We start from the raw sequence: 108,263 nt of genomic DNA on the forward strand, positions 1-108,263 counted from the left end.
ATGTTCCTGGTGAACTTCGCCTGGCTGATCCCCGTCGGCCGTTCCAACGACGACGACGGTCCCGGCCTCCTCGGCTACCTCATGATCCTGATCCTGGGCCCGATCGCCGCCTCGGTCATCCAGCTCGCCATCTCCCGCTCCCGCGAGTACGAGGCCGACGCCTCCGGCGCCCAGCTCACCGGCGACCCGCTCGCCCTGGCGGGCGCCCTGCGGAAGCTGGAGGCGGGCACCAAGCAGCTCCCGCTGCCGCCCGAGCCCCGGATCGAGACCGCGAGCCACATGATGATCGCGAACCCGTTCCGGCCCGGCCAGGGCCTCTCCAAGATGTTCTCCACCCACCCGCCGATGGCCGAACGCATCGCCCGGCTCGAACAGATGGCAGGTCGACGCCCGTGAAGACGATCCTGAACGTCATTTGGCTGATCCTGTGCGGATTCTGGATGTTCCTCGGCTACATGCTCGCGGGACTCCTGCTCTGCATCACGATCATCGGCATCCCCTTCGGACTCGCCGCCTTCCGCATCGGGATCTACGCCCTCTGGCCCTTCGGCAAGACGGTCGTCGACCGCCGCGACGCGGGCGCGCCCTCCTGCGTGGGCAACGTCCTGTGGCTGATCCTCGCCGGCTGGTGGCTGGCGCTCGGCCACATCACCACCGGCATCGCCCTCTGCATCACGATCATCGGCATCCCGCTCGGCATCGCGAACTTCAAGCTGATCCCGGTCTCGCTGCTGCCCCTCGGCAAGGAGATCGTCCCCACGGACCGCGCCACGGGCGTCCACGTCCCCCAGGGCTACTGAGAACTACGGGATCCCGGTCTCCCGCAGGGTGATGTTGAGCCGCCCCCGCAACCCGAGACCGGGCTCGGCGGTCCCGGGAAACACCCGCGGCACCCCGTGGTGCGCCCACCGCGAGGGCCCGCCGAAGACGAACAGGTCCCCGGAGACCAGCTCGACGTCCTGATGGGGCCGCCCCCGCCCCTCCGCGTTCCCGAACCGGAACACGCACCGGTCCCCGAGGCTCAGCGACACCACCGGCGCACCGGAACGCTCCTCCCGGTCCTGGTGCATCCCCATCCGCGCCCCGGGCGCGTAGAAGTTCACCAGCGCGGTGTCGGGCGCGAAGCCGCCGTGGTCCCCGTAAGCCTCGGCGACGGCCTCCCGCCCGAGCGAGACGAGCCACCCCGGCAGCGGAGCGCCCACGGCGTCGAGATACCGATACGGCACCCACTGCCGCCCCAGACACAGCGACCGCACCGACATGACGCCCCCGCCCGGCAGCACGGTCCGCCGGTACGGGAAGGGCCCGCGCCCCCACTCCCGGCAGGCGTCCACCAACTCCCGCTGCCGCGGAAAAGAGAGCCACGCGGGCACGTGCACGGCCCCGGGCGCCACGACGACCCGCTCCCGCGGAAAGAGCCCCTCACTCACACCAGGACCCCCTCCAGGCCCAGCAGCCGCTCCTTGCGCTCCACCCCCGCCGCGTACCCGCGCAGGGCCCCGTCGGCCCCGATCACCCGGTGGCAGGGCCGCACCACGAGCAGCGGATTGCGCCCGATCGCGGTCCCCACGGCCCGCACCCCGGCCCCGGCCGCACCGACCCGCCGGGCGATCTCCCCGTACGAGACGGTGGAGCCGTACGGCACCTCGTCGAGCGCCCGCCAGACCCGTCGCTGGAACTCCGTCCCGGCGCGGTCGTCACAGGACAGCTCGAACCGCTCCCGCTCCCCGGCGAAGTACTCCCGCAACTGCCCGGCGACCTCCTCGAAGGCCCCGGGCGCACACGCCCACCCGTCCTCGACCACGACGGCCCCCTTCTGCCCCGGCAGGGACAGCGAGCGCAACACGACACGACCCCCCGGCACGAGCCGCCCGACGAGCAGCATCTCGCCCAGGGGGCCGTCGACGTACGCGTACACGGTCATGACTGCTTCCTCTCCCGCACGGGCCTTCCACGCCCCAGTGTGCGGGCCCGCCGACGAGGAGACCGGCGGGATTCGGACACGACCTTCGGCGAGGGACTAGCGGTAGTTCACGAACTGGATCGCGAAGTCGAAGTCCTTGCCCTTGAGGAGCGCCTGCACGGCCTGGAGGTCGTCCCGGCTCTTCGAGCTGACCCGCAGCTCGTCGCCCTGCACCTGGGCCTTGACGCCCTTGGGGCCCTCGTCGCGGATGGTCTTCGCGACCTTCTTGGCGTTCTCCTGGGAGATGCCCTCGGTGACCGAGGCGAAGAGCTTGTACTCCTTGCCGGAGAGCTGCGGCTCACCCTCGACGTCCAGCGACTTGAGCGAGATCCCCCGCTTGATCAGCTTGGACTGGAAGATGTCGAGGATCGCGTTGACCCGCTCCTCGCCGTTCGCCTGCATGAGGACCTTCTCGCCCGACCAGGCGATCGAGGCGTTGGTCCCCTTGAAGTCGTAGCGCTGCGAGATCTCCTTGACGGCCTGGTTGAGGGCGTTGTCGACCTCCTGCCGATCGACCTTGGAGACGATGTCGAAACTGGAGTCGGCCATGACTCGTGGCTCCTTGCTCGGGTGCTGTGGATACAGCGCAAAGCCTAGGGGGCGAGTCACGGCCCGAACCGCTGATCAAACCGGTGGCGGACCACCCCCGGGGATCGGGTATTGTTTACGTCGTTGCCACGGAACACCGCAGAAGAGCGGCTCCGGAGCAGCGATCTCATGGCGATGTGCCCGAGTGGCCAATGGGAGCGGACTGTAAATCCGTCGGCTTAGCCTACCCAGGTTCGAATCCTGGCGTCGCCACGCGATGGTGAAGGTCCCCGGTATCCGTACCGGGGACCTTCTCTCGTTGTACGGGCCGCCCGGGCGGCCCCGGGTCAGTTTCCGGCCACCGACTTCACCGCCACCGAGACCGGTGTCGAGCCCGAGGTCAGTTCCAGGGTGAGGCCGGCCGTCGCCGGGGTCTCCAGGAGTTCCGCCAGGACCGCCGCCACGTCGTCGCGGGGAACCGGGCCCCGGCCCGTGCGGGCCTCCAGGCGGACCAGGCCCGTGCCCGCGTCGTCCGTGAGGGAGCCCGGGCGCAGGATCGTCCAGTCCAGGGCCGTACGGGAGCGGATCGCGTCGTCGGCCGCGCCCTTGGCCCGCAGATACGTGTCGAAGATCTCCTCGCCCGGGTGCGACGCGTCCGCGCCCATCGAGGAGACGACGACGTACCGCCGCACCCCCGCCCGTTCCGCCGCGTCCGCGAGGAGCACCGCCGCCCCCCGGTCCACCGTGTCCTTGCGGTCCGCGCCGCTGCCCGGGCCCGCGCCCGCGGCGAAGACCACCGCGTCGGCGCCCCGCAGGGCGTCGGCCACCATGTGGGACGACGCCGTCTCCAGGTCCAGGACCACGGGCTCGGCACCCGCCTCCCGCAGGTCCGCCGCCTGTTCCGGCCGGCGGATGATCCCCACCGGCTCGTGTCCGCCCGCCGAGAGCAGCCTCTCCAGGCGCAGGGCGATCTGTCCGTGTCCTCCAGCGATGACGATGCGCATACTCACGACCGTACGACGGGACCGGCCCGAGGGCCCCCCGATCCGGGCGGCCGCCTCGTCCGCGCCTGCCGCGGCAGGTCGAGCGCCGCCGCCGGGTCGCAGTACTCCCGCACCGCGCTCGTCCGCGCCACCACCCGCCCCCGGTGCACCACGATCCGGCTGTACGCCAGGGACAGCACGCCCGCGAGCCGCTCCCCCCGCACGGCGAGCAGCTCCGCCGGGAAGCCCGCCTCCACCCGCACCTCCGGGAGGCCCATCACCGCGCGCGCCTCCGCGCTCGCCGCCCCGTACGCCTCCTCCGGCGCGAGCCCGCCCTGCGAGACGAGCAGGTACGCCGCCTCCAGCGGGTCCCCGCGTCCCACCGGGTTCGCCGCGTCCCGCAGCGCCCCGCTCCCGGCCGCCACCCGCACCCCCGCCGACCGCAGCAGCCGCACCGGCGCCACGCCCCGCGACCCCGCGTCCCGGCAACCGCCCTGCGGCAGGCACACCACCCCCACACCGGTCGCCGCCAGCCGCTCCGCCGCCCGCCCCGCCACGGCGGAGGGCAGCCGGCCGAGCCCCGCGCACGGGCCGATCGTCACCCCGGTGCCCAGGCCCTCCGCCATCGCCGCCAGGCGCGCCAGCCACGCCGGATCGTCACCCTCCGTGTGCAGGTCCACCGGTACGCCGTGCTCCGCCGCCACCTCCAGGACCGCCTCCGCGTGCCCGGCCGGATCGGGGTCCAGGTCCGGGCGCCCGCCGACCGCGACCGCGCCCCTCCGCACCGCGTCCCGCAGCAGCGCGCGGCCCTCCGCGCCCGCCGCCCCGGTCAGCAGCCGGGGCACGGCGACGGGCAGCAGCTCGCCCAGGCCGTGCAGCGAACGCCGGGCCCGGAGCACCTCCTCCAGCGGCCCGAGGCCCCGGCCGTCGTCGATCCGCACGTGCGCGCGCAGCGCGGTCGCGCCGTGCCCGAGCTGGAGCAGCGCGGCCTCCGTGGCCCGGCGCCGCACCTCCTCCCCGTCGTACGGGACGGGTTCGGGACCGGGGCGGTCGGCGGAGAACGCGGTGTCGGCGTGCGCGTGGGGCTCGGCGGGAGCGGGCAGCAGCAGATACCCCGTGAGGTCCACCCGGGCCCCCGCGCCCGCGGGCGCGAGACTGCCCGCCGTACCGACCGCCTCGATCCGGTCGCCCACGAGCCGTACGTCCACGGTCCGCCCGTCGGCGAGCCGCGCGTGCGAGAGCAGGAGCGAGGTCGGGCCGGCGCCGGCCGCGGCCCCGTCCCCGGGCGGCGGGGGCTGCTTGCTGTCGGCTGGCATCCGGCTCCTCAACGCTCCTCGGGATCGGAAGGGGATCCGGATCACACGGCGTGCGGCCGAGCCTAGGGGCGCCCGTGGTGACCTGCGGGGAGGGGCGCGACGGGCGTACCGATGAGAGCACGTGTGGCGTACGTGACGCCTGGTGGGAAAGGCCGGGTCGGCCCCGGGAAACGGATTTGGGAGATGGGCCGGAGACCGTGTAATGTCTTCCTCGCTCGCCCCAATAGCTCAGTCGGTAGAGCGTCTCCATGGTAAGGAGAAGGTCTACGGTTCGATTCCGTATTGGGGCTCTGGTGAGAAGGACCCGCCTTCGGGCGGGATCCGGATCATCAAAGCGGTGTAGCTCAGTCGGTAGAGCAAGCGGCTCATAATCGCTGTGTCACCGGTTCAAGTCCGGTCACCGCTACACACGGTAGCCGATTGCGGGGTCGGTCCTTCGATCGGCTACCCTTTTATGCGTTCATCCGTCCAACCGTCCGTCCAAGGAGCACTCACGTGGCTGCCACCGACGTCCGCCCGAAGATCACGCTGGCCTGCGTGGAGTGCAAGGAGCGGAACTACATCACCAAGAAGAACCGGCGTAACAACCCGGACCGTCTTGAGATGAAGAAGCACTGCCCCCGCTGCAACTCGCACACCGCGCACCGCGAGACGCGCTAATCAGGCTCGTACACGAGGCCGCCCCCGTTCCGGGGGCGGCCTCGTGTCGTTTGTCGGCAACAGATCCAGGAGGTATCGAGTCCATGGCGCTCGACCAGTCCTTCGTGGGCCGGACCTATCCGCCCACCCCGCCCTACGAGGTCGGCCGCGAGAAGATCCGCGAGTTCGCGGAGGCGATCGGGGACGCCAACCCCGCGTACACCGACGCCGAGGCGGCCAAGGCGCTCGGCCACCCCGACGTGCTCGCCCCGCCCACCTTCGTGTTCGCCATCACGTTCAAGGCGGCCGGACAGGTCGTCGAGGACCCGCAGCTCGGCCTCGACTACAGCCGGGTCGTCCACGGCGACCAGAAGTTCGTCTACACCCGTCCCGTACGGGCCGGGGACCGGCTCTCGGTCACCTCCACCATCGAGGCGATCAAGTCCCTCGCCGGCAACGACATCCTGGACATCCGCGGCGAGGTCCACGACGAGACCGGCGAGCACGTCGTCACCGCCTGGACCAAGCTCGTCTCCCGAGCGCCCGAGGAGGCCTGACCATGACCGCGAAGATCGCCTACGACGAGGTCGAGGTCGGCACCGAGCTGCCCGCGCAGTCCTTCCCCGTGACCCGCGCCACCCTCGTCCGGTACGCCGGTGCCTCCGGGGACTTCAACCCCATCCACTGGAACGAGAGGTTCGCGGTCGGCGTCGGCCTGCCCGACGTCATCGCCCACGGCATGTTCACCATGGCCGAGGCGATCCGCGTCGTCACCGACTGGGCCGGCGACCCCGCCGCCGTCGTCGAGTACGGCGTCCGCTTCACCAAGCCCGTCGTCGTCCCCGATAACGACACCGGCGCCCTGATCGAGGTCGCCGCCAAGGTCGCCGCCAAGCTGGACGACGGCCTGGTACGCGTGGACCTCACCGCCACCAGCGCGGGGCAGAAGGTGCTCGGGATGAGCCGGGCCGTGGTGCGGCTCGCCTGACGGACGTCGGACTACGGCTTGCTTTTTCGCTCGCGAAAAAGCAAGCCGTAACCTTGGCCCCGTGCAGCTCCTCAACGACGCCCCCCTCGCCCCCCTCACCACCTTCCGCCTCGGCGGCCCCGCCTCCCGGCTCGTGACCGCCGCCACCGACGACGAGGTGATCGCGGCCGTCCGCGAGGCCGACGACGCCGGGACGCCGCTGCTGATCGTCGGCGGCGGGTCCAACCTGGTCATCGGGGACAAGGGCTTCGACGGCACCGCGCTGCGGATCGCCACCACCGGCTTCTCCCTCGACGGGACCCGCCTGGAGCTGGCCGCCGGAGAGGTCTGGACGGACGCCGTCGCGCGGACCGTCGAGGCCGGGCTCGCCGGGATCGAGTGCCTGGCCGGCATCCCCGGCTCGGCCGGGGCCACCCCGATCCAGAACGTCGGCGCGTACGGGCAGGACGTCTCCGCCACCGTCACCGAGGTCGTCGCGTACGACCGGACCACCCGCGAGACGATCACGCTGACCAACGCCGAGTGCGCCTTCTCGTACCGGCACAGCCGCTTCAAGGAGCGCCCCGAGCGGTACGTCGTGCTGCGCGTCCGCTTCGATCTGGAGGACGCCGACGGGCTCTCCGCGCCGATCAAGTACGCCGAGACCGCCCGCGCCCTCGGCGTCGAGGCCGGCGACCGCGTCCCGCTCGCCGCCGCCCGCGAGACCGTCCTGAAGCTGCGCGCCGGGAAGGGCATGGTCCTGGACCCGGAGGACCACGACACCTGGTCCGCGGGCTCCTTCTTCACCAACCCGATCCTCACGGCCGGGCAGTACGAGGCCTTCCTCGCGCGCGTGGCCGAGCGCCTCGGCCCCGACGTCGCCCCGCCCGCCTTCCCCGCCGGCGACGACGCCGTGAAGACCTCGGCGGCCTGGCTGATCGACCGGGCCGGCTTCACCAAGGGGTACGGCTCCGGGCCCGCCCGGATCTCCACCAAGCACACGCTCGCCCTCACCAACCGGGGCGGGGCGACCACCGAGGACCTGCTCGCCCTCGCCCGCGAGGTCGTCGCCGGGGTCAGGGACGCCTTCGGGATCACCCTCGTCAACGAGCCCGTCACCGTCGGCGTGGAGATCTAGTACGGCCGGTACGGCTAGTACGCGACGCCCACGCCCTGCTTGACCGTCGCCGGGTCGTCGATCATCGCCAGCATCGCGTGGGCCACGTCCGCGCGTGCCAGGAAGCGGCCCCGGGGCGGGGTACCGGCGACGGCCGTGCGGTAGCGGCCGGTGCCCGGCCCGTCCGTCAGCCGGGGCGGTCGCACGGCCGTCCAGTCGGCGTCGCTCGCGGCGAGGTCGGCCTCCATGGCCCGCAGATCGGCGTGGACGTCCTCGAGGACCGCGCCCACGAGCGCGAGGGCCGCCCGGTCCACGAGCGCCCGACCGGCCGGGACCGGGCCCAGCGGAGCCGCGCCGACCACCAGGAGACGGCGCACCTTCTCGGCCTCCATCGCCGTGAGCACCGAGCGGGTCAGCCGGGTCGCCACGCCCGCGTCCGCCCTGCTCCTGGCGCCGAGGCCCGAGAGCACCGCGTCCCGGCCCGCGATCGCCACGCGCAGCTCCCCGGGGTCGGACAGGTCCTCGGCCCGCCGGACCACGAGCCGCGTACCGGACGCCGCGAGCCGCGCCGGGTTCCGCACCACCGCCGTCACCTCGTGGCCCGCGGCCAGCGCCTGGCGGACGATCTCCCGGCCGACGCCGCCGGTCGCGCCGAAGACGGTGAGCCTCATGCCGTGCCTCCCCCGACGGGGCCCGCCGACGGACCGGTCAGGCCGCGATCCAGTCGTCGATGCCCGCGAGCAGCTTCTCGCGTACCCCCTCCGGCGCCGCGGAACCCCGCACCGACTGCCGGGCCAGCTCCGCCAGTTCCGGGTCCGTGAAGCCGTGGTGCCGGCGGGCGATCTCGTACTGCGCCGCGAGCCGCGAGCCGAAGAGCAGCGGGTCGTCCGCGCCGAGCGCCATCGGCACCCCCGCGTCGAAGAGGGTCCGCAGCGGTACGTCCTCGTGCCTCTCGTACACCCCGAGGGCCACGTTCGACGCCGGGCAGACCTCGCAGGTCACCCCGCGCTCCGCCAGCTTCCGCAGCAGCCGGGGGTCCTCCGCCGCCCGCACCCCGTGGCCGATCCGGGCGGCCCGCAGGTCGTCCAGGCAGTCCCGCACCGACGCCGGGCCCGTCAGTTCGCCGCCGTGCGGGGCCGCCAGGAGGCCGCCGTCCCGGGCGATGGCGAAGGCCCGGTCGAAGTCCCGGGCCATGCCCCGGCGCTCGTCGTTGGAGAGCCCGAAGCCCACCACGCCCCGGTCCGCGAACCGCACCGCGAGCCGGGCCAGGGTGCGCGCCTCCAGGGGGTGCTTCATCCGGTTCGCCGCCACCAGGACCCGCATCCCGAGCCCGGTGTCCCGGGACGCCGACTCGACCGCGTCCAGGATGATCTCCAGGGCCGGGATGAGCCCGCCGAGGTGCGGGGCGTACGAGGTGGGGTCGACCTGGATCTCCAGCCACCCCGAACCGTCCCTGACGTCCTCCTCGGCGGCCTCGCGCACGAGCCGCTGGATGTCCTCCGGCGCGCGCAGGCAGGAGCGGGCCATGTCGTAGAGCCGCTGGAAGCGGAACCAGCCGCGCTCGTCGGTCGCCCGCAGCTTGGGGGGCGTACCGCTGCTCAGCGCTTCGGGGAGGTGCACGCCGTACTTGTCGGCCAGCTCGATCAGCGTCGTGGGCCGCATCGAACCGGTGAAGTGCAGGTGCAGATGTGCCTTGGGCAACAGGGTGAGGTCGCGGTGAACGTGCTCCATCGGCCGATCCTGCCGTACTCGCGTGGCTGTGGACACCCGCTTTCCCCGATCGGGGTCCGCCCGAACGCAGAAACGGGCCCCGGCTCCGCTTCCGCGGAGCCGGGGCCCGTGAGGACCGTGATCAGTCCGTCGCCTCCGCGAGGAGCTTCTGGATGCGGGACACGCCCTCCGCCAGGTCCTCGTCGCCGAGCGCGTACGACAGGCGCAGGTAGCCCGGGGTGCCGAAGGCCTCGCCCGGGACGACCGCGACCTCGGCCTCGTCCAGGATCAGGGCGGCCAGCTCGACCGAGGTCTGCGGGCGCTTGCCGCGGATCTCCTTGCCGAGCAGCTGCTTGACCGAGGGGTACACGTAGAACGCGCCCTCCGGGGTCGGGCAGACGACGCCGTCGATCTCGTTCAGCATCCGCACGATCGTCCGGCGGCGCCGGTCGAAGGCGGTGCGCATCTCCGCGACCGCGTCCAGGTTCCCGGAGACGGCGGCGAGCGCGGCGATCTGCGCGACGTTGCTCACGTTGGACGTGGCGTGCGACTGGAGGTTCGTGGCGGCCTTCACGACGTCCTTCGGGCCCACGATCCACCCGACGCGCCAGCCCGTCATCGCGTACGTCTTCGCCACGCCGTTGACCACGACGCACTTGTCGCGCAGCTCGGGCACGATCGCCGGCAGCGAGGTGAACTTCGCGTCGCCGTAGACGAGGTGCTCGTAGATCTCGTCCGTCAGGACCCACAGGCCGTGCTCGACGGCCCAGCGGCCGATCGCCTCGGCGTCGGCCTCGCTGTAGACGGCGCCGGTCGGGTTGGAGGGGGAGACGAAGAGGACGACCTTGGTCTTCTCCGTGCGGGCCGCCTCCAGCTGCTCCACCGAGACCCGGTAGCCGGTCGTCTCGTCGGCCACGACCTCCACCGGGACGCCGCCCGCGAGGCGGATCGACTCGGGGTACGTCGTCCAGTACGGCGCCGGGACGATGACCTCGTCGCCCGGGTCGAGGATCGCGGCGAAGGCCTCGTAGATGGCCTGCTTGCCGCCGTTGGTCACCAGGACCTGGGAGGCGTCGACCTCGTAGCCGGAGTCGCGCAGCGTCTTGGCGGCGATGGCGGCCTTCAGCTCGGGCAGGCCGCCGGCCGGCGTGTAGCGGTGGTACTTGGGGTTCTTGCAGGCCTCCACGGCCGCCTCGACGATGTAGTCGGGGGTCGGGAAGTCGGGCTCGCCCGCGCCGAAACCGATCACCGGACGGCCGGCGGCCTTGAGTGCCTTGGCCTTGGCGTCGACGGCGAGGGTGGCGGACTCGGAGATCGCACCGATCCGGGCGGAGACCCGACGCTCGGTGGGAGGGGTAGCAGCGCTCATGCGGCCATCGTCCCAGACCGTCTCGACGGCGGGCACACAGGTTTCACGGAGCGGACAGGAACGGTCATTCCCGGTCGTACACGCGTCCGTCGGCAGGTCGGCGCGGTTTCTGTTCGACGTAGGGGCCCATGACCACGTATGCTCACTCCTCGTTGGTCCGCACCGGCCGCATCTCACGATGCGGTAGGTTGGGTAACTGACAAAGGGTCGTAGCTCAATTGGTAGAGCACCGGTCTCCAAAACCGGCGGTTGGGGGTTCAAGTCCCTCCGGCCCTGCTACACACACCGCCAGGTGTTGTGCGCATGTACGTACTTCATTGCACCGCCGTGCGGCTCCACCCGGGCGCGGCACGGCCGACCCGGAATCAGGTGAGACATCGTGACGGACGCCGTAGGCTCCATCGACACGCCTGATGCCGACGACGAGACGGCAGACTCGAAGAAGAAGTCCCGCAAGGGCGGGAAGCGCGGGAAGAAGGGCCCTCTGGGCCGCCTCGCGCTCTTCTACCGCCAGATCATCGCGGAGCTCCGCAAGGTCGTCTGGCCCACGCGCAGCCAGCTGTCGACGTACACCACCGTGGTGATCGTCTTCGTCGTCATCATGATCGGCCTCGTCACCGTGATTGACTATGGCTTCCAGGAAGCAGTCAAGTACGTCTTCGGCTGACTTTTTGTTCCACCCCATCTGTATCGCAGGAAGAAGCAGCCACCGTGTCTGACGCGAACCTGAACGACGCCTCCGAGTCCGAGTCCGTCGAGGACGAGCTGGACATCGTCGAGGCCGCCGACGAGGACGAGGACCAGGCCGACGCTGCTGAGGCCGCCGCTCTCGCGGCCGAGTCCGACGAGGACGCCGAGTCCGTCGAGGACGACGAGGACGCCACCGCCGAGGTCGTCGAGGCGGACGAGGCCTTCGAGGCCGCGACCGAGGGCGACGAGGTCGAGGGCGCCGAGGAAGAGATCGCGGAGGAGACCGAGCCGGTCGACCCCGTCGCCGCGCTCCGCGAGGAGCTGCGCACCCTCCCCGGCGAGTGGTACGTCATCCACACCTACGCGGGCTACGAGAAGCGCGTGAAGGCCAACCTGGAGCAGCGCGCCGTCTCGCTCAACGTCGAGGACTTCATCTACCAGGCCGAGGTCCCCGAGGAAGAGATCGTCCAGATCAAGGGCGGCGAGCGGAAGAACGTCAAGCAGAACAAGCTCCCCGGCTACGTGCTCGTCCGCATGGACCTCACGAACGAGTCCTGGGGCGTCGTCCGCAACACCCCCGGCGTCACCGGCTTCGTGGGCAACGCCTACGACCCGTACCCGCTGACCCTGGACGAGATCGTCAAGATGCTCGCCCCGGAGGCCGAGGAGAAGGCCGCCCGCGAGGCCGCCGAGGCCGAGGGCAAGCCGGCTCCGGCCCGCAAGCTGGAGGTCCAGGTCCTGGACTTCGAGGTCGGCGACTCGGTCACCGTCACCGACGGCCCCTTCGCCACCCTCCAGGCCACGATCAACGAGATCAACGCCGACTCGAAGAAGGTCAAGGGCCTCGTCGAGATCTTCGGCCGCGAGACCCCGGTCGAGCTCAGCTTCGACCAGATCCAGAAGAACTGATCCCACGGTTTTCCGACCAGGTCAGAGTGGCTCTCGTGGCCGCTCTGACCTGCTCGGTTTTTAGCCGCACGTGTATACCCGTTATCGTTGTGCGGTATGCCTCCATCCGTATGTCCGGGTGGCGGGCTGAACACTCTCACTAGGACCCGGAGAGAGCAATGCCTCCCAAGAAGAAGAAGGTCACGGGGCTTATCAAGCTCCAGATCAACGCCGGTGCGGCCAACCCGGCCCCGCCGGTCGGCCCCGCGCTGGGTCAGCACGGCGTCAACATCATGGAATTCTGCAAGGCCTACAACGCCGCGACCGAGTCGCAGCGCGGCATGGTCGTGCCGGTGGAGATCACGGTCTACGAGGACCGTTCCTTCACCTTCATCACCAAGACCCCGCCGGCCGCGAAGCTGATCCTCAAGGCCGCCGGTGTGGACAAGGGCTCCGGCGAGCCGCACAAGACCAAGGTCGCCAAGCTCACGGCCGCCCAGGTCCGCGAGATCGCCTCGGTCAAGCTCCCCGACCTGAACGCCAACGACCTCGACGCCGCGTCGAAGATCATCGCCGGCACCGCCCGTTCCATGGGCATCACGGTCGAGGGCTGATCACCCCCCCTTGTGATCCAGTGGTAGGACCAAGCGCTGGTCCGCACCACGACTCCACACCTGAACCAACAGGAGAAGAAGTGAAGCGCAGCAAGGCTCTCCGCGGCGCGGACGCCAAGGTCGACCGCGAGCGGAACTACGCCCCCCTCGAGGCCGTCCGTCTCGCCAAGGACACCGCCACCACGAAGTTCGACGGCACCGTCGAGGTCGCCTTCCGCCTGGGTGTCGACCCGCGCAAGGCCGACCAGATGGTCCGCGGCACCGTGAACCTCCCGCACGGCACCGGCAAGACCGCCCGGGTCCTGGTCTTCGCGACCGGTGACCGTGCCGAGGCCGCGATCGCCGCCGGCGCCGACATCGTCGGCTCCGACGAGCTCATCGACGAGATCTCCAAGGGCAACCGCCTGAACGAGTTCGACGCCGTGGTGGCCACCCCGGACCTCATGGGCAAGGTCGGCCGCCTCGGCCGCGTCCTCGGCCCGCGTGGTCTCATGCCCAACCCGAAGGTCGGCACCGTCACCCCCGACGTCGCCAAGGCCGTCAACGAGATCAAGGGCGGCAAGATCGAGTTCCGCGTCGACAAGCACTCGAACCTGCACTTCATCATCGGCAAGGTCTCCTTCGACGAGACGAAGCTGGTCGAGAACTACGCCGCGGCCCTGGAGGAGATCCTCCGTCTGAAGCCGTCCGCCGCCAAGGGCCGCTACATCAAGAAGGCGACCCTGACGACGACGATGGGCCCCGGCATCCCGCTGGACTCCAACCGCACCCGCAACCTCCTCGTCGAGGAGGACCCGGCCGCGGTCTGAGCCCCATCGGCTCGCTGAAGTGGTCAGCCGGCCCCGCACCTCTCCGGAGGCGCGGGGCCGGCTTCTTGTCTACGGTCGGACCACAAGGAGCCGATCAAGAGGCGGGGACGGCCATGAACGGGACCACGTGGAAGAGCACCCTCGCCGCCCTGGCGGCCGCGACCGTCGTGACGGGCGTCGCGGGATGCGCGGACGGCGGCGCCGCGGAGCCGGCCGGCTCCGCGGCCGCGTCGCCCGGGTCCCGGGACCGGGAGGAGGCCGCGAAGGCCGTCCGGGCCGCGTACGAGAAGACGGCGGCGGCCGGGAGCGCGAAGGTCGAGACGCGGGTCGTGGTGAGCGGCGGCCGGGCCGCCGGCAGCAGCACCTTCACCGGTGTCCGCAGGTGGGGCCCCTCGGCCGCGGACCTGAAGGTCACCGCATCGACGTACCTGGCGGCCGTTCCCGGCGCTCCCGCCGAGACCCGGGTGGTCACGGCCGGCGGAGCCGCGTACACGGACGTGGGAGCCGGGCGGACCGCTCTGACGGGCGGCAGGCGCTGGCTGAAGGTCGACCTGGAGGGCCCCGGCGCGGGGGGCGGAATCGTCCCCCAGCTCACCGCCGGGCTCAGCGGCGTGAACCAGGACCCGGCCGAGGAACTCGGCCTCCTCGCGAAGTCGTCCACGCTCAGGCCCCTCGGCGCCGCGAAGGACTCCGGCGCGCGGGCCTACGGGGGAGACCTCCCCGGGGGCCGGCACCTGGAGGTCTGGATCGGCGCGGACGGCTATCCGCGGCGGACGGTCCTCACGACCGACGCCGACGGCTCGCGGACGGAGCTCACCACGACCTCCACCGACTACGGCACCGAGGTCGACGTCCGGACCCCGCCCGCCGACGACACGATCGGCTTCGCCGAGCTGCTCAAGAGGCTGGCCGGAGGGCGCGGCGGAGGGAGCGGTCGGGGCTGATTTGCCCCCGGCCGACCCGGTCGCGTACTCTTCCGAGGAAGCCAAAGACCGCTGGTCGTCTCTGCGCCCGTTCGGGTGCGGTGGCCGAAGGATTCGCTGCGAGATGCGAGCGACCCGCGCAGGTGACTGTGGAAGAGTTCCCGATTCCTTGTGAACCGGTCGAGCTGAGCCCCGTGCGCCTGCGCCCGGGGCGTTTTGTTTTGTTCAGCCCCTTCCGAGCGGTCCCATCACCCGGAAGGAGGCCGACGCTTATGGCAAGGCCCGACAAGGCTGCCTCGGTGGCCGAGCTGGAGGACCAGTTCCGCAGCTCGAACGCCGCTGTGCTGACCGAGTACCGGGGTCTCACCGTCGCGCAGCTCAAGACGCTGCGTCGTTCGCTCGGTGAGAACGCCCAGTACGCCGTGGTGAAGAACACGCTGACCAAGATCGCGGCCAACCAGGCCGGGATCACCGCGCTGGACGAGCACTTCGCTGGTCCGACCGCGGTCGCCTTCGTCACCGGTGACCCGGTGGAGTCGGCGAAGGCCCTGCGTGACTTCGCCAAGGAGAACCCGAACCTCATCATCAAGGGCGGTGTCCTTGACGGTAAGGCGCTCTCCGCGGATGAGATCAAGAAGCTCGCGGACCTCGAGTCCCGCGAGGTTCTGCTCAGCAAGCTGGCCGGCGCGTTCAAGGGCAAGCAGTCCCAGGCTGCCTCGCTCTTCCAGGCGCTGCCGTCGAAGTTCGTCCGCACCGCGGAGGCGCTTCGCGTCAAGCTCGCCGAGCAGGGCGGTGCCGAGTAACTCGGCTCGCGCATTGACCCGCGCCGCCTAGCGCGCGGGTCGCAGCGGGCCGACAGTACGCCCGCCTCTACATACATCCGGCACCTGCCGAATTAGTGGAAGGATCGCCCATCATGGCGAAGCTCTCTCAGGACGACCTCCTCGCCCAGTTCGAGGAGATGACCCTCATCGAGCTCTCCGAGTTCGTGAAGGCCTTCGAGGAGAAGTTCGACGTCACCGCCGCCGCGGCCGTCGCCGTCGCCGGTCCGGCCGGCCCGGGCGCCCCGGCCGAGGCCGCCGAGGAGCAGGACGAGTTCGACGTCATCCTCGAGGGTGCCGGCGACAAGAAGATCCAGGTCATCAAGGTCGTGCGCGAGCTCACCTCCCTGGGCCTCAAGGAGGCCAAGGACCTCGTCGACGGCGCCCCGAAGCCGGTCCTCGAGAAGGTCGCGAAGGACGTCGCCGAGAAGGCCGCCGAGTCCCTCAAGGCCGCCGGCGCCTCCGCCACGGTCAAGTAAGACCGTTTCGAGTCGCTGAAGACTCACGCCCCCGTGTAACGCGGGGGCACCGAAGGGCGATCATCCAGATGGGTGGTCGCCTTTCGGCGTTCCCGGGGGCGGGCGTGGCGACCGTCCCGGGGGTCCGGAAGCGGAGTATGGTGATCTTCGCCGTGCGCCTCCCGGAGCGGGAGCCCTTGACGAACCGCACGCAGCGCGCAATTCTCAGGACGCGTCGTCACAACGATCCGTATCCGAGGCATGGATCGACGACGGAACGGGCAGTATCGAGGTGCGCCGCACGGCGCGAAGTAGCGCGGAGTTGAGAGCAACGAGGGTCGCGAAGAACTCGCCCTGGACATCAGTGAGCCAAGTGGCTACACTGACCCTTTGCGCTGCCTGTTAGCTGCCCTCTGCCCGTCACCAGGGGCATACCTTCGCATCCGCTTCATCGGTCGACCCCTTCCGACCTGGCCTTTCGGTCATTTCAGGAAACGTCTGCCACGAAGCTCTGCTGGGGACCGGTACGCGCGTAGTGAGTCCGAGCCCTCGGAAGGACCCCCTCTTGGCCGCCTCGCGCAACGCCTCGACCAATACGAACAACGGCGCAAGCACCGCCCCGCTGCGCATCTCCTTTGCAAAGATCAAGGAGCCCCTCGAGGTTCCGAACCTCCTCGCGCTGCAGACCGAGAGCTTTGACTGGCTGCTCGGCAACGCCGCCTGGAAGGCTCGCGTCGAGGCTGCTCTCGAGTCGGGACAGGACGTCCCCAGGAAGTCCGGTCTGGAGGAGATCTTCGAGGAGATCTCCCCGATCGAGGACTTCTCCGGGTCGATGTCGCTGACCTTCCGCGACCACCGCTTCGAGCCGCCGAAGAACTCGATCGACGAGTGCAAGGACCGTGACTTCACGTACGGCGCCCCGCTCTTCGTCACCGCCGAGTTCACCAACAACGAGACCGGCGAGATCAAGTCCCAGACGGTCTTCATGGGCGACTTCCCGCTCATGACCAACAAGGGCACCTTCGTCATCAACGGCACCGAGCGTGTCGTGGTGTCGCAGCTGGTCCGTTCGCCGGGCGTCTACTTCGACTCGTCGATCGACAAGACCTCCGACAAGGACATCTTCTCCGCCAAGATCATCCCGTCCCGGGGTGCCTGGCTGGAGATGGAGATCGACAAGCGCGACCTGGTCGGTGTCCGCATCGACCGCAAGCGCAAGCAGTCCGTCACCGTCCTCCTGAAGGCCCTCGGCTGGACCACCGAGCAGATCCTCCAGGAGTTCGGCGAGTACGAGTCCATGCGCGCCACCCTGGAGAAGGACCACACCCAGGGCCAGGACGACGCGCTGCTCGACATCTACCGCAAGCTGCGTCCGGGCGAGCCGCCGACCCGTGAGGCCGCTCAGACGCTGCTCGAGAACCTCTACTTCAACCCGAAGCGCTACGACCTCGCGAAGGTCGGCCGCTACAAGGTGAACAAGAAGCTCGGCGCGGACGAGCCGCTGGACGCCGGCGTCCTCACCACGGACGACGTCATCGCCACGATCAAGTACCTCGTGAAGCTCCACGCGGGCGAGACCGAGACGATCGGCGAGAACGGCAACGAGATCGTCGTCGAGACCGACGACATCGACCACTTCGGCAACCGTCGTCTGCGCAACGTCGGCGAGCTCATCCAGAACCAGGTCCGCACGGGTCTGGCCCGCATGGAGCGCGTCGTCCGCGAGCGCATGACCACGCAGGACGTCGAGGCGATCACGCCGCAGACCCTGATCAACATCCGGCCGGTCGTCGCCTCCATCAAGGAGTTCTTCGGCACCAGCCAGCTGTCGCAGTTCATGGACCAGAACAACCCGCTGTCGGGTCTGACGCACAAGCGTCGCCTCTCGGCGCTGGGTCCCGGTGGTCTGTCCCGCGAGCGGGCCGGCTTCGAGGTCCGAGACGTGCACCCGTCCCACTACGGACGCATGTGCCCGATCGAGACCCCCGAAGGCCCGAACATCGGTCTGATCGGTTCGCTCGCCTCGTACGGCCGCGTCAACGCGTTCGGCTTCATCGAGACGCCGTACCGCAAGGTCGTCGACGGCCAGGTCACCGACGAGGTCGACTACGTCACCGCCGACGAGGAGGACCGCTTCGTCATCGCGCAGGCCAACGCCGGCCTCGACGACGACCTGCGCTTCACCGAGAACCGCGTCCTGGTCCGCAAGCGCGGCGGCGAGGTCGACTACGTCCTCCCCGCCGACGTGGACTACATGGACGTCTCGCCGCGCCAGATGGTGTCGGTCGCGACCGCCATGATCCCGTTCCTCGAGCACGACGACGCCAACCGCGCCCTCATGGGCGCGAACATGATGCGTCAGGCGGTGCCGCTCATCAAGTCCGAGGCCCCGCTCGTCGGCACCGGCATGGAGTACCGCTGCGCCACCGACGCCGGCGACGTGCTCAAGGCCGAGAAGGACGGTGTCGTCCAGGAGCTGTCGGCCGACTACATCACGGTCGCCAACGACGACGGCACGTACATCACGTACCGCCTGCACAAGTTCTCCCGCTCGAACCAGGGCACCTCGGTGAACCAGAAGGTCGTCGTGGACGAGGGCGACCGCGTCATCGAGGGCCAGGTCCTCGCCGACGGTCCCGCCACCGAAGACGGCGAGATGGCGCTCGGCAAGAACCTGCTCGTGGCGTTCATGCCGTGGGAGGGCCACAACTACGAGGACGCGATCATCCTGTCGCAGCGCCTCGTGCAGGACGACGTCCTCTCCTCGATCCACATCGAGGAGCACGAGGTCGACGCCCGTGACACCAAGCTGGGCCCCGAGGAGATCACCCGGGACATCCCGAACGTCTCCGAGGAGGTCCTCGCCGACCTCGACGAGCGCGGCATCATCCGCATCGGTGCCGAGGTCGTCGCCGGCGACATCCTGGTCGGCAAGGTCACGCCCAAGGGCGAGACCGAGCTGACCCCGGAGGAGCGCCTGCTCCGCGCGATCTTCGGCGAGAAGGCCCGCGAGGTCCGCGACACCTCCCTGAAGGTGCCCCACGGCGAGATCGGCAAGATCATCGGCGTGCGCGTCTTCGACCGCGAGGAGGGCGACGAGCTTCCTCCGGGCGTGAACCAGCTGGTCCGCGTCTACGTCGCCCAGAAGCGCAAGATCACCGACGGTGACAAGCTCGCCGGCCGTCACGGCAACAAGGGCGTCATCTCGAAGATCCTGCCGATCGAGGACATGCCGTTCCTGGAGGACGGCACCCCGGTCGACATCATCCTCAACCCGCTCGGCGTCCCGTCCCGAATGAACCCGGGACAGGTCCTGGAGATCCACCTCGGCTGGCTCGCCAGCCGCGGCTGGGACGTCTCCGGCCTCGCGGACGAGTGGGCGCAGCGCCTCCAGGCGATCGGCGCCGACCAGGTCGCCCCCGGCACCAACGTCGCCACCCCGGTCTTCGACGGTGCGCGCGAGGACGAGCTGGCGGGCCTGCTGAACCACACCATCCCGAACCGTGACGGCGAGCGCATGGTGCTCCCGACCGGCAAGGCGAGGCTGTTCGACGGCCGCTCCGGCGAGCCGTTCCCGGACCCGATCTCCGTCGGGTACATGTACATCCTCAAGCTCCACCACCTGGTCGACGACAAGCTCCACGCGCGTTCGACCGGCCCGTACTCGATGATCACCCAGCAGCCGCTGGGTGGTAAGGCCCAGTTCGGTGGCCAGCGCTTCGGTGAGATGGAGGTGTGGGCGCTGGAGGCTTACGGCGCCGCGTACGCCCTCCAGGAGCTGCTGACGATCAAGTCCGACGACGTGACCGGCCGCGTGAAGGTCTACGAGGCCATCGTCAAGGGCGAGAACATCCCTGAGCCCGGCATCCCCGAGTCCTTCAAGGTGCTCATCAAGGAGATGCAGTCCCTGTGCCTCAACGTGGAGGTGCTGTCCTCGGACGGCATGTCCATCGAGATGCGCGACACCGACGAGGACGTCTTCCGCGCAGCGGAGGAGCTCGGCATCGACCTGTCCCGGCGCGAGCCGAGCAGCGTCGAAGAGGTCTGACGGGAGTCCGGCCGGGGGGACCCGTACAGGTCCCCCCCGCCGGCCCCAGGACCCCCGTATCAGACCCACAGCCTTACAACCCTGAGAGGGATTGACGCATAGTGCTCGACGTCAACTTCTTCGACGAGCTCCGGATCGGTCTGGCCACCGCTGACGACATCCGTCAGTGGAGCCACGGCGAGGTCAAGAAGCCGGAGACCATCAACTACCGCACGCTCAAGCCCGAGAAGGACGGACTCTTCTGCGAGAAGATCTTCGGTCCGACCCGGGACTGGGAGTGCTACTGCGGCAAGTACAAGCGCGTCCGCTTCAAGGGCATCATCTGTGAGCGGTGTGGCGTCGAGGTCACCCGCGCCAAGGTGCGCCGCGAGCGGATGGGCCACATCGAGCTCGCCGCTCCCGTCACCCACATCTGGTACTTCAAGGGCGTCCCGTCGCGCCTCGGATACCTGCTCGACCTCGCCCCGAAGGACCTGGAGAAGGTCATCTACTTCGCGGCGTACATGATCACGTACGTCGACGACGAGCGCCGTACGCGTGACCTGCCCTCGCTGGAGGCGCACGTCTCCGTCGAGCGCCAGCAGATCGAGAACCGTCGCGACTCCGACCTGGAGGCCCGCGCCAAGAAGCTCGAGAACGACCTCGCCGAGCTGGAGGCCGAGGGCGCCAAGGCCGACGTGCGCCGCAAGGTGCGCGAGGGTGCCGAGCGCGAGATGAAGCAGCTGCGCGACCGCGCGCAGCGCGAGATCGACCGTCTGGACGAGGTCTGGTCGCGCTTCAAGAACCTCAAGGTCCAGGACCTGGAGGGCGACGAGCTCCTCTACCGCGAGCTGCGTGACCGCTTCGGCACGTACTTCGACGGCTCGATGGGCGCCGCGGCGCTGCAGAAGCGCCTGGAGTCCTTCGACCTGGAGGAGGAGGCCGAGCGCCTCCGCGAGATCATCCGCACGGGCAAGGGCCAGAAGAAGACCCGCGCGCTCAAGCGCCTCAAGGTCGTCTCCGCGTTCCTGCAGACCGCGAACAGCCCCAAGGGCATGGTTCTCGACTGCGTGCCGGTCATCCCGCCGGACCTGCGTCCGATGGTGCAGCTGGACGGTGGCCGCTTCGCGACCTCCGACCTGAACGACCTGTACCGCCGCGTGATCAACCGCAACAACCGCCTGAAGCGGCTTCTCGACCTCGGCGCGCCCGAGATCATCGTGAACAACGAGAAGCGCATGCTCCAGGAGGCCGTGGACGCCCTCTTCGACAACGGTCGTCGCGGTCGCCCGGTCACCGGTCCCGGCAACCGCCCGCTGAAGTCCCTGAGCGACATGCTCAAGGGCAAGCAGGGTCGTTTCCGTCAGAACCTGCTCGGCAAGCGAGTCGACTACTCGGCCCGTTCCGTCATCGTCGTCGGCCCGCAGCTCAAGCTGCACCAGTGCGGTCTGCCGAAGGCCATGGCGCTGGAGCTCTTCAAGCCGTTCGTGATGAAGCGCCTGGTGGACCTGAACCACGCGCAGAACATCAAGTCGGCCAAGCGGATGGTCGAGCGCGGCCGCACGGTCGTGTACGACGTCCTCGAAGAGGTCATCGCCGAGCACCCGGTCCTGCTGAACCGTGCGCCCACGCTGCACCGCCTCGGCATCCAGGCCTTCGAGCCGCAGCTGGTCGAGGGCAAGGCCATCCAGATCCACCCGCTCGTCTGCACCGCGTTCAACGCGGACTTCGACGGTGACCAGATGGCCGTCCACCTGCCGCTCTCCGCGGAGGCGCAGGCCGAGGCCCGTATCCTGATGCTGTCCTCGAACAACATCCTCAAGCCGGCCGACGGCCGCCCGGTCACGATGCCGACCCAGGACATGGTCCTCGGTCTGTTCTTCCTGACCACCGACGGCGAGCTGCGTGACACCAAGGGCGAGGGCCGCGCGTTCGGCTCCACGGCCGAGGCGATCATGGCGTTCGACGCCGGCGAGCTCGCGCTGCAGTCGCCGATCGACATCCGCTTCCCGGTGGGCACCATCCCGCCGCGCGGCTGGACCCCGCCGGCGCGCGAGGAGGGCGAGCCCGAGTGGCAGCAGGGGGACTCGTTCCGCCTGCGCACCACCCTGGGCCGCGCGCTCTTCAACGAGCTGCTGCCCGAGGACTACCCGTTCGTCGACTACTCGGTGGGCAAGAAGCAGCTCTCCGAGATCGTCAACGACCTGGCCGAGCGCTACCCCAAGGTCATCGTGGCGGCGACGCTCGACAACCTCAAGGCGTCCGGCTTCTTCTGGGCGACCCGCTCCGGCGTCACCGTGGCCATCTCCGACGTCGTCGTCCCCGAGGCGAAGAAGGAGATCGTCGCCGGGTACGAGGCGCAGGACGAGAAGGTCCAGAAGCAGTACGAGCGCGGTCTGATCACCAAGGAAGAGCGCACGCAGGAGCTCATCGCGATCTGGACCAAGGCGACCAACGAGGTCGCCGAGGCGATGAACGCGAACTTCCCCAAGACCAACCCCATCTTCATGATGGTCGACTCGGGCGCCCGAGGAAACATGATGCAGATGCGGCAGATCGCGGGTATGCGCGGTCTGGTGTCGAACGCGAAGAACGAGACCATCCCGCGTCCCATCAAGGCGTCCTTCCGCGAGGGTCTGTCCGTCCTCGAGTACTTCATCTCGACGCACGGTGCCCGTAAGGGTCTCGCCGACACCGCCCTGCGCACCGCCGACTCGGGTTACCTGACCCGTCGTCTGGTGGACGTCTCGCAGGACGTCATCATCCGCGAGGAGGACTGCGGCACCGAGCGCGGTCTGAAGCTGCGGATCGCGGCGAAGGACGAGACGGGTGTCCTGCGCAAGACCGAGGACGTCGAGACCTCCGTGTACGCGCGGATGCTCGCCGAGGACGTCGTCGTGGACGGCAAGGTCATCGCGCCGGCCAACGTCGACCTGGGCGACGTGCTCATCGACGCCCTGGTCAACGCGGGCGTCGAGGAGGTCAAGACCCGTTCGGTCCTGACCTGTGAGTCCGCCGTCGGCACCTGTGCGTTCTGCTACGGCCGTTCGCTCGCCACCGGCAAGCTGGTCGACATCGGTGAGGCGGTCGGCATCATCGCCGCCCAGTCCATCGGTGAGCCCGGCACCCAGCTGACGATGCGTACCTTCCACACCGGTGGTGTGGCCGGTGACGACATCACCCAGGGTCTGCCCCGTGTCGTCGAGCTCTTCGAGGCCCGGCAGCCGAAGGGTGTCGCCCCGATCTCGGAGGCGGCCGGCCGCGTCCGCATCGAGGAGACCGAGAAGACCAAGAAGATCGTCGTCACCCCGGACGACGGCAGCGACGAGACGGCGTTCCCGATCTCGAAGCGCGCCCGTCTGCTCGTGGGCGAGGGCGACCACGTCGAGGTGGGCCAGAAGCTCACCGTGGGTGCCACCAACCCGCACGACGTGCTCCGGATCCTCGGTCAGCGCGCGGTCCAGGTCCACCTGGTCGGCGAAGTCCAGAAGGTCTACAACTCGCAGGGCGTGTCGATCCACGACAAGCACATCGAGATCATCATCCGGCAGATGCTGCGCCGCGTGACGATCATCGAGTCCGGCGACGCGGAGCTGCTTCCGGGCGAGCTGGTCGAGCGGTCGAAGTTCGAGACCGAGAACCGTCGCGTGGTCACCGAGGGCGGTCACCCCGCCTCCGGCCGTCCGCAGCTGATGGGTATCACCAAGGCCTCGCTGGCGACGGAGTCCTGGCTGTCGGCCGCCTCCTTCCAGGAGACGACCCGAGTGCTGACGGACGCGGCGATCAACGCCAAGTCCGACAGCCTCATCGGCCTCAAGGAGAACGTCATCATCGGTAAGCTCATCCCGGCCGGTACGGGTCTGTCCCGCTACCGCAACATCCGGGTCGAGCCGACCGAGGAGGCCAAGGCCGCGATGTACTCGGCCGTCGGCTACGACGACATCGACTACTCGCCGTTCGGCTCGGGCTCCGGCCAGGCCGTTCCGCTGGAGGACTACGACTACGGTCCGTACAACCAGTAGGCGAGTCGCTCGACGCCGAGGGCGGTCACCCCGTTTCGTACGGGGTGGCCGCCCTCCGGCGTGTTCAGCGGCCGAGCGCCTGCCAGCTGGTGAGCAGCAGGCCGGCGCTCGCCACCAGGACGGTGATGCTGGTCACCGGCCAGCGGGAGCGCTCCAGGGCGTCGAGCCGGACCTCGTGGTCGGCGAGCTGCTTGTCCGTCTGGTCGTGGCGCTGGACCAGCAGCGCCAGTGAACCGTCGACGCGGGCGAAACCGGCCTCCAGCGTGCCGCGCAGCCGCTCCAGCTCCACGGCGACCGCCACCGGGTCGCCCTGGTGGGACGTGTCAGAGTCGGTCATCGGCGACCCCCGGAGAAGTGGCGCCGGCCGGTTCTCCGCTCCGGAGCCAGGGCGGCAGCAGCCGCTGCACCGCGGGCAGGGCCATCACGCGGGTCAGCGCGCCCGCGACGGCGAGCGCCCCGGCGACCCGGGGGAGGGTGGCCGGGATGCCGGAGGCGTCGACGACGGCCGGCAGGACGACGGCGAGGGCCACGGCGGTCTGGAGGATCGTGCGGGCCGTGCGTGTGGCGGCATCGGACATCTGTGGACTCCTCAACGGACGTACGGAACCTTCAGGGCGTTCCAGGAGGCGCGGCCGGGCACGCCGTCGGCGTCGGAGCCGCGGAACCCGAGCTTGCGCTGCCACTTCGCGTAGCTGCGCCGGTCGGCCTCCGTCCAGCGGGGGCCGGGGCCCGTGCCGTACGCGGAGCAGCCCTCGGCGACGAGCCGGCGGCCCATCGCGGTGATCACCGGCGAGCTGGTGGAGGCGGTGAAGAAGTCGCCGCCGGGAAACGGCTGGAGGCGCGGGGCGTCCGGAGAGGTGCTCCCGGGCGTCTGGGACGGGTTCGCGGCCGGCGCCCCCGTGGGGGCGGCGGCGAGCCGGGCGGCGATGCGGCCGCGCAGGTCCGGCATGGTGAAGCCGCGCGGATCGCTCTTGTGGTCCGACCACTCCAGGTGACCGATGACGGACTTGGCGCCCCAGGCGTGCGCGCGGCAGATCGCGGCGGAAGCGCGCTCGATGGCGTCGAGCTGGGCGTCGGGCCAGGGGTCCGTGCCGTTCCCGAGGTTGACGCACTCGAAGCCGTAGAAGCGGGTGTTGCCGTCGACGGCGCCCGCGCTGCCCTGGTGCTCGTCGGTGGCGGGCGGCCGCTCCCCGTAGTTCTCGGCGATGACCGCCTTCAGCACGTCGGGGTCGCCGCCGCCCGCGTGGTTGGCGCGGCCGTTGCCGACCAGGTGGACGACGCCCTCCTTGTCGATGACGCCGTGGCACAGGGGGCCGGGCAGGTCGGTGTAGCCGTCGTAGCAGAGCTCGACGGAGGCCGCGCTGCCGCTGGAGACGGTGTGGTGGATCATCACGCCGTTGACCGGGCCCCAGGCACCGACGTGGTTGCGGTTGTGGGTGCGCCATTCGCGGTGCTCGACGACGGTGACGCCTTCGGCGCGCAGCGCGGTGAGCAGCTGGTCGGCGGTGAGGGGAGTGGCCATGTGGGGCTCCTTTCGGAAAGGGGAACGCCCCGTGCCGGTCGGCCGGCACGGGGCGGGTGGTGCGGGGTGAAGAGTGGGGGGAAGCCCGGTCAGGACAGGGCGGCCCAGATCGCGTTGGAGTCGGCGATCACGGTGGACGGGGTGAACGATCCGGGCAGGGAGGTCTGACCGGTGGTGGGCAGCCGGCCGTGGCGGACGAAGAACCCCGGCATGCGGGCGCTGCCGCCCGGGGCGTTGCCCATGGAGGCGCCGCGCATGAAGGCCGGGCCGTTGGTGGTCGGGCTCGGACCGTTGATCAGCAGCGCCACCCAGTAGTTGCCGGCGACGGCGTTGTACTGGGCGGTCAGCGGCAGGACGAACGTCTTGCCCTCGGTCGCGGTGATCGTCGTGTTCAGCGTGGCCGTCTGGCCGACCTTCGCGCCGGCGCTGGTGTAGAGGCCGGCGAGGGAGGCGGCGCCGAGCGTGCCGCCCACGTACCCGGGCACGTAGAAGACGATGTTCTTCACGGTGGTGGTCGCGTGCAGCGGGACGCCGATCAGGTACACCCAGCCGTTGATGCAGTACTGCACGGAGTCGGCCGACGAGGCCGCCGGGTCGAACGCCCAGCCGGAGAAGCCCATCGACGCGGGCGACCAGGTGCCGGCGGCCGAGACCGTGTCGACGTAGCCGCGCCGGACCAGGTGGTTGGCGGTCGTGGGGTTGGCGGCGGTCGACGGGGGAGTGGCGTAGGTCTTGGCGCCGTTCACGGTCTGGTCGCCGGTCAGGAGCAGCGCGTCCCCGGCGGCGACCGCGGAGACGTCGGACGCCTTCAGCTGGACCGCGCCCGCCTGGCCGTTGACCGACTTCACCGGGGCGGCGTCGATCCCCAGGTAGCGGATGTCCCCCGCCGCCTGGGTCAGCGCGCCGAGGTCGGCGGCGGCGAGGCTGACCGCGCCCGTCTTCCCGTTCACCGAGGAGACGGCGCCCCCGGTGGCCGGCAGCTGGGCGAGGGGCACCTTGCCGTCGGGGCCGAGCGCCGCCACGCCGCCGGCCGCGCCCACGGTGGCGGCGGCGACGGCCGACAGGTCGGCGGCGGTGAGGGTGACGTCGGGGACGGTGCGGCCGTTGACCGAGCGGATCGGGCCCGCCGGGCCGGCCGGGCCCATCTGTCCGGCGGGTCCGGGCGGACCGGGCACGGCCACGTAGTGCGGGGTGTTCGGGTCGGCGGGGGCCGTGTCGGCGAGGTCGACCGCGGTCCGGGCGGCCGGGAGGGCGATCTGGTACGTCCGGATCCTGCCGAGACCGGCGAGCTTCTCGGTCACCTGGTAGGTCCAGTCGACCGGGTTCCAGCCGGGGGCGTCGGTGGCGGGCAGGAGGACGCTGATCCGTCCCTCGCCGTCGAGCCGGGCGACGGTCGGGCCGCCGACGAAGACGTCGGCGTCGGTGTGGGTGAGCAGGGACGGCGGGCGGAACTCGACGGAGCCGCTCATGGGGCTGCCGTCCGGGGTCAGGTAGCGGGCGGTGACGCGGACGGTCGGGATGGACGCGGGGAGCACGGGGCGTTCTCCTTCAGTTGGTCGGGTACGGGGCCGGGGGCCGGACGGGGCGGTGCGGCACCGGCCCCGGGCGGGGCGGCGCGGCACCGGTCGGCGGCCGTCGTCCGCGGACGGGCGGCGGCCGCCGGCACGGGTGCCGTACGTCAGGACTGCACGCCGTACAGCGCGAGCGGACGGCAGCGGACCGTGTCGCCCGCCGCGGCGACCTTCGCCTGGATCTCGAAGGTGACCGTCGCGTCGAACGCGACCGGCAGCGGCTCGGTGAACCGGAGGTCCGCACCGGGCCCGCCGGCGGCGCCCACCTGGTGGCCGTCCACGAGGAGGCGGACCTCCGCGCCGGCCGTGCCCTGGACGGCGATCCAGGCGTACAGCCGCGGGTGCTGCACGATGCCCGGACCGCTGTAGAGCGTGGTCCAGTCGACGTTGCCGGTGGACTCCCAGCGGGCCGCGTCGACCGGCAGGGGCAGCGCGTACGGGATGTACGGGCGGGCGAGTCCGCGCTGCGTGGAGTCGTCGGCGACGACGACGTTGCCCCAGCGGTCGAAGACCTGCACCGACTGGGCGTCGAACCGTTCCGGGGCCGAGGTCCGCACCGTCAGGGCGAGGGAACCGTCGTCGCGGCGGACCATCAGGCCCTGCTGCGGCTTGTTCGGACCGCGGTCCGGCTCGACCCTGCCCATGTGGATCAGGTCCTCGCCCCCCGCGGAGCGGACCCGCAGCCGGCCGCCGTCGCCGATGACGACCTCGCCGTCGTTGATCCGGTTCAGCGCCGGAGTGGTGTTGGCGCTGCCCATCAGCTCGCGGATCTGCCGTTCCAGGGTGCGGATGCGGTCCAGCAGGTCGGTGGGAATGATCGCCAAGGGTCACACCCCTTCCAGATAGAGCGTGGCGGTCTCGGGCTTGGTGCGCTGGGGCGGGTTCACGGCCAGGCCCACGACCCGGTAGTGGGCGTCGAGCCCGTCCGGGTGCCACAGGTCGCGGATGCGCAGCCGGATCCGGGACCCCAGCAGGGCGGGGGTGATCCGTCCGTCCAGCAGGACCGTCAGCTCGGGGATCTGCTCGGGCCGGCGCTGCCGGGCGAGCTCGGCCCGGGCCAGCGACCGCAGCACCTCGGGGTCCTTCACCCCGCTGTGGTCGGAGGTGCGTTCCAGCCGCGGCCAGCCGGCCGTCAGGTCGTCGGGCTCGGCCTCCCTCGCCGTCGAGGGTTCGGAGTCCTGCGCCTGGTCGGTGTTGTCCGAATCGCCGCGGGCGACCCAGACGTTCGCCTGCACGGTCGAGTCCGTGGGCAGGCTGTACGACAGGACGGGCCCCGGGTGGTCCAGGACGATGTCCGAGCGGCCGCCCTGGATGAGCGGATGCCCCAGCTGGAGCCGCTTGGCACGGCGCCCCTGGCTGTCGCGGTAGCAGTGGATCCGCCATTCGAAGCCGTCGGCGAGCTGGGCCAGCTTGTCGAGCAGCTCGCGGACGCGGGCCAGGGCCGAGTAGGCGTACGCGAAGTCCCGGCGGACGCCGGACATCTCCGCGCCGAGACTGATCCCGATGTCACCGCCGTCCTGCGCCTGGGCGTGCTCGACCAGGGCCCGCGCGATGTCGAACTGGTCGGTCGCGGTCCCCACCACGTTGCCGGAGAGGATGCGGTGGTCCAGGTACGAGTCGAAGGTGCCCGCCTGGAACTGCGCGGTCATCCGGCCCTGCTCGTCGGAGGCGGGGGTGCAGGTCCACAGCACCCCGCCCCACCAGATGTCCCCGTCCCGTTCCAGCCAGACCGCGGTGCGGCCGGGCCGCAGGGCCTCCTTGGCCCGCGCGGCCAGGCCGGGTTCGGGCAGGGGGACGGTCGCGGTCAGCGACCCCGACTTGCCGATGAAGTCGTCGAACTTGGCCTCGGTGAGCGGCAGGACGTCCAGGACCTGGTCCGTGCGCAGATCGCAGAAGATCGCCCGGTAGACGGGCGTGATCACGGCCCTGCTCATCGGGCGGCTCACAGCATCGGGTCGACGCGGACGAACCGGTTGTCGATCCAGGCGTCGTTGCTGGTCGCGGACGACACGTAGGCGCCGACCGCGGTGTACACGGTGTGCGGCTTGAGGCCGGTCACCCGGAAGGTGTGCGAGACCGAGACGCCCGACTTGCCCGTCACCGTCGCGGCGCGCTCGTCGGTGGCGGCGACGACGACGGCACCGGCGAGGCGGATGTTCGCCGACATCTGGGACCAGCCGGCGTCGACCGGGTTGCTGCCGCGGTAGCCGACGGTCACCAGCACCGCGCCCGAGACGGGCGTGGTGAACGTGGCGGAGATGGTCGGGACGTCGGTGTCGGTGATGCTCTCGACCCAGGCCGTGGACTTGCAGTAGCCGCCGTCGTTGTTGAAGGCCCAGCCGTTCGTCGGCACGATCGGGCGCCAGACCGTGCCGTCCCAGCGCTGGAGCCTGCCGCCCTCGTCGCGGTACTGGCCCGCGTACTCGCCGGTCGCCAGCGCGCCCTGCGGGGCGACGCCGCCGAGGTGCTTGGGGTACGAGACCCAGCGGTTGCCGTCCCAGCGCTGGAGCTGGCTGGCGTTGTCCCGGTACTGGCCGGAGTAGCCGCCCTTCACCTCCCGGTTCCACGACTCCGCCAGGATGCCGCCGGCGGCGACGGTGGTGTGCCGCAGGTCGTAGACGGCCTTGGACCAGTCCAGGCCGCCGGTGCCGACGGACGCGCCGGCCGGGACGACGACCTTGGCCAGCGCCAGCGCGCCCTCCGGCACCGCCTGCGGTTCCGGCTGGCCGGGCGTGCCCTTGAGGATCTCCAGGACGGCCTCGGTGCGGTTGCGGACCGTGTCGAACTGGGCGTCGTACACCCGCAGCAGGACCAGGTCGACCCGGTCGTTGTTGGCGTCGCCGTCGTCGAAGGTGATCTGCGTGTAGTCGGTGACCACGACCGGGTAGGCGCCCGCGGCGTCGGACCCCTGGACGACGGCCCGGCCGGGGGCGACGTTCGCGGTCATGCCGGTGGTGTCGCCGTACACGTACAGCGCGTCCATGATGTATTGGCCGTTCTCCGACCCCGGCACGATGCCGGTGGCGCTGGTCAGCGCGCCGGTGGGGGCCATGGTGCCGGTGGGGGCGAGCCGGGTGTCGGTGCGGGACTGGCCGGACTCGGTCTCGGTGCGGTTGATCAGCCATGCGCTGCGCACGGGCATGAGGTCCTCCTGGGAGATGCGTTGCGGGAAGTCGGGGCGGGGGAGCGGGGGCCGGGACCGGTCACCAGTGGGAGTCGCGCCAGCGCACCGTCGCCGAGGCCCGCGGGTCCGGGGTCGCGTCGTCGGAGCGGAAGGCGAGCGCGGTACGGCCCGGCTCCAGGCGGAACAACTGCTCCGGGGCGGACGCGGACGTCGCCGTGTAGAGCCGGGACGTGGTGCCGTTGAGCAGGACGGTCCCCGCCTCGGTGTCGACGGTCAGGACGTCGCCGACGCCGAGGGCGATGTCGTACTGGAGCCGGCGGCCGTCACTGAGCCGGGTGAGGGTCGGGCGCCGTACGGGCCCCCGGAACTCGATCACCGGGTGCGCGGCGGCGCCGCCCTCGTTGACGGCGGTGAAGCCGCCGGACTCGGCGGTACCGCCCCAGTCCAGCGGCCAGACGAGTCCGCCGCCGGTCTCGTCCTGCCAGACCAGGCCGGATTCGCTGACCGGCAGGGTGGCCCGGCCCTCGCGCAGGGTGGGGCTCAGGCGCCGTGGGTCGGTCGCCGTCCACTGCAGGCTGGCCTTGCCCATGCCCTGGCGGACGTAGGCGCGGTCCTGGGGGACGACGCGGCGGCTGACCCGGGCCCGTACGGCGAGGGTCTCGCCGTGCAGCCGTACGGCCAGCCAGCGTTCGCCGCCCTCGGGTCCGGTAGCGGCGCGGAAGGCGAGGCCGGTGTCGAGCGCCTGCGCGGCGGTGGCCGGCATCAGCCAGACGGTGGCGGTGACGAGCCGGGGCTGCGACCAGACGGCGCCGGGCCAGGCGCCGTGCTGGTCGGGGCGGGGCACGTCGCCGGTGTCGAGGGTGGGCAGGTCGTCCCAGCCGGTGATGCCGGTGCGGTCGATCTGGTACGGCGTGCCCGGCCCCATCAGCAGGCCGGCCCACTGGATCTGCCCGTCGCGGGTGATCAGTGAGCCGGGTGCGGTCTCGTCCGTGTATGCGGTTGTGGTCTCGGCCATGACGGGCCGTCACCTCACTTTCGTCGGGACGCTTCCGGGCCGGGCCCGGGCCACGGCCCGGTGCGGGAGCGGTGGTCCGCGGTGGCGTGGCCCGGTGCGGGAGCGGTGGTGTGCGGTGGTGTTCCGGGCCGGGCCGGGTTCAGGCCGCGGTCCGGTGCAGGAACATCAGGTCCTCGGCGATCGCGAGGGGGCTGCGCCCCTCCGGCTCGTGGTAGTCGCGCAGGTGGGCGCGGACCGCCGGGCCGGGTGTGCCGCCGGTCCGGTGACCGGTCTCGGCCGGCCGGAGCCGGTCGAGGGAGGACAGGGGCCGCACGGCGGACGCGCCGTCCCGCGAGGGGTCGACGACACCGCCCTCGGCGAGCTGCGGGATCTTGTCGAGCTTGACGCCGAACTTCTTGCCGAGGAACTCGCCGCTGAGGCTGTTGAGTCCGTCGATGACCCAGTTGGCGAAGGCGATCAGGCCCTTGACGGGGCCGGTGATGACGCCGGCGAGCATCTGCAGGCCGGTGGAGACGAAGTCGCCCATGCCGCCGAGGGTGCCGGCGGTGGCGTCCTTCACCCGGGTGAACATGCCGGGGATCTTGCCGGTGATCCAGTCCAGGACGGGCTGGATGACGGTCCTGAACGCGTTCCAGGGCCGCCGCACGAGGTCGCTGAGCGCCTCGGTGGCCCGGGTGATCGACCCCTTGGCCTTGCCGAAGTCCCCGGAGACGGCGGCGCCCACGACCTCGACGACGGTCGTCATGACGACGCCCGCGGCCTTGAAGGAGGAGCCGATGACCGTGCCGTAGAAGGCGACGACGGGACCGAGGAACTTCAGGATCTCCTGGAAGACCTTCAGGACGTGGTCGAAGACCTGCTTCATGATCTTCTGGCCGGTTTCGGTGTTCATGGCGTACTCGACGATCGCGGCCACGACCGGCACGACGATCCCGGCCAGGAAGCCGAGCGGGTTGGCCCGCATGGCGACGTTGGCGGCGGTCATGGCGGCCGCCGCGGCGGCGAGGCCGATGCCGAGGACGGTCATGACCTGGGACATGGGGCCGATGAACTGGCCGAGGAGGCCGGCGATGCTGTCGAACCCGGCGGCGCCCGCCACGAGGGTGACGAGTCCTCCCGCCACGCCCCTGGCCTTCGAGCCGCCGCTCCTGATGCCGTTCGCGGCGGTCTCGGCCGTGCGTCCCGCTCTGGCGAGGGACTTGCCCGCGCCGTCGGCCCGGCCGCGGAGCTGCTGCACCTGGGTGGTGGCGGAGGAGGCGCCGGAGCGGACGCCGTCGAGGGCGCCGGCGACCCGGGCCGGGGCGCCGCGCAGGGCGCGTGCCGCCTGGATGACCGGCGCGAGCCCGCCGCGGAAGGAGGTGAGCGCGCCGGTGAGGTTCCGCAGTTCGGCCTGGAGGGTGTTCCCCGGCAGGGCGAGCGCGGTGCTCATCCGCGGGCCTTCGACAGGAACAGCAGGGCGGAGGCGGTCTCGCGCAGGTCGTTGGAGGACGCCTCGTAGTAGTTCTCGATCTGGAAGCCGTGCGTGGCGCCCGCGCCGGAGTTGATCGACCGCGCCCTGGCCGCGCGTGCGGTGTGGCGCAGCAGCCGGTCGAGCTTGGACAGCGGCAGGACGGCCTCGGCCTCGCCGGCCTCGGCGACGATGGCGTGGACGCCGCCGCGCCGCGGCTGGACGACACCGCCCTGGGCGAGCTGCGGGATCTTCGGGATGCTGACGCCGAAGGTCTTGCCGCCGACGAAGGGGACCCAGCCGGGGATCGAGACCTTGATGCCGTTGAGCTTGCCGATCGCGCCGTTGATCAGGCCGATGACGGCGTTGATCGGGCCCTTCACGGCGCCCTTGATCTTGTCGAACGCCCGGCCGGCGATGTCCTTCAGGCCGCCCCAGATGCTGGAGAGCTTGTCCTTGACGGCGCTGAACGCCCTCGGGACGACGTCCTTGATCCAGTTGACGATCGGCATGATGATCTTCTTGATGCCGTTCCAGACACCGGAGATCACCGACTTCACGCCGTTCATCACCGTGGTGATGACCTTCTTGATGGCGTTGAAGGTGGACGAGACGACCTTGGAGACGGCGTTCACGACGACCGTGACGGCGCTCTTGATGCCGTCCCAGACCGTCTTGATCAGCTTGCCGGCCGCCTTCATGATCGGCCCGATGGCCTTCATGACCACGCTGATGACCTTCTTGATCGCGTCGAAGGCGACCTGGAGGACCTTCTGCATGGTCTTCGAGCGGGTGGCCATCTCGACCACCTTCTCGATGAGCGGCATGAACAGCTCCATGAGCCGGGCGATGAAGTTGCCCTTCATGGACTTGTTGAGGCCGTTCATTCCCTTGGACGCGTTGTCGGCGCCCTTCTTGAAGTTGCCGATCTGACCGCCGCTGGTCGTACCGGTCCTGCCGGCCTTCGCGAGGGACTTGTCGGCCTTGTCGGCGGCGGACTTGAGGTTGTTGAGTTCACGGGCGGAACCCTGGGCGGCGGACCGCAGCCCGGTGAGCCCGCTCTGCCCGGTACGGGCCCCCTGACCGATGCTCTGGGCCGCCCGGGCCGAGGCGTCCGCCTGGGTCTTGAACTGTTTCAGTGAGCCCGAGGCCCGTGTTGCCGCTGAGGCGAGCGACATGGCGACTCCTTGGGGTAGGCGCGGTTAGGCGAAGGCGGCGGAGAGTTCGTTGACGGCGGCACGCAGCACGCGGACGTCGGAGGCGATGCCTCGGTTTGTCGGACCCCCTCCGTGCGTGGTGTCGAGGCCGCGCGTGTTGGTGCCGCCGCTGAAACGGCGAGCCTCCGCCCTTCCCTGGTGACTCGCGGCCTGCGACATGGACTTGAGAGCCTCCTTGATCTTGCCGACGTCCGACTTGAGAGCTTCCAATTCAACCTTGGCGACCGCTTTGGCCACTCGCTCCGCTTTCTGGTCGCTGTTCTCTATCTTCTGTTGAAGCCTGTCTATCCGGTCTTTTGTGAATTTCCATTCACGGGTGGCGCCGAGAATGGTGAGGCCCTTTTCGTCGAACTTGAGCAGACCGATGCTCGCGCCCACGGTGACCGTCAGGGCCGCGACGGTGGCGCTGAGCCCGGAGAGCGTGCCGGACGCCCCGGAAACCGTGCCGCTGAGCCCGGACAGCGTGAGGCTCATGTCGCTGACCGTTTTACTCATGTCGTTGACGGTTATGCTCGTCTTGTTGACGGTCTTGCTCACATCGTTGTGCGTGATGCTGATCTTGTTGACCGTCTTGCTGATGTCGTTCTGGGTGCTGCTGATGGTGTTGACACTTCGGGAGTAGAAGCTGAGTGACTCCCGGAAATCCTTGTAGGTCTTTTTCGCCTCCTCCTGCTGTTTGTCGAAGGCATCTTCAATCTTCTTGAGGGCCTGATCGACTTCCGGCAGGCTTCTGTCCGGCATCCGGAACCTCCTGTGAGATCACTCGGGTATGCTCCGCGCGTGACTTCTGACGGTGCGCGGGTTTTTCTTGTACTCCCGACTTCGAGGCCGAGTTACTCCGAGACCGGGAAGTGCTCGATCGGGTGGTACGCCCGTCGTGCTCTACGGGTCGCGGACGACCTGTCCCCCGCCTCCGGCGCGGACGTCTTCCTGTACGGGGACCCGGCGTCCGACCGGTACGAGGAGGGGGGCGCCGCCGTACGGACCCGGGTGGACCCGGTCTCGTTCGACGAGTGGGCCGCGGACTGGGCCGTGGCTCCGAACGCCGGGCTCGGCCCGCTCGAGGACCGGCGTCCGGCCAGTCGTCTGGAGCAGGCGCTGGAGGTCGGCGTCTCCTCGTTCAGCCGCCCCCGTACGGCACTGCGCCAAGTGGTCCCCACGCTTCGGGAAGGTTCCGCGCCGGCCCTCGTGATCTTCAGGCTGGACAGTGCCATCGACCAGGAGGAGATCCTGCGAACGATCCGGGACACCGGCGTGGAGCGACTGGCGTTCTGGCACCTCTTCGGTTGGTCGCACGCGATCGACGTCCCCTTCTGGACCAAGGACGGTCTCGACCGCGGCCGTGTCCTTCCGAACGTGTCGGTGAACACGGGCGGGGGCTGGAGCCACAGGTCTCTGCTCCGGCGCTTTTCGCGGTGGTCGGCCTCCCCCGTGTGAGGACGGCCTGTCCGCTCAAGAGAAGAAGCGCCCCAGCTCCGCCGGGTCCGGGATGCCCGCCGCCTCCGGCGCGGACCGCTCCGCCTCCTCCTCGCGCTCGTGGTCACCCGGCCTGGGCACCGGAACCGGCTGCTCCGGCGGGTCGGAGTCCTCGTCCGAGTGGACGGAGGCGAACATCCAGTTCGCCGCCGCCATGTGGTCGACCAGGGCGGCCAGGAGGTAGTCGGTGACCGACCACTCCGCCGCCTCGCCGTCCCGCTCCCGGCAGACGGCGCTGTCCCGGGGCATGTGCTTCACGAGGATCGCGAGCCGGCGGGAGGAGAGCCGGCCGCGGTGCCAGTCCAGCAGGTCCACCCCGTAGTGCCGGAGCAGGTCGGCTTCGAGGGCCTCGGCGTGTTCGGTGACGAACTCGTCGAGGCTCAGTCTTCCCCCAGGCCGAGCCCGGTCTCCTTGCCGTAGGCCTCCAGGACGGCGGCGATGTCCTGCATGGTGACCTCGTGCTTCTCGAAGCGCGCGAACTGCTCCTCGCCCATCAGCAGCAGGAGCAGCCCGTCGACGTCGTTGTCGTCGAGGTCCTTCAGCCCGCCGGCCGCGCCGCGGGTGAGTTCGGTCGGAAGCTCGAAGGTGTCGTCGTCCAGCTCGAACGACCAGGTCCGGCCGAGGGCCTCCAGGCGCTGGGCGCGAGCGGCGTTGACGTTGAACGATGCCATGGGTGTCTCCGTATCTCCGGGACGCGGGTGGGAAGGGTGGTGCGGGGGGAGAGCGGTGCGCCGGGGCGGGGGCGGTGGGCCCCCGCCCCGGCACGGGCGGTGATCAGGCGCCGGCGCCGGCGGCCGTCGCGTACGCCGGGTCCTTCATGACGAAGGTGGCCAGCGGCTCGCCGTCGCCGGAGGACAGCGCGGTGAAGGTGACACCGAGCGACGCGGCCGCCTTGCGGGCGAGCTTGATGTCGTCGGTGGCGGTGACCTGGCCGCGCGGGATGACGAAGCGGTACGTCACCTCCTTGCCGTCGGTGAACTCCAGGCCGAGCGCGCGCTCGTCGAAGGTCGGGCCGTCCGGGACGTCGAAGGTGAAGACGCCCGGGTTGTTGGTCCCGCCGGAGGTGATGTCGGTCTTGCTGCCGCCCATGAAGAAGGGCAGCGTGTCCTCGTTGAACTGCAGCATCGAGAACTTCAGCGTCAGGTCGCGGTCCGAGTAGACGAACCGGGCCGGGCTGATCGACTGCCACGTCTCGACCGGGTCGAGCTTGTCCTTCTTGGAGAAGGTCACCCCGTCGGTCGACGTGTACCCGAGGTCCACCCAGCCGGTGCCCCAGTCGGTGGAGGGGTTGGCGGAGAAGGCGGTCGGGAGGGGGGCGCCGAGGGGGGCGACCAGGACGCGTCCGGTGCCTGCGACGCGGATCTCGGAAGCGGAGTTGCCTGCCATGTGGTGCTCCTTCAGGAGGAATGGTGGTGCGCTGGTGGGTTGCCGCGGGTACGGCGAGGGCCCCGTCGGGATCGACGGGGCCCGGTCTGTGGGGTACGGGGCGGAGGGCCGGCCCGTACGGTGTGCCGCGTGACGGCGCGGGTCCGCACGCGTCCGTTCGCCGGGCGCCGGATCGGGTCCGGGCGCCGGCTCGGGTCCGTGTCCGGTCAGGTCCGGACGGAGAGCTGGATCACGCAGAGGTAGCGGTTCGCGGCCGTGTAGACGTAGTCCGGCAGCCAGCGCGGACCGTCCGCCTCCGCGACGTCGGTGATGACCGACGTGCCGAAGGCGGTGCCGGCGCTCTGGAGCAGCACCGCGCGGGCCGCGTTGGCGAGCACGTGCGCGGCCGTCTTGTCGGGGCCGTAGACCTCCAGCTCGATCATCGGCCGGTCGACGTGCAGGTCGTCGATCCAGGCGCCGCCGCGGCGGGAGACGATCACGGCCCGCTGGGTGCCGTCGAAACCGGCCGGCGGCGTCTCGTCGACGACCGCGCCCGCCAGCTCCGGCCGGTCGGAGAGGAGGTCCACGACGATGGCCTCCACGTCGGGGAAGGTGCTCGGGGCTGAGCTCATGACGGGGCATCACTCCTGTTCGTACGGGGCTGACGGGTCCGGGCGGCGCCCGCGGTGCGCTCGACGTGCCGGAGCAGGCCGGATCGGGCCGGGGAGCCCGCGGTCCGAGCACGCGGGGCCTTGCGGGAGCCGCCCGGACACGGAGGCGGGGAGCCGGTCCCGGGAGGGATGCGGGCACAGCTCCGCCGCTGCACCTATTGTGAACGAGATCGCGCGAGCGCGCAACTAGTTCGTGCGAGACCGATCGCGACATGCGCATAGGGAGTGGTGACACATGGCCACGGCGCGTTACTCTCGATGATTCGAACACACATTCGATAGGTGCGGTGAGTCGATGGCAGCGCGTTGTGCGGACTGGGAACGGCGGGTGCGTGTGGTCGGGGGTGCCGACGACGCTCGTGAACGGTTGACCGAAGTGGTCGCGGCCGCGGTCGAGGTCGCGGCGGAGGCGGGGGAGGACGGTACGTACACCGGGGACATGGCCCGGACCCTCTCCGCCGTGGTCGCCAAGGTCGGCGCGCGGATCGCGGTCGAGGCGGAGATCAGCGGCTTCTCCAGCGGCTGGCGGGAGGCGGTCGCCCAGGTCGGGCAGCCCCGTTCCGAACGGGCCTGCGCGCACGTGACGCCCATGCGACCGGAGGAGGACGGAGGGCCATGACGTCGGAGCCACACCCCGTGCGGAAGAGGCGGCCGCCCCTCGGGGCGACCGCCTCTTCCTCGTTCTCCGGTGTCCGGCAGCCTCGTTCCGGCGCCCGGTCGTCCCGTGTTCCGCGTCCCGCCGTCCTCAGACCGCCGAACCCGCCGCCGGCCTGCGGCGGGTGGCGCGCTCCGCGGCGAACACGTCCTCCAGCCGGAACAGTTGGGCCCGGCCCCGCCGGCCGGCCGGCACCAGGTGGCCGAGCTGGACCCACTTGCGGATCGTGGCGGGCACCACGCCGGCCTCCGAGGCCGCGAGGGCGCCGTTGATCAGGGTGTCGGCGGCGATGGTCATCGGCGTGCTCCTTCGGTCGAACGGGCGGACGCGGTGCGGTCGTCGGCGGACTCGTCCATCGACACGCCGATCTCGGCGCGGTCCGTCCCGGCGGCGTCCGCCAGGGCCTCCCAGTCGCCCTCGTGCCACACGTGCCGGTAGGCCGGGTCCGTGCGGCAGTCGCACTCCCCGCCGGCGCAGCGGCAGGCCGGGTTCACGCACAGCACCGCCCGGCGGGCCGGGAAGGCGCGCAGGGAGACCGAATCGCACCAGGGGCAGCGGCCGTTCACCCGCACCATCGTCTCGGAGTCGCCCAGGACGCGGGCGCTGCGCCGGGCCATGCGCCGGGCCTCGTCCCGTACGTGCGCGGCGAGCTCCGGGTGGGCGGCGACCCGGGGGAGGAGCCCCGCGATCCGTACCAGCCGCTGGGGCACGCGCGCGTGGCGCGGACGGCCGAGCCCCAGCTTGTCGTGGACGGCCTCGTCCAGCTCGACGACGCCGTCGGTGATGTCGCGGACGGCGTCGGAGACGTGGAGCCGCAGCGGGGCGGCCGAGTAGCCGGGGACGGGAGTGCCGTGCCGCTGCTGGGCGAGCAGCGAGTCCCGGCGCTCCTCGCGGATGCGCTCGGCGTCACCGGGGGAGGGCGCGCGCCGCTCGCCCGCGGCGGACGCGGACGGACGGCCCGGCGCGAGCTCGGTCAGCAGCTCGGGGAACTGCTTGAGGAGGGCTTCGATCCAGAGGGCCGCGTCCCGGACGGCCTTCTCGGGGGAGACGACCGGCCCGGACGTGGCGGGGACGGACGCGGACGAGGATGCGGATGCGTGTGAGGACGAGGACGAGGGCGTGGCCGGCGTGGACAAGATGGCCTCCAGGCATGGCGGGTGGGGCGGGCGGGGCAGACGTGCGAGGTGTGGGAGGTGTGGCGAGGACGCGGCGGGGTCGGCGGTGGGGCGCCGGGGCGTACGAAGCGGAACTCCGTACGGCCCGGACCGGCTCCGTACGAGGAGCCCCTACGTCAGATGCGGAACGGCACTGGCCTCCGGCGCGGTCACGGATACGCCCGGAACCGTTCGGCGCGCACACGCCGGGCATATGCGTCAAGAAGTACGCGCGCGGGCGCAACGAGAAGGGTGACGGTGTGCTCTCAGGCCGCGACGTACGGTCGCCGGGGGCCGGACCGGTCCTTCTCGCGCGCGACCGGTCGGCCGTTGCGCCAGAGCCGCCCGGCGCTCACCCCGTCGAAGAAGCTCTCCGCCGGCGCCACGGCCTCCTCGCACCGCTGTACGACCGGACACCGCTCGCAGGCCATCAATGCAGGCAGGGCCTCTTTCTTCCGCTTGCTGAACACCACGTGCGGGGGTAGCCCGGAGCACGCGGCGGCGGCGCGCCAGCCGAAGAACTCCATGATCTCCGGCAGGGGCGGGACTGGTGCGGACGGCATGACGACACTCCTGTCTGAGGCGGCGGCCGGACCGTTCGCACGCCCGGACCACAAGTTGCGAACACGCACGATGACATAGTGCGTGCTCGCTCGCAACTTATTGGGCGGGAGGAGTTTCCGAAATCCACACCGTGCGTGCGCAGGGGCACGTAATTCCGTGCGCGCAACCGCGTTAAGCTGGGCATCGCTTCGGAGGGAGGCGACCAGTTGTGACCGCCAGTGACCTGGAACAGTTCGCCGCCTGGATCGAGGAATTGATCCGCCGCCGCGGCTTCGACATCGACAGCCCCCGGGGCGGGGGCAAGTCCCGCCTCGCGGACGAGGCGGGCGTGCACCGCGCCGCCATCACCCGGCTGCTGCAACGGCAGAGCATGCCGGACCTGGAGACGACCCGCCGCCTCGCGCACGTCCTGGACGTGCCGGTGCGGGACATGCTCATCAAGTCCGGTCGGCTCACCGAGGACGACCTGCCCCTGCCGCAGACCTCGGGGGCGCCCCAGCCCGGTGCCGGGGGGCGCCGGCTGACCCTGGAGGAGGCCGCCGCCGGGCTCGGGGTGCCGGCGGAGCAGCGGGAGATGTTCATCAGGGTCGCGGGCCAGTTCCTGGACACGCTGCCGGTCCGCCGCGAGTCGCTCGCCAAGGACTGACCGCACGCCGTCCGGACGGCCTTCCGTACGGGGGCGTCCGGGCCGAGCACCGCTCTCGCGTCCCGGACGTCCGACCGGGCGCGCCCCTCCCCGTGTCCGGCGCCCTCCCCGCGTCCCGGCGACCGGGCCGGGCCCCTTTCTCGCCTCCCAGTAAACTGTCACGGTCTGCCCCCCACACAGGCCCGCGCCGGTCGTACGCCCCCCTGGAGCCGCACACGGCGGTCCGCGAGGGACGCGCGGGTTGCCGCAGTCTGCCTCCGTCGCACGGGCGGGATCGGCAGCGATGGGACGCGAGAGAGAAAACGCATGACGGAGGGCAAGGAGAGGTCCCTGCCCTCCGACGGCGGGGACGACGTGGCCGACGGCGTCGCCGGCGACGCCACCGGTGGCGACCCGGGCCCCGCGTCCCACGAGGAGCGCCCGCGGGACGAGGACGGTCCCGAGGTGCTCTCGGGGGACGTTCCGGGCCTCCTCTCCCTGCTCGGCGGACTGCTGGAGGACCACACCCCCGACGAGATCGCCGTCCTGCTCCGCGAGGAGATCGAACGCCGTGAGTTCGACGCCTACGCGAGCGGCTGGCGCGACGCCGCCGCCCGCTTCGAGCCTGCTCCGAAGGACGCGCGGCCGACGCGCGCCCGCCCGCTGCGTCTCGTGGAGCACGCGTCCGGGCAGGCGGCCGTCATCCCCTTCCCGCAGAAACGCCCGACGGCGGCGGACCAGGCGGCGAACGCCCCCGAAGAGGTGCTGGCGGTACCCGACGAGCCACCGGAGTCGCCGGAGCTGCCCGAGCCGCCAGAGCCGTCCGAGTCCCCGGAGCCCCCCGAACCCTCCAAGCCCTCCAAACCGAACAAACCCTCCAAACCTTCCAAGTCCCCCGAATCCCCGGAGCAGTCCGAACCCCCCGCCCGCCCCCCGCGCACCCCGCCCCCCTCCGGCTTCGTCCCCAAGAGCCGGAGGTCCAAGGTGCCCACGATCCCGAGCATCCCGAAGCTCGCCGGACCCCGCAGGCCCCCTCGCGGTCCGGCCGCCGGGCGGTCCTCCACGGCGTCCTCCTCCGCGTCCGACGACGGCGCCGTCTGAGGCGCCCGCGCCCGGACCGGGGAGCGGCGGCGTCGCGCGAGGTCGGCCGGGCCTTCCCCGCGCGGCATTTGTTTTGACCGGAGTCCGTGCGATAGGTACGCTCAGACCTTGTGCCTGGGGTGTGCCAGGGCTCGTGCGCGTGTCTACAGCCGCTGTACGAGTCCGGGACCGGCCACCGCGATCCGCGTCGTTCCCTTCGCTTCTGGCAGGGGTCCGCAGGATCCGACACACCCGACCGCGTGGGTCGGTGAATGTTCCAGGTTAGTTGTACCGACGGCACACAGAAACCGGAGAAGTAGTGCCTACGATCCAGCAGCTGGTCCGCAAGGGCCGGCAGGACAAGGTCGAGAAGAACAAGACGCCCGCACTCGAGGGTTCGCCCCAGCGTCGCGGCGTCTGCACGCGTGTGTTCACGACCACCCCGAAGAAGCCGAACTCGGCGCTCCGTAAGGTCGCGCGTGTGCGTCTGACCTCCGGCATCGAGGTCACGGCCTACATCCCGGGTGAGGGTCACAACCTGCAGGAGCACTCCATCGTGCTCGTGCGCGGTGGCCGTGTGAAGGACCTGCCGGGTGTTCGCTACAAGATCATCCGCGGTTCCCTCGACACGCAGGGCGTCAAGAACCGTAAGCAGGCTCGCAGCCGCTACGGCGCCAAGAAGGAGAAGTAAGAATGCCTCGTAAGGGCCCCGCCCCGAAGCGCCCGGTCATCATCGACCCGGTCTACAGCTCTCCTCTTGTCACCTCGCTGATCAACAAGATCCTGCTGGACGGCAAGCGTTCCACCGCCGAGCGCATCGTGTACGGCGCCATGGAGGGTCTTCGCGAGAAGACCGGCCAGGACCCGGTCATCACGCTGAAGCGCGCGCTGGAGAACGTCAAGCCGGCCCTCGAGGTCAAGTCCCGCCGTGTCGGTGGCGCCACCTACCAGGTGCCGATCGAGGTCAAGCCGGGCCGCGCGTCCACGCTCGCCCTCCGCTGGCTCGTCGGTTACTCCCGCGCCCGTCGCGAGAAGACCATGACCGAGCGCCTCATGAACGAGCTCCTCGACGCCTCGAACGGCCTCGGTGCTGCCGTCAAGAAGCGTGAGGACACGCACAAGATGGCCGAGTCCAACAAGGCCTTCGCGCACTACCGCTGGTAGTCGCAACCCACATCGAGACCGAGAGAAGACTGAGCCGATATGGCTACCACTTCGCTTGACCTTGCCAAGGTGCGCAACATCGGCATCATGGCTCACATCGACGCGGGCAAGACGACCACCACCGAGCGGATCCTGTTCTACACCGGTGTCTCGTACAAGATCGGTGAAGTCCACGACGGCGCTGCCACGATGGACTGGATGGAGCAGGAGCAGGAGCGCGGCATCACGATCACGTCCGCCGCGACGACCTGCCACTGGCCGCTCGAGAATGTCGATCACACGATCAACATCATCGACACGCCGGGCCACGTCGACTTCACCGTCGAGGTGGAGCGTTCGCTGCGCGTGCTCGACGGTGCTGTCACCGTGTTCGACGGTGTGGCCGGTGTCGAGCCCCAGTCCGAGACCGTCTGGCGTCAGGCGGACCGCTACGGCGTTCCGCGCATCTGCTTCGTCAACAAGCTCGACCGCACCGGCGCCGACTTCCTGCGCTGCGTCGACATGATCGTGGGCCGCCTCGGCGCCACCCCGATCGTCATGCAGCTCCCGATCGGTGCCGAGGCCGACTTCCAGGGCGTCGTCGACCTGGTCCGCATGAAGGCTCTCGTCTGGTCCGCCGAGGCCAGCAAGGGCGAGATGTACGACGTCGTCGACATCCCGGCCGAGCTGACCGAGCTGGCCGACGAGTACCGCGCCAAGCTGGTCGAGACCGTTGCGGAGAACGACGAGGAGCTCATGGAGCTCTTCCTCGAGGGCGTCGAGCCCACCGAGGAGCAGCTGTACGCGGCTGTCCGTCGTATCACCATCGCCTCCGGCAAGGGCGGCGAGACCACGGTCACCCCCGTGTTCTGTGGCACCGCGTTCAAGAACAAGGGCGTCCAGCCCCTGCTCGACGCGGTCGTCCGCTACCTCCCCTCGCCCCTGGACGTCGAGGCCATCGAGGGCCAGGACGTCAAGGACGCCGAGGTCGTCGTCCGGCGCAAGCCGTCCGACGAGGAGCCGCTGTCGGCCCTCGCGTTCAAGATCGCGAGCGACCCGCACCTCGGCAAGCTCACCTTCGTCCGGATCTACTCCGGTCGCCTGGAGGCCGGCACCGCGGTGCTGAACTCCGTCAAGGGCAAGAAGGAGCGCATCGGCAAGATCTACCGCATGCACGCGAACAAGCGTGAGGAGATCGACTCGGTGGGCGCCGGCGACATCGTCGCCGTCATGGGCCTCAAGCAGACCACCACCGGTGAGACGCTGTGCGACGAGAAGAACCCGGTCATCCTGGAGTCCATGGACTTCCCGGCGCCGGTCATCCAGGTCGCCATCGAGCCCAAGTCCAAGGGTGACCAGGAGAAGCTGGGTGTCGCCATCCAGCGTCTCGCGGAGGAGGACCCCTCCTTCCAGGTCCACTCGGACGAGGAGACCGGCCAGACCATCATCGGTGGTATGGGCGAGCTCCACCTCGACATCCTCGTCGACCGCATGCGTCGCGAGTTCAAGGTCGAGGCGAACGTCGGCAAGCCGCAGGTCGCGTACCGCGAGACGATCCGCAAGACCGTCGAGCGCGTGGACTACACCCACAAGAAGCAGACCGGTGGTACCGGTCAGTTCGCCAAGGTGCAGATCGCGATCGAGCCCATCGAGGGTGGCGACGCCTCCTACGAGTTCGTGAACAAGGTCACCGGTGGCCGCATCCCGAAGGAGTACATCCCTTCGGTCGACGCGGGTGCGCAGGAGGCCATGCAGTTCGGCATCCTGGCCGGCTACGAGATGACCGGCGTCCGCGTCATCCTTCTCGACGGTGGCTACCACGAGGTCGACTCCTCCGAGCTCGCGTTCAAGATCGCCGGTTCGCAGGCCTTCAAGGAGGCCGCGCGGAAGGCTTCGCCGGTCATCCTCGAGCCCATGATGTCCGTCGAGGTCACCACGCCCGAGGACTACATGGGTGAGGTCATCGGCGACATCAACTCCCGCCGTGGCCAGATCCAGGCCATGGAGGAGCGCAGCGGCGCTCGCGTCGTGAAGGGCCTCGTGCCCCTTTCGGAGATGTTCGGCTACGTCGGAGACCTCCGCAGCAAGACCTCGGGTCGCGCAAGCTACTCGATGCAGTTCGACTCCTACGCCGAGGTTCCGCGGAACGTCGCCGAGGAGATCATCGCGAAGGCCAAGGGCGAGTAACTCTTCCGAGTCCACGCTTTAGGCTTGACACCAGTCACCGGGGCCCGGCCCCCGAAACCCGAGGAATCGGGCCCCGGTTTACTGGCATCCCAGCAAAGATCACCTGGCGCCGATGAAGCAAGGCGTTCAGAACCACTCCAGGAGGACCCCAGTGGCGAAGGCGAAGTTCGAGCGGACTAAGCCGCACGTCAACATCGGCACCATCGGTCACATCGACCACGGTAAGACGACCCTCACGGCCGCCATTACCAAGGTGCTGCACGACGCGTACCCGGACCTGAACGAGGCCTCGGCCTTCGACCAGATCGACAAGGCTCCCGAGGAGCGCCAGCGCGGTATCACGATCTCGATCGCGCACGTCGAGTACCAGACGGAGTCGCGTCACTACGCGCACGTCGACTGCCCCGGTCACGCCGACTACATCAAGAACATGATCACGGGTGCGGCGCAGATGGACGGCGCCATCCTCGTGGTCGCCGCCACCGACGGCCCGATGCCGCAGACCAAGGAGCACGTGCTCCTGGCCCGCCAGGTCGGCGTTCCGTACATCGTCGTCGCCCTGAACAAGGCCGACATGGTGGACGACGAGGAGATCCTGGAGCTCGTCGAGCTCGAGGTGCGTGAGCTCCTCTCCGAGTACGAGTTCCCGGGCGACGACCTGCCGGTCGTCCGCGTCTCGGCGCTCAAGGCGCTCGAGGGCGACAAGGAGTGGGGCGAGAAGCTCCTCGGCCTCATGCACGCGGTGGACGAGTCCATCCCGCAGCCCGAGCGTGACGTCGACAAGCCGTTCCTGATGCCGATCGAGGACGTCTTCACGATCACCGGTCGTGGCACCGTCGTCACCGGTCGTATCGAGCGCGGCATCCTCAAGGTCAACGAGACCGTCGACATCATCGGCATCAAGACCGAGAAGACCACCACCACGGTCACCGGTATCGAGATGTTCCGCAAGCTGCTCGACGAGGGCCAGGCCGGTGAGAACGTCGGTCTGCTCCTCCGTGGCATCAAGCGTGAGGACGTCGAGCGCGGCCAGGTCATCATCAAGCCGGGTTCGGTCACGCCGCACACGAACTTCGAGGCCCAGGCCTACATCCTGTCGAAGGACGAGGGTGGCCGTCACACCCCGTTCTTCAACAACTACCGCCCGCAGTTCTACTTCCGTACCACGGACGTGACCGGCGTCGTGACCCTCCCCGAGGGCACCGAGATGGTCATGCCGGGCGACAACACCGCCATGAGCGTTGAGCTGATCCAGCCCATCGCCATGGAGGAGGGCCTGAAGTTCGCCATCCGTGAGGGTGGCCGGACCGTCGGCGCCGGCCAGGTCGTCAAGATCACCGCCTGATCTTGAACTGACCTGGTGACTCGCAGGAGTCGCCGAGCAGTAGGGGGAGGCCCCGCACCGGAGGGTGCGGGGCCTCCTCGCGTTCCCGGACCCGTCGGCTCCTCTACGGCTTCCAGCTCCACGGGCGCCCGTCCGGGCCGAACCCCACCACGGTCGCGCCCCGCGCCCCCAGGTGCAGCGCGGCCGGGGACGCCGCCGCCGGACCCGTCGTACGGGTGCGCGGCCGGCCGCCGGCCCGCACCACCGCCCGGCCGCGCGGGTCCGTGCCGAGCAGGACCGTGCCGAGCGCCGCCGACCGCGCGGCGACCACCTCCCCGTACCCGTCGAGACCGGCGTCGCCGGCCGGGCCGAGCAGCCGCGCGTCCGCCGGGGGCCGGTGGAACAGCACGCCGTCCGCGCTCGCCACCGTGGAGCCGGAGAGCGGCAGCCGCTCCGTCCGCTCCCGCCCGTCCACCCAGTGCCGTACGGCCTCCCGGCCCGCCGCGTACACGTGGACGCGGCCCGACGCGTCCACCGAGACGGCGAGGCCGTCCTGGACCTCGGCCTCCCCGGGGAGCGTCCGCCACGGGCCCCAGGAGCCGTCCGCCGCCCGGACCCGGGTCGAGACGCGCCTGTCCGCGTTCCGTACGAAGAGGTGGACCCGGCCGTCGGGGGCCGCGACCGCCACCGGGGAGCCCAGCCGGCGTCCCCGGTCGTCCCCGCGCTCCGGGTTCCCCAGGCCCCGCCAGGCGAGGAACGGGCCGCCTGGGGAACGCTGTTCGAGGAGCACCACCTCGCGCCGGTTGGCGCCGCCGTGCCCGTCGAGCGCGGCGAACCGCACCCCGAGGAGCAGCACCCGCCCGTCGGGCAGGACCGCGGAGCCGAGCGCCGGGGCGAGCGGGCCGCCGCCGAGGTCCTCCGGCTCGCCCCAGACGCCGCTGCCGGGCGCCGACTCGCGCCGGCGGACCGCGCGCAGGCCCAGGACCCCGTACGCCGCGAGCAGGCCGTCCGGCTCCTCGGCGAGGGCCGGGCGGGCGCCGGGCCAGCGGTGGTGGGTGGAGCGGACCCAGCCCTTGCGGTTGGTCAGCGGGCGGTCGCCGCCGACGCCGTAGTCGCCGCAGCCCGAGGGGTTCCCGCACTGCCAGGAGGGGTCGCCGCCGTACGGGACGAGCCGGGCGGCCTTCTCCGCCAGGACCTCCGGCGGGAGGTTCTTGGGCCAGTGCCGGTTGTAGTAGCCGCGGAAGGCCGTCGTGGTGAACGCCGGTATCGGCTCGCCGTCCCGCACCGCGTCCGCGACCCGGCGGCACAGCGCCGCCCAGGTGAAGCAGGCGACCGCCGTGTGGTCCCCGTGGTCCGAGTGGCCGGGCTGCTCGGAGTCCCGCCGCCGGGTGGCCTCGTCGCTGTGCTGCACGTCCGGGTCGGGGTCCAGGGTGTGCACCACCGTGGGCCGGTGGTGGGCGAGCAGCCCGGCGAGGACGTCGACGAGGCCGTCGTAGTCGTAGGTCTCGGTCCGGGTCACGGGGGAGCCGGCCGACAGATGGGTGTGCAGCTCCAGGGCGCGGTCCTCCCAGAGCGCGGGCAGGGCCGTGTACCGGCGGGGGGTGTGCATCGGCAGGTCGAGGAAGACCAGCTCGACCCGGCGCCCGCCGTGCGCGAGGACGTCGACCTCGGCCCGCCGGCCGCCGGCGAGCGTCCGCGTCCCCCGCCGCCACGGCGTGAACATCGGCAGGCCGAGCGCCGCCGCGTACGACTGGCGCAGGCCCTGGCGGCGGGCCGCGGAGTAGGCGGCCCGGTCCGGGGGAGCGTCGGGCATGCCCGCGATCCGGTTCCGGCCGGTGTGCTCGCCGGCCGTCACGTACACCGAGACGAGCGGGACGCCCGCGTCGAACAGCCGCTGCGCGTCCGGGTTCATGAAGTACAGGTCGTCGTCCGGGTGCGCGGCGAACTGCATGAGGAGCGCCCGGCGGGCCCGTGCCGAGGCGATCGGCTTCCCCGGCGCCGGATCGGCGGTCGGCGCGCTCCGGCGCGGCTCCGGTACGGAGCACCCGGCGGCGGCCGCGGTGACGGCGAGGGCGGTGGCGAGCACCGCCCGGCGGCGGGGACGGGTGTGCTGCACTGCGGGGCCCTTCGCTCTGCGGTCTCCCGGACGACGGAGACGGTCGCCTGGAAGACGTACGCGCGTACGAAGAGGTTGTGCGCACGCGAAGACGTGTGCGAAAGCGTCGGCGAAGGCGTCTGCGAAGGCTTTTGCGAAGAGGCGCACGGAGGCGTGTGCGGAGGCGTGTACGAGGGGTCCGTACGGGCGCGGCGGCGCCGGCGGGCGTCTCGGATGGCGGACCCCGGCATCCGCTTACTGGTGCTTGCATTCACATGGATGTAACAGTGGGCACGGCGGCGGCGGGGACGACGGAGTCCCGGAGCGGCCGTCCTCACCTTCCCGCGCGCGGCAACGGCGCCGAGCGCTCCCACCCGGTTCTCCGCCGGCGTCCAGCCGTGCCAGAAGGGGGTTCCACGTGTCGAACCGACCCGACCCGCAGTCCGCCCGCTCCACCCTCGACGCCCTCCGCGCCGAGATCGAACACCGCAATCCGGCGCAGCCCGAGTTCCACCAGGCCGTCCACGAGGTGCTCGACAGCCTCGCCCCGGTGCTCGCCGCCCGGCCCGAGTTCGCCGAGCCGGGGCTCCTGGAGCGGCTGGTCGAGCCCGAGCGGCAGATTGTCTTCCGGGTGCCGTGGCAGGACGACCAGGGGCGGACGCACGTCAACCGCGGCTTCCGCGTCGAGTTCAACAGCACCCTGGGCCCGTACAAGGGCGGCCTGCGCTTCCACCCCTCCGTGAACCTGGGGATCGTCAAGTTCCTCGGCTTCGAGCAGATCTTCAAGAACGCCCTGACCGGGCTCGGCATCGGCGGCGGCAAGGGCGGCAGCGACTTCGACCCGCACGGGCGCAGCGACGCCGAAGTCATGCGGTTCTGCCAGTCGTTCATGACCGAGCTGTACCGGCACCTCGGCGAGCACACCGACGTGCCGGCCGGTGACATCGGCGTCGGCGGCCGGGAGATCGGCTACCTCTTCGGCCAGTACCGGCGGATCACCAACCGCTGGGAGGCCGGCGTCCTCACCGGCAAGGGCACCGGCTGGGGCGGCTCCGCGATCCGCCCGGAGGCCACCGGCTACGGCAGCGTGCTCTTCACGGCGGCGATGCTCCGCGAGCGCGGCGAGGACCTGGAGGGGCAGACGGCCGTCGTCTCCGGCTCCGGCAACGTGGCGCTGTATACGATCGAGAAGCTCCTCGCCCTCGGCGCCAACCCGCTCACCTGCTCCGACTCCAGCGGTTACGTCTACGACGACAAGGGCATCGACCTCGACCTGCTCAAGCGGATCAAGGAGGTCGAGCGCGGCCGGGTCGCCGACTACGCCGAGCGCCGGGGCGCCTCCGCGCGCTTCGTGCCCGGCGGCCGGGTCTGGGAGGTCCCCGCCGACGTCGCCCTGCCGTCCGCGACGCAGAACGAGCTGGACGAGAACGACGCGGCGACCCTGGTGCGCAACGGCGTGAAGGCCGTCTCCGAGGGCGCCAACATGCCCACGACGGCCGAGGCGGTCCACCTCTTCCAGCGGGCCGGCGTCGCCTTCGGTCCGGGCAAGGCCGCCAACGCGGGCGGCGTCGCCGTCAGCGCCCTGGAGATGGCCCAGAACCACTCCCGCACGTCCTGGAGCGCGGAGAGGGTGGAGGCGGAACTCGCCGGGATCATGACCTCGATCCACAGCGCCTGCCACGAGACGGCCGAGCGGTACGGGGCGCCGGGCGACTACGTCACCGGGGCCAACATCGCGGGCTTCGAACGGGTCGCCGAGGCGATGCTGGCGCAGGGCGTCATCTGATCCGTACGACCGCGGGAAGGGGCGCACGGCTTCGGCGCGTGCGCCCCGGCGCATGGATCCACGTGACGTGGGGTACAGTCTTCGATCCCGATTGGCGGCCGGGCGGCCGTGTGTGGCAGACTGTCGGGGTTGCTCGGTTGAGTGCCGATGCTGCGCGCCTCCCGTCGGGAGGACCGGAAGCGAGTCCCACAGTACTCGTCGCCCCTCGTCAGGGGCGGACGTACGGGAATCTTCTGGGAAGCGTCAGCGGGGTACCGGCCAGGCGCTCGGTGGGTGTTCTGCCCCCGGCTCGCGGTTCTCGGGACCGCGCCCCCTTGGTTGGGAAGTCCTCAGGGACTTCTGCGTAGAGGGAGCGCGACACACCCGACCGCGTGGGTCGGAGGCGGAGTCGTGAGAACCCCCGAGTACCAGAGCGTTACGAGACAAAGGACTACTAGTAGCCATGGCGGGACAGAAGATCCGCATCCGGCTCAAGGCCTACGACCACGAGGTCATCGACTCCTCGGCGAAGAAGATCGTCGAGACGGTGACCCGCACTGGTGCGTCGGTCGCGGGCCCGGTGCCGCTGCCCACTGAGAAGAACGTGTACTGCGTCATCAAGTCGCCGCACAAGTACAAGGACTCGCGCGAGCACTTCGAGATGCGCACGCACAAGCGCCTCATCGACATCCTCGACCCCACGCCGAAGACGGTCGACTCGCTCATGCGTCTCGACCTGCCGGCGGGCGTCGACATCGAGATCAAGCTCTGAGGTGACGCGCGAGATGGCTAAGAACATCAAGGGCATCCTGGGCGAGAAGCTCGGCATGACGCAGGTCTGGGACGAGAACAACCGGGTCGTCCCGGTGACCGTCGTCAAGGCCGGCCCGAATGTCGTGACCCAGGTCCGCACGAACGACAGCGACGGCTACGAGTCGGTCCAGATCGCCTTCGGCGAGATCGACCCGCGCAAGGTGAACAAGCCCCTCAAGGGTCACTTCGCCAAGGCCGACGTCACCCCGCGCCGCCACCTGGTGGAGCTCCGCACCGCTGACGCCTCCGAGTACGCGCTCGGCCAGGAGATCACCGCCGAGGTCTTCGAGGCCGGCGTGAAGGTCGACGTCACCGGCAAGAGCAAGGGCAAGGGCTTCGCCGGTGCGATGAAGCGCCACAACTTCCGTGGTGGCAAGGCCTCGCACGGTGCCCACCGCGTGCACCGCAAGCCCGGTTCCATCGGTGGCTGCGCCACTCCGGGCCGTGTCTTCAAGGGCATGCGCATGGCCGGTCGCATGGGCAACGAGCGTGTGACCACCCAGAACCTGACCGTCCACGCCGTTGACGCCGAGAAGGGTCTGCTGCTCATCAAGGGCGCCGTCCCCGGCCCCAACGGTGGCCTCGTCCTGGTCCGCACCGCGGCCAAGGGGGTTTGAGGAACCGATGAGCACCATTGACATCCTTTCGCCGGCAGGCGACAAGGCCGGGACCGTCGAGCTCCCCGAGGAGATCTTCGGCGCGAAGGTCAGCGTTCCGCTGATCCACCAGGTCGTCGTCGCGCAGCTGGCCGCGGCCCGTCAGGGCACGCACAAGACCAAGACCCGTGGCGAAGTCCGTGGTGGTGGCAGGAAGCCCTACCGCCAGAAGGGCACCGGCCGCGCCCGTCAGGGTTCGACCCGCGCCCCGCAGTTCGCCGGTGGTGGCGTCGTCCACGGCCCGCAGCCGCGTGACTACTCCCAGCGGACCCCGAAGAAGATGAAGGCCGCCGCCCTCCGCGGTGCCCTCTCGGACCGGGCGAACCACTCCCGCATCCACGTCGTCACCGGCGTGGTCGAGGGTGAGATCTCCACCAAGGCCGCCAAGACGCTGTTCGGCAAGATCTCGGAGCGCAAGAACCTGCTCCTGGTCGTCGAGCGCTCCGACGAGGCCGCGTGGCTGTCCGCTCGTAACCTGCCCCAGGTGCACATCCTGGAGCCGGGCCAGCTCAACACGTACGACGTGATCGTCTCCGACGACGTGGTCTTCACCAAGGCCGCCCTCGAGTCCTTCGTGTCTGGCCCCCAGACCGCTGAGACCGAAGGGAGCGACGCCTGATGAGCGAGGCCGTCGTCACCAGCAAGACCTTCTCGGACCCGCGTGACATCCTCGTCAAGCCGGTCGTCTCGGAGAAGAGCTACGCCCTGCTCGACGAGAACAAGTACACGTTCATCGTCGCGCCCGGCTCCAACAAGACCCAGATCAAGCAGGCCGTCGAGGCGGTCTTCTCGGTCAAGGTCACCGGGGTCAACACGATCAACCGCCAGGGCAAGCGCAAGCGGACCAAGGCCGGTTTCGGCAAGCGCAAGGACACCAAGCGCGCCATCGTGACCCTTGCTGAGGGCAACCGAATCGACATCTTCGGCGGCCCGACCGCCTGACGGCGGTCGAGTCGTCCGATATCGGACGAGGACTGAGAAATGGGTATCCGCAAGTACAAGCCGACTACGCCGGGCCGTCGTGGCTCCTCCGTAGCCGACTTCGTCGAGATCACGCGGTCCACGCCGGAGAAGTCGCTGGTCCGCCCCCTGCACAGCAAGGGCGGCCGTAACAACACCGGTCGTGTGACCGTCCGTCACCAGGGCGGTGGCCACAAGCGCGCCTACCGCGTGATCGACTTCCGTCGTCACGACAAGGACGGCGTGCCGGCCAAGGTCGCTCACATCGAGTACGACCCCAACCGCACCGCGCGCATCGCGCTGCTCCACTACGTGGACGGCGAGAAGCGCTACATCATCGCCCCCAAGGGTCTGACGCAGGGTGACCGCGTCGAGAACGGCCCCGGCGCGGACATCAAGCCCGGCAACAACCTGGCGCTCCGCAACATCCCGGTCGGTACCACGATCCACGCGATCGAGCTCCGTCCCGGTGGCGGCGCCAAGTTCGCGCGCTCGGCCGGTGCCTCCGTGCAGCTGCTGGCGAAGGAGGGCACGATGGCCCACCTCCGCATGCCCTCCGGCGAGATCCGTCTGGTCGACGCCCGCTGCCGCGCCACCATCGGCGAGGTCGGCAACGCCGAGCAGTCGAACATCAACTGGGGCAAGGCCGGCCGTAAGCGCTGGCTGGGTGTTCGCCCGACCGTCCGCGGTGTGGCGATGAACCCGGTCGACCACCCGCACGGTGGTGGTGAGGGCAAGACCTCCGGTGGTCGCCACCCGGTCTCCCCGTGGGGTCAGAAGGAGGGTCGTACTCGTTCGCCGAAGAAGGCTTCGAACAAGTACATCGTCCGCCGCCGCAAGACGAACAAGAAGCGCTAGGAGCGGGTTTAGATGCCGCGCAGTCTCAAGAAGGGACCCTTCGTCGACGGCCACCTCGTCAAGAAGGTGGACGCCCAGAACGAAGCCGGTACCAAGAACGTCATCAAGACCTGGTCCCGTCGCTCGATGATCATCCCGGCCATGCTCGGCCACACGATCGCGGTGCACAACGGCAAGACCCACATTCCGGTGTTTGTCACCGAGTCGATGGTCGGCCACAAGCTCGGCGAGTTCTCGCCGACGCGCACCTTCCGGGGTCACGTGAAGGACGACCGGAAGTCGAAGCGCCGCTAGTAGCGGGGTGGAATGACCATGACAGACACTGGAAGGACAACCATGGAAGCCAGGGCCCAGGCGCGGTACATCCGCGTCACGCCCATGAAGGCCCGCCGCGTGGTGGACCTTATCCGTGGCATGGACGCCACGGAGGCTCAGGCGGTCCTGCGTTTCGCCCCGCAGGCCGCGAGCGTGCCGGTTGGCAAGGTGCTGGACAGCGCCATCGCCAACGCCGCGCACAACTACGACCACACTGACGCCTCTTCGCTGGTCATCAGCGAGGCGTACGTGGATGAGGGCCCGACCCTGAAGCGGTTCCGTCCGCGTGCTCAGGGCCGTGCCTACCGGATCCGTAAGCGGACCAGCCACATCACCGTGGTCGTCAGCAGCAAGGAAGGAACCCGGTAATGGGCCAGAAGGTTAACCCGCATGGGTTCCGGCTCGGCATCACCACGGACTTCAAGTCCCGCTGGTACGCCGACAAGCTGTACAAGGACTACGTCAAGGAAGACGTCGCCATCCGCAGGATGATGACGTCCGGCATGGAGCGCGCCGGCATCTCGAAGGTGGAGATCGAGCGCACCCGTGACCGTGTGCGTGTGGACATCCACACCGCGCGTCCCGGCATCGTCATCGGCCGCCGCGGCGCCGAGGCCGACCGCATCCGCGGCGACCTCGAGAAGCTCACGGGCAAGCAGGTCCAGCTGAACATCCTCGAGGTCAAGAACCCCGAGATGGACGCCCAGCTGGTCGCCCAGGCCGTCGCCGAGCAGCTCTCCTCCCGCGTCTCCTTCCGTCGTGCCATGCGCAAGAGCATGCAGGGCACGATGAAGGCCGGCGCCAAGGGCATCAAGATCCAGTGCGGCGGTCGCCTCGGCGGCGCCGAGATGTCCCGCTCGGAGTTCTACCGCGAGGGCCGCGTGCCCCTGCACACGCTCCGCGCGAACGTCGACTACGGCTTCTTCGAGGCCAAGACGACCTTCGGCCGCATCGGCGTGAAGGTCTGGATCTACAAGGGCGACGTCAAGAACATCGCCGAGGTCCGCGCCGAGAACGCCGCGGCCCGTGCGGGCAACCGCCCGGCCCGTGGTGCGGGTGGCGCTGGCGACCGTCCCGCCGGCCGTGGTGGCCGCGGTGGCGAGCGTGGCGGCCGCGGCCGCAAGCCGCAGCAGCAGTCCGCGCCGGCTGCGGAGGCCCCCAAGGCCGACGCTCCCGCCGCCGCTGCCGCTCCGGCTGAGAGCACCGGAACGGAGGCCTGACCGACATGCTGATCCCCCGTAGGGTCAAGCACCGCAAGCAGCACCACCCCAAGCGCTCTGGCATGAGCAAGGGTGGTACGCAGGTCGCGTTCGGCGAGTACGGCATCCAGGCCCTCACGCCGGCGTACGTGACCAACCGCCAGATCGAGGCGGCCCGTATCGCGATGACCCGCCACATCAAGCGTGGCGGCAAGGTCTGGATCAACATCTACCCGGACCGCCCGCTGACGAAGAAGCCCGCCGAGACCCGCATGGGTTCCGGTAAGGGTTCTCCGGAGTGGTGGATCGCGAACGTCAAGCCGGGTCGGGTGATGTTCGAACTGTCCTACCCGAACGAGAAGATCGCGCGCGAGGCCCTGACCCGTGCGGCCCACAAGCTGCCGATGAAGTGCAAGATCGTGAAGCGCGAAGCAGGTGAGCTGTGATGTCGGCCGGTACCAAGGCGTCCGAGCTGCGCGAGCTGGGCAACGAGGAGCTTCTCAACAAGCTCCGCGAGGCCAAGGAAGAGCTGTTCAACCTCCGCTTCCAGGCGGCGACCGGTCAGCTCGAGAACCACGGTCGGCTCAAGTCCGTCCGTAAGGACATCGCCCGGATCTACACCCTGATGCGTGAGCGTGAGCTGGGCATCGAGACGGTGGAGAACGCCTGATGAGCGAGAGCAACGTGACTGAGCAGAAGACCGAGCGCAACGCTCGCAAGGTCCGCGAGGGCCTGGTCGTCAGCGACAAGATGGACAAGACCGTCGTCGTCGCCGTCGAGGACCGCGTCAAGCACGCGCTGTACGGCAAGGTCATCCGCCGTACGAACAAGCTCAAGGCTCACGACGAGCAGAACGCTGCCGGCATCGGCGACCGCGTCCTCCTGATGGAGACCCGGAAGCTGTCGTCGACGAAGCACTGGCGCGTCATCGAGATCCTCGAGAAGGCCAAGTAATCACCTAGGGGGTTTCCCTTAGGTTCAGTTCCGCCAGGCTCGGCCGGGGCTTCCTCGTGAAGCCCCGGCCGGGAACCGGCAGACAATCAGGAGATAGACGTGATCCAGCAGGAGTCGCGACTGCGTGTCGCCGACAACACTGGTGCCAAGGAGATCCTTTGCATCCGTGTTCTCGGTGGCTCGGGTCGCCGCTACGCGGGCATCGGTGACGTCATCGTCGCCACCGTCAAGGACGCGATCCCCGGTGGCAACGTGAAGAAGGGTGACGTCGTCAAGGCGGTCATCGTTCGCACCGTCAAGGAGCGCCGCCGCCAGGACGGCTCGTACATCCGCTTCGACGAGAACGCCGCTGTCATTCTCAAGAACGACGGCGACCCTCGTGGCACCCGTATCTTCGGCCCGGTCGGCCGTGAGCTGCGCGAGAAGAAGTTCATGAAGATCATCTCGCTCGCGCCGGAGGTGCTGTAAGCATGAAGATCAAGAAGGGCGACCTGGTCCAGGTCATCACCGGTAAGGACAAGGGCAAGCAGGGCAAGGTCGTCACGGCCTTCCCCCGCGAGAACCGTGTCCTCGTCGAGGGTGTCAACCGGGTCAAGAAGCACACCAAGGCCGGCCCCTCGCAGGCCGGCGGCATCGTGACGACCGAGGCCCCGATCCACGTGAGCAACGTTCAGCTCGTCGTGGAGAAGGACGGCAAGAAGGTCGTCACGCGTGTCGGTTACCGCTTCGACGACGAGGGCAACAAGATCCGCGTTGCCAAGCGGACGGGTGAGGACATCTGATGGCTACCACCACTCCGCGTCTCAAGACGAAGTACCGCGAGGAGATCGCGGGCAAGCTGCGTGAGGAGTTCTCCTACGAGAACGTCATGCAGATCCCCGGCCTCGTGAAGATCGTGGTCAACATGGGTGTCGGCGACGCCGCCCGTGACTCGAAGCTGATCGACGGCGCGATCCGCGACCTCACGACGATCACCGGTCAGAAGCCGGCCGTCACGAAGGCCCGCAAGTCCATCGCGCAGTTCAAGCTCCGCGAGGGCCAGCCGATCGGCGCCCACGTCACGCTCCGTGGCGACCGCATGTGGGAGTTCCTGGACCGCACCCTGTCGCTCGCGCTCCCGCGCATCCGCGACTTCCGCGGCCTGTCCCCCAAGCAGTTCGACGGCCGTGGCAACTACACCTTCGGTCTCACGGAGCAGGTCATGTTCCACGAGATCGACCAGGACAAGATCGACCGTGTCCGGGGTATGGACATCACCGTGGTGACCACGGCGACCAACGACGACGAGGGCCGTGCCCTTCTGCGTCACCTCGGCTTCCCGTTCAAGGAGGCGTAAGCGAGATGGCGAAGAAGGCTCTCATCGCGAAGGCTGCCCGCAAGCCCAAGTTCGGCGTGCGCGGCTACACGCGCTGCCAGCGCTGTGGTCGTCCCCACTCCGTGTACCGCAAGTTCGGCCTGTGCCGCGTGTGCCTCCGTGAGATGGCTCACCGTGGCGAGCTGCCGGGCGTGACCAAGAGCTCCTGGTAATCCCCTAGTTGGGATGACCGGAGTCTCTCGGTAAGCATTGGGTCGGCGGAGCCCACCCCCCGTATGCCTTAGGCTTGTGGGGTTGGGCGTCCGCCGCCCGTACGACTTACTACGCCGTAGGTCCCCGCGCCGCACCCGTCCCGCCCCTGTGTGGGGAGAGGGATGGCGCACTGGAAACCCCGGCGAGAGAGGCCGAAGGCCAATTCATGACCATGACTGATCCGATCGCGGACATGCTGACTCGTCTGCGTAACGCGAACTCGGCATACCACGACACCGTGACGATGCCGCACAGCAAGATCAAGTCTCACATCGCGGAGATCCTCCAGCAGGAGGGCTTCATCACGGGCTGGAAGGTCGAGGACGCCGAGGTCGGCAAGAACCTCGTCCTCGAGCTCAAGTTCGGTCCGAACCGTGAGCGCTCCATCGCGGGCATCAAGCGGATCTCGAAGCCCGGTCTCCGGGTCTACGCGAAGTCCACCAATCTGCCGAAGGTCCTCGGCGGCCTGGGCGTGGCGATCATCTCCACGTCCCACGGTCTCCTGACCGGCCAGCAGGCAGGCAAGAAGGGCGTAGGTGGGGAAGTCCTCGCCTACGTCTGGTAGTCGGGAACGGAGGAATAGCTAATGTCGCGTATTGGCAAGCTGCCTATCCAGGTTCCCGCCGGCGTGGACGTCACCATCGAGGGCCGCACGGTCACGGTCAAGGGTTCCAAGGGCACCCTGAACCACACCGTCGCCGCGCCGATCGAGATCGTTAAGGGCGAGGACGGCGTTCTCAACGTCACCCGCCCGAACGACGAGCGTCAGAACAAGGCCCTCCACGGCCTGTCCCGCACGCTGGTGGCCAACATGATCACCGGTGTGACCCAGGGTTACGTCAAGGCGCTCGAGATCAGCGGTGTCGGTTACCGCGTCGCCGCGAAGGGCTCCAACCTGGAGTTCCAGCTCGGTTACAGCCACCCGATCCTGGTCGAGGCGCCCGAGGGCATCTCGTTCAAGGTCGAGTCGCCGACCAAGTTCTCGGTCGAGGGCATCGACAAGCAGAAGGTCGGCGAGGTCGCCGCCAACATCCGCAAGCTGCGTAAGCCCGACCCGTACAAGGCCAAGGGCGTCAAGTACGCGGGCGAGGTCATCCGCCGCAAGGTCGGAAAGGCTGGTAAGTAAAGCCATGGCATACGGTGTGAAGATCGCCAAGGGCGACGCCTACAAGGGCGCCGCCAAGAAGCGCCGCCACATCCGCATCCGCAAGAACGTGTCGGGTACGGCGGAGCGTCCGCGCCTCGTCGTGACGCGTTCCAACCGCGGCATCACCGCTCAGGTCATCGACGACCTCAAGGGTCACACCCTTGCGTCGGCGTCGACCCTGGACGCGTCGATCCGCGGCGGCGAGGGCGACAAGTCCGCGAAGGCCAAGCAGGTCGGTTCCCTGGTCGCCGAGCGCGCCAAGGCCGCCGGCGTCGAGGCCGTCGTGTTCGACCGTGGTGGCAACAGGTACGCCGGGCGCATTGCCGCTCTGGCTGACGCCGCCCGCGAAGCCGGGCTGAAGTTCTGAGCCCCGGTTCCGGGACCAACGGACGTAACAGAGAGAGGTAATCCAAATGGCTGGACCCCAGCGCCGCGGAAGCGGTGCCGGTGGCGGCGAGCGGCGGGACCGGAAGGGCCGCGACGGTGGCGCTGCCGCCGAGAAGACCGCGTACGTTGAGCGCGTCGTCGCGATCAACCGCGTCGCCAAGGTTGTCAAGGGTGGTCGTCGCTTCAGCTTCACCGCGCTGGTCGTGGTGGGCGACGGTGACGGCACCGTAGGTGTCGGTTACGGCAAGGCCAAGGAAGTTCCCGCGGCCATCGCCAAGGGCGTCGAGGAAGCCAAGAAGAACTTCTTCAAGGTTCCCCGCATCCAGGGCACCATCCCTCACCCGATCCAGGGCGAGAAGGCCGCGGGCGTCGTCCTGCTCAAGCCGGCTTCCCCCGGTACCGGTGTGATCGCCGGTGGCCCGGTGCGCGCCGTCCTCGAGTGCGCCGGCGTTCACGACATCCTGTCGAAGTCGCTCGGCTCCGACAACGCGATCAACATCGTGCACGCGACCGTGGCGGCCCTCAAGGGCCTGCAGCGTCCCGAGGAGATCGCGGCCCGCCGCGGTCTGCCCCTCGAGGACGTCGCCCCCGCGGCTCTGCTCCGTGCACGTGCCGGGGCGGGTGCGTAATGGCTCGCCTCAAGGTCACGCAGACGAAGTCGTACATCGGCAGCAAGCAGAACCACCGCGACACCCTGCGCTCGCTCGGCCTCAAGAAGGTCAACGACGTGGTTGTCAAGGAGGACCGCCCCGAGTTCCGCGGCATGGTGCACACCGTCCGCCACCTCGTGACGGTCGAGGAGGTTGACTGACATGGCGGAGAACAACCCGCTGAAGGCCCACAACCTCCGTCCCGCCCCCGGCGCCAAGACCGCGAAGACCCGTGTCGGTCGTGGTGAGGCGTCGAAGGGTAAGACGGCCGGTCGTGGTACCAAGGGCACGAAGGCCCGTTACCAGGTTCCGCAGCGCTTCGAGGGTGGGCAGATGCCCCTCCACATGCGTCTGCCGAAGCTCAAGGGCTTCAAGAACCCCTTCCGCACCGAGTACCAGGTCGTGAACCTGGACAAGCTCACCGCGCTCTACCCGCAGGGTGGCGAGGTCACGGTGGCCGATCTGGTCGCCAAGGGTGCCGTTCGCAAGAACCAGCTCGTCAAGGTCCTGGGCCAGGGCGAGGTCTCCGTGGCGCTGCAGGTGACGGTCGACGCCGTCTCCGGCTCCGCCAAGGAGAAGATCGCCGCCGCCGGCGGCACCGTCACCGAGCTCGTCTGAGACGACCGCTCGATGGCCTGAACATCCGACCGGGGATGCCTCTCAAAAGGGGCATCCCCGGTTGGTCGTTCCTAGGGGGGCATGGTCGCCGGTAAGGTGGCGTGCACTGTCCAGGCGCCATGCGGTATGCCCGCGCGGAGCCGACGACTGAATTCAACTATTCGTGAACCTCAAGACCGTCACCCTTGACGCATAGCGCGGGGGTCGCAGGAGGCACCGTGCTCACCGCGTTCGCCCGGGCGTTCAAGACGCCCGACCTGCGCAAGAAGCTGCTCTTCACGCTCGCCATCATCGTGCTGTACCGGCTCGGGGCGCACATCCCCGTCCCCGGCGTCAAGTACGAGGCCGTCCAGCAGTGTGTCAAGCAGGCCAGCGAGGGCAACAACAGCCTGTTCGGCCTGGTCAACATGTTCAGTGGCGGGGCGCTGCTGCAGATCACCATCTTCGCGCTCGGCATCATGCCGTACATCACGGCGAGCATCATTCTGCAGCTGCTGACCGTCGTGATCCCGCGCCTGGAGGCCCTGAAGAAGGAGGGGCAGTCCGGCACCGCCAAGATCACGCAGTACACCCGGTACCTGACGATCGCCCTCGCCATCCTCCAGGGCACCGGCCTCGTCGCCACCGCCAAGAGCGGCGCGCTCTTCAGCGGCTGCATCGTCGCCGACCAGGTCGTGCCCGACCAGTCGATCTTCACCATCGCCACCATGGTCCTCACGATGACCGCCGGCACGGCCGTCGTCATGTGGCTCGGCGAGCTGATCACCGACCGCGGCATCGGCAACGGCATGTCGATCCTGATGTTCATCTCGATCGCCGCCGGCTTCCCGGGCGCCCTGTGGGCCATCAAGGAGAGCGGCAAGCTCGCCCAGGGCTGGATCGAGTTCGGCGTCGTCATCATCGTCGGCTTCGTGATGGTGGCCCTCGTGGTCTTCGTCGAGCAGGCCCAGCGGCGCATCCCGGTCCAGTACGCGAAGCGCATGATCGGCCGGCGCTCCTACGGCGGTACGTCCACGTACATCCCGCTCAAGGTGAACCAGGCGGGTGTGATTCCCGTCATCTTCGCGTCGTCGCTGCTCTACATCCCGGCGCTCGTGGCGCAGTTCTCGAACTCCACCGCCGGCTGGAAGACCTGGATCGAAGCCCACTTCGTCAAGGGTGACCACCCGTACTACATCGCCACGTACTTCCTCCTGATCGTGTTCTTCGCCTTCTTCTACGTGGCGATCTCGTTCAACCCCGAGGAAGTCGCCGACAACATGAAGAAGTATGGTGGCTTCATCCCGGGTATCCGGGCCGGTCGACCTACTGCCGAGTACCTGAGCTACGTGCTCAACAGGATCACTTGGCCGGGCTCGCTGTACTTGGGTCTGATCGCTCTCGTGCCGACGATGGCGTTGGCAGGCTTCGGCGGCGCCAATGCCAACTTCCCCTTCGGCGGGACGAGCATCCTCATCATCGTGGGTGTGGGGCTGGAGACCGTGAAGCAGATCGAGAGCCAGCTCCAGCAGCGCAATTACGAAGGGTTCCTCCGCTGATGCGAATCGTCCTCGTCGGACCGCCCGGTGCGGGCAAGGGCACGCAGGCCGCGTTCCTTGCCAAGAACCTGGACATCCCGCACATCTCCACGGGTGATCTGTTCCGCGCGAACATCTCCCGGGGCACGGAGCTGGGCCTCAAGGCCAAGGCGTTCATGGACGCCGGGGACCTGGTGCCCGACGAGGTGACCATCGGGATGGCCAAGGACCGCATGGAGCAGCCGGACGCCGTCAACGGCTTCCTGCTCGACGGGTTCCCCCGGAACGTCGCTCAGGCGGAGGCGCTGGACGCCGTCCTGAAGGCCGAGGGCATGGAGCTCGACGCGGTCCTGGACCTCGAGGTCCCCGAGGACGAGGTCGTGAAGCGGATCGCGGGCCGCCGCATCTGCCGCAAGGACAGCGCGCACGTCTTCCACGTGACGTACAACGCGCCGAAGACCGAGGGCGTCTGCGACGTCTGCGGCGGCGAGCTCTACCAGCGCGACGACGACTCCGAGGAGACCGTCCGCCGGCGCCTGGAGGTCTACCACACGCAGACCGAGCCGATCATCGACTACTACCGGGCGCAGAACCTGGTCGTGACGATCTCGGCGCTCGGCAAGGTGGACGAGGTCACCGCCAAGGCGATGGACGCGCTCAAGAAGTAACCCCGGTTCGTTCGACACGGCCGCGGTGCCCCTCGGGGGCGCCGCGGCCGTATCGTTGTTCCGTCCCCCTTTTACCCCACGGAAAGGCCCCGGCCACGATGGTGCAGATCAAGACCCCCGAGCAGATCGCGAAGATGCGCGAGGCGGGGCTGGTCGTCGCCGCCATCCACGCGGCGACCCGCGAGGCGGCCGTGCCGGGCGCCACGACCCGGGACCTGGACGAGGTCGCGCGGAAGGTCATCGCCGACCACGGGGCGAAGTCGAACTTCCTCGGGTACGGGGGGTTCCCCGCGACGATCTGCACCTCGGTGAACGAGGTCGTCGTCCACGGCATCCCCGACGACAAGACCGTCCTCAAGGACGGCGACATCATCTCGGTCGACTGCGGCGCGATCGTGGACGGCTGGCACGGCGACGCGGCCTACACGGCCTTCGTGGGCACCGGCCACGCCCCGGAGCTGGTCGAGCTCTCCCGGGTGACCGAGGAGTCGATGTGGGCCGGCATCGCGGCCATGAAGACCGGCAACCGCCTGGTCGACGTCTCGAAGGCGATCGAGACCTACATCAAGCGGCAGCCGCGGCCGGCGGTCGGCGACCACAGCCTGGGCCGGTACGGGATCATCGAGGACTACGGCGGCCACGGCATCGGCACCGAGATGCACATGGACCCGCACCTGCTGAACTACGTCTCCCGCAAGCGCGGCAAGGGCCCCAAGCTGGTCCCCGGCTTCTGCCTGGCGATCGAGCCCATGGTCTCCCTCGGCACCCCCCGCACGGAGGTCCTGAAGGACGACTGGACGGTCATCACCACCGACGGCACCTGGTCCTCCCACTGGGAGCACAGCGTGGCCGTGACGGAGGAGGGCCCGCTGGTCCTGACCGCGGTCGACGGCGGCAAGGCGAAGCTGGCGGAGCTGGGAATCACGGCGGCGCCGGATCCGTTGGCCTGAGCCTGGAAGGTACGCATTTTCTACGGCCCGGCGGCTTGCATAAGGATCATTTCGGGTGGGCAGACTTCCCGATTCGTCTTTTGCTTGCGCCTGACGTAGACTGATGCGTCGGCTCTCGTGTATCCGTGTGTCCGCACACGGCGGCGAAAGTCGATCAAGGTAGCCGATTCGAAAGGCGAAGCGTGGCCAAGAAGCAAGGTGCCATCGAGATCGAGGGCACCGTGATCGAGTCTCTCCCGAACGCCATGTTCAAGGTGGAGCTCCAGAACGGTCACAAGGTCCTCGCGCACATCTCCGGCAAGATGCGGATGCACTACATCCGGATCCTCCCGGACGACCGGGTCGTCGTGGAGCTCTCTCCGTACGACCTGACGCGTGGCCGGATCGTCTACCGCTACAAGTAGATCTTGCCCGCACCCCGCCTCCGCGCGCGGGTGGTGGCACTGACCCGGAGAACCTCACATCCCATGAAGGTCAAGCCGAGCGTCAAGAAGATCTGCGACAAGTGCAAGGTGATCCGCCGTCACGGCCGGGTCATGGTCATCTGCGACAACCTGCGCCACAAGCAGCGCCAGGGCTGACGCACGCCGACCGACCTGCATCTCGCAGTTCTTCGCGCGACGCATAGCAACACGTACATACGCAGAGCCCGTCCGACCGTGTCCCACGGTTGACGGCACCTCCGGCGGGGGCCGGGGACCCGACCTGTACCTCATACGGCAGCCGGGAACGGTTCTGCAGCAGACCCCCGAGAACACAGGAGCCATTGAATGGCACGCGTTTCCGGTGTTGACATCCCGCGCGAAAAGCGTGTGGTGGTCGCACTCACCTACGTCTTCGGTATCGGGCGCACCCGGTCCGAGGAGATTCTCGCCGCGACCGGCGTGAACCCGTCCACCCGTGTCCGCGACCTCGCCGAGGAAGACCTCGTCAAGATCCGCGAGTACGTGGACGCCAACCTCCGTACCGAGGGTGACCTCCGCCGTGAGATCGCCGCCGACATCCGCCGCAAGGTCGAGATCGGCTGCTACCAGGGCCTCCGCCACCGTCGTGGCCTGCCCGTCCGCGGTCAGCGCACCAGCACGAACGCCCGTACCCGCAAGGGCCCGCGTCGCGCCATCGCCGGCAAGAAGAAGCCGGGCAAGAAGTAGTCCTCAGCGGACGCTTGACCAAGCGGTCTTCGCTGTAGGACCGACCACCTCCCGTAGGAGTTATAGATGCCCCCCAAGGGTCGTCAGGGCGCTGCCAAGAAGGTGCGCCGCAAGGAAAAGAAGAACGTCGCTCACGGCCACGCGCACATCAAGAGCACGTTCAACAACACGATCGTCTCGATCACGGACCCCTCGGGCAACGTGATCTCCTGGGCCTCCGCCGGCCACGTCGGCTTCAAGGGCTCGCGCAAGTCCACCCCCTTCGCCGCGCAGATGGCCGCCGAGTCGGCCGCCCGCCGCGCGCAGGAGCACGGCATGCGCAAGGTCGACGTCTTCGTCAAGGGTCCCGGCTCCGGCCGTGAGACCGCGATCCGCTCCCTCCAGGCCACCGGCCTCGAGGTCGGCTCGATCCAGGACGTCACCCCCACGCCGCACAACGGCTGCCGTCCCCCCAAGCGCCGCCGCGTCTGACGCACGGCTGCTTGACTTCAGGACTTCGGGCGGTACGGCTCTTCGGGGCCGTGCCGCCCGTACCCTTGCAGTACAAGTCGGACGTCAAATAGTGGGCGTCCACGACTGAAGGACACACAACATGCTTATCGCTCAGCGTCCGTCGCTGACCGAAGAGGTCGTCGACGAGTTCCGCTCCCGGTTCGTGATCGAGCCGCTGGAGCCGGGCTTCGGCTACACCCTCGGCAACTCCCTCCGCCGTACCCTCCTCTCCTCGATCCCGGGTGCCGCCGTCACCAGCATCCGCGTCGACGGGGTCCTGCACGAGTTCACCACCGTGCCGGGCGTCAAGGAGGACGTCACCGACCTCATCCTGAACATCAAGCAGCTGGTCGTCTCCTCGGAGCACGACGAGCCGGTCGTGATGTACCTGCGCAAGCAGGGCCCGGGTCTGGTCACCGCCGCCGACATCGCGCCCCCGGCCGGTGTCGAGGTGCACAACCCCGACCTCGTCCTGGCGACCCTGAACGCCAAGGGCAAGCTGGAGATGGAGCTGACCGTCGAGCGCGGTCGCGGCTACGTCTCCGCCGTGCAGAACAAGCAGGTGGGCCAGGAGATCGGCCGCATCCCGGTCGACTCCATCTACTCGCCGGTGCTCAAGGTCACGTACAAGGTCGAGGCGACCCGTGTCGAGCAGCGCACCGACTTCGACAAGCTGATCGTCGACGTCGAGACCAAGCAGGCCATGCGCCCGCGCGACGCCATGGCGTCCGCCGGCAAGACCCTGGTCGAGCTGTTCGGTCTGGCGCGCGAGCTCAACATCGACGCCGAGGGCATCGACATGGGCCCGTCCCCGACGGACGCCGCCCTGGCCGCCGACCTGGCGCTGCCGATCGAGGAGCTGGAGCTCACCGTCCGCTCCTACAACTGCCTCAAGCGCGAGGGCATCCACTCCGTGGGTGAGCTCGTGGCGCGTTCCGAGGCCGACCTGCTCGACATCCGCAACTTCGGTGCGAAGTCGATCGACGAGGTCAAGGCGAAGCTGGCCGGCATGGGCCTGGCCCTCAAGGACAGCCCGCCCGGATTCGACCCGACCGCCGCGGCGGACGCCTTCGGCGCCGACGACGACGCGGACGCGGGCTTCGTCGAGACCGAGCAGTACTGACGGTCGAGATGTGGCTGCCGGCCGGCTTCGGCCGGTCGCGCCCACGCGGCGGCAGCCGCAAGATCGACACCTCCCCGCGCCCCTGTGGGCGCGGGGTCTCCGACGGGTGACCGCCCGCTCGGACACTGACATCGGTACCTCATACGGCCGGTGCAGATCACAAGGAGAAACACCATGCCGCGTCCCGCGAAGGGTGCCCGCCTCGGCGGTTCCGCCGCGCACGAGAAGCTGCTCCTCGCCAACCTGGCGAAGTCGCTGTTCGAGCACGGCCGCATCACCACGACCGAGGCCAAGGCCCGTCGCCTGCGTCCGGTCGCCGAGCGCCTGATCACCAAGGCGAAGAAGGGCGACATCCACAACCGTCGCCTGGTGCTGCAGTCGATCACCGACAAGGGGATCGTCCACACCCTCTTCACCGAGATCGCCCCGCGTTACTCGGAGCGCCCGGGTGGCTACACCCGCATCACCAAGATCGGCAACCGTCGTGGCGACAACGCCCCGATGGCCGTGATCGAGCTGGTCGAGGGCGAGATCGCCAAGAAGGCGACCGTCGCCGAGGCCGAGGCCGCCACCAAGCGCGCCGTCAAGGAGGCCGACGAGGCCCCCAAGGCCGAGGAGACCAAGGACGAGGCCGCCGAGGCCCCGGCCGAGGAGTCGAAGGACGCGTAAGCGTTTTTCCGGCGTTCTCCGTGCGCGGGCCCGTACCCCCTGGGGTGCGGGCCCGTTCCCGTGTTCTGAGAGGATCTTCCGCGTGAGCGACGACGTGCAGGACGGTTTCGTACGGGTCCGGATGGACCTTTCGTACGACGGCAGGGACTTCTCCGGCTGGGCCAAGCAGGCCCGCGGGCAGCGGACCGTCCAGGGGGACGTCGAGGACGCCCTGCGGACCGTGACCCGGTCCGGGGAGACGTACGAGCTGACCGTCGCCGGACGGACCGACGCCGGCGTGCACGCGCGCGGCCAGGTCGCCCACGTCGACCTGCCCGTGGAGCTGTGGGAGGAGCACCGCGACAAGCTGCTGCGGCGGCTCGCCGGACGCCTCCCGCACGACGTGCGGGTCTGGTCCCTGACCGAGGCCCCCGGCGGCTTCAACGCCCGTTTCTCCGCGATCTGGCGCCGCTACGCCTACCGTGTCACCGACGACCCCGGCGGGGTCGACCCGCTGCTGCGCGGGCACGTGCTCCGGTACGACTGGGCCCTCGACACGGACGCCATGAACGAGGCCGCCGCCGCGCTCGTCGGCGAGCACGACTTCGCCGCGTACTGCAAGAAGCGCGAGGGCGCCACCACCATCCGCACCCTCCAGGAGCTGCGCTGGGAGCGGCGGCCCGACGGCGTCCTGGAGGCGACCGTGAAGGCGGACGCCTTCTGCCACAACATGGTCCGCTCGCTCGTCGGCGCGCTGCTCTTCGTCGGCGACGGGCACCGGCCGGCGGACTGGCCGGGCAAGGTGCTCGCGGCCGGCGTCCGGGACTCGGCCGTGCACGTCGTACGGCCGCACGGCCTCACCCTCGAAGAGGTCGGCTACCCGGCCGACGAGCTGCTCGCCGCCCGCAACCGGGAGGCGCGCAACAAGCGGTCACTGCCCGGGAGCGCCGGCTGCTGCTGAGGCCTGGGTCTTGCCGCGGGCGTAGATCTGGTTGAAGGCGAAGGTGCCCAGGTCGTCGCTGGTGAGGAAGACGCCCTTGTCGCCCGTGGTGACCTTCCTGCCGTCGGCGAAGCCGGCCTGGGTGAAGTAGGCGTACCGGCCGATCGAGTTCGACCGGCGCAGGCAGACCGTGGCGTGGCAGAAGTCGCCCACGCCCGCGCCGACCAGGGGCGCGATGCCGCCGGTGGCCCGGTCCTTCGCCCTGAGGGCCGCGGCCTCGGAGGAGAAGACGGCGACGCCGACGGTGATCGCCACGCCGTTCCGCGCGTAGGTGGCCCGGAGCACCTTCCGGCAGCCGTTCTTCTTCAGGACGGTGCCGAGGCCGCCCTGGGTGACGGCCGCGCAGTTCGTCGTGGCGGAGGTCGCGCCCTTCTCGTACGCGCGGCCGTCCATGCTCAGCCTCTTGCCCGGGAAGAGGCCCTCGGCGGTGAGCGGGGCCCTGTCCTTCCCCGGGTCCGAGATGTAGTCCTTCGGGTTCGGCGGGGGCGGCGGCGCCACCGAGGAGAAGGTCGGCTCGGGGGTGGGGGCCTCGGTGGGGGAGACCGGGGCGGTGGGGGTCCCGCCGGCGTTCTCCGCGGTGTCGTCCTTCTTGCCGGTGACCACCACGGCGGTGGCGACGAGCGCGCCGACGACCAGGGTGGCCAGGACCCCGCCGCCGATCATCAGCCGGCGCCTGCGGCGGTCACGGGAGGCCGAGGCCTCGGCCAGGGCGCTCCAGTCGGGGGTGGGGCCGCCGCTGCCGCCGCCCCGGGGGCCGGGGCCGGAGTGCGGGCCGGGATACCCGTAGCCGCCCGTCCCCTGCCCCTGCTGCTCGTACCCGTGCCCCTGCTGCCCGTACCCGGGCTGCCCGCCGTACCCCTGCTGCCCCTGCTGCTGCGGCTCCTGCGGCCACTGCGGTCCCCCAAAGCTCATGCCGCGCATCCTAAACCGGTTGGGCGGGGCCGGTGCGGGCGGCGACAATGCACTCCATGGGACACGTCGAGGCCGCACATCTTGAGTACTACCTTCCCGACGGGAGGGTCCTGCTCGGGGACGCCTCCTTCCGGGTGGGGGAGGGGGCCGTCGTCGCCCTCGTCGGGGCCAACGGCGCCGGGAAGACGACCCTGCTCCGGATGATCGCCGGGGAACTCAAGCCGCACGCCGGCTCCGTCACCGTCAGCGGCGGCCTCGGCGTGATGCCGCAGTTCGTCGGCTCCGTACGGGACGGGTCGACCGTCCGCGACCTGCTCGTCTCGGTCGCGCAGCCCCGGATCCGGGAGGCCGCGAAGGCGGTCGACGCGGCCGAGCACCTGATCGTGACGGTGGACGACGAGGCCGCGCAGATGGCGTACGCGCAGGCGCTCTCCGACTGGGCCGAGGTGCAGGGGTACGAGGCCGAGACCCTCTGGGACATCTGCACCACGGCCGCGCTCGGCGTCCCGTACGAGAAGGCGCAGTTCCGGGAGGCCCGGACGCTCTCCGGCGGCGAGCAGAAGAGGCTGGTGCTCGAAGCGCTGCTGCGCGGCCCCGACGAGGTCCTGCTCCTGGACGAGCCGGACAACTACCTCGACGTGCCCGGCAAGCGGTGGCTGGAGGAACGGCTGCGGGAGACCCGCAAGACCGTGCTCTTCATCTCCCACGACCGGGAGCTGCTCTCCCGGGCCGCGCAGAAGATCGTCGCCGTCGAGCCCGGCCCGGCCGGTTCGGACGTGTGGGTGCACGGCGGCGGCTTCGACACCTTCCACGAGGCGCGGCGCGAGCGGTTCGCCCGCTTCGAGGAGCTGAAGCGGCGCTGGGAGGAGAAGCACGCCCAGCTGAAGAAGCTCGTGGTGAACCTGCGGCAGGCGGCCTCGGTCAGCCACGAGATGGCCTCGCGGTACGCGGCGGCGCAGACCCGGCTGCGGAAGTTCGAGGAGGCCGGGCCGCCGCCGGAGCCGCCGCGCGAGCAGGACATCCGGATGCGGCTGCGCGGAGGACGGACCGGGGTCAGGGCCGTGACCTGCGAGAACCTCGAACTGACCGGTCTGATGAAGCCGTTCTCGCTGGAGGTCTTCTACGGGGAGCGGGTCGCGGTCCTCGGCTCGAACGGCTCCGGCAAGTCGCACTTCCTGCGGCTGCTCGCCGGGGACGGGTCGGTCGCGCACACGGGGACGTGGAAGCTGGGCGCCCGGGTCGTGCCCGGACACTTCGCGCAGACCCACGCCCACCCGGAGCTGGCCGGGCGCCCGCTCGTGGACATCCTGTGGACCGAGCACGCCAAGGACCGGGGCGGGGCGATGTCCGTGCTGCGCCGGTACGAGCTGGAGCGCCAGGGCGACCAGTCCTTCGACAAGCTCTCGGGCGGCCAGCAGGCCCGGTTCCAGATCCTGCTCCTGGAGCTGGCGGGGACGACGGCGCTGCTGCTCGACGAGCCGACGGACAACCTGGACCTGGAGTCGGCCGAGGCGCTCCAGGACGGTCTGGAGTCGTACGAGGGGACCGTGCTGGCCGTCACGCACGACCGCTGGTTCGCGAAGAGCTTCGACCGGTACCTGGTCTTCGGCTCGGACGGGGTCGTGCGGGAGACGAGCGAGCCGGTGTGGGACGAGCGGCGGGTCGAGCGGGCGCGGTAGGGCGGAGGCGGTGGGGGCCCGGGCACGGTAGGGCCGGAGGCGCTGGAGGGCCGGGCGCGGTGGGGCGGGGGCGTTTTGACCCGTCCGGGGTGGCGCGGGTACTGTTGCCGTTTGTTATGCGTATCGGCTTCGTCGTTCTCACGCGAAGGGCCCTTACGCAGGTTCCCTGGAGCAGTTACCAGTGGCTCGCATACGGGCAGTGACCCGGCAGTGCAGGCCCCAGCTGCATGATCGCTTCAGGTGTGTCTGGACTCCATCCACTGAAGAAGCGAAGGCTACGAAGTGCGTACGTACAGCCCCAAGCCCGGCGATGTCACTCGCCAGTGGCACATCATCGACGCGCAGGACATCGTCCTGGGCCGTCTGGCGACCACGGCCGCGAACCTCCTGCGAGGCAAGCACAAGCCGGTGTACGCCCCCCACATGGACATGGGCGACTTCGTCATCATCATCAACGCCGACAAGGTCCACCTGTCCGGCAACAAGAAGACCCAGAAGCTGGCGTACCGCCACTCCGGCTTCCCGGGCGGTCTGCGCTCCGTCCGCTACGACGAGCTGCTGGCCAAGAACCCCGAGAAGGCCGTCGAGAAGGCCATCAAGGGCATGATCCCCAAGAACTCCCTGGGCCGTCAGATGCTCTCGAAGCTGAAGGTCTACGCGGGCGAGAACCACCCGCACGCTGCCCAGCAGCCGGTCCCGTTCGAGATCACCCAGGTCGCGCAGTAGTTCCGGCCACACCCCCTAAGAACGAAAGAAATCTGAGGAGCATCGTGGCCGAGACCACCCCCGAGACCCCCGTCGACGAGTTCGAGGGCGTCGAGGAGTACACCACCGAGACCGAGAACGTCGAGGGTGACTACACCTCCGAGTCCCTCGCGTCCCGCTTCGGCGACCCGCAGCCGGCCGCCGGCCTGGGCCGTCGCAAGAACGCCATCGCCCGCGTCCGGATCGTTCCGGGCACCGGCAAGTGGAAGATCAACGGTCGCACCCTTGAGGACTACTTCCCCAACAAGGTGCACCAGCAGGAAGTCAACGAGCCCTTCAAGGTGCTCGAGCTCGACAACCGCTACGACGTCATCGCCCGCATCGCGGGTGGCGGCGTCTCCGGCCAGGCCGGTGCCCTGCGCCTCGGCGTGGCCCGTGCGCTGAACGAGGCGGACGTCGAGAACAACCGCCCGGCGCTGAAGAAGGCCGGCTTCCTCTCCCGCGACGACCGTGCGGTCGAGCGCAAGAAGGCCGGTCTCAAGAAGGCCCGCAAGGCTCCGCAGTACAGCAAGCGTTAATCGCCTGCTCGGTCTGCATTCCGTACGCCCCGGCGGCACTGCCCGTGCCGTCGGGGCGTACGTTTTTTCATACGCTCTTTCGTAACCCTGGGCACGTATCTCGGAGGACAGCTGTGGGACGACTCTTCGGCACGGACGGCGTACGCGGCGTCGCCAACGCGGACCTGACGGCGGAGCTGGCGCTCGGCCTGTCCGTGGCGGCGGCGCACGTGCTCGCCGAGGCGGGCACCTTCGAGGGGCACCGGCCGACCGCGGTGGTCGGGCGCGACCCGCGCGCGTCCGGAGAGTTCCTGGAGGCCGCCGTCGTGGCCGGCCTCGCCAGCGCCGGCGTCGACGTGCTGCGCGTCGGCGTCCTGCCGACCCCGGCCGTGGCCCACCTCACCGGCGTCCTCGGCGCCGATCTCGGCGTGATGCTCTCCGCGAGCCACAACGCCATGCCCGACAACGGCGTCAAGTTCTTCGCGCGCGGCGGCCACAAGCTGGCCGACGAGCTGGAGGACAGGATCGAGGCCGTGTACGAGGAGCACCGCACCGGCGCCCCCTGGGACCGCCCGACCGGTGCCGGCGTCGGCCGCGTCCGCGACTACGACGAGGGCTTCGACACGTACGTCGCCCACCTCGTCGCGGTCCTCCCCAACCGCCTCGACGGTCTGAAGGTCGTCCTCGACGAGGCCCACGGCGCCGCCTCCCACGTCTCGCCCGAGGCCTTCGCCCGGGCCGGCGCCCAGGTCGTCACCATCGGCGCGCGGCCCGACGGCCTCAACATCAACGACGGCTGCGGCTCCACCCACCTCGACCTGCTCCGGGCCGCCGTCGTCGAGCACGGCGCCGACCTGGGCATCGCGCACGACGGCGACGCCGACCGCTGCCTCGCCGTGGACGCGGCGGGCGACGAGGTCGACGGCGACCAGATCCTCGCCGTGCTCGCCCTCGCCATGCGCGAGGCCGGCACCCTGCGCGGCGACACGGTCGTCGCGACCGTCATGTCCAACCTGGGCTTCAAGCTCGCCATGGAGCGCGAGGGCCTGAACCTCGTCCAGACGGCGGTCGGCGACCGCTACGTCCTGGAGTCCATGAAGGAGCACGGCTACGCGCTCGGCGGCGAGCAGTCGGGCCACGTCATCGTGCTCGACCACGCCACCACCGGCGACGGCACCCTCACCGGCCTCATGCTGGCCGCCCGGGTCGCCGCCACCGGCAAGTCGCTCGCGGACCTCGCCGGCGTGATGGAGCGGCTGCCGCAGGTCCTGATCAACGTGAAGGACGTCGACAAGTCGCGCGTCACCACCTCCGCCGAGCTGGCCACCGCCGTCAACGAGGCCGAGCGCGAGCTCGGCACCACCGGCCGGGTGCTGCTCCGCTCCTCGGGCACCGAGCCGCTGGTCCGCGTCATGGTCGAGGCCGCCGACATCGAGCAGGCCCGGTCGGTCGCGCAGCGCCTCGCGGACGTCGTGAAGTCCGCGCTCGGCTAACCTTCCTGAGGCACCGTCGTGCGGGAGGGGCCCCGTCGCACCGGACACCGGCGCGGCGGGGCCCTCTCCGTGTCAGCGGCTCTTTCCCGGGGGGCGGCGCCAGCGGCCGCGCTGGGTGGCCCACAGGGCCCGCTGCGCGTACAGCGTCGCCGTCCCGGCGAGCACGATGCCGAAGAGGTTGAGCGCCAGCTGCTCGACCGAGCCCCACGTCTGGGCCAGGTCGCCGTAGGCGAGCGCCACCGCCGCGTTCGCGCCCGCCGGGACCGTCGTCACCGAGATCGCCACGCCCACCAGGGCCCCCGACTTGGCGGAGGTCAGGGAGAGGGTGCCGGCCGCGCCCGCGAGCAGCGCCACGACGAAGGAGAACGGGTCCGGCTGCCAGATGAACCGGGTGTTGGGGCGCTCCGCGTCCAGCTGGGCCCGGCTGAACAGGTCCAGCGCGTCCATCGCCAGGCTGAAGAGCGTGGTGGCCGCGATCGCCACCGCGAAGCCGACGAACAGCGCGAGCAGCGAGCGCGCGGCCAGCCTCGGTGCGCGCCGCACCACCGCCGTGCAGATCCCGGCGAGCGGGCCGAACTCCGGACCGACCGCCATCGCGCCCACGATCAGGATCGCGTTGTCCAGGACGACGCCGCAGGCCGCGATGGCGGTGGCCAGGACCATGAACGCGCAGTACGTGACCGAGAGCGTCGACTCCTCGTGCGTCGCCTCCGTGAGCTGCTCCCAGAGCACCGCGTCGGCGGGTTCGCCCGGCGCCTCCCTCTCGGCGGCGTCCGCCCGCTCGGAGAGGGAGAGGCCGATGTCGTCGACGGCGATCGAACCGTCCCGGTCGATCCCGAGGCCGCGCAGCTCGCCGAGGAGTTCGTCGCCCGCCTCGCGGGCCACGTCGCACGTCACCACGTCCCCGGCCGGGTCGCGGGCCGCGCCGGGCAGGACCACGAGGTGGGCGGTCCCGACGGTCGACTCGATCAGGTCGACCGCCGCGCGGGTGCGGTCGGGCGGGACGATCATCCGGAGATGCAGCATCCTCAGAGCTTACGGAGGCTCAGCTTCTGCACCTTGTGGTCGGGGCCCTTGCGGACGACGAGGGTCGCCCGGCCGCGCGTGGGCGCCACGTTCTCCAGCAGGTTCACCTTGTTGATGGTCCGCCACATGGTGCGGGCGTAGTCGAGGGCCTCCTCCTCGGAGACCTGGGTGTAGCGCCGGAAGTACGAGGAGGGGTCCTGGAAGGCGGTGTCGCGCAGCTTGCGGAAGCGGTTCAGGTACCAGCGCTCGATGTCCTCCGCGCGCGCGTCCACGTACACCGAGAAGTCGAAGTAGTCGGCGAGGCCGACGCGGGTCCGGCCGTCCTTGCCGGGCAGGGCCGGCTGGAGGACGTTCAGGCCCTCCACGACCAGGATGTCCGGGCGGCGCACCACGAGCCGCTCGTCGGGCACCCGGTCGTAGATCAGGTGCGAGTAGACCGGGGCCGTGACCTCGTCCTTGCCCGCCTTGACGTCCGCGACGAACCGGGTCAGGGCCCGGCGGTCGTACGACTCGGGGAAGCCCTTGCGGGACATCAGGCCGCGCGCCTTCAGCTCCTCCATCGGGTAGAGGAAGGCGTCCGTGGTGACCAGCTCCACGCGCGGGTGCTCCGGCCAGCGGGCCAGGAGCGCCTGGAGGAGGCGGGAGACGGTGGACTTGCCGACGGCGACCGAGCCGGCGACCCCTATGACGAAGGGGGTGCCGCGCTGCTCGGCGCTCTCGCCGAGGAAGGTGTTCAGGGCGCCGCGCAGACCGCTGGTGGCCTGCACGTACAGGTTGAGCAGCCGGGACAGCGGCAGGTAGACGTCCCGCACCTCGTCGAGGTCGATGACGTCCCCGAGGCCGCGGAGCCGCTCGACCTCCCCGGCGGTGAGGGGCAGCGGCGTCTTGTCGCGCAGGGCGCTCCACTCGGCCCGGGTGAGGTCGACGTAGGGGGTCGGCTCGGAGGGGCGGCGGCCCGTGGAGCCGTCCCCGCCCGTGCTTCGTGGCGGCGAAGTGATCACACCGCCATTGTCGGGGGTCGGGGGCGGCCGTGGGTGGTGGGGTCGGTCACGCGGGAAAGGGGTTGGTGGCGCTCGCGGCCCTGGGCGATCATGTGCCTGCCGCGTGCACCTGAGTCTCACGCGGGGGGAGCCGCCGTCCGGCGGCACGAAGAGAAGCAGAGAGTCACCACGCATGCGTACGTCCATCCGCACCGTCGCCGTCGCCACCACCGCCGTCTCGCTCGCCCTGCTCGGCACCGCCTGCAGCAGCGACAAGGCGGGCGACTCCGGCAAGGGCTCCACCACGTCCGCGGCCCCCGCCGCGAAGGCGCTGTCCGCCGCCGAGCTGGAGAAGCTGATCGTCGAGCAGGCCGACCTGCCGGGCCACCAGGTCCAGAAGGCCAAGGCGACCGACGTCGTGAAGTCCGAGGAGGTCTCCACCGACAAGCCCTCCTGCAAGCCGCTCGCCGACGCCATGGCGTTCATCGCGACCGGCGGCCCGGCCGCGTCCGCGCAGCGCAAGGCCATCGAGATGCCCAAGAAGACGGGCTCGCCCGAGGACGCCCTGGGGGCGCTCACCGCGCCGGTGACGAGCGTGACGCTCGGCTCGTACGACGGGCAGGGCGCCCAGGAGGCCTTCGCCTCCCTGAAGACGGCCGGGACCGACTGCGCGGGCGGCTTCGTGATCACCGGCCAGGGCCAGAAGGCGAAGGTCACCGCGGTGGCGCCGGAGACGCTGTCGGCGGGCGAGGAGGCGCTCGCCTGGACGGTGAGCACGGAGGTGGAGGGCGAGCCGTTCGTCACCAAGCTGGCCGTCCTCCGCAAGGGCGGCACGCTGGCCTCGTTCTCCACGCTCAGCTTCGGCGGCCCGGTCAAGGAGCTCCCGAAGGCCGTCATCGACGCGCAGGCCGCCAAGCTCGGCTGACGCCGGCGGGACCCCGGCCGTCCCGCCGCCCGTCCCGCCGTGTCGGCTCCGGTCGGTGGGACGGGTTCCGCCGTAGTCTTCCGACATGTGCGGAATCGTGGGATACGTCGGCGGTCAGCCGGCGCTTGATGTGGTGGTCGCGGGCCTCAAGCGGCTCGAATACCGGGGCTACGACTCGGCCGGTGTCGCGGTGCTCTCCGACGGGGGCCTCGCCGCGGCCAAGCGGGCGGGCAAGCTCGTCAACCTGGACAAGGAGCTGGCCGAACGGCCGCTGCCCGGCGGCTCGGTGGGGATCGGTCACACCCGCTGGGCCACCCACGGCGGTCCGACCGACGCCAACGCGCACCCGCACCTGGACAACGCGGGGCGGGTCGCCGTCGTCCACAACGGCATCATCGAGAACTTCGCCGCCCTGCGCGGGGAGCTGGCGGAGCGCGGCCACGACCTGGCGTCCGAGACGGACACCGAGGTCGTCGCGCACCTGCTCGCCGAGGAGTTCTCCTCCACCGGGGACCTGGCCGAGTCCATGCGGCTCGTGTGCCGGCGGCTCGACGGGGCGTTCACCCTGGTCGCCGTGCACGCCGACCAGCCGGACGTCGTCGTCGGCGCCCGCCGCAACTCCCCGCTCGTCGTCGGCGTCGGCGAGGGCGAGAACTTCCTCGCCTCCGACGTCTCCGCCTTCATCGCCCACACCCGCTCCGCGATCGAGCTGGGCCAGGACCAGGTCGTCGAGCTGACCCGGGACGGCGTGACCGTCACCGACTTCGACGGGGTGCCCGCCGGGGTGCGGGCCTACCACGTCGACTGGGACGCCTCCGCCGCCGAGAAGGGCGGCTACGACCACTTCATGCTCAAGGAGATCGCCGAGCAGCCCAAGGCCGTCGCCGACACCCTCCTGGGCCGCATCGACGCCTCCGGGCGGCTCACCCTCGACGAGGTGCGCATCCCCGACACGGTGCTCCGCGAGGCCGACAAGGTCGTCGTCGTCGCGTGCGGCACCGCCTTCCACGCCGGGCTCATCGCCAAGTACGCCATCGAGCACTGGGCCCGCGTCCCCTGCGAGGTCGAGCTGGCCAGCGAGTTCCGCTACCGGGACCCGATCCTCGGCCCGCGCACCCTGGTGATCGCCATCTCCCAGTCCGGCGAGACGATGGACACCCTGATGGCGCTGCGGCACGCGCGCGAGCAGGGCGCGAAGGTCCTCGCCGTCTGCAACACCAACGGCTCCACCATCCCGCGCGAGTCCGACGCCGTGCTCTACACGCACGCGGGGCCCGAGGTCGCCGTCGCCTCCACCAAGGCCTTCCTGACCCAGCTCGTCGCCTGCTACCTGCTCGCGCTCCACCTCGGCCGGGTGCGCGGCACCCAGTGGGGCGACGAGGTCCTCGCCGTGGTGCGCGAACTCGCCCGCATCGGCGAGGAGGTCGAGCGCGTCCTGGAGACGATGGAGCCGGTGCGGGCCCTCGCCCGCTCCCTCGCCCACAAGGACACCGTCCTCTTCCTCGGCCGGCACGTGGGCCATCCGGTGGCCCTGGAGGGCGCCCTGAAGCTCAAGGAGCTGGCGTACATGCACGCCGAGGGCTTCGCGGCGGGCGAGCTCAAGCACGGGCCGATCGCCCTCATCGAGGAGGACCTGCCGGTCGTGGTCGTGGTGCCCTCGCCCGAGGGCCGCTCGGTCCTCCACGACAAGATCGTCTCCAACATCCAGGAGATCAGGGCGCGCGGCGCCCGCACGATCGTGATCGCGGAGGAGGGCGACGAGACGGTCGTCCCGTACGCCGACCACCTCGTCCGCGTCCCCGCCACGCCTACGCTGCTCCAGCCGCTGGTCTCCACGGTGCCGCTCCAGGTCTTCGCCTGCGAGCTCGCCACCGCGCGGGGCAACGAGGTCGACCAGCCGCGCAACCTGGCCAAGTCCGTGACCGTGGAGTGAGTGGGAAATGATCATCGGGGTGGGGATCGACGTGGCGGAGATCGACCGGTTCGCCGCGTCGATCGAGCGGACGCCGGGGCTGCTGAGCCGGCTCTTCGTCGAGGACGAGCTGCTGCTCCCGAGCGGCGAGCGGCGCGGGGTCGCCTCGCTCGCCGTGCGGTTCGCCGCGAAGGAGGCGCTCGCGAAGGCGCTGGGCGCGCCGGCCGGGCTGCTGTGGACGGACGCCGAGGTGTACGTCGAGGAGACCGGGCAGCCGCGCCTGCGGGTGCGGGGGACGGTGGAGGCCCGCGCGGCGGAGCTGGGCGTGAAGCACTGGCACGTGTCGCTGAGCCACGACGCGGGGGTGGCGTCGGCGGTGGTGATCGCGGAGGGCTGAGCGGATGCGCCACGGGGCCCGGCCGTCCGGAGACGGCCGGGCCCCGTGGCGTACGGCGCGCGCGGCTGCCAGGGCCGGCGACGGGATGTGTACCGCGCGCGTGCGGAGTGGTGTGACGCTCTCCGGCTTTGTTAGGTAAGCCTAAGCTAAGTTGAATGGCGGACGGTGTCAACCCCCGCCGGAAAGGCCTCCTCCGGGCGTCCCCCCACCGCCTGCGGCAGACTGCTGGGATGCGTACCGCTTACCGCGTGGAGACCGTCCGGGCCGCCGAGGCCGCCCTCATGGCCCGCCTCCCGGAGGGCGCCCTCATGGGCAGGGCCGCCGCCGGACTCGCCGCCGCCTGCTGCTCGTTGCTCGGGAGGGGACGGGTGTACGGGGCCCGGGTCGTCCTCCTCGTCGGGACCGGCGACAACGGCGGCGACGCCCTGTACGCCGGGGCCCGGCTCGCCCGGCGCGGCGCGGGCGTGACCGCCGTACTGCTCGGCGCGCGCGCCCACGGGGGCGGGCTCGCGGCGCTCCGGGCGGCGGGCGGACGGGTCGCGGACGACCCCTTCGAGCCGCTCGCCGGGGCCGACCTCGTCCTCGACGGGATCACCGGCATCGGCGGGCGCGGCGGGCTGCGGCCCGACGCCGTGCCCGTCGCCCGCGCCGCGCGCGGCTCCGACGCCGTCGTCGTCGCCGTCGACCTGCCCAGCGGCGTCGACGCCGACACCGGGGAGGTCGCGGGGGAGGCGCTGCGGGCCGACGTGACGGTCACCTTCGGGGCGTACAAGCCGGGGCTGCTCGTCGACCCGGCGCACGAGTACGCCGGGGCGCTGCGGCTCGTGCAGATCGGGCTCGACGCGGTCCTGCCGGGGGTGCCGGACCTAGAGGCGCTCCAGCACGGGGACGTGGCGCGGCTGCTGCCGGTGCCGGGCGCCGAGAGCGACAAGTACCGGCGCGGGGTCGTCGGGGTCGTCGCCGGCTCCGCCCGCTACCCCGGCGCGGCCGTCCTCGCCGTGACCGGGGCGCTGCGCGGCGGGGCGGGGGCCGTGCGGTACGTCGGGGACGGCGGGGACGCGGTGCTCGCCGCGCACCCCGAGACCCTGGTGCACACCGGACCGCCGCAGAAGGCCGGGCGGGTCCAGGCCTGGGTCGTCGGGCCGGGCCTCGGCGAGGAGCCCGCGGCACGGGAGGCGGTCGCGGACGTCCTCGCCTCCGACGTGCCGGTCCTCGTCGACGCGGACGGACTGCGGGGGCTGGACCCGGCGGCCGTACGGGACCGGAGCGCGCCCACCCTCCTCACCCCGCACGCGGGCGAGACGGCGGCGCTGCTCGCCGTCCCCAGGGAGGAGGTCGAGGCGGGACGGCTCGCGGCGGTCCGCGAACTGGCCGGCCGCTTCGGCGCGACGGTCCTCCTGAAGGGCTCCACGACACTGGTGCACGGCGGCACCGGTCCCGTACGGGTGAACCCGACCGGGACGCCCTGGCTCGCCACCGCCGGCAGCGGCGACATCCTCTCCGGCCTGGCGGGCTCGCTGCTCGCGGCGGGCCTCCCGCCCGTCGACGCGGCCTCCTGCGCCGCCTACCTCCACGGCCTCGCGGCCCGCCGCGCCTCCTCGGGGACGTCCCCGGTGACGGCGACGGAGGTGGCGGGGGCGCTGCGGGGCGCCTGGGAGGACGTGACGGCGCCGTCGTAGGGAGGCCACCCGGGCGGGGTGTCGCCCGTAAGGGTGATCGGCGCTACAGCCCGGGACAGCGGTGCCGGGGGCCGCACCTGAGAGACTGGGCGCGATGACTGAGACACCGCCGCCCCGCAGAGCCCGCGCCGAGATCGACCTCGGTGCGCTGCGTGCGAACGTCCGCACGCTGCGCGCCCGTGTCGCCCCCCACGTCCGCGTCATGGCCGTGGTCAAGGCCGACGCGTACGGACACGGCGCCCTGCGCTGTGCCCGGGCCGCCCTGGAGGCGGGGGCGGACTGGCTCGGCACGGCCACCCCGCACGAGGCGCTCGCGCTGCGGGCCGCCGGGATCACGGACGTCCCCGTCATGTGCTGGCTCTGGACCCCCGGCGACCCCTGGGACAAGGGCATCGAGGCCGGACTCGACATGTCGGTGAGCGGGATGTGGGCCCTGAAGGAGGTCGTCGCGGCCGCCCGCGCCACCGGGAAGAGCGCGCGCGTCCAGCTCAAGGCCGACACCGGGCTCGGCCGCAACGGCTGCCAGCCCGCCGACTGGCCCGAGCTCGTCGGGGCGGCGCTCGACGCCGAGGCCGAGGGCCTCCTGAAGGTCACCGGCCTCTGGTCGCACCTCGCCTGCGCCGACGAGCCCCACCACCCCTCCGTCGCCGCCCAGCTCGACGTCTTCCGCTCGATGCTCGACCACGCCGAGAAGGCCGGAGCCGAGCCCGAGGTCCGGCACATCGCCAACTCGCCGGCCACCCTCACCCTCCCCGAGACCCACTTCGACCTGGTCCGGCCCGGCATCGCCGTCTACGGCGTCTCGCCCAGCCCCGAGCTCGGCACCTCCGCCGAACTCGGCCTGCGGCCCGTCATGTCGCTCAAGGCGAGCGTCGCGCTCGTCAAGCAGGTCCCGGCCGGACACGGCGTCAGCTACGGGCACCACTACGTCACCGACGCCGAGACCACCCTCGGACTCGTCCCGGTCGGGTACGCCGACGGCGTCCCCCGGCACGCCTCCGGCCGCGGCCCCGTCCTCGTCGGGGACACCGTCCGCACGATCGCCGGCCGCGTCGCCATGGACCAGTTCGTGCTCGACCTCGGCGGGGAGACGCCCGACCCCGGTACCGAGGCCGTGCTCTTCGGCCCCGGCGACCGGGGCGAACCGACCGCCGAGGACTGGGCGGTGGCCGCCGACACCATCGCGTACGAGATCGTCACCCGGATCGGCGCGCGCGTCCCGCGCGTCTACCTGGACGCATGAGGAGGAACGACCGTGGGGGAGTCCAGTAGTGGCGGCGTCTGGCGCCGCGCCGGGTTCGCCGGCGCCGCGATAGGCGTCCTGGCGGCCGGGGCCGCGGCCGGAGTCGCCGTCGAGCGGCTCACGGTGGGCCGTTCCGTACGCCAGAAGGCACGGCTCGCCCTGGACGCCACCGGCCCCTACGGCGGACTCCGCGGCACCCCCGGCCGCGCCCTCGCCGACGACGGGACCGTCCTCCGCTACGAGGTCGACGAGGTGGACGGGGCCGATCCGGATGCCTCGGACGTCCGGCTCCGGCGGCTCTTCGGACACCGCCGCCCCGCCCCCGTCACCGTCGTCTTCAGCCACGGCTACTGCCTCAACCAGGACTCCTGGCACTTCCAGCGGGCCGCCCTGCGCGGTCTCGTACGGACCGTCCACTGGGACCAGCGCAGCCACGGACGCTCGGGCCGGGGCGTCTCCCAGGCCGGTCCCGACGCCGTCCCCGTCTCCATCGAACAGCTCGGCCGCGACCTCAGGGCCGTCGTCGACGTCGCCGCCCCCGAGGGTCCCCTCGTCCTCGTCGGCCACTCCATGGGCGGCATGACGGTGATGGCGTTCGCCGAGCAGTACCCGGAGCTGATGCGCGACCGGGTCGTCGGCGTCGCCTTCGTCGGCACCTCCGCCGGAAAGCTGAACGAGGTCACGTACGGACTGCCCGTCATGGGCGTCAACGCCGTCCGGCGGGTCCTGCCGGGGGTCCTGCGGGCGCTCGGCGCCCAGACGGAGCTGGTCGAACGGGGCCGCCGGGCGACGGCCGACCTCTTCGCCGGGCTCGTCAAGAAGTACTCGTTCGCCTCGAAGGACGTGGACCCGGCCGTCGCCCGCTTCGCCGAGCGGATGATCGAGTCCACCCCCATCGACGTGGTCGCCGCCTTCTACCCGGCCTTCGCGGAGCACGACAAGTCCGCCTCGCTGCCCGCCCTGCGCGACCTGCCGGTGCTCGCGCTCGCCGGGGACCACGACCTCATCACCCCCAGCTCCCACACCGAGGCCATCGCCGCCCTCCTTCCCGGCGCCGAGCTGGTGATCGTCCCGGACGGCGGTCACCTGGTGATGCTGGAGCACCCGGAGGCCGTCACCGACCGCCTCGCCGACCTGCTCGTACGGGCCGGGGCCGTGCCGGAGCCGACGGCGGCGGGGACGGACCCCGGCAAAAGCTAGATTGGCGGCATGGAAGCAGCGCACCCGCCCGTACCCCCCGCGCCCGGCGACGCCACGCCCGTCTCCGAGGCCACCCTCTCCGTCGACTCCCCGGAGCAGATGCAGGAGCTGGGCCGCCGGCTCGCGAAGGTCCTCCGCCCCGGCGACCTCGTCATGCTCACCGGCGAGCTCGGCGCCGGGAAGACCACCCTCACCCGCGGCCTCGGCGAGGGGCTCGGGGTGCGCGGCGCCGTCACCTCCCCGACCTTCGTCATCGCCCGCGTCCACCCGTCCCTGGTGGGCGGCCCGGCCCTGGTGCACGTCGACGCGTACCGGCTCGGCGGCGGGCTGGACGAGATGGAGGACCTCGACCTGGACGTCTCGCTGCCCGAGTCCGTCGTGGTCGTGGAGTGGGGCGACGGCAAGGTCGAGGAGCTGACCGACGACCGGCTGCACCTCCTGATCCACCGCGTCACCGGCGACACCGACGACGACCGGCGCACGGTCGTGCTGCGCGGCCTCGGGGAGCGCTGGGCGGGGGAGCGGCTGGGCGCGCTCTGACCCCTCCCGCCCCGCCGCACCGACGTGTGTTCCGACAACGTGTCGGCAAAATGTTGCGTGGGTCGTACGAGCCGTGGTCCCATGGACGCACGAGCTGGTTAGGTGTACCTAACCTACGGGAGGCAGGCATGGCGACGCCGGAGCGCGCGGAACCCGGTCGGGAGCACGTCACGATGGGTGAGCTGCTGGCGTCCTGCGCGGCCGCCCGCACCCTCTCGACCCCGCCGAGACCGCGGCCCGAGGACGAGGACGACGCGCGGGAGCGGGACGTCACGCACGACCGGTACGGACGGGTGGAGGACGAGGCCGCCTAGGGCCTGTCCGGCGGAGCGTGGCCGGACACGCCCTAGGGCGTGCCCCGGGAGCGGCTCAGGGGACGACGACGATCTTCGTGCCGATCACCGCGAACGACCACAGCGCGTTCCCGTCGGCCCGCTTCATGCGGATGCCGCCGGTCTTCTTCGTCGGGTCCGGCTCCGGCGTCGAGCCGTCCACCGCCGCGCTGAAGCCGATCGCCACGTCCTGGGCCGTCGCGAACCGCACCACGTGCTCGATCTGCACCCCGTCCGAGCCGCGCACCGAGCCCGACCGCGAGGTCACCGCGTACGCGCCCGGCGGCGGGGACACCGTGCTCGGCGTCACCGTGAACGTGCGGGTGGCCTCGCCGCCGCCGGTCACCAGCCACACGCGGCGGTCGGCGAGCCCGTACACGACCCGCTCCCCGGTGCCCGACGCCGCCGGGACGGCGAGGGGGTCGCGGGCCGGCCGCTTCGGGCCGCCGCTCGGGGAGGTCGGGGGGGCCGTCGCCGTGGCCGGGGCCTTCGGCTCGGCCGAGAGGTCCGCGGGCACGTTCGCCGAGGCCTGGTAGGCGAGGAAACAGACCGCGGCGACCGCCGCGGCCGTGAGCCCGGCCACGAATCCCGAGCTGCTCCGTGCCACCGTGCCCACCTCTCGTACGAATGTGTCGAAGGGTGACGGTAGCAGCCGCCGCCCCGGGGGTCGGGGCAGCGTGTCCGGGAGCCGTAGGCTGTTCGCGTGCTGTTGCTCGCCATGGATACCGCCACCCCCGCCGTCACCGTCGCCCTCCACGACGGCGAGGCCGTCGTCGCCTCGTCGAGCCGGGTCGACGCCCGCCGCCACGGGGAGCTGCTGCTGCCCGCCGTCGACCGGGTCCTCGCCGAGGCCGGACTGAAGCTCGACGCGGTCACCGGCGTGGTCGTCGGCGTCGGCCCCGGCCCCTACACCGGCCTGCGCGTCGGCCTCGTCACGGCCGCGGCCTTCTCGTCCGCGCTCGGCGTGCCCGTGCACGGCCTGTGCACCCTCGACGGCCTCGCGTACGCCTCCGGGATCGACGGGCCCTTCGCCGTCGCCACGGACGCGCGCCGCAAGGAGGTGTACTGGGCGCGGTACGCCGACTTCCGCACCCGCACGACCGACGCGGCCGTCGACCGGCCCGCCGACATCGCGGAGTCCCTCGCCGGGCTCCCGGTCGTCGGCGCGGGCGCCCTCCTCTACCCCGACGCCTTCCCCGACGCCCGCGACCCCGAGCACCAGTCGGCCGCCGCGCTCGCCGCCCTCGCGGCGGAGAGGCTGGCGGCCGGGGACGCCGAGGGCTTCCTCGACCCGCTGCCGATGTACCTGCGCCGCCCCGACGCCCAGGTGCCCAAGAACTACAAGGTGGTCACGCCCCAGTGACCGGCGGCGCGGAACTGCGCGAGATGCGCTGGTGGGACATCGAACCGGTGCTCGCCCTGGAGGACGAGCTGTTCCCCGAGGACGCCTGGTCGGCCGGCATGTTCTGGTCCGAGCTCGCGTACTCCCGGGGGCCGGGCGCCACCCGCCGGTACGTCGTCGCGGAGGACCCCGGCGGCCGGCTCGTCGGCTACGCCGGGCTCGCCGCCGCCGGCGGCCTCGGCGACGTGCAGACCATCGCCGTCGCCCGCGACCAGTGGGGGACCGGGCTCGGCGCCCGGCTCCTCACCGACCTGCTCCAGCACGCCACCGCCTTCGAGTGCGACGAGGTCCTGCTCGAAGTGCGCGTGGACAACACCCGGGCCCAGAAGCTCTACGAGCGCTTCGGCTTCGAGCCCATCGGTTTCCGGCGCGCCTACTACCAGCCCGGAAACGTCGACGCGCTCGTGATGCGACTGACCGTCCAAGGAACCGGAACCGATATCTGATGGCTGCTGACGAACCCCTGGTGCTCGGCATCGAGACCTCCTGCGACGAGACCGGCGTCGGCATCGTCCACGGGACCACCCTCCTCGCCGACGCCATCGCCTCCAGCGTCGACACCCACGCCCGCTTCGGCGGCGTCGTGCCCGAGATCGCCTCCCGCGCGCACCTGGAGGCGATGGTCCCGACGATCGAGCGCGCCCTGAAGACCGCCGGGATCTCCGCGAAGGACCTCGACGGCATCGCCGTCACCGCCGGCCCCGGCCTCGCGGGCGCGCTGCTCGTCGGCGTCTCGGCGGCCAAGGCGTACGCCTACGCCCTCGGCAAGCCGCTCTACGGCGTCAACCACCTGGCCTCGCACATCTGCGTCGACCAGCTGGAGCACGGGAAGCTGCCCGAGCCGACGATGGCCCTGCTCGTCTCCGGCGGGCACTCCTCGCTGCTGCTCTCCACCGACATCACCTCCGACGTGCGCCCGATGGGCGCCACCATCGACGACGCGGCCGGCGAGGCCTTCGACAAGATCGCCCGCGTGCTCGACCTCGGCTTCCCCGGCGGCCCGGTCATCGACCGGCTCGCCCGGGAGGGCGACCCGGCCGCGATCGCCTTCCCGCGCGGTCTGAGCGGCGCCAGGGATCCGGCGTACGACTTCTCCTTCTCCGGCCTCAAGACCGCCGTGGCCCGCTGGATCGAGGCGAAGAGGGCGGCCGGCGAGGAGGTGCCGGTGCGGGACGTGGCCGCGTCCTTCCAGGAGGCGGTCGTGGACGTGCTCACCCGCAAGGCCGTCCGGGCCTGCAAGGACGAGGGCGTCGACCACCTGATGATCGGCGGCGGCGTGGCCGCGAACTCGCGCCTGCGGGCCCTGGCCCAGGAGCGCTGCGAGCGGGCCGGGATCCGGCTGCGGGTGCCCCGGCCCGGCCTGTGCACGGACAACGGCGCGATGGTCGCGGCCCTCGGCTCCGAGATGGTCGCCCGGGGCCGGGCCGCCTCCGACCTGGAGCTGTCGGCGGACTCCTCGCTGCCGGTGACGGACCCGCACGTGCCGGGCCGCTCCCACGCGCACGACCACGACCACGTGCACGAGGTGAGCAAGGAGAACCTGTACTCGTGAGGCTCACCCTCATGTGGGAGGCGCGGGCGGCCCGGGGCCGGGGCCCGGAGCTCCTGGAGTGGGCCCGGGAGCGGTCCCGGGTCCTCGCGTACGAGCCGGAGCGCCGGGAGGTCCTCCGCGCGCCGCAGGACCGGGTCCTCGTCCTCACCTGGTGGGAGGCGGACTCCTTCGACGCGGAGCTGCCGGAGCTGCCGGAGCCGGACGCGGAACTGATCACCCGGCCGGTCCACCGCTGGCGGTTCGAGGCGGTCGAGTAGCGGCACGACCGGGAGTCTCGTCGGTCACACGTACGCCCGTCGGGCAACCTTTCGGGTCGTACGGGCATCTCCCGGCGCGTGAAGAAGACGATCGCGCTCCGGGCGGCGCTCACCGCCGCGGCCCTCCTGGTGACCGGCTGCACGGCGGAGCGCCCCGCCGCTCCCGCGACCACCCCGGCCCCGCCGGCGTCGTCCGCGCCCCGGCCCACCGCCGTGACCGGGGCGCCGGGCGCTCCGGCGGCGGCCGCCGCGTACCGGAGGTGGGGCCTGAAGCCCTTCGCGGCCCCGCCCGCGCCGCCGGCGGTGAAGCCGGTGGTCCGCAGGCCGGGGGAGCCGGTGCCGGTGATCAGCGACATCCCGACCAGAGAAAAGATCGTCTTCATCACGATCGACGACGGGGCGGAGAAGGACCCCGGGTTCGTGACGATGATGAGGGACCTCGAGGTCCCCTTCACGATGTTCCTCACCGACGCCGCCGTCCGCGCCGACTACGGCTACTTCTCCCCGCTCGTCGCCCAGGGCCACGGCGTCGCCAACCACACCCTCACCCACCCCGACCTGCGCAGCCTCTCCCCGGAGGCCCAGCGCCGGGAGATCTGCGGCCAGCAGGAGAGGCTGAAGGAGCGGTACGGCACGACCCCGCGCCTCTTCCGCCCGCCCTACGGCAACTGGAACGAGGCCACGCGCACGGCGGCCGGGGCCTGCGGGGTGGACGCGATCGTGCTGTGGCGCGAGTCCATGCAGATCAGGAACATGCGGTACCAGCGCGGCGACCGGAAGCTCCACCCCGGCGACATCGTCCTGGCCCACTTCCGCGGCCCCTCCGAACTCAAGGGCCGCACGATGACCGAGATGACGGCCACGATGCTCCGCCGCATCCAGGAGCAGGGCTTCACGGTGGCGCGGCTGGAGGACTACGTCTGAGGACTGCGTCCGAGGAGCTTCCGCACGGCTCCCCGGAAAGTTCTTCGGGCGCGGTGTCGATGCGGGCGGTTCCCGTTCGTCGTAGGAGTGAGAGGCGGGGAAAGGCCCCGCCACCGCACCCGCGAGGAGACACCATGCCCCGCTTCATGACGTTCGTCCGCGTCGAGGAGAACACCATCGACATGGCGGACGCCGACCCCGGCTTCGAGGAGCGGATGGGCGCGCTCTTCGAGGAGATCACCAAGGCCGGCGTCATGCTCGACACGGCGGGCCTCCGGCCGACCGCCGAGGCCACCCGGATCACCTGGTCGGACGGGAGGCTGTCCCTCACCGACGGTCCCTTCACCGAGACCAAGGAGGTCGTCGGCGGCTACGCCCTGATGCAGTGCAAGGACAGGGCCGAGGCGCTGGAGTGGTCCAAGCGCTTCCTGGCGGCCCACCCGCCGCACTGGACGGTGGGCCTGGAGGTCCGCGAGGTCGAGGAGCAGCCGGGGGACTGAGCCCCCGCCGCTGTCGGTGCCGTGTGCTGTCATGGGGTGGTGACGGCACACGGCACCGACGGGGAGCACGGCACGGCCCCGGGGCAGGGAGCGGTCCCGGGGCATGAGGCGGCTTCGGGGCACGGAGCGGTCCCCGCGGAGGGCGTCCTCGAGACCGTCTTCCGGATGGAGTCCCCACGGATCGTCGCGACCGCCGCGCGGATCGTCCGCGACCTCGGCATCGCCGAGGAGATCGCCCAGGACGCCCTGGTCGCCGCCCTGGAGGAGTGGCCGCGCACGGGCGTCCCGGAGCGGCCGGGCGCCTGGCTGACGGCCACCGTCAAGCACCGTGCCGTCGACCTCGTGCGCCGGCGCGAGACCTACGCCCGGAAGCTCGCCGAGGTGGGCCGGGCGCTCACGGAGGAGACGTACGACCCCGAGCCCTCCGGTCCCGGCGACATCGACGACGACGTGCTGCGGCTGATCTTCACCGTCTGTCACCCCGTCCTCTCCGCCGGGGCGCGGGTGGCGCTGACGCTGCGGCTCGTCGGCGGGCTGCGGACGGACGAGGTCGCCCGCGCCCTCCTGCTGCCGGAGGCGACCGTCGCGGCCCGGATCACCCGCGCCAAGCGGACGCTCGCGAAGGCGGGCGTGGAGTTCGAGGTGCCGTACGGCGAGGAGCGGGCCGCCCGGCTCGGTTCCGTCCTGGAGGTCGTCTACCTGATCTTCAACGAGGGGTACGCCGCGACCTCGGGCGGCGACCTGCTGAGGCCCGGACTGTGCGAGGACGGCCTCCGGCTCGCCCGCGTCCTCGCCGCCCTCGCCCCCGGCGACGCCGAAGCGCAGGGCCTGGTCGCCCTGCTCGAACTCCAGGCCTCCCGGACGGCCGCCAGGACCGGGCCCCACGGCCGGCCGGTCCTGCTCGCCGACCAGGACCGGCGGCGCTGGGACCGGCTGCTGGTCCGGCGCGGCTTCGCGGCCCTGGAGCGGGCCGGGGACGCGCGGGGCTACGGGCCGTACGCCCTCCAGGCCGCGATCGCCGCCTGTCACGCGCGGGCCGTCTCGTACGAGGAGACGGACTGGGCGCTCATCGCCGCGCTCTACGGGCGGCTCGGCGCCGTCGCGCCCTCCCCGGTGGTCGAGCTGAACCGCGCGGTCGCCGTGTCGAGGGCCGAGGGCCCGGCGGCGGCCCTCCCGCTGGTCGACGCCCTCGCCGCCGATCCGTCCCTGGCCCGCTACCACCTGCTGCCCAGCGTCCGGGGGGACCTGCTCGCCCGCCTCGGCCGGGCGGCGGAGGCCCGCGCCGAGTTCGCACGCGCGGCGGACCTCACGCGCAACGAGAGCGAACGGGCGCTGCTGCTCGGGAGGGCGCGCGGGACGGAGCCGGGCGGGATCGGCTCCCCGGGCGGCTCCTGACGCCCCGTAGGGTGCTCGGCATGTCCCCGCGCGCTCCTCTCCCGCCCCCGCCCCCGCCCCCGCCCGCCGAACTCCGGAGCCGGCCCGACCGGGATGCGCTGCTCGCCGACCGGGCGCGTGCGCTGGGCGAGTTGGGGCGGCGGCTGCTCGGCCCCGGACGGCTCGCGATGTTCCTGGTGGCGTTCGCGCTGCTCCAGCTCGGCCGGGGGCTGATCGGGGTGCTGCTCGGCTCGCTCGGCGACCCCCTCGACGTGATCAGCGTGTTCATCGTGCTCTGCGCGGCGGCGCTCGGCATCGGGGTGCTCGCCCCCGGGGTGTGGCTGACCGTGCGCGGGCTGCGGCGCGACCGGGTCGCCCGGGAACGCCTCGTCCGGTGGGCGGCCCTCGACCGGCACGGCCCGACCGACGCCCGGCTGCGCGCCCCCGCCCTGAGCGCCTGCCGGCTGGTGCTGTCCTTCGTGATGTGCGCGGCCGGGCTCTGGACGGGCTTCGCCGTCCCGGCGGGCGCCACCCGGGACAACGGCGGCCACGGCCTCGTCGCCTACGGCATGGGCGCCGCCCTGATCCTCTGGATCACGGACCTCACCGGCCTGGTGAAGGCCGTCGGCCACTACCGGTTCGCGGTGCGGCTCACCGCTCCCCGCCCGCCCGCACCGGCCGCCCGATCAGCATCGTAGGGGCGCCCGCGACCCGGGTGAGCAGGACCGTCGCCGCGTTCGGGCCCTTCGGCTTCACCTTGCGGCGGATCTCCTCCGGCTCGACCGCCGAGCCCCGCTTCTTCACGGTCAGGGTGCCGACCTCCCGCTCCCGCAGCAGGGCCTTCAACTTCTTGAGGTTGAAGGGGAGTTCGTCGGTGATCTCGTACGAGGCGGCGTACGGGGTCGGGACGAGCGCGTCCGACGTCACGTACGCGATCGTCCCGTCGACCAGGCCGCCGTCCAGTTCCTCGGCCACCTCGGCCACCAGGTGCGCGCGGATGACCGCGCCGTCCGGCTCGTACAGGTAGCGGCCCACCGGCCGGACCGCCGGGTCGGGCAGGCCGCGCCCGGCGAGGGTCGCGCCGGAGGGCAGCAGCGTGGCCCGGCGCGCGCCCGGCTCCGCGCCGAACCACAGCACGGCCTCCTTCACGTCCCCGCCGTCCGAGATCCACTCCGCCCCGGCCCCCGCCGGAACGGCCTCGTGCGGGATGCCCGGCGCCACCTTCAGGGCCGCGTGCGGGGCCTTCCGGGCCGCCTCGACCGCCCAGGAGAGGGGCGGGGAGTACGCCTCCGGGTCGAAGATCCTGCCCCGGCCGCCGCGCCGCGCCGGGTCCACGAAGACGGCGTCGTACGGGCTGGTGTCGATCTCCGTCACGTCCGCGCACCGCACCTCGATCAGGCCGGACAGGCCGAGCGCCTCGGCGTTGGCGCGGGCCGCCTCGGCGGTCAGCGGGTCGCGGTCGACGGCGAGGACGGAGATCCCGGCGCGCGCGAGGGCGATCGCGTCGCCGCCGATCCCCGAGCACAGGTCCGCCACGCTCCCGACGCCCAGCGCCTTCATCCGGCCGGCCCGGTACGCGCCGACCGAGGCGCGGGTCGACTGCTCGACGCCGTTCGGCGTGAAGTACATCCGGTACGCGTCCTCCGCGCCGAACTTCGCCACCGCCCGCTGCCGCAGCCGCGCCTGGCCGAGCGCCGCCGTGACCAGCTCGGCGGGATGGTCGCGGCGCAGCCGGGACGCGACCGCCAGCTCCCGGGCGGGGTCGTAGTCGCGCAGGGCGGCGAGGAGCGTCTGCCCCTCGGGGGCGAGCAGGGCGGCGAAGGAGGCGAGGTCGGTCACCCGTCCCATTCTGGGGCCTGTTCCGGCGCCGGGGAGCTGTGGGCCGGCCGGGGGACGGTGGGCCGGGTACGGCGGTGTCGCGGCCGGAAGGGGTCGCCGCGCTGACAGGATGCGGCGCCATGCAGCTCGTACGACAAAAGGAACAGACGATGAGAAAAGGCGCGCACCGCTCCCGTCGGACGCTCGGAGCGGCGCTCGTCGTCGCCGCCCTCGCCTCCGCCGCCACGGCCTGCTCCGGCGCCGCCCCGGACCGCGCCGCACCGCCCTCCCCCGTCTCCTCGCCGCCCTCCCCCGCCTCCGGGCAGCAGGCCCCGAAGAAGGGCGCCGCCGCGCCCGAGTCGCAGGCCGGAAAGGCCGAGAAGCTCCGCGCCAGGAAGGCCGCCCGCGCGCTCGCCGCCAGGAAGTGGGGCCTCGCCGGGCCCCCGCTCGAAGCGCCCGCCCCGCCGGCCGTCAAGCCGGCGATCACCACCCGCAAGGGCTTCGAGACGAAGAGCGAGGGCATGCCGCCCGTCTTCACCACCGTGCCGACCAAGGAGAAGATCGTCTTCCTGACGATCGACGACGGCGCGGAGAAGGACCCCGAGCTGCTGCGGATGATGAACGAGCTGGACATCCCCTACAGCGCCTTCCTCAGCGACTACGTCGTCAGCGACGACTACGCCTACTTCGCCCGGATGCAGAAGTCGCGGAAGGGCGGGGTCGCCCTCCACAACCACACCCTCAACCACCGTTACCTGCCCGGACTCTCGTACGCCCGGCAGGAGCGCGAGATCTGCGGCATGCAGGACGTCATCGAGAAGAGGTTCGGCAAGCGGCCCGAACTCTTCCGCCCGCCGTACGGCAACTACAACGACGACACCCTGCGCGCGGCCAGGTCCTGCGGCATCAGGGCCGTCCCGCTGTGGGCCGCCGAGGCCTTCCCCGACCGCATGGAGTGGCGCGAGTGGGACCGGGACCTGCACCCCGGCGACATCGTCCTCACCCACTTCCGGGGCGAGGAGGACTGGAAGGGCAGCATGGCCGACATGGTCCGCCGCGTGATGAACGTGATCACGGCCAAGGGGTACGCGGTCGCCAAGCTGGAGGACTACGTGTGAGGTCCGGGGGCGCGGGGAGGAGGTCGCCGAGGGACGCGGGAAGGGGTCGCCGCGGGACCCGCGGAGGACCCCGTACCGGACGCGTCCGCGTCCCGGAACCCCGTACAACCGCGCACGCGGTCACGCCACGGAGCGAGGAATTGGCACTCCGCTTGACCGAGTGCTAATCGCGGTCATAGTCTCGGCTTTGGCACTCCCCACCGGAGAGTGCCAACACAGCGACGGGCAGGTCCGGCACCCGCGACGACGGATCCACCTGGTTCGCCACCTCAGACAGTCAACCCCGTGATCTCCGAAGGGGGAGGTCGGATCGTGACGACCACCAGCTCCAAGGTTGCCATCAAGCCGCTCGAGGACCGCATCGTGGTCCAGCCGCTCGACGCCGAGCAGACCACCGCCTCTGGCCTGGTCATCCCGGACACCGCCAAGGAGAAGCCCCAGGAGGGCGTCGTCCTGGCCGTCGGCCCGGGTCGCTTCGAGAACGGCGAGCGCCTGCCGCTCGACGTCAAGACCGGCGATGTCGTGCTCTACAGCAAGTACGGCGGCACCGAGGTGAAGTACAACGGCGAGGAGTACCTCGTCCTCTCGGCCCGCGACGTGCTCGCGATCGTCGAGAAGTAAGTCACCCCAGGCCAGAAGGCTTTGAGCTGCGCCCCGAGGCCCCTTCCCGGGCGCCCCGGGGCGCCGTTCGTTCCACCAGCAGATTCCGAGAGGGCTGAACCGCTCCCATGGCGAAGATCCTGAAGTTCGACGAGGACGCCCGTCGCGCCCTTGAGCGCGGCGTCAACAAGCTTGCCGACACGGTGAAGGTGACGATCGGCCCCAAGGGCCGCAACGTCGTCATCGACAAGAAGTTCGGCGCCCCCACCATCACCAACGACGGTGTCACGATCGCCCGCGAGGTCGAGATCGAGGACCCGTACGAGAACCTCGGCGCCCAGCTGGTGAAGGAGGTGGCGACCAAGACCAACGACATCGCGGGTGACGGCACCACCACCGCCACCGTGCTCGCCCAGGCCCTGGTCCGCGAGGGTCTGCGCAACGTCGCCGCCGGCGCCTCCCCGGCCGCCCTGAAGAAGGGCATCGACGCCGCCGTCAAGGCCGTGTCCGAGGAGCTCCTCGCCACCGCGCGCCCGATCGACGACAAGTCCGACATCGCCGCCGTCGCCGCGCTCTCCGCGCAGGACCAGCAGGTCGGCGAGCTCATCGCCGAGGCGATGGACAAGGTCGGCAAGGACGGCGTCATCACCGTCGAGGAGTCCAACACCTTCGGCCTGGAGCTCGACTTCACCGAGGGCATGGCCTTCGACAAGGGCTACCTGTCCCCGTACATGGTGACCGACCAGGAGCGCATGGAGGCCGTCCTCGACGACCCCTACATCCTGATCAACCAGGGCAAGATCTCCTCGATCCAGGACCTGCTCCCGATCCTGGAGAAGGTCATCCAGGCCGGCGCCGGCAAGCCGCTCCTGATCATCGCCGAGGACGTCGAGGGCGAGGCCCTGTCGACCCTGGTCGTGAACAAGATCCGCGGCACCTTCAACGCCGTGGCCGTCAAGGCCCCCGGCTTCGGCGACCGCCGCAAGGCCATGCTCGGCGACATCGCCACCCTCACCGGTGCCACCGTCATCGCCGAGGAGGTCGGCCTCAAGCTCGACCAGGCCGGTCTGGACGTGCTCGGCACCGCCCGCCGCGTCACCATCACCAAGGACGACACCACCGTCGTCGACGGTGGCGGCGACTCGTCCGAGGTGCAGGGCCGCGTCAACCAGATCAAGGCCGAGATCGAGTCCACGGACTCCGACTGGGACCGCGAGAAGCTCCAGGAGCGCCTCGCGAAGCTGGCCGGCGGCGTGTGCGTGATCAAGGTCGGCGCCGCCACCGAGGTGGAGCTGAAGGAGAAGAAGCACCGTCTGGAGGACGCCATCTCCGCGACCCGCGCCGCGGTCGAGGAGGGCATCGTCTCCGGTGGTGGCTCCGCGCTCGTCCACGCCGTCAAGGTCCTGGAGGGCAACCTCGACAAGACCGGCGACGAGGCCACGGGTGTCGCGGTCGTCCGCCGCGCCGCCGTCGAGCCGCTGCGCTGGATCGCCGAGAACGCGGGCCTGGAGGGCTACGTCATCACCTCGAAGGTGGCGGAGCTCGACAAGGGCCAGGGCTTCAACGCCGCGACCGGCGAGTACGGCGACCTGGTCAAGGCCGGCGTCATCGACCCGGTGAAGGTGACGCGCTCCGCCCTGGAGAACGCCGCCTCGATCGCCTCCCTCCTCCTCACCACCGAGACCCTCGTGGTGGAGAAGAAGGAAGAGGAGCCGGCGGACCACGGCCACGGCCACGGTCACGGCCACTCGCACTGAGGCCCGTAGCTGACCACCGAGGCCCGGTGCCCCCGTCGCGGGGGCACCGGGCCTCGGCGCGTTCCCGCCTACTCCTCCACCGCTCCGAGCCGCTCCATCAGCCCGAGCATGTCGTACTGCCACCAGTCCTCGACGACCTTGCCGTCGTCCCGGAAGCGCTGGATCAGCGTGCCGGTCATCCGGACGTCGATGCCGGTGGGCTGGAGGCCCATGAAGTCGCCGGTGTGGGTGGCGTCGCAGGTCCAGCGGGTGCAGACGCGGTCGCCCTCGGCGATCTGGTCCTCGACGGTGAAGGCGAAGTCGAACCCCTGGCGCCACATCCCGATCCCGCGGCGGATCGCGTCCATGCCGATCGAGTCCTGCACGTCGGAGGGGTCGTGGCTGTGACACCCCTCGGCGACCACCTCGTCCAGCGGCGGAAGCTCCCCCGGCGTGCCGATCAGCTCCAGGAACCGGCGCGCGACGGCCTTGCACAGCTGCTCGTCCCGCACGACGTCCAGGTCGGTGAAGGTCGGCATCCCGTCGCAGAGCGCGACCATCTCGTGGAAGAGCCGGTCGGTCTCGGGAAGGTGGGAGTTCCGCATCGCCACGTCGTACGAGGGGAACTCGACGATCTCCACGAAGTGCGCGCCGTCGGACCGGTCCTTCCCGAGGACGCTGTGGGTGGCCGTCCGCCTCCCCTCGGTCTGCTCGGCCCACCGGTCCATGAGCCGGTTCATCTCGTCGAAGCGGCTCGTCCTGCAGTCGATGATCTGTACGAAGGTCATGACGCCTCCCGGGGCGGCAGGGACGTCTCCATTCTAGGACGGGCCCCGGAGGGCGGGGCGAACGCGAGTGCGAGCACCTTCCCCCCTCCGCCTCCGCTACTGCGGGCCGTACTTGCGCCCCGCCCTGGAGGAGACGCCGCCGAGCAGACCGCGCGGCGCCAGCTTCACCACGCCCATCAGGGCCTTGTAACGGGGGTCGGGGATCGACAGCGTCTTCCCCCGGGCCAGGTCGGCCAGGGCCGCGGAGACCAGCTTGTCCGCGTCGAGCCACATCCAGCCCGGGATGTTGTCCGTCCCCATCCCGGCCCGCTCGTGGAACTCGGTCCGCACGAAGCCGGGGCAGAGCGCCATCAGGCGCACCCCGCTGCCCGCCAGGTCCTTCGCCGCGCCCTGGGTGAACTGCACGACCCACGCCTTCGAGGCGCCGTACGTGCCCCGGGGCACGAAGGCCGCCACCGAGGCGACGTTCACCACCCCGCCCCGGCGCCGCTCCCTCATCGAGGCGGCGGCGGCCGAGGTCAGCCGCAGCACGGCCTCGCAGTGCACCGTGAGCATCTTCAGCTCGTCGGCCATGGAGACTTCCAGGAACCGGCCCTTGTTGCCGAAGCCGGCGTTGTTCACCAGCAGGTCCACCGGCCGCCTCGGGTCGGAGAGCCGCGCCTCGACGGCGGCGATCCCCTTCTCCTCGGAGAGGTCCGCCGCGAGCACCTCGGCCTCCACCCCGTGCCGGTCGTGCAGTTCGGTCGCCTGCTCCCGGAGCCGCTTCACGTCCCGGGCCACGAGCACGACGTCGTGTCCGTCGGCCGCGAGCCTCCGGGCGAAGGCGGCCCCGATGCCCGCGGTGGCCCCCGTAATCAGTGCAGTCGTCATACGGGCACGGTAGTGCCCCGCCCGGACCCGGGCACCGGCGCGGCCCCCGTTCACGCTCGGCGGGGCCGGGGGAGGTCTCACGGGTACCTCTCAAAGGCTTTCGGCAATATTCGCTTCCCTTCCCAAGACTCGCTTATGCTGGAGCGCATGATCGAGGCACGCCACCTCCGCGTCCTGCGGGCCGTCGCCGCCACCGGCTCCTTCTCGGCCGCCGCGCGCGAACTCGGCTGCACCCAGCCCGCCGTCAGCCAGCAGATGAAGGCCCTCGAAGCCTCCGCCGGCACGCCGCTGCTGATCCGCACGGGCCGCGAGATGCGCCTCACCCAGGCGGGTGAGGTCCTGGTGCGCCACGCCTCCGGCATCCTCGCCGGGCTCACCGCCGCGGAGGAGGAGGTCGCCGCCATCGCCGGCCTCCGCGCGGGCCGGGTCCGCCTGGTCTCCTTCCCGAGCGGCAGCTCCACCCTCGTCCCCACCGCCCTGGCCGCGCTGCGGGCCGCCCACCCCGGCACCCGGGTCTCCCTCGTCGAGGCCGAGCCGCCCCGCTCGATCGAGATGCTCCGCGAGGGGGACTGCGACATCGCCCTGGCCTTCCGGTACGGGGCGGGGCGGGCCGAGTGGGACGACCTCGTCGTCCGCCCGCTCCTCGCCGACCGGCTCGTGGGCCTGGTCCCCGAGGGGCACCGGCTCGCCGGGTCCGGCCCGGTCGGCATCGGGGAGCTGGCGGACGAGTCCTGGATCGCGGGCTGTCCGCGCTGCCGCCGCCAGCTCGTGGACGTCTGCGAGGAGGCGGGCTTCACGCCCCGCATCGACTTCGCCACCGACGACTACCCGGCCGTCGTGGGCCTGGTGGGGGCGGGCCTGGGCGTGGCCGTCCTGCCGGCCCTCGCCATCGAGTCCGTACGGCCCAGGGGTGCGCGGACCGTGGCCGTGGAGCCGGCCGTGGAGCGGGAGATCGTGGCCCTGACCCTGCCGGACCTCGCGCAGGTCCCGGCGGTCGCCGCCACGCTGGACGAGCTGACGCGCGCCGCCACGCGCGCGTAGGCACCTGCGCGGTGCCCTCACGCGCGTGGGCGCGGTGGGCGTTGCCGTTCCCGGCTCCCGGTTCTCGTGTCCGGGCTCTCGGCGTCTCGGTTCTCGTGCGTTCCCCGACTACTCGAAGAAACGTTCCTTCACATGGACGACGGCGCGTTCGTCGGTGCCGTGGGGGCCGTCGTGATCAGACGGTTGCGGGCGCGCCCCATGAGTTCCTCGCGTTCGTCCTCGGTGAGGCCGCCCCAGACGCCGTAGGGCTCCCGCACGGCGAGTGCGTGTGCCGCGCACTCCGCGCGCACCGGGCACCGCATGCAGACCTCTTTCGCCGAGTTCTCACGCGCACTCCGTGCCGCGCCGCGCTCTCCCTCGGGGTGGAAGAACAGGGAGCTGTCGACCCCGCGGCAGGCCGCGAGCAGCTGCCAGTCCCACAGATCGGCGTTGGGTCCGGGAAGGCGGGAGAAATCTGCCATTGCGCTTGTCCCCTTGAAACCGTGTCGAACGGATAGGTGGGCGGGTGGATGGCTGACGGCCGGGGTCCTTCCGTCCCCGACAGGTCGGGTCGTTACACCTACTGTCTAAGTAGATGTAAATATGACTCATTGCGAATCTAGCCACAGACACCGCGAAAAGGGAAGAAATCCCGCTAAATGGTGCATAGCTTTTGATCTCGCGACAGAACGGCCGCGTCGCTCTTCTCCGCGCACGGCCCCTCACGTAGAGTGCCGAAGCCTGCCGTCCGACCCGTAACTCTTTCGAGTGACCGTCGTTGAGAGTGCGGAGGCGGTTGGCGGAACAAGCGATCGGGCAGGTGTCCGAGAGCGTCGACCGCACAGGTGACGATACGTACAGCCCTGGAGGCTCAAGGTGACGCGCAACAGCTGCGAGAGCCGCGGAGGTCAGGCATGACATCCGTCCTCGTCTGCGACGACTCCCCGCTTGCCCGAGAGGCGCTCCGCCGGGCGGTCGCGACCGTGCCCGGCGTCGAGCGCGTGACCACCGCGGCCAACGGCGAGGAAGTCCTCCGCCGCTGGGGCGCGGACCGCTCGGACCTGATTCTTATGGACGTGCGCATGCCCGGCCTGGGCGGCGTGGAAACCGTCCGCCGGCTGCTCTCGGCGGACCCCGGCGCCCGGATCATCATGCTCACGGTCGCCGAGGACCTCGACGGCGTCGCGCTCGCGGTCGCCGCGGGTGCCCGCGGCTACCTGCACAAGGACGCCTCGCGCGCCGAGCTGCGGGCCACGGTCACCCAGGCGCTCGCCGACCCGACCTGGCGGCTCGCCCCGCGCCGCCTCCGCTCGGCCGAGATGGGCGCCGCGCCCACCCTCACCGCGCGCGAGATCCAGGTCCTCGAAGGCATGAGCCACGGCCGGTCCAACGCCGAGATCGGGCGCGAGCTCTTCCTCTCCGAGGACACGGTCAAGACCCACGCCCGGCGCCTCTTCAAGAAGCTGGGCGCCTCGGACCGCGCCCACGCCGTCGCGCTCGGCTTCCGCTGGGGCCTGGTTCGCTGACACCGCAGGTCACCCGCCGTATCCCCGTCCTCCGTCCGCGTCCGTCGCGGGGTGGACGGGGTGGGCTTGTGTCACTTCCCCGCCGGATGACGCATCCTTGAGACGTGGAGTTCCTCGGGGACGAGTCGATCGAGCGGGAGGGGAGGGCGCGGGAGATGAGTGCCGGCGCACCTACTCATAACGCTTCGGTGCACAACTACGGACGCGGTGCCACGGACGCGGAAGCGCCGGGGCACCATGGAGCGATGCGCGACGACGAGACCGCGGGGTCCCCCACGCCTGCCGGGCGGGGAGAGATCGGCGCGCTCGTCCACCGCGCGGTCGACGGCGACGCGCAGGCCACGCACGACCTCCTCGCGCGCGTGCACCCGCTCGCCCTGCGGTACTGCCGCACCCGCCTCAACCGGCTGCCCGGCGACGCCCGCCACTTCGTCGAGGACCTCGCCCAGGAGGTCTGCGTCGCCGTCCTCATGGCGCTGCCGCGCTACAAGGACACGGGCAGGCCCTTCGAGGCCTTCGTCTTCGCCATCGCCGGGCACAAGGTCGCCGACCTCCAGCGGGCCGCCATGCGGCACCCCGGGTCCACGGCCGTGCCCTCCGACGAGATGCCCGAACGGCCCGACGACTCCCTCGGGCCCGAGGAGCGGGCGCTGCTCAGCGACGACGCCGAGTGGGCCAAGAAGCTGCTCGCCAACCTCCCGGAGAACCAGCGCGAGCTGCTCGTGCTCCGGGTCGCCGTCGGGCTCACCGCCGAGGAGACCGGGCAGATGCTCGGCATGTCCCCCGGCGCCGTCCGGGTCGCCCAGCACCGCGCCCTCAGCCGACTGCGCGCGCTGGCGGAGCAGTAGTCCGCCCCGATCGATCCGCTCCGATCGCCGCCCCCCTCGGGCCGTCCCGCCGACCCCGGCCGGATGGTAAGCCCCGACGGCTCCCGTCGTCCCTTCCGTACACGTGCGAACGTCCAAAGCCGCCCGCTGATCTTGGTCGTGGAATGAGACACCGCTCGGGCCCGTTAGCATGGACATCCCGCACCGATCAAGGCCATTTGGGAAGGTGTCATGACTGCCAACGTCGACGGAGTGCCCGACAAATTCGCGACACTCGGGCTGACCTACGACGACGTGCTGCTGCTGCCGGGAGCCTCCGAGGTCCTCCCGAACGCGGTCGACACCTCGTCCCGCATCTCGCGCAACGTCCGCGTCAACATCCCGCTGCTCTCGGCGGCGATGGACAAGGTGACCGAGTCCCGCATGGCCATCGCGATGGCCCGGCTGGGCGGCGTCGGCGTGCTCCACCGCAACCTGTCCGTCGAGGACCAGGTCAACCAGGTCGACCTGGTCAAGCGCTCCGAGTCCGGCATGGTCACCGACCCCATCACGGTGCACCCGGAGGCGACCCTCGCCGAGGCGGACGCGCTGTGCGCCAAGTTCCGCATCAGCGGCGTCCCCGTCACCACCCCCGACGGCAAGCTGCTCGGCATCGTCACCAACCGCGACATGGCCTTCGAGACCGACCGCGACCGCCAGGTCCGCGAGGTCATGACGCCGATGCCGCTGGTCACCGGCAAGGTCGGCATCTCCGGCGTCGACGCCATGGAGCTGCTGCGCCGCCACAAGATCGAGAAGCTGCCGCTGGTCGACGACGCGGGCGTCCTCAAGGGCCTCATCACCGTCAAGGACTTCGTCAAGGCGGAGAAGTACCCGAACGCCGCCAAGGACTCCGAGGGCCGCCTGCTCGTCGGCGCCGCCGTGGGCGCCAGCCCCGAGGCCCTGGAGCGCGCCCAGGCGCTCGCCGCCGCCGGCGTCGACTTCCTGGTCGTCGACACCTCGCACGGCCACAACAGCAACGCCCTGAGCTGGATGGCGAAGATCAAGTCGAGCGTCGACGTCGACGTGATCGGCGGGAACGTCGCCACCCGCGACGGCGCGCAGGCGCTGATCGACGCCGGCGTCGACGGCATCAAGGTCGGCGTTGGCCCCGGCTCGATCTGCACCACCCGCGTGGTCGCCGGCATCGGCGTCCCGCAGGTCACCGCCATCTACGAGGCCTCCCTCGCGGCCCGCGCCGCCGGCGTCCCGCTGATCGGCGACGGCGGTCTCCAGTACTCCGGCGACATCGGCAAGGCGCTGGCCGCCGGCGCCGACACCGTGATGCTCGGCAGCCTCCTCGCCGGCTGCGAGGAGTCGCCCGGCGAGCTGCTCTTCATCAACGGCAAGCAGTTCAAGTCGTACCGCGGCATGGGCTCGCTCGGCGCCATGCAGTCCCGCGGCCAGGGCCGGTCCTACTCCAAGGACCGCTACTTCCAGGCCGAGGTCTCCTCCGACGACAAGCTCGTCCCCGAGGGCGTCGAGGGCCAGGTGCCCTACCGGGGCCCGCTCTCCAACGTCCTGCACCAGCTCGTCGGCGGCCTCCGCCAGACCATGGGCTACGTGGGCGCGGCCACCGTCGCGGAGATGGAGTCCAAGGGCCGCTTCGTGCGGATCACCGCGGCGGGCCTCAAGGAGAGCCACCCGCACGACATCCAGATGACGGTCGAGGCGCCGAACTACAGCAGGAAGTAACGCGCGCGAGGGTGAGGGGCGGTTCCGGGATGTGGCCGGAACCGCCCCTCCCACGTGTGTCGGGGATACTGGTAGGCGCAGACGTAGAGGGAAAGGCCACACATCGTGACTGAGATCGAGATCGGGCGCGGCAAGCGCGGCCGCAGGGCGTACGCGTTCGACGACATCGCCGTCGTGCCCAGCCGGCGCACCCGGGACCCGAAGGAGGTCTCGATCGCCTGGCAGATCGACGCCTACCGGTTCGAGCTGCCGTTCCTGGCCGCTCCGATGGACTCGGTGGTCTCGCCGCAGACCGCCATCCGGATCGGCGAGATGGGCGGCCTGGGCGTCCTGAACCTCGAAGGCCTGTGGACCCGGTACGAGGACCCGCAGCCGCTGCTCGACGAGATCGCGGAGCTGGACGAGGCCACCGCGACCCGCCGCCTCCAGGAGATCTACTCCGCCCCCATCCAGGAGGACCTGATCGGGAAGCGCATCAAGGAGGTGCGCGACTCCGGCGTCGTCACCGCCGCCGCGCTCTCCCCGCAGCGCACCGCGCAGTTCTCCAAGGCCGTCGTCGACGCCGGCGTGGACCTCTTCGTCATCCGCGGCACCACGGTCTCCGCCGAGCACGTCTCGGGCGCGGCCGAGCCGCTGAACCTGAAGCAGTTCATCTACGAGCTGGACGTCCCGGTCATCGTCGGGGGCTGCGCCACGTACACCGCGGCCCTGCACCTGATGCGCACCGGCGCCGCGGGCGTCCTGGTCGGCTTCGGCGGCGGCGCCGCGCACACCACCCGCAACGTGCTCGGCATCCAGGTCCCGATGGCGACCGCCGTCGCGGACGTGGCCGCGGCGCGCCGCGACTACATGGACGAGTCCGGCGGCCGGTACGTGCACGTCATCGCCGACGGCGGCGTGGGCTGGTCCGGCGACCTGCCGAAGGCCATCGCCTGCGGCGCGGACGCCGTGATGATCGGCTCCCCGCTGGCCCGCGCCACGGACGCGCCCGGCAAGGGCCACCACTGGGGCATGGAGGCCGTCCACGAGGACGTGCCGCGCGGCAAGCTGGTCGACCTGGGCATCGTCGGCACCACCGAGGAGATCCTCGCGGGCCCGTCGCACACCCCGGACGGCTCGATGAACTTCTTCGGCGCCCTGCGCCGCGCGATGGCCACCACGGGCTACAGCGAGCTCAAGGAGTTCCAGCGCGTCGAGGTCACGGTCGCGGACGCGCAGCACAAGCGCTGACCGCTTCCGTACGTACGGAGAGGGGCCCCGCACCGGGTGGTGCGGGGCCCCTCTCCGTATGCCCGCGCGGTTACCGGGCGGCCTTCTTGGCGCCCGAGAACGCGGCGAAGGCGGCGAGGCCGAAGAACAGGAAGGTGAGCGGGCCCAGGCCCTCCTTCCACGCCGCCGTGATCACGTCGAAGTGGTCGAAGAAGAGCTCGGTGGCGGGGACGCCCAGCTCCTTGCCGCCGATGATCGCGAGGAGGATCAGCTCGCCGAGGTAGACCGCGCCGAGCGAGAGCACGGCGCCGGCCACCGGCAGCGCCGGGCTGGCCCCGCCGACCTTGCCGGCCGCGAGGCCGACGAGGAAGCCGACGCCGACGGCGGCCCAGCCGATCTCGCGCTCCACGGCGCCGGCGATGCCGCCGTAGGCCGCGGCGGCGACGAGGGCCGCGACGAACGCGGCCAGCAGGCCGAGCCCCACGTTGTCGCGGACGGGCGCGGGCGGCGGCGCCGCCGGGTAGGGCTGCGGCGCGGCGCCCTCGGCGAACGGGTTGCCGGACGGCGGAACGGACTGGCTCATGCGGTGGATCCCCCCGGGGAACGGAACGCGCGAGCGCGCGTTCGAGAGGCCCGGAGACTAGCAGTCCGCCGTGACACCGGCACCGGGGTCACCACCCGCCGTCGCGGCCGGGCGGTCGTCGGCTCAGAGGCGGTGGGCCGCGCCCGCCGGGGTGGCGCCGCGGGTGTCCAGGAGGAGCTGGGCCTTCACCGACAGGCCCTGGAGGTCGTAGGTGCGGTGGTGCTGGAGCAGGACCGTCAGGTCGGCGTGGGCGGCGGCCTCGTAGAGGGAGTCCGCGCGGGGGACGGGGAGTTCGCGGACGCGCCAGTCGGGGACGTGCGGGTCGTGGTAGCTGACGGCCGCGCCCAGGTCCATCAGACGGCGGGCGATCTCGTCGGCGGGCGAGCCCTGCCGGTCGGGCAGGTCGGGCTTGTACGTGATGCCGAGCAGCAGGATCCTGGCTCCCCGCGCCGACTTCCCGTGCTCGTTGAGGAGGGCGGCGGCGCGCCGCACGACGTATCCCGGCATGCGCTCGTTGACCTGGCCCGCGAGTTCGACGAGGCGGAGCGGGCGGTGGGCGCCGACGGTGTCGACGGGGACGCCGTGGCCGCCGACGCCGGGGCCGGGGCGGAAGGCCTGGAAGCCGAAGGGCTTGGTCTCGGCGCAGCGGATGACGTCCCACAGGTCGACGCCGAGCTCGTGGCAGAGGACCGCCATCTCGTTGACGAGGGCGATGTTGACGTGCCGGAAGTTGGTCTCCAGGAGCTTGACCGTCTCCGCCTCGCGGGGTCCACGCGCGCGTACCACCTTGTCGGTGAGGCGTCCGTAGAAGGCGGCGGCGGACTCGGTGCAGGCGGGGGTGAGGCCGCCGATGACCTTGGGGGTGCCGGCGTAGCCGCGGGTGCGGCTGCCGGGGTCGAGCCGGCCGGGGGAGTACGCGAGGTGGAAGTCGCGGCCCGCGCGCAGTCCGGAGCCCGTTTCGAGGACGTCGCGGAGCAGGCCCTCGGTGGTGCCCGGCGGGACGGGGGACTCCAGGAGGACGGTGGTGTGGGGGCGCAGCCGGGTGGCGAGCGCGCGGGCGGCGTCGGTGACGGCGGTGAGGTCGAGGGACCGGTCGGGGCCGAGGGGGGTCGGGGCGCAGAGCACGGCGGTGCGGACCCGGCCGAGTTCGGCGGCGTCGTGGGTGGGGCGGAAGCCCCCCGCGAGCATCCGGCGGACCTCGGGGACGGTGAGCGGGCCGTCGACCGGGGAGCGGCCGGCGGCGAGTTCGGCGGCGGGCCGCGGGTCGGTGTCGTAACCGATGGTGTCGACGCCCGCGGCGGTGGCGGCCTGGGCGAGGGGGAGTCCGTGGTGGCCGAGGCCGATGACGGCGAGATCAGCGGGCATGGGGGGTGGGCCGTCCTTCCCAGTAGCCGGAGGGGGCGCGACGCGCAAGCCCGGTGGGCGGAACGGGTCGCGCGCAATGTCAGACTAGGCGTAAATATGACCGTTATGTCGCATTGGAGGCCGCAGGTCGCCGAGTGTTGTCCACAGGTCGGTGGCGAGGCGGTGGCTGAACTCGCCGGGGCGGGACAGAATCGAGCTGTGAGCCGGACCGCACGGTCCCGGCTCGCTCGCGGGAGAGGGTGTGTGCGGGAGCCGGGCGCGGGAAGCCGTGTGCGGGAAGGCCCGCGCGCGGGAAGGACGGGGGAACGACGGGAGGCGGCAGACGTGAGGACAGCGACACTGGGACCGGCCGAGCGCACCGAGGCGCTCGTCGCCATGGCCGGGCGCGAGCTGGACGTGCTGGTCGTCGGCGCCGGAGTGGTCGGCGCCGGGACGGCCCTCGACGCCGTCACGAGAGGCCTCTCCACCGGCATCGTCGAGGCCCGCGACTGGGCGTCGGGCACCTCCAGCCGGTCCAGCAAGCTCATCCACGGCGGCCTGCGCTACCTGGAGATGCTGGACTTCGCCCTGGTGCGGGAGGCGCTCAAGGAGCGCGGCCTCCTCCTGGAGCGGCTCGCCCCCCACCTGGTGAAGCCGGTCCCCTTCCTGTACCCCCTCCAGCACAAGGGCTGGGAGCGGTTCTACGCCGGCTCGGGCGTCGCGCTGTACGACGCGATGTCGCTCTCCTCCGGGCACGGCCGGGGCCTGCCCGTCCACCGGCACCTCTCCCGGCAGAGCGCCCTGCGCGTCGCCCCCTGCCTCAAGAAGGGCGCCCTCGTCGGCGCACTCCAGTACTACGACGCCCAGATGGACGACGCCCGCTTCGTCACCACCCTCGTGCGCACGGCCGCCTCCTACGGCGCCAAGGCCGCCAGCCGCGCCCGGGTCGTCGGCTTCCTGCGCGAGGGCGAGCGGGTCGTCGGCGCGCGCGTCCAGGACGTCGAGGCCGGCGCCGAGTACGAGATCCGGGCCAAGCAGATCGTCAACGCCACCGGGGTGTGGACCGACGACACCCAGGCCCTCATCGGGGAGCGCGGCCAGTTCCACGTCCGCGCATCCAAGGGCATCCACCTCGTCGTGCCCAAGGACCGCATCCACTCCACCACCGGACTGATCCTGCGCACCGAGAAGTCCGTCCTCTTCGTGATCCCCTGGGGCCGTCACTGGATCGTCGGCACCACCGACACCGACTGGGACCTCGACAAGGCCCATCCCGCCGCGTCCAGCGCCGACATCGACTACCTCCTGGAGCACGTGAACACGGTGCTCGCCACCCCGCTCACCCGCGACGACGTCGAGGGCGTCTACGCCGGTCTGCGCCCCCTGCTCGCCGGGGAGTCGGACGCCACCAGCAAGCTCTCGCGCGAGCACACCGTCGCCCACCCCGTCCCCGGCCTGGTCGTGGTGGCCGGCGGCAAGTACACGACGTACCGCGTGATGGCGAAGGACGCCGTCGACGAGGCGGTCCACGGCCTCGACCAGCGCGTCGCCCCCTGCGTCACCGAGGACACCCCGCTCCTCGGCGCCGAGGGCTACCGGGCCCTGTGGAACGCGCGGGCCGGGATCGCCGCCCGGCACGGGCTGCACGTCGTGCGGATCGAGCATCTCCTCAACCGGTACGGCTCCCTGACGCAGCAGATCCTCGATCTGATCGCCGAGGACCCCCGGCTCGGCGAACCCCTCCCGGCGGCCGACGACTACCTGCGCGCCGAGATCGTCTACGCCGCCTCGCACGAGGGCGCCCGGCACCTCGACGACGTCCTCACCCGGCGGACCCGGATCTCCATCGAGACCTTCGACCGGGGCACGCGCAGCGCCCGCGAGTGCGCGGAGTTGATGGCCCCGGTCCTCGGCTGGGACGCCCGCCAGATCGACAAGGAGGTCGAGCACTACGAGAAGCGGGTGGAGGCCGAGCGCGAGTCGCAGCGGCAGCCCGACGACCTGACGGCGGACGCCGCGCGGCTGGGGGCGCCGGACATCGCACCCCTCTGACCGGGCCGGGACGCTCCTGCGCGTGTGCCCGTGGACGCCTCCGTTCCTACCGCGGTGCACAACTGACGGAACGTCCGGTCCCGCCGGTCGTCCGGGTCGCCCGCATACCGGTGGGAACCTGGGAGGCGCCCGGCGGCGTCGTCATCCCGGAGTACGGACCCGGGGGCGCCGCCGGTCCCGAGGTGAGGGACAATGGGCTCTCTTCCAGGGCGGGTTAACGCATCACGCGGGAAGCGGCAGACGCGGCGAAGACCAGGGATCGCAGAGGGGACGCATGTCGGAGGCGGAGCAGTCGCGGGACACGGCGAAGGACCCCGGGCGGGACGCCGCGGGGGCCGCGACCGACAGCGACCGAGGAACGGTCCCGGCCGCGCGTGAGCCGGAGCGGGACGCGAAGGACGCGCGGGTCGAGCGGGGTGCGCGGACCCCGGAGGACGGCGCGGAGCGGAAGCCGGGCGGCGGGTCCGCCGGGTCGGCGGAGAGCGTCGAGGACGCGAGGCCGGCGACGGATGCCGGGGCCGATTCCGGGTCCGCGACGGATGCCGGGGCCGCACCGGACGCCGGGGCCGGGTCCGGGCAGGACGCCGGGTCCGGGCCGGACGCCGGATCCGGGGCCGCTTCGGGAGACGGGTCCGTCTCCGGCGGTGCGGGCGGGAAGTCCGCTTCGGGCGTCTCGGTCGTGAAGGGCGCCGGGGATCCGAGGACCGACGGCGTGACAGGGCCCGGAGCGGGTGACGCGGCGGCCGGTGCCGGTGCGGCCGGGCGGCTGCGGGGGACCGAGCCGTCGACCGGGCGCGCCGGGTTCGGCGCCGGGGACGGCGACGGCGGTCGCGGGACGGCCGCGACCGGTGCGGCGCGCGGCGGCGACCGGCTCCGCAAGGCCCCCGCCGGCGAAGGACGGCTGCTCGCGGGCCGCTACCGGCTCGGCGCGGTCCTCGGACGCGGCGGCATGGGCACCGTGTGGCGCGCCGTCGACGAGACCCTCGGCCGTACCGTCGCCGTGAAGGAACTCCGCTTCCCCGGCAGCATCGACGAGGACGAGAAGCGGCGCCTCATCACCCGGACCCTGCGCGAGGCGAAGGCCATCGCCCGGATCCGGAACAACGGCGCCGTCACCGTCTACGACGTCGTCGACGAGGACGACCGCCCGTGGATCGTCATGGAGCTCATCGAGGGCAAGTCCCTCGCGGACGCCGTGCGCGAGGACGGCACGCTCACGCCCCGGCGCGCCGCCGAGGTCGGCCTCGCCATCCTCGACGTGCTGCGTTCGGCGCACCGCGAGGGCATCCTGCACCGCGACGTGAAGCCGTCCAACGTGCTGATCGCCGAGGACGGCCGGGTCGTCCTCACCGACTTCGGCATCGCCCAGGTGGAGGGCGACCCCTCGATCACCTCCACCGGCATGCTCGTCGGCGCCCCCTCGTACATCTCGCCGGAGCGTGCCCGCGGCCACAAGCCCGGCCCGGCCGCCGACATGTGGTCGCTCGGCGGCCTCATCTACGCGGCGGTCGAGGGCAGCCCGCCGTACGACAAGGGCTCCGCCATCGCCACCCTCACGGCGGTGATGACCGAACCCGTCGACCCGCCGAGGAACGCGGGCCCCGACCTGGAGAAGGTCATCTACGGCCTGCTCGCCAAGGACCCGGCGCAGCGCCTCGACGACGCCGGCGCCCGGGTCCTGCTGCGGGCCGTGCTCGACGCCCCGGAGACGGCGCCCCCGGCCTCCCCCGAGGTCACCAGGGTCGTACCGCTGCCGCCGATCCCCGAGCAGGCCCCGGCGGCCCCGGCGGGCGCCCGGGGCGGGGCCCCCGACGCGGCCGCCGACCGGGTGCGGGGCGCCCTGAAGTCCGTGCGCAACGCGGCGGCCTCCGCGAAGGCCGAGCCGAGGCCGAGGACCGCGCCGCACCCGGGACCCGCGCCGGTCCGGGGCGG

The 108,263-nt window shown here is 71.1% G+C and carries 121 protein-coding genes, 4 tRNA genes and 1 pseudogene (2 of these 126 running past the window's edge); 89 read left to right on the forward strand and 37 right to left on the reverse strand.

Annotated features, from left to right (window positions below):
* Nucleotides 1–396: the final stretch of a zinc metalloprotease HtpX gene (gene htpX, locus ACFY7E_RS01635; protein ID WP_383439633.1), read on the forward strand. It extends 468 nt beyond the left edge of the window; the window shows 396 of its 864 coding nt (coding positions 469–864); its start codon lies beyond the left edge, outside the window; its stop codon occupies nt 394–396.
* A complete protein-coding gene (locus ACFY7E_RS01640; RefSeq protein WP_389479589.1) occupies nt 393–800 on the forward strand; it encodes a YccF domain-containing protein in 408 nt (135 codons plus the stop codon). Before htpX ends, ACFY7E_RS01640 begins: the two co-directional genes overlap by 4 nt.
* 3 nt (nt 801–803) lie before the next feature.
* Here the strand turns inward: ACFY7E_RS01640 and ACFY7E_RS01645 are convergent, their stop codons facing one another.
* The 3 genes from ACFY7E_RS01645 to ACFY7E_RS01655 all read right to left on the reverse strand — a co-directional run bounded on the left by ACFY7E_RS01645 (nt 804) and on the right by ACFY7E_RS01655 (nt 2,512).
* Nucleotides 804–1,430, reverse strand: coding sequence for an alpha-ketoglutarate-dependent dioxygenase AlkB family protein (locus ACFY7E_RS01645; protein WP_389479591.1), 627 nt, complete (start codon nt 1,428–1,430; stop codon nt 804–806).
* Complete coding sequence (locus ACFY7E_RS01650; protein ID WP_389479593.1) at nt 1,427–1,924, reverse strand: methylated-DNA--[protein]-cysteine S-methyltransferase; 498 nt, start codon at nt 1,922–1,924, stop codon at nt 1,427–1,429. The genes ACFY7E_RS01645 and ACFY7E_RS01650 overlap by 4 nt, the downstream gene beginning before the upstream one ends.
* A gap of 96 nt (nt 1,925–2,020) precedes the next feature.
* The gene (locus ACFY7E_RS01655) at nt 2,021–2,512 is read right to left on the reverse strand and encodes a YajQ family cyclic di-GMP-binding protein (RefSeq protein ID WP_383439625.1); all 492 of its coding nucleotides are present in this window, start codon (nt 2,510–2,512) and stop codon (nt 2,021–2,023) included.
* 170 nt (nt 2,513–2,682) lie between these two features.
* Here ACFY7E_RS01655 and ACFY7E_RS01660 point away from each other — a divergent pair.
* Nucleotides 2,683–2,764 (forward strand) — tRNA-Tyr (locus ACFY7E_RS01660).
* Between the two features lie 74 nt (nt 2,765–2,838).
* Here ACFY7E_RS01660 and ACFY7E_RS01665 read toward each other — a convergent pair.
* On the reverse strand, nt 2,839–3,495 hold the full coding sequence (locus ACFY7E_RS01665; protein ID WP_389479596.1) for an SDR family oxidoreductase: 657 nt from the start codon (nt 3,493–3,495) through the stop codon (nt 2,839–2,841).
* Nucleotides 3,496–3,497: 2 nt separating this feature from the next.
* A complete protein-coding gene (locus ACFY7E_RS01670) occupies nt 3,498–4,790 on the reverse strand; it encodes an amidohydrolase family protein (protein ID WP_389479598.1) in 1,293 nt (430 codons plus the stop codon).
* Between the two features lie 217 nt (nt 4,791–5,007).
* On the opposite strand from ACFY7E_RS01670, the gene ACFY7E_RS01675 reads away from it, so the two are divergent.
* The 6 genes and pseudogenes from ACFY7E_RS01675 to ACFY7E_RS01700 all read left to right on the forward strand — a co-directional run.
* Nucleotides 5,008–5,080: transfer RNA gene (locus ACFY7E_RS01675), tRNA-Thr, on the forward strand.
* Between the two features lie 43 nt (nt 5,081–5,123).
* Nucleotides 5,124–5,196, forward strand: a tRNA-Met gene (locus ACFY7E_RS01680).
* 89 nt (nt 5,197–5,285) lie between these two features.
* The gene (rpmG, locus tag ACFY7E_RS01685; RefSeq protein ID WP_003956487.1) at nt 5,286–5,450 is read left to right on the forward strand and encodes a 50S ribosomal protein L33; all 165 of its coding nucleotides are present in this window, start codon (nt 5,286–5,288) and stop codon (nt 5,448–5,450) included.
* An 83-nt stretch (nt 5,451–5,533) separates the two neighbouring features.
* Nucleotides 5,534–5,986 (forward strand): MaoC family dehydratase N-terminal domain-containing protein, encoded by a 453-nt coding sequence (locus ACFY7E_RS01690; RefSeq protein ID WP_389479600.1) that lies wholly within the window; start codon nt 5,534–5,536, stop codon nt 5,984–5,986.
* Nucleotides 5,987–5,988: 2 nt separating this feature from the next.
* A complete protein-coding gene (locus ACFY7E_RS01695; RefSeq protein WP_389479603.1) occupies nt 5,989–6,417 on the forward strand; it encodes a MaoC family dehydratase in 429 nt (142 codons plus the stop codon).
* A gap of 46 nt (nt 6,418–6,463) precedes the next feature.
* Nucleotides 6,464–7,534 (forward strand): annotated as a pseudogene (locus tag ACFY7E_RS01700) (UDP-N-acetylmuramate dehydrogenase); the annotation flags it as partial.
* 14 nt (nt 7,535–7,548) lie between these two features.
* Here ACFY7E_RS01700 and ACFY7E_RS01705 read toward each other — a convergent pair.
* From ACFY7E_RS01705 to ACFY7E_RS01715, 3 genes are all read right to left on the reverse strand, one after another.
* The gene (locus ACFY7E_RS01705) at nt 7,549–8,184 is read right to left on the reverse strand and encodes an NAD(P)-dependent oxidoreductase (protein WP_389479606.1); all 636 of its coding nucleotides are present in this window, start codon (nt 8,182–8,184) and stop codon (nt 7,549–7,551) included.
* A gap of 37 nt (nt 8,185–8,221) precedes the next feature.
* Nucleotides 8,222–9,244 carry an adenosine deaminase gene (locus tag ACFY7E_RS01710; protein ID WP_389479608.1) on the reverse strand — a complete coding sequence of 341 codons (1,023 nt, stop codon included), beginning with the start codon at nt 9,242–9,244 and terminating at the stop codon, nt 8,222–8,224.
* A 121-nt stretch (nt 9,245–9,365) separates the two neighbouring features.
* Nucleotides 9,366–10,592 (reverse strand): pyridoxal phosphate-dependent aminotransferase, encoded by a 1,227-nt coding sequence (locus tag ACFY7E_RS01715; RefSeq protein ID WP_383447988.1) that lies wholly within the window; start codon nt 10,590–10,592, stop codon nt 9,366–9,368.
* 203 nt (nt 10,593–10,795) lie between these two features.
* Between ACFY7E_RS01715 and ACFY7E_RS01720 the strand changes: the two genes are divergently transcribed.
* From ACFY7E_RS01720 to ACFY7E_RS01765, 10 genes are all read left to right on the forward strand, one after another.
* Nucleotides 10,796–10,868 (forward strand) — tRNA-Trp (locus tag ACFY7E_RS01720).
* Between the two features lie 103 nt (nt 10,869–10,971).
* Entirely contained in the window at nt 10,972–11,259 is a 288-nt protein-coding gene (gene secE / locus ACFY7E_RS01725) for a preprotein translocase subunit SecE (RefSeq protein WP_389479611.1), read from the forward strand.
* A gap of 44 nt (nt 11,260–11,303) precedes the next feature.
* Nucleotides 11,304–12,191, forward strand: coding sequence for a transcription termination/antitermination protein NusG (gene nusG, locus ACFY7E_RS01730; protein WP_389479613.1), 888 nt, complete (start codon nt 11,304–11,306; stop codon nt 12,189–12,191).
* A gap of 158 nt (nt 12,192–12,349) precedes the next feature.
* Entirely contained in the window at nt 12,350–12,784 is a 435-nt protein-coding gene (gene rplK / locus ACFY7E_RS01735; RefSeq protein ID WP_030208950.1) for a 50S ribosomal protein L11, read from the forward strand.
* 80 nt (nt 12,785–12,864) lie between these two features.
* Entirely contained in the window at nt 12,865–13,593 is a 729-nt protein-coding gene (rplA, locus tag ACFY7E_RS01740; protein WP_053646195.1) for a 50S ribosomal protein L1, read from the forward strand.
* Nucleotides 13,594–13,706: 113 nt separating this feature from the next.
* Nucleotides 13,707–14,537 (forward strand): hypothetical protein, encoded by an 831-nt coding sequence (locus ACFY7E_RS01745; protein ID WP_389479615.1) that lies wholly within the window; start codon nt 13,707–13,709, stop codon nt 14,535–14,537.
* A 251-nt stretch (nt 14,538–14,788) separates the two neighbouring features.
* Nucleotides 14,789–15,319, forward strand: coding sequence for a 50S ribosomal protein L10 (gene rplJ, locus ACFY7E_RS01750; protein ID WP_062752794.1), 531 nt, complete (start codon nt 14,789–14,791; stop codon nt 15,317–15,319).
* A 113-nt stretch (nt 15,320–15,432) separates the two neighbouring features.
* Entirely contained in the window at nt 15,433–15,816 is a 384-nt protein-coding gene (rplL, locus tag ACFY7E_RS01755) for a 50S ribosomal protein L7/L12 (RefSeq protein WP_383446040.1), read from the forward strand.
* Nucleotides 15,817–16,360: 544 nt separating this feature from the next.
* Nucleotides 16,361–19,843: a DNA-directed RNA polymerase subunit beta gene (gene rpoB / locus ACFY7E_RS01760; protein WP_383446042.1), complete on the forward strand. Its 3,483-nt coding sequence runs from the start codon at nt 16,361–16,363 to the stop codon at nt 19,841–19,843.
* Between the two features lie 101 nt (nt 19,844–19,944).
* A complete protein-coding gene (locus ACFY7E_RS01765) occupies nt 19,945–23,844 on the forward strand; it encodes a DNA-directed RNA polymerase subunit beta' (protein WP_389479618.1) in 3,900 nt (1,299 codons plus the stop codon).
* Between the two features lie 64 nt (nt 23,845–23,908).
* Here the strand turns inward: ACFY7E_RS01765 and ACFY7E_RS01770 are convergent, their stop codons facing one another.
* The 11 genes from ACFY7E_RS01770 to ACFY7E_RS01820 all read right to left on the reverse strand — a co-directional run bounded on the left by ACFY7E_RS01770 (nt 23,909) and on the right by ACFY7E_RS01820 (nt 34,481).
* A complete protein-coding gene (locus ACFY7E_RS01770) occupies nt 23,909–24,181 on the reverse strand; it encodes a hypothetical protein (protein WP_389479620.1) in 273 nt (90 codons plus the stop codon).
* Entirely contained in the window at nt 24,168–24,422 is a 255-nt protein-coding gene (locus ACFY7E_RS01775; RefSeq protein ID WP_389479622.1) for a hypothetical protein, read from the reverse strand. The genes ACFY7E_RS01770 and ACFY7E_RS01775 overlap by 14 nt, the downstream gene beginning before the upstream one ends.
* Before the next feature lie 11 nt (nt 24,423–24,433).
* Nucleotides 24,434–25,366: a peptidoglycan-binding protein gene (locus ACFY7E_RS01780; RefSeq protein WP_389479624.1), complete on the reverse strand. Its 933-nt coding sequence runs from the start codon at nt 25,364–25,366 to the stop codon at nt 24,434–24,436.
* Between the two features lie 89 nt (nt 25,367–25,455).
* On the reverse strand, nt 25,456–26,901 hold the full coding sequence (locus tag ACFY7E_RS01785) for a phage tail protein (RefSeq protein ID WP_389479626.1): 1,446 nt from the start codon (nt 26,899–26,901) through the stop codon (nt 25,456–25,458).
* A gap of 143 nt (nt 26,902–27,044) precedes the next feature.
* Entirely contained in the window at nt 27,045–27,761 is a 717-nt protein-coding gene (locus ACFY7E_RS01790) for a hypothetical protein (RefSeq protein ID WP_389479628.1), read from the reverse strand.
* A 3-nt stretch (nt 27,762–27,764) separates the two neighbouring features.
* Nucleotides 27,765–28,871 (reverse strand): hypothetical protein, encoded by a 1,107-nt coding sequence (locus tag ACFY7E_RS01795; RefSeq protein WP_389479630.1) that lies wholly within the window; start codon nt 28,869–28,871, stop codon nt 27,765–27,767.
* An 8-nt stretch (nt 28,872–28,879) separates the two neighbouring features.
* The gene (locus tag ACFY7E_RS01800) at nt 28,880–30,079 is read right to left on the reverse strand and encodes a hypothetical protein (RefSeq protein WP_389479632.1); all 1,200 of its coding nucleotides are present in this window, start codon (nt 30,077–30,079) and stop codon (nt 28,880–28,882) included.
* 61 nt (nt 30,080–30,140) lie between these two features.
* Nucleotides 30,141–31,076, reverse strand: coding sequence for a phage distal tail protein (locus ACFY7E_RS01805; RefSeq protein WP_389479634.1), 936 nt, complete (start codon nt 31,074–31,076; stop codon nt 30,141–30,143).
* Nucleotides 31,077–31,215: 139 nt separating this feature from the next.
* A complete protein-coding gene (locus tag ACFY7E_RS01810; RefSeq protein WP_389479636.1) occupies nt 31,216–32,505 on the reverse strand; it encodes a tape-measure protein in 1,290 nt (429 codons plus the stop codon).
* A complete protein-coding gene (locus ACFY7E_RS01815; RefSeq protein WP_389479638.1) occupies nt 32,502–33,701 on the reverse strand; it encodes a phage tail protein in 1,200 nt (399 codons plus the stop codon). Before ACFY7E_RS01815 ends, ACFY7E_RS01810 begins: the two co-directional genes overlap by 4 nt.
* A 24-nt stretch (nt 33,702–33,725) precedes the next feature.
* Entirely contained in the window at nt 33,726–34,481 is a 756-nt protein-coding gene (locus tag ACFY7E_RS01820) for a hypothetical protein (protein ID WP_389479641.1), read from the reverse strand.
* A gap of 39 nt (nt 34,482–34,520) precedes the next feature.
* Here ACFY7E_RS01820 and ACFY7E_RS01825 point away from each other — a divergent pair, with 39 nt between their 5' ends.
* Nucleotides 34,521–35,177 carry a hypothetical protein gene (locus tag ACFY7E_RS01825; protein ID WP_389479644.1) on the forward strand — a complete coding sequence of 219 codons (657 nt, stop codon included), beginning with the start codon at nt 34,521–34,523 and terminating at the stop codon, nt 35,175–35,177.
* A 15-nt stretch (nt 35,178–35,192) separates the two neighbouring features.
* Here the strand turns inward: ACFY7E_RS01825 and ACFY7E_RS01830 are convergent, their stop codons facing one another.
* From ACFY7E_RS01830 to ACFY7E_RS01845, 4 genes are all read right to left on the reverse strand, one after another.
* Nucleotides 35,193–35,531 (reverse strand): hypothetical protein, encoded by a 339-nt coding sequence (locus tag ACFY7E_RS01830; protein ID WP_389479646.1) that lies wholly within the window; start codon nt 35,529–35,531, stop codon nt 35,193–35,195.
* Nucleotides 35,532–35,596: 65 nt separating this feature from the next.
* Nucleotides 35,597–35,887 carry a hypothetical protein gene (locus tag ACFY7E_RS01835; RefSeq protein ID WP_383445116.1) on the reverse strand — a complete coding sequence of 97 codons (291 nt, stop codon included), beginning with the start codon at nt 35,885–35,887 and terminating at the stop codon, nt 35,597–35,599.
* A 103-nt stretch (nt 35,888–35,990) separates the two neighbouring features.
* Nucleotides 35,991–36,602 (reverse strand): phage tail protein, encoded by a 612-nt coding sequence (locus ACFY7E_RS01840; protein WP_383440656.1) that lies wholly within the window; start codon nt 36,600–36,602, stop codon nt 35,991–35,993.
* A gap of 206 nt (nt 36,603–36,808) precedes the next feature.
* Nucleotides 36,809–37,213 (reverse strand): hypothetical protein, encoded by a 405-nt coding sequence (locus ACFY7E_RS01845; protein WP_383440659.1) that lies wholly within the window; start codon nt 37,211–37,213, stop codon nt 36,809–36,811.
* Between the two features lie 334 nt (nt 37,214–37,547).
* Here ACFY7E_RS01845 and ACFY7E_RS01850 point away from each other — a divergent pair, with 334 nt between their 5' ends.
* Nucleotides 37,548–37,871, forward strand: a complete 324-nt coding sequence (locus tag ACFY7E_RS01850) for a hypothetical protein (RefSeq protein ID WP_389479650.1) — start codon at nt 37,548–37,550, stop codon at nt 37,869–37,871.
* Nucleotides 37,872–37,997: 126 nt separating this feature from the next.
* Here ACFY7E_RS01850 and ACFY7E_RS01855 read toward each other — a convergent pair whose 3' ends face one another.
* From ACFY7E_RS01855 to ACFY7E_RS01865, 3 genes are all read right to left on the reverse strand, one after another.
* Nucleotides 37,998–38,204 carry a hypothetical protein gene (locus ACFY7E_RS01855; RefSeq protein WP_383440662.1) on the reverse strand — a complete coding sequence of 69 codons (207 nt, stop codon included), beginning with the start codon at nt 38,202–38,204 and terminating at the stop codon, nt 37,998–38,000.
* Nucleotides 38,201–39,043, reverse strand: coding sequence for a hypothetical protein (locus ACFY7E_RS01860; RefSeq protein ID WP_389479652.1), 843 nt, complete (start codon nt 39,041–39,043; stop codon nt 38,201–38,203). Before ACFY7E_RS01860 ends, ACFY7E_RS01855 begins: the two co-directional genes overlap by 4 nt.
* Nucleotides 39,044–39,327: 284 nt before the next feature.
* Nucleotides 39,328–39,624 (reverse strand): WhiB family transcriptional regulator, encoded by a 297-nt coding sequence (locus tag ACFY7E_RS01865; protein WP_389479654.1) that lies wholly within the window; start codon nt 39,622–39,624, stop codon nt 39,328–39,330.
* 209 nt (nt 39,625–39,833) lie between these two features.
* Here ACFY7E_RS01865 and ACFY7E_RS01870 point away from each other — a divergent pair, with 209 nt between their 5' ends.
* The 6 genes from ACFY7E_RS01870 (at nt 39,834) to tuf (ending at nt 46,005) form a co-directional block, all read left to right on the forward strand.
* Nucleotides 39,834–40,271, forward strand: a complete 438-nt coding sequence (locus ACFY7E_RS01870) for a helix-turn-helix domain-containing protein (RefSeq protein ID WP_389479656.1) — start codon at nt 39,834–39,836, stop codon at nt 40,269–40,271.
* Between the two features lie 306 nt (nt 40,272–40,577).
* Entirely contained in the window at nt 40,578–41,351 is a 774-nt protein-coding gene (locus ACFY7E_RS01875) for a hypothetical protein (RefSeq protein ID WP_389479658.1), read from the forward strand.
* A gap of 298 nt (nt 41,352–41,649) precedes the next feature.
* The gene (gene rpsL, locus ACFY7E_RS01880; protein WP_003948652.1) at nt 41,650–42,021 is read left to right on the forward strand and encodes a 30S ribosomal protein S12; all 372 of its coding nucleotides are present in this window, start codon (nt 41,650–41,652) and stop codon (nt 42,019–42,021) included.
* A gap of 2 nt (nt 42,022–42,023) precedes the next feature.
* Nucleotides 42,024–42,494, forward strand: coding sequence for a 30S ribosomal protein S7 (gene rpsG, locus ACFY7E_RS01885; protein WP_015035567.1), 471 nt, complete (start codon nt 42,024–42,026; stop codon nt 42,492–42,494).
* A 39-nt stretch (nt 42,495–42,533) separates the two neighbouring features.
* Complete coding sequence (gene fusA / locus ACFY7E_RS01890) at nt 42,534–44,660, forward strand: elongation factor G (protein WP_383440674.1); 2,127 nt, start codon at nt 42,534–42,536, stop codon at nt 44,658–44,660.
* Nucleotides 44,661–44,811: 151 nt separating this feature from the next.
* Nucleotides 44,812–46,005: an elongation factor Tu gene (gene tuf, locus ACFY7E_RS01895; protein WP_026058274.1), complete on the forward strand. Its 1,194-nt coding sequence runs from the start codon at nt 44,812–44,814 to the stop codon at nt 46,003–46,005.
* Nucleotides 46,006–46,108: 103 nt separating this feature from the next.
* Here the strand turns inward: tuf and ACFY7E_RS01900 are convergent, their stop codons facing one another.
* Nucleotides 46,109–48,100, reverse strand: a complete 1,992-nt coding sequence (locus ACFY7E_RS01900) for a PIG-L family deacetylase (protein ID WP_389479662.1) — start codon at nt 48,098–48,100, stop codon at nt 46,109–46,111.
* Between the two features lie 397 nt (nt 48,101–48,497).
* On the opposite strand from ACFY7E_RS01900, the gene gdhA reads away from it, so the two are divergent.
* The 32 genes from gdhA (at nt 48,498) to truA (ending at nt 67,478) form a co-directional block, all read left to right on the forward strand.
* Nucleotides 48,498–49,865 carry an NADP-specific glutamate dehydrogenase gene (gene gdhA / locus ACFY7E_RS01905; protein ID WP_389479665.1) on the forward strand — a complete coding sequence of 456 codons (1,368 nt, stop codon included), beginning with the start codon at nt 48,498–48,500 and terminating at the stop codon, nt 49,863–49,865.
* A 442-nt stretch (nt 49,866–50,307) separates the two neighbouring features.
* Complete coding sequence (gene rpsJ / locus ACFY7E_RS01910; RefSeq protein WP_003948644.1) at nt 50,308–50,616, forward strand: 30S ribosomal protein S10; 309 nt, start codon at nt 50,308–50,310, stop codon at nt 50,614–50,616.
* Nucleotides 50,617–50,629: 13 nt separating this feature from the next.
* Complete coding sequence (gene rplC, locus ACFY7E_RS01915; RefSeq protein ID WP_389479667.1) at nt 50,630–51,274, forward strand: 50S ribosomal protein L3; 645 nt, start codon at nt 50,630–50,632, stop codon at nt 51,272–51,274.
* Nucleotides 51,275–51,281: 7 nt separating this feature from the next.
* On the forward strand, nt 51,282–51,932 hold the full coding sequence (gene rplD / locus ACFY7E_RS01920) for a 50S ribosomal protein L4 (RefSeq protein ID WP_389479669.1): 651 nt from the start codon (nt 51,282–51,284) through the stop codon (nt 51,930–51,932).
* Nucleotides 51,932–52,255: a 50S ribosomal protein L23 gene (gene rplW, locus ACFY7E_RS01925; protein WP_053646169.1), complete on the forward strand. Its 324-nt coding sequence runs from the start codon at nt 51,932–51,934 to the stop codon at nt 52,253–52,255. The genes rplD and rplW overlap by 1 nt, the downstream gene beginning before the upstream one ends.
* Nucleotides 52,256–52,294: 39 nt before the next feature.
* On the forward strand, nt 52,295–53,131 hold the full coding sequence (gene rplB / locus ACFY7E_RS01930) for a 50S ribosomal protein L2 (protein WP_030208986.1): 837 nt from the start codon (nt 52,295–52,297) through the stop codon (nt 53,129–53,131).
* 12 nt (nt 53,132–53,143) lie between these two features.
* Nucleotides 53,144–53,425: a 30S ribosomal protein S19 gene (gene rpsS, locus ACFY7E_RS01935; RefSeq protein WP_015035577.1), complete on the forward strand. Its 282-nt coding sequence runs from the start codon at nt 53,144–53,146 to the stop codon at nt 53,423–53,425.
* 42 nt (nt 53,426–53,467) lie between these two features.
* The gene (gene rplV, locus ACFY7E_RS01940) at nt 53,468–53,815 is read left to right on the forward strand and encodes a 50S ribosomal protein L22 (RefSeq protein ID WP_004571827.1); all 348 of its coding nucleotides are present in this window, start codon (nt 53,468–53,470) and stop codon (nt 53,813–53,815) included.
* Entirely contained in the window at nt 53,815–54,666 is an 852-nt protein-coding gene (gene rpsC, locus ACFY7E_RS01945; RefSeq protein ID WP_030214015.1) for a 30S ribosomal protein S3, read from the forward strand. The genes rplV and rpsC overlap by 1 nt, the downstream gene beginning before the upstream one ends.
* Nucleotides 54,667–54,671: 5 nt before the next feature.
* Nucleotides 54,672–55,091 (forward strand): 50S ribosomal protein L16, encoded by a 420-nt coding sequence (rplP, locus tag ACFY7E_RS01950; RefSeq protein WP_015035580.1) that lies wholly within the window; start codon nt 54,672–54,674, stop codon nt 55,089–55,091.
* On the forward strand, nt 55,091–55,315 hold the full coding sequence (gene rpmC, locus ACFY7E_RS01955) for a 50S ribosomal protein L29 (RefSeq protein WP_017239580.1): 225 nt from the start codon (nt 55,091–55,093) through the stop codon (nt 55,313–55,315). The genes rplP and rpmC overlap by 1 nt, the downstream gene beginning before the upstream one ends.
* Nucleotides 55,315–55,599 carry a 30S ribosomal protein S17 gene (gene rpsQ / locus ACFY7E_RS01960; RefSeq protein ID WP_030214021.1) on the forward strand — a complete coding sequence of 95 codons (285 nt, stop codon included), beginning with the start codon at nt 55,315–55,317 and terminating at the stop codon, nt 55,597–55,599. The genes rpmC and rpsQ overlap by 1 nt, the downstream gene beginning before the upstream one ends.
* A 99-nt stretch (nt 55,600–55,698) precedes the next feature.
* Nucleotides 55,699–56,067 carry a 50S ribosomal protein L14 gene (gene rplN, locus ACFY7E_RS01965; RefSeq protein WP_003956455.1) on the forward strand — a complete coding sequence of 123 codons (369 nt, stop codon included), beginning with the start codon at nt 55,699–55,701 and terminating at the stop codon, nt 56,065–56,067.
* Between the two features lie 2 nt (nt 56,068–56,069).
* A complete protein-coding gene (gene rplX / locus ACFY7E_RS01970; protein WP_030208998.1) occupies nt 56,070–56,381 on the forward strand; it encodes a 50S ribosomal protein L24 in 312 nt (103 codons plus the stop codon).
* Nucleotides 56,378–56,935: a 50S ribosomal protein L5 gene (gene rplE, locus ACFY7E_RS01975; protein ID WP_104860432.1), complete on the forward strand. Its 558-nt coding sequence runs from the start codon at nt 56,378–56,380 to the stop codon at nt 56,933–56,935. The genes rplX and rplE overlap by 4 nt, the downstream gene beginning before the upstream one ends.
* 5 nt (nt 56,936–56,940) lie before the next feature.
* Nucleotides 56,941–57,126, forward strand: coding sequence for a type Z 30S ribosomal protein S14 (locus ACFY7E_RS01980; RefSeq protein WP_003948630.1), 186 nt, complete (start codon nt 56,941–56,943; stop codon nt 57,124–57,126).
* Nucleotides 57,127–57,332: 206 nt separating this feature from the next.
* Nucleotides 57,333–57,731, forward strand: coding sequence for a 30S ribosomal protein S8 (rpsH, locus tag ACFY7E_RS01985; protein ID WP_030209003.1), 399 nt, complete (start codon nt 57,333–57,335; stop codon nt 57,729–57,731).
* 21 nt (nt 57,732–57,752) lie between these two features.
* Nucleotides 57,753–58,292, forward strand: a complete 540-nt coding sequence (gene rplF, locus ACFY7E_RS01990; RefSeq protein ID WP_053646165.1) for a 50S ribosomal protein L6 — start codon at nt 57,753–57,755, stop codon at nt 58,290–58,292.
* Between the two features lie 4 nt (nt 58,293–58,296).
* On the forward strand, nt 58,297–58,680 hold the full coding sequence (gene rplR, locus ACFY7E_RS01995) for a 50S ribosomal protein L18 (protein ID WP_030209008.1): 384 nt from the start codon (nt 58,297–58,299) through the stop codon (nt 58,678–58,680).
* Between the two features lie 46 nt (nt 58,681–58,726).
* Complete coding sequence (gene rpsE / locus ACFY7E_RS02000; RefSeq protein WP_017239585.1) at nt 58,727–59,329, forward strand: 30S ribosomal protein S5; 603 nt, start codon at nt 58,727–58,729, stop codon at nt 59,327–59,329.
* Nucleotides 59,329–59,511, forward strand: coding sequence for a 50S ribosomal protein L30 (rpmD, locus tag ACFY7E_RS02005; RefSeq protein ID WP_015035589.1), 183 nt, complete (start codon nt 59,329–59,331; stop codon nt 59,509–59,511). Before rpsE ends, rpmD begins: the two co-directional genes overlap by 1 nt.
* A 1-nt stretch (nt 59,512) precedes the next feature.
* Nucleotides 59,513–59,968, forward strand: a complete 456-nt coding sequence (rplO, locus tag ACFY7E_RS02010) for a 50S ribosomal protein L15 (protein WP_093874532.1) — start codon at nt 59,513–59,515, stop codon at nt 59,966–59,968.
* A gap of 218 nt (nt 59,969–60,186) precedes the next feature.
* Nucleotides 60,187–61,506, forward strand: coding sequence for a preprotein translocase subunit SecY (gene secY / locus ACFY7E_RS02015; RefSeq protein ID WP_389479678.1), 1,320 nt, complete (start codon nt 60,187–60,189; stop codon nt 61,504–61,506).
* Nucleotides 61,506–62,153: an adenylate kinase gene (locus tag ACFY7E_RS02020; protein ID WP_389479681.1), complete on the forward strand. Its 648-nt coding sequence runs from the start codon at nt 61,506–61,508 to the stop codon at nt 62,151–62,153. Before secY ends, ACFY7E_RS02020 begins: the two co-directional genes overlap by 1 nt.
* A 98-nt stretch (nt 62,154–62,251) precedes the next feature.
* Nucleotides 62,252–63,103, forward strand: a complete 852-nt coding sequence (gene map / locus ACFY7E_RS02025) for a type I methionyl aminopeptidase (RefSeq protein WP_389479683.1) — start codon at nt 62,252–62,254, stop codon at nt 63,101–63,103.
* 182 nt (nt 63,104–63,285) lie between these two features.
* A complete protein-coding gene (infA, locus tag ACFY7E_RS02030; protein WP_003956442.1) occupies nt 63,286–63,507 on the forward strand; it encodes a translation initiation factor IF-1 in 222 nt (73 codons plus the stop codon).
* 63 nt (nt 63,508–63,570) lie between these two features.
* Nucleotides 63,571–63,684 carry a 50S ribosomal protein L36 gene (gene rpmJ, locus ACFY7E_RS02035; RefSeq protein ID WP_003956441.1) on the forward strand — a complete coding sequence of 38 codons (114 nt, stop codon included), beginning with the start codon at nt 63,571–63,573 and terminating at the stop codon, nt 63,682–63,684.
* 189 nt (nt 63,685–63,873) lie between these two features.
* A complete protein-coding gene (gene rpsM / locus ACFY7E_RS02040; RefSeq protein WP_030209021.1) occupies nt 63,874–64,254 on the forward strand; it encodes a 30S ribosomal protein S13 in 381 nt (126 codons plus the stop codon).
* A 66-nt stretch (nt 64,255–64,320) separates the two neighbouring features.
* Nucleotides 64,321–64,725: a 30S ribosomal protein S11 gene (gene rpsK, locus ACFY7E_RS02045; RefSeq protein ID WP_003956432.1), complete on the forward strand. Its 405-nt coding sequence runs from the start codon at nt 64,321–64,323 to the stop codon at nt 64,723–64,725.
* Nucleotides 64,726–64,846: 121 nt separating this feature from the next.
* Nucleotides 64,847–65,869, forward strand: a complete 1,023-nt coding sequence (locus tag ACFY7E_RS02050; RefSeq protein ID WP_030759338.1) for a DNA-directed RNA polymerase subunit alpha — start codon at nt 64,847–64,849, stop codon at nt 65,867–65,869.
* Nucleotides 65,870–66,043: 174 nt separating this feature from the next.
* Entirely contained in the window at nt 66,044–66,538 is a 495-nt protein-coding gene (rplQ, locus tag ACFY7E_RS02055) for a 50S ribosomal protein L17 (protein ID WP_389479687.1), read from the forward strand.
* Between the two features lie 82 nt (nt 66,539–66,620).
* Nucleotides 66,621–67,478 (forward strand): tRNA pseudouridine(38-40) synthase TruA, encoded by an 858-nt coding sequence (truA, locus tag ACFY7E_RS02060; RefSeq protein WP_389479690.1) that lies wholly within the window; start codon nt 66,621–66,623, stop codon nt 67,476–67,478.
* Here the strand turns inward: truA and ACFY7E_RS02065 are convergent.
* On the reverse strand, nt 67,449–68,429 hold the full coding sequence (locus tag ACFY7E_RS02065) for a hypothetical protein (protein WP_389479693.1): 981 nt from the start codon (nt 68,427–68,429) through the stop codon (nt 67,449–67,451). The genes truA and ACFY7E_RS02065 overlap by 30 nt on opposite strands.
* A gap of 56 nt (nt 68,430–68,485) precedes the next feature.
* Between ACFY7E_RS02065 and ACFY7E_RS02070 the strand changes: the two genes are divergently transcribed.
* From ACFY7E_RS02070 to glmM, 4 genes are all read left to right on the forward strand, one after another.
* The gene (locus tag ACFY7E_RS02070) at nt 68,486–70,108 is read left to right on the forward strand and encodes an ABC-F family ATP-binding cassette domain-containing protein (protein WP_389479694.1); all 1,623 of its coding nucleotides are present in this window, start codon (nt 68,486–68,488) and stop codon (nt 70,106–70,108) included.
* Between the two features lie 282 nt (nt 70,109–70,390).
* Nucleotides 70,391–70,834, forward strand: a complete 444-nt coding sequence (gene rplM, locus ACFY7E_RS02075) for a 50S ribosomal protein L13 (protein ID WP_125667150.1) — start codon at nt 70,391–70,393, stop codon at nt 70,832–70,834.
* A 44-nt stretch (nt 70,835–70,878) separates the two neighbouring features.
* The gene (gene rpsI, locus ACFY7E_RS02080; RefSeq protein ID WP_030687788.1) at nt 70,879–71,391 is read left to right on the forward strand and encodes a 30S ribosomal protein S9; all 513 of its coding nucleotides are present in this window, start codon (nt 70,879–70,881) and stop codon (nt 71,389–71,391) included.
* A gap of 113 nt (nt 71,392–71,504) precedes the next feature.
* Nucleotides 71,505–72,863 (forward strand): phosphoglucosamine mutase, encoded by a 1,359-nt coding sequence (glmM, locus tag ACFY7E_RS02085; protein WP_389479696.1) that lies wholly within the window; start codon nt 71,505–71,507, stop codon nt 72,861–72,863.
* Nucleotides 72,864–72,935: 72 nt separating this feature from the next.
* On the opposite strand, the gene ACFY7E_RS02090 is transcribed toward glmM, so the two are convergent.
* Together ACFY7E_RS02090 and coaA are read right to left on the reverse strand one after the other, a co-directional pair.
* Nucleotides 72,936–73,889 (reverse strand): DUF389 domain-containing protein, encoded by a 954-nt coding sequence (locus ACFY7E_RS02090; protein WP_389479699.1) that lies wholly within the window; start codon nt 73,887–73,889, stop codon nt 72,936–72,938.
* 2 nt (nt 73,890–73,891) lie between these two features.
* On the reverse strand, nt 73,892–74,890 hold the full coding sequence (coaA, locus tag ACFY7E_RS02095) for a type I pantothenate kinase (protein ID WP_389479700.1): 999 nt from the start codon (nt 74,888–74,890) through the stop codon (nt 73,892–73,894).
* A 172-nt stretch (nt 74,891–75,062) separates the two neighbouring features.
* Between coaA and ACFY7E_RS02100 the strand changes: the two genes are divergently transcribed.
* The 8 genes from ACFY7E_RS02100 to ACFY7E_RS02135 all read left to right on the forward strand — a co-directional run bounded on the left by ACFY7E_RS02100 (nt 75,063) and on the right by ACFY7E_RS02135 (nt 83,079).
* On the forward strand, nt 75,063–75,794 hold the full coding sequence (locus ACFY7E_RS02100; protein WP_389479702.1) for a hypothetical protein: 732 nt from the start codon (nt 75,063–75,065) through the stop codon (nt 75,792–75,794).
* Nucleotides 75,795–75,879: 85 nt separating this feature from the next.
* Nucleotides 75,880–77,727, forward strand: coding sequence for a glutamine--fructose-6-phosphate transaminase (isomerizing) (gene glmS / locus ACFY7E_RS02105; RefSeq protein ID WP_389479704.1), 1,848 nt, complete (start codon nt 75,880–75,882; stop codon nt 77,725–77,727).
* Between the two features lie 7 nt (nt 77,728–77,734).
* Entirely contained in the window at nt 77,735–78,103 is a 369-nt protein-coding gene (locus ACFY7E_RS02110) for a holo-ACP synthase (protein WP_383443596.1), read from the forward strand.
* Nucleotides 78,104–78,333: 230 nt separating this feature from the next.
* The gene (locus ACFY7E_RS02115) at nt 78,334–79,782 is read left to right on the forward strand and encodes an NAD(P)H-hydrate dehydratase (protein WP_389479707.1); all 1,449 of its coding nucleotides are present in this window, start codon (nt 78,334–78,336) and stop codon (nt 79,780–79,782) included.
* Between the two features lie 94 nt (nt 79,783–79,876).
* Nucleotides 79,877–81,025, forward strand: a complete 1,149-nt coding sequence (gene alr / locus ACFY7E_RS02120) for an alanine racemase (protein WP_389479709.1) — start codon at nt 79,877–79,879, stop codon at nt 81,023–81,025.
* Between the two features lie 12 nt (nt 81,026–81,037).
* Entirely contained in the window at nt 81,038–82,225 is a 1,188-nt protein-coding gene (locus ACFY7E_RS02125) for an alpha/beta fold hydrolase (protein WP_389479711.1), read from the forward strand.
* A 9-nt stretch (nt 82,226–82,234) separates the two neighbouring features.
* Nucleotides 82,235–82,765: a tRNA (adenosine(37)-N6)-threonylcarbamoyltransferase complex ATPase subunit type 1 TsaE gene (tsaE, locus tag ACFY7E_RS02130; protein WP_383444114.1), complete on the forward strand. Its 531-nt coding sequence runs from the start codon at nt 82,235–82,237 to the stop codon at nt 82,763–82,765.
* A gap of 128 nt (nt 82,766–82,893) precedes the next feature.
* Nucleotides 82,894–83,079: a hypothetical protein gene (locus ACFY7E_RS02135; RefSeq protein WP_389479714.1), complete on the forward strand. Its 186-nt coding sequence runs from the start codon at nt 82,894–82,896 to the stop codon at nt 83,077–83,079.
* Nucleotides 83,080–83,134: 55 nt separating this feature from the next.
* Here ACFY7E_RS02135 and ACFY7E_RS02140 read toward each other — a convergent pair whose 3' ends face one another.
* Nucleotides 83,135–83,680: a hypothetical protein gene (locus tag ACFY7E_RS02140; protein WP_389481004.1), complete on the reverse strand. Its 546-nt coding sequence runs from the start codon at nt 83,678–83,680 to the stop codon at nt 83,135–83,137.
* Nucleotides 83,681–83,800: 120 nt separating this feature from the next.
* On the opposite strand from ACFY7E_RS02140, the gene tsaB reads away from it, so the two are divergent.
* From tsaB to ACFY7E_RS02180, 8 genes are all read left to right on the forward strand, one after another.
* On the forward strand, nt 83,801–84,460 hold the full coding sequence (tsaB, locus tag ACFY7E_RS02145; RefSeq protein WP_389479716.1) for a tRNA (adenosine(37)-N6)-threonylcarbamoyltransferase complex dimerization subunit type 1 TsaB: 660 nt from the start codon (nt 83,801–83,803) through the stop codon (nt 84,458–84,460).
* 23 nt (nt 84,461–84,483) lie between these two features.
* Nucleotides 84,484–84,945, forward strand: a complete 462-nt coding sequence (gene rimI / locus ACFY7E_RS02150; RefSeq protein ID WP_389481006.1) for a ribosomal protein S18-alanine N-acetyltransferase — start codon at nt 84,484–84,486, stop codon at nt 84,943–84,945.
* Nucleotides 84,945–86,051, forward strand: coding sequence for a tRNA (adenosine(37)-N6)-threonylcarbamoyltransferase complex transferase subunit TsaD (gene tsaD / locus ACFY7E_RS02155; RefSeq protein ID WP_389479718.1), 1,107 nt, complete (start codon nt 84,945–84,947; stop codon nt 86,049–86,051). Before rimI ends, tsaD begins: the two co-directional genes overlap by 1 nt.
* Nucleotides 86,052–86,062: 11 nt before the next feature.
* On the forward strand, nt 86,063–86,308 hold the full coding sequence (locus tag ACFY7E_RS02160) for a hypothetical protein (RefSeq protein WP_389481009.1): 246 nt from the start codon (nt 86,063–86,065) through the stop codon (nt 86,306–86,308).
* Nucleotides 86,309–86,386: 78 nt separating this feature from the next.
* Complete coding sequence (locus ACFY7E_RS02165) at nt 86,387–87,232, forward strand: polysaccharide deacetylase family protein (RefSeq protein ID WP_389479720.1); 846 nt, start codon at nt 86,387–86,389, stop codon at nt 87,230–87,232.
* Between the two features lie 134 nt (nt 87,233–87,366).
* Nucleotides 87,367–87,732: a YciI family protein gene (locus tag ACFY7E_RS02170; protein WP_381395146.1), complete on the forward strand. Its 366-nt coding sequence runs from the start codon at nt 87,367–87,369 to the stop codon at nt 87,730–87,732.
* Nucleotides 87,733–87,897: 165 nt separating this feature from the next.
* Nucleotides 87,898–89,127: an RNA polymerase sigma factor gene (locus ACFY7E_RS02175; RefSeq protein ID WP_389479722.1), complete on the forward strand. Its 1,230-nt coding sequence runs from the start codon at nt 87,898–87,900 to the stop codon at nt 89,125–89,127.
* Nucleotides 89,128–89,147: 20 nt separating this feature from the next.
* Nucleotides 89,148–89,804 (forward strand): hypothetical protein, encoded by a 657-nt coding sequence (locus ACFY7E_RS02180; protein ID WP_389479724.1) that lies wholly within the window; start codon nt 89,148–89,150, stop codon nt 89,802–89,804.
* Here ACFY7E_RS02180 and ACFY7E_RS02185 read toward each other — a convergent pair.
* Entirely contained in the window at nt 89,758–90,954 is a 1,197-nt protein-coding gene (locus ACFY7E_RS02185; RefSeq protein ID WP_389479726.1) for a methyltransferase domain-containing protein, read from the reverse strand. The genes ACFY7E_RS02180 and ACFY7E_RS02185 overlap by 47 nt on opposite strands.
* A gap of 140 nt (nt 90,955–91,094) precedes the next feature.
* Between ACFY7E_RS02185 and ACFY7E_RS02190 the strand changes: the two genes are divergently transcribed.
* From ACFY7E_RS02190 to groL, 3 genes are all read left to right on the forward strand, one after another.
* Nucleotides 91,095–92,042 carry a polysaccharide deacetylase family protein gene (locus tag ACFY7E_RS02190; protein ID WP_389479728.1) on the forward strand — a complete coding sequence of 316 codons (948 nt, stop codon included), beginning with the start codon at nt 91,095–91,097 and terminating at the stop codon, nt 92,040–92,042.
* Nucleotides 92,043–92,354: 312 nt separating this feature from the next.
* Nucleotides 92,355–92,663 (forward strand): co-chaperone GroES, encoded by a 309-nt coding sequence (groES, locus tag ACFY7E_RS02195; protein WP_015035628.1) that lies wholly within the window; start codon nt 92,355–92,357, stop codon nt 92,661–92,663.
* 107 nt (nt 92,664–92,770) lie between these two features.
* Nucleotides 92,771–94,399 (forward strand): chaperonin GroEL, encoded by a 1,629-nt coding sequence (groL, locus tag ACFY7E_RS02200; protein ID WP_389479730.1) that lies wholly within the window; start codon nt 92,771–92,773, stop codon nt 94,397–94,399.
* Nucleotides 94,400–94,467: 68 nt separating this feature from the next.
* On the opposite strand, the gene ACFY7E_RS02205 is transcribed toward groL, so the two are convergent.
* Nucleotides 94,468–95,166: an ester cyclase gene (locus tag ACFY7E_RS02205; protein WP_389479732.1), complete on the reverse strand. Its 699-nt coding sequence runs from the start codon at nt 95,164–95,166 to the stop codon at nt 94,468–94,470.
* A 96-nt stretch (nt 95,167–95,262) separates the two neighbouring features.
* Nucleotides 95,263–96,036, reverse strand: coding sequence for an SDR family NAD(P)-dependent oxidoreductase (locus ACFY7E_RS02210; RefSeq protein WP_389479734.1), 774 nt, complete (start codon nt 96,034–96,036; stop codon nt 95,263–95,265).
* Between the two features lie 147 nt (nt 96,037–96,183).
* Between ACFY7E_RS02210 and ACFY7E_RS02215 the strand changes: the two genes are divergently transcribed.
* The gene (locus tag ACFY7E_RS02215; RefSeq protein ID WP_383446789.1) at nt 96,184–97,077 is read left to right on the forward strand and encodes a LysR family transcriptional regulator; all 894 of its coding nucleotides are present in this window, start codon (nt 96,184–96,186) and stop codon (nt 97,075–97,077) included.
* 128 nt (nt 97,078–97,205) lie between these two features.
* On the opposite strand, the gene ACFY7E_RS02220 is transcribed toward ACFY7E_RS02215, so the two are convergent.
* Nucleotides 97,206–97,538, reverse strand: a complete 333-nt coding sequence (locus ACFY7E_RS02220) for a WhiB family transcriptional regulator (RefSeq protein ID WP_389479737.1) — start codon at nt 97,536–97,538, stop codon at nt 97,206–97,208.
* A 432-nt stretch (nt 97,539–97,970) separates the two neighbouring features.
* On the opposite strand from ACFY7E_RS02220, the gene ACFY7E_RS02225 reads away from it, so the two are divergent.
* The 4 genes from ACFY7E_RS02225 to ACFY7E_RS02240 all read left to right on the forward strand — a co-directional run bounded on the left by ACFY7E_RS02225 (nt 97,971) and on the right by ACFY7E_RS02240 (nt 102,373).
* Nucleotides 97,971–98,582 (forward strand): response regulator transcription factor, encoded by a 612-nt coding sequence (locus ACFY7E_RS02225; protein ID WP_003948568.1) that lies wholly within the window; start codon nt 97,971–97,973, stop codon nt 98,580–98,582.
* Between the two features lie 245 nt (nt 98,583–98,827).
* Nucleotides 98,828–99,430, forward strand: a complete 603-nt coding sequence (locus ACFY7E_RS02230) for a sigma-70 family RNA polymerase sigma factor (RefSeq protein ID WP_383446794.1) — start codon at nt 98,828–98,830, stop codon at nt 99,428–99,430.
* A gap of 210 nt (nt 99,431–99,640) precedes the next feature.
* Nucleotides 99,641–101,143, forward strand: a complete 1,503-nt coding sequence (gene guaB / locus ACFY7E_RS02235; RefSeq protein WP_383446796.1) for an IMP dehydrogenase — start codon at nt 99,641–99,643, stop codon at nt 101,141–101,143.
* A gap of 105 nt (nt 101,144–101,248) precedes the next feature.
* Nucleotides 101,249–102,373, forward strand: a complete 1,125-nt coding sequence (locus ACFY7E_RS02240; RefSeq protein WP_383446799.1) for a GuaB3 family IMP dehydrogenase-related protein — start codon at nt 101,249–101,251, stop codon at nt 102,371–102,373.
* 70 nt (nt 102,374–102,443) lie between these two features.
* Here ACFY7E_RS02240 and ACFY7E_RS02245 read toward each other — a convergent pair whose 3' ends face one another.
* A complete protein-coding gene (locus tag ACFY7E_RS02245) occupies nt 102,444–102,935 on the reverse strand; it encodes a hypothetical protein (RefSeq protein ID WP_389479740.1) in 492 nt (163 codons plus the stop codon).
* 123 nt (nt 102,936–103,058) lie between these two features.
* A complete protein-coding gene (locus ACFY7E_RS02250; protein ID WP_389479742.1) occupies nt 103,059–104,300 on the reverse strand; it encodes a nucleotide sugar dehydrogenase in 1,242 nt (413 codons plus the stop codon).
* Between the two features lie 324 nt (nt 104,301–104,624).
* On the opposite strand from ACFY7E_RS02250, the gene ACFY7E_RS02255 reads away from it, so the two are divergent.
* Entirely contained in the window at nt 104,625–106,331 is a 1,707-nt protein-coding gene (locus ACFY7E_RS02255; RefSeq protein ID WP_389479744.1) for a glycerol-3-phosphate dehydrogenase/oxidase, read from the forward strand.
* A gap of 274 nt (nt 106,332–106,605) precedes the next feature.
* Nucleotides 106,606–108,263, forward strand: partial view of a protein kinase gene (locus ACFY7E_RS02260; RefSeq protein ID WP_389479746.1) — the 5' portion only. 859 nt of this gene lie beyond the right edge of the window; only the first 1,658 of its 2,517 coding nucleotides appear in the window; it begins with the start codon at nt 106,606–106,608; its stop codon lies beyond the right edge, outside the window.

The sequence above is a fragment of the Streptomyces sp. NPDC012825 genome (assembly GCF_042900925.1).
In the GTDB taxonomy this organism is placed as follows: Bacteria; Actinomycetota; Actinomycetes; order Streptomycetales; family Streptomycetaceae; genus Streptomyces.

What these genes read in the sequence shown, in the direction of transcription:
- tsaE (WP_383444114.1), top strand. Translation starts at nt 82,235, where the DNA reads ATGGAAGCAGCGCACCCGCCCGTACCCCCCGCGCCCGGCGACGCCACG.
- ACFY7E_RS01655 (WP_383439625.1), bottom strand. Translation starts at nt 2,512, where the DNA reads ATGGCCGACTCCAGTTTCGACATCGTCTCCAAGGTCGATCGGCAGGAG.
- ACFY7E_RS02230 (WP_383446794.1), top strand. Translation starts at nt 98,828, where the DNA reads ATGCGCGACGACGAGACCGCGGGGTCCCCCACGCCTGCCGGGCGGGGA.
- ACFY7E_RS01650 (WP_389479593.1), bottom strand. Translation starts at nt 1,924, where the DNA reads ATGACCGTGTACGCGTACGTCGACGGCCCCCTGGGCGAGATGCTGCTC.
- ACFY7E_RS01665 (WP_389479596.1), bottom strand. Translation starts at nt 3,495, where the DNA reads ATGCGCATCGTCATCGCTGGAGGACACGGACAGATCGCCCTGCGCCTG.
- alr (WP_389479709.1), top strand. Translation starts at nt 79,877, where the DNA reads ATGACTGAGACACCGCCGCCCCGCAGAGCCCGCGCCGAGATCGACCTC.
- ACFY7E_RS01670 (WP_389479598.1), bottom strand. Translation starts at nt 4,790, where the DNA reads ATGCCAGCCGACAGCAAGCAGCCCCCGCCGCCCGGGGACGGGGCCGCG.
- ACFY7E_RS02220 (WP_389479737.1), bottom strand. Translation starts at nt 97,538, where the DNA reads ATGGCAGATTTCTCCCGCCTTCCCGGACCCAACGCCGATCTGTGGGAC.
- rplP (WP_015035580.1), top strand. Translation starts at nt 54,672, where the DNA reads ATGCTGATCCCCCGTAGGGTCAAGCACCGCAAGCAGCACCACCCCAAG.
- rplL (WP_383446040.1), top strand. Translation starts at nt 15,433, where the DNA reads ATGGCGAAGCTCTCTCAGGACGACCTCCTCGCCCAGTTCGAGGAGATG.
- tsaD (WP_389479718.1), top strand. Translation starts at nt 84,945, where the DNA reads ATGGCTGCTGACGAACCCCTGGTGCTCGGCATCGAGACCTCCTGCGAC.
- ACFY7E_RS01745 (WP_389479615.1), top strand. Translation starts at nt 13,707, where the DNA reads ATGAACGGGACCACGTGGAAGAGCACCCTCGCCGCCCTGGCGGCCGCG.
- groL (WP_389479730.1), top strand. Translation starts at nt 92,771, where the DNA reads ATGGCGAAGATCCTGAAGTTCGACGAGGACGCCCGTCGCGCCCTTGAG.
- ACFY7E_RS01820 (WP_389479641.1), bottom strand. Translation starts at nt 34,481, where the DNA reads ATGCCGGACAGAAGCCTGCCGGAAGTCGATCAGGCCCTCAAGAAGATT.
- ACFY7E_RS02185 (WP_389479726.1), bottom strand. Translation starts at nt 90,954, where the DNA reads ATGGGACGGGTGACCGACCTCGCCTCCTTCGCCGCCCTGCTCGCCCCC.
- ACFY7E_RS01690 (WP_389479600.1), top strand. Translation starts at nt 5,534, where the DNA reads ATGGCGCTCGACCAGTCCTTCGTGGGCCGGACCTATCCGCCCACCCCG.
- ACFY7E_RS02115 (WP_389479707.1), top strand. Translation starts at nt 78,334, where the DNA reads ATGCGTACCGCTTACCGCGTGGAGACCGTCCGGGCCGCCGAGGCCGCC.
- ACFY7E_RS01710 (WP_389479608.1), bottom strand. Translation starts at nt 9,244, where the DNA reads ATGGAGCACGTTCACCGCGACCTCACCCTGTTGCCCAAGGCACATCTG.
- rpmD (WP_015035589.1), top strand. Translation starts at nt 59,329, where the DNA reads ATGGCTCGCCTCAAGGTCACGCAGACGAAGTCGTACATCGGCAGCAAG.
- ACFY7E_RS02090 (WP_389479699.1), bottom strand. Translation starts at nt 73,889, where the DNA reads ATGCTGCATCTCCGGATGATCGTCCCGCCCGACCGCACCCGCGCGGCG.
- rpsC (WP_030214015.1), top strand. Translation starts at nt 53,815, where the DNA reads ATGGGCCAGAAGGTTAACCCGCATGGGTTCCGGCTCGGCATCACCACG.
- rimI (WP_389481006.1), top strand. Translation starts at nt 84,484, where the DNA reads ATGCGCTGGTGGGACATCGAACCGGTGCTCGCCCTGGAGGACGAGCTG.
- rpsE (WP_017239585.1), top strand. Translation starts at nt 58,727, where the DNA reads ATGGCTGGACCCCAGCGCCGCGGAAGCGGTGCCGGTGGCGGCGAGCGG.
- ACFY7E_RS01695 (WP_389479603.1), top strand. Translation starts at nt 5,989, where the DNA reads ATGACCGCGAAGATCGCCTACGACGAGGTCGAGGTCGGCACCGAGCTG.
- rplK (WP_030208950.1), top strand. Translation starts at nt 12,350, where the DNA reads ATGCCTCCCAAGAAGAAGAAGGTCACGGGGCTTATCAAGCTCCAGATC.
- rplJ (WP_062752794.1), top strand. Translation starts at nt 14,789, where the DNA reads ATGGCAAGGCCCGACAAGGCTGCCTCGGTGGCCGAGCTGGAGGACCAG.
- rpsJ (WP_003948644.1), top strand. Translation starts at nt 50,308, where the DNA reads ATGGCGGGACAGAAGATCCGCATCCGGCTCAAGGCCTACGACCACGAG.
- ACFY7E_RS02225 (WP_003948568.1), top strand. Translation starts at nt 97,971, where the DNA reads ATGACATCCGTCCTCGTCTGCGACGACTCCCCGCTTGCCCGAGAGGCG.
- ACFY7E_RS02135 (WP_389479714.1), top strand. Translation starts at nt 82,894, where the DNA reads ATGGCGACGCCGGAGCGCGCGGAACCCGGTCGGGAGCACGTCACGATG.
- rplV (WP_004571827.1), top strand. Translation starts at nt 53,468, where the DNA reads ATGGAAGCCAGGGCCCAGGCGCGGTACATCCGCGTCACGCCCATGAAG.
- rpsQ (WP_030214021.1), top strand. Translation starts at nt 55,315, where the DNA reads ATGAGCGAGAGCAACGTGACTGAGCAGAAGACCGAGCGCAACGCTCGC.
- ACFY7E_RS01795 (WP_389479630.1), bottom strand. Translation starts at nt 28,871, where the DNA reads ATGAGCAGGGCCGTGATCACGCCCGTCTACCGGGCGATCTTCTGCGAT.
- rpmJ (WP_003956441.1), top strand. Translation starts at nt 63,571, where the DNA reads ATGAAGGTCAAGCCGAGCGTCAAGAAGATCTGCGACAAGTGCAAGGTG.
- ACFY7E_RS01815 (WP_389479638.1), bottom strand. Translation starts at nt 33,701, where the DNA reads ATGTCGCTCGCCTCAGCGGCAACACGGGCCTCGGGCTCACTGAAACAG.
- ACFY7E_RS01845 (WP_383440659.1), bottom strand. Translation starts at nt 37,213, where the DNA reads ATGAGCTCAGCCCCGAGCACCTTCCCCGACGTGGAGGCCATCGTCGTG.
- ACFY7E_RS02050 (WP_030759338.1), top strand. Translation starts at nt 64,847, where the DNA reads ATGCTTATCGCTCAGCGTCCGTCGCTGACCGAAGAGGTCGTCGACGAG.
- fusA (WP_383440674.1), top strand. Translation starts at nt 42,534, where the DNA reads ATGGCTACCACTTCGCTTGACCTTGCCAAGGTGCGCAACATCGGCATC.
- ACFY7E_RS01780 (WP_389479624.1), bottom strand. Translation starts at nt 25,366, where the DNA reads ATGGCCACTCCCCTCACCGCCGACCAGCTGCTCACCGCGCTGCGCGCC.
- rpsS (WP_015035577.1), top strand. Translation starts at nt 53,144, where the DNA reads ATGCCGCGCAGTCTCAAGAAGGGACCCTTCGTCGACGGCCACCTCGTC.
- ACFY7E_RS02020 (WP_389479681.1), top strand. Translation starts at nt 61,506, where the DNA reads ATGCGAATCGTCCTCGTCGGACCGCCCGGTGCGGGCAAGGGCACGCAG.
- ACFY7E_RS01875 (WP_389479658.1), top strand. Translation starts at nt 40,578, where the DNA reads ATGACGGAGGGCAAGGAGAGGTCCCTGCCCTCCGACGGCGGGGACGAC.
- ACFY7E_RS01840 (WP_383440656.1), bottom strand. Translation starts at nt 36,602, where the DNA reads ATGGCAGGCAACTCCGCTTCCGAGATCCGCGTCGCAGGCACCGGACGC.
- rpsK (WP_003956432.1), top strand. Translation starts at nt 64,321, where the DNA reads ATGCCCCCCAAGGGTCGTCAGGGCGCTGCCAAGAAGGTGCGCCGCAAG.
- ACFY7E_RS02100 (WP_389479702.1), top strand. Translation starts at nt 75,063, where the DNA reads ATGCGTACGTCCATCCGCACCGTCGCCGTCGCCACCACCGCCGTCTCG.
- ACFY7E_RS02160 (WP_389481009.1), top strand. Translation starts at nt 86,063, where the DNA reads ATGTGGGAGGCGCGGGCGGCCCGGGGCCGGGGCCCGGAGCTCCTGGAG.
- ACFY7E_RS02175 (WP_389479722.1), top strand. Translation starts at nt 87,898, where the DNA reads ATGGAGTCCCCACGGATCGTCGCGACCGCCGCGCGGATCGTCCGCGAC.
- ACFY7E_RS01810 (WP_389479636.1), bottom strand. Translation starts at nt 32,505, where the DNA reads ATGAGCACCGCGCTCGCCCTGCCGGGGAACACCCTCCAGGCCGAACTG.
- ACFY7E_RS02180 (WP_389479724.1), top strand. Translation starts at nt 89,148, where the DNA reads ATGTCCCCGCGCGCTCCTCTCCCGCCCCCGCCCCCGCCCCCGCCCGCC.
- ACFY7E_RS01865 (WP_389479654.1), bottom strand. Translation starts at nt 39,624, where the DNA reads ATGCCGTCCGCACCAGTCCCGCCCCTGCCGGAGATCATGGAGTTCTTC.
- glmS (WP_389479704.1), top strand. Translation starts at nt 75,880, where the DNA reads ATGTGCGGAATCGTGGGATACGTCGGCGGTCAGCCGGCGCTTGATGTG.
- ACFY7E_RS01980 (WP_003948630.1), top strand. Translation starts at nt 56,941, where the DNA reads ATGGCGAAGAAGGCTCTCATCGCGAAGGCTGCCCGCAAGCCCAAGTTC.
- ACFY7E_RS01705 (WP_389479606.1), bottom strand. Translation starts at nt 8,184, where the DNA reads ATGAGGCTCACCGTCTTCGGCGCGACCGGCGGCGTCGGCCGGGAGATC.
- ACFY7E_RS02210 (WP_389479734.1), bottom strand. Translation starts at nt 96,036, where the DNA reads ATGACGACTGCACTGATTACGGGGGCCACCGCGGGCATCGGGGCCGCC.
- ACFY7E_RS02110 (WP_383443596.1), top strand. Translation starts at nt 77,735, where the DNA reads ATGATCATCGGGGTGGGGATCGACGTGGCGGAGATCGACCGGTTCGCC.
- rplC (WP_389479667.1), top strand. Translation starts at nt 50,630, where the DNA reads ATGGCTAAGAACATCAAGGGCATCCTGGGCGAGAAGCTCGGCATGACG.
- ACFY7E_RS01775 (WP_389479622.1), bottom strand. Translation starts at nt 24,422, where the DNA reads ATGTCCGATGCCGCCACACGCACGGCCCGCACGATCCTCCAGACCGCC.
- ACFY7E_RS01835 (WP_383445116.1), bottom strand. Translation starts at nt 35,887, where the DNA reads ATGGCATCGTTCAACGTCAACGCCGCTCGCGCCCAGCGCCTGGAGGCC.
- ACFY7E_RS01800 (WP_389479632.1), bottom strand. Translation starts at nt 30,079, where the DNA reads ATGCCCGTGCGCAGCGCATGGCTGATCAACCGCACCGAGACCGAGTCC.
- rplF (WP_053646165.1), top strand. Translation starts at nt 57,753, where the DNA reads ATGTCGCGTATTGGCAAGCTGCCTATCCAGGTTCCCGCCGGCGTGGAC.
- ACFY7E_RS01715 (WP_383447988.1), bottom strand. Translation starts at nt 10,592, where the DNA reads ATGAGCGCTGCTACCCCTCCCACCGAGCGTCGGGTCTCCGCCCGGATC.
- rplW (WP_053646169.1), top strand. Translation starts at nt 51,932, where the DNA reads ATGAGCGAGGCCGTCGTCACCAGCAAGACCTTCTCGGACCCGCGTGAC.
- ACFY7E_RS01805 (WP_389479634.1), bottom strand. Translation starts at nt 31,076, where the DNA reads ATGGCCGAGACCACAACCGCATACACGGACGAGACCGCACCCGGCTCA.
- ACFY7E_RS02065 (WP_389479693.1), bottom strand. Translation starts at nt 68,429, where the DNA reads ATGAGCTTTGGGGGACCGCAGTGGCCGCAGGAGCCGCAGCAGCAGGGG.
- ACFY7E_RS02215 (WP_383446789.1), top strand. Translation starts at nt 96,184, where the DNA reads ATGATCGAGGCACGCCACCTCCGCGTCCTGCGGGCCGTCGCCGCCACC.
- ACFY7E_RS02070 (WP_389479694.1), top strand. Translation starts at nt 68,486, where the DNA reads ATGGGACACGTCGAGGCCGCACATCTTGAGTACTACCTTCCCGACGGG.
- ACFY7E_RS01770 (WP_389479620.1), bottom strand. Translation starts at nt 24,181, where the DNA reads ATGACCGACTCTGACACGTCCCACCAGGGCGACCCGGTGGCGGTCGCC.
- rplB (WP_030208986.1), top strand. Translation starts at nt 52,295, where the DNA reads ATGGGTATCCGCAAGTACAAGCCGACTACGCCGGGCCGTCGTGGCTCC.
- rplX (WP_030208998.1), top strand. Translation starts at nt 56,070, where the DNA reads ATGAAGATCAAGAAGGGCGACCTGGTCCAGGTCATCACCGGTAAGGAC.
- map (WP_389479683.1), top strand. Translation starts at nt 62,252, where the DNA reads ATGGTGCAGATCAAGACCCCCGAGCAGATCGCGAAGATGCGCGAGGCG.
- ACFY7E_RS02170 (WP_381395146.1), top strand. Translation starts at nt 87,367, where the DNA reads ATGCCCCGCTTCATGACGTTCGTCCGCGTCGAGGAGAACACCATCGAC.
- rplQ (WP_389479687.1), top strand. Translation starts at nt 66,044, where the DNA reads ATGCCGCGTCCCGCGAAGGGTGCCCGCCTCGGCGGTTCCGCCGCGCAC.
- ACFY7E_RS01850 (WP_389479650.1), top strand. Translation starts at nt 37,548, where the DNA reads ATGGCAGCGCGTTGTGCGGACTGGGAACGGCGGGTGCGTGTGGTCGGG.
- rplD (WP_389479669.1), top strand. Translation starts at nt 51,282, where the DNA reads ATGAGCACCATTGACATCCTTTCGCCGGCAGGCGACAAGGCCGGGACC.
- rplR (WP_030209008.1), top strand. Translation starts at nt 58,297, where the DNA reads ATGGCATACGGTGTGAAGATCGCCAAGGGCGACGCCTACAAGGGCGCC.
- rpsM (WP_030209021.1), top strand. Translation starts at nt 63,874, where the DNA reads ATGGCACGCGTTTCCGGTGTTGACATCCCGCGCGAAAAGCGTGTGGTG.
- rpsH (WP_030209003.1), top strand. Translation starts at nt 57,333, where the DNA reads ATGACCATGACTGATCCGATCGCGGACATGCTGACTCGTCTGCGTAAC.
- ACFY7E_RS02245 (WP_389479740.1), bottom strand. Translation starts at nt 102,935, where the DNA reads ATGAGCCAGTCCGTTCCGCCGTCCGGCAACCCGTTCGCCGAGGGCGCC.
- rpmC (WP_017239580.1), top strand. Translation starts at nt 55,091, where the DNA reads ATGTCGGCCGGTACCAAGGCGTCCGAGCTGCGCGAGCTGGGCAACGAG.
- ACFY7E_RS01855 (WP_383440662.1), bottom strand. Translation starts at nt 38,204, where the DNA reads ATGACCATCGCCGCCGACACCCTGATCAACGGCGCCCTCGCGGCCTCG.
- ACFY7E_RS02205 (WP_389479732.1), bottom strand. Translation starts at nt 95,166, where the DNA reads ATGACCTTCGTACAGATCATCGACTGCAGGACGAGCCGCTTCGACGAG.
- guaB (WP_383446796.1), top strand. Translation starts at nt 99,641, where the DNA reads ATGACTGCCAACGTCGACGGAGTGCCCGACAAATTCGCGACACTCGGG.
- ACFY7E_RS02250 (WP_389479742.1), bottom strand. Translation starts at nt 104,300, where the DNA reads ATGCCCGCTGATCTCGCCGTCATCGGCCTCGGCCACCACGGACTCCCC.
- rplO (WP_093874532.1), top strand. Translation starts at nt 59,513, where the DNA reads ATGGCGGAGAACAACCCGCTGAAGGCCCACAACCTCCGTCCCGCCCCC.
- ACFY7E_RS02190 (WP_389479728.1), top strand. Translation starts at nt 91,095, where the DNA reads ATGAGAAAAGGCGCGCACCGCTCCCGTCGGACGCTCGGAGCGGCGCTC.
- rpsG (WP_015035567.1), top strand. Translation starts at nt 42,024, where the DNA reads ATGCCTCGTAAGGGCCCCGCCCCGAAGCGCCCGGTCATCATCGACCCG.